108 protein-coding genes (2 of these 108 only partly in view) are annotated in these 112,687 nt (G+C 70.8%); 46 read left to right on the top strand and 62 right to left on the bottom strand.

Annotated elements, in window-relative coordinates:
• The 9 genes from AC1DPN_RS11650 to dxs all read right to left on the bottom strand — a co-directional run.
• On the bottom strand, positions 1-1,459 hold the 5' portion of the coding sequence (locus AC1DPN_RS11650; protein ID WP_477084902.1) for a sugar ABC transporter ATP-binding protein. The gene continues 107 nt to the left of window position 1, outside the view; 1,459 of the gene's 1,566 nt are visible here — the first part of the coding sequence; it begins with the start codon at positions 1,457-1,459; its stop codon lies beyond the left edge, outside the window.
• Positions 1,460-1,558: 99 nt separating this feature from the next.
• Positions 1,559-2,572 (bottom strand): ABC transporter substrate-binding protein, encoded by a 1,014-nt coding sequence (locus AC1DPN_RS11655; RefSeq protein ID WP_477084903.1) that lies wholly within the window; start codon positions 2,570-2,572, stop codon positions 1,559-1,561.
• Between the two features lie 202 nt (positions 2,573-2,774).
• Complete coding sequence (gene araA, locus AC1DPN_RS11660) at positions 2,775-4,277, bottom strand: L-arabinose isomerase (protein ID WP_477084904.1); 1,503 nt, start codon at positions 4,275-4,277, stop codon at positions 2,775-2,777.
• Positions 4,274-4,996: an L-ribulose-5-phosphate 4-epimerase gene (locus tag AC1DPN_RS11665; protein ID WP_477084905.1), complete on the bottom strand. Its 723-nt coding sequence runs from the start codon at positions 4,994-4,996 to the stop codon at positions 4,274-4,276. Before AC1DPN_RS11665 ends, araA begins: the two co-directional genes overlap by 4 nt.
• Before the next feature lie 21 nt (positions 4,997-5,017).
• The gene (locus AC1DPN_RS11670; RefSeq protein ID WP_477084906.1) at positions 5,018-6,583 is read right to left on the bottom strand and encodes a xylulokinase; all 1,566 of its coding nucleotides are present in this window, start codon (positions 6,581-6,583) and stop codon (positions 5,018-5,020) included.
• 309 nt (positions 6,584-6,892) lie between these two features.
• Complete coding sequence (locus tag AC1DPN_RS11675) at positions 6,893-7,906, bottom strand: LacI family DNA-binding transcriptional regulator (protein ID WP_477084907.1); 1,014 nt, start codon at positions 7,904-7,906, stop codon at positions 6,893-6,895.
• Between the two features lie 107 nt (positions 7,907-8,013).
• Positions 8,014-8,847 (bottom strand): pyruvate formate-lyase-activating protein, encoded by an 834-nt coding sequence (pflA, locus tag AC1DPN_RS11680; protein WP_477084908.1) that lies wholly within the window; start codon positions 8,845-8,847, stop codon positions 8,014-8,016.
• The gene (gene pflB / locus AC1DPN_RS11685; RefSeq protein WP_477084909.1) at positions 8,844-11,114 is read right to left on the bottom strand and encodes a formate C-acetyltransferase; all 2,271 of its coding nucleotides are present in this window, start codon (positions 11,112-11,114) and stop codon (positions 8,844-8,846) included. The genes pflA and pflB overlap by 4 nt, the downstream gene beginning before the upstream one ends.
• Before the next feature lie 95 nt (positions 11,115-11,209).
• Positions 11,210-13,093 carry a 1-deoxy-D-xylulose-5-phosphate synthase gene (gene dxs, locus AC1DPN_RS11690; RefSeq protein ID WP_477084910.1) on the bottom strand — a complete coding sequence of 628 codons (1,884 nt, stop codon included), beginning with the start codon at positions 13,091-13,093 and terminating at the stop codon, positions 11,210-11,212.
• Between the two features lie 135 nt (positions 13,094-13,228).
• Between dxs and AC1DPN_RS11695 the strand changes: the two genes are divergently transcribed.
• Genes AC1DPN_RS11695 through AC1DPN_RS11715 form a run of 5 tightly spaced genes read left to right on the top strand, consistent with a single transcriptional unit; the run spans position 13,229 to position 17,371 of the window.
• Entirely contained in the window at positions 13,229-14,683 is a 1,455-nt protein-coding gene (locus tag AC1DPN_RS11695; protein WP_477084911.1) for a GuaB1 family IMP dehydrogenase-related protein, read from the top strand.
• Positions 14,684-14,688: 5 nt separating this feature from the next.
• Positions 14,689-15,381 carry a type 1 glutamine amidotransferase gene (locus AC1DPN_RS11700; RefSeq protein ID WP_477084912.1) on the top strand — a complete coding sequence of 231 codons (693 nt, stop codon included), beginning with the start codon at positions 14,689-14,691 and terminating at the stop codon, positions 15,379-15,381.
• The gene (locus tag AC1DPN_RS11705; protein WP_477084913.1) at positions 15,378-16,046 is read left to right on the top strand and encodes an NUDIX hydrolase; all 669 of its coding nucleotides are present in this window, start codon (positions 15,378-15,380) and stop codon (positions 16,044-16,046) included. The genes AC1DPN_RS11700 and AC1DPN_RS11705 overlap by 4 nt, the downstream gene beginning before the upstream one ends.
• A gap of 2 nt (positions 16,047-16,048) precedes the next feature.
• Positions 16,049-16,912: a phosphotransferase gene (locus AC1DPN_RS11710; RefSeq protein ID WP_477084914.1), complete on the top strand. Its 864-nt coding sequence runs from the start codon at positions 16,049-16,051 to the stop codon at positions 16,910-16,912.
• A 12-nt stretch (positions 16,913-16,924) separates the two neighbouring features.
• Positions 16,925-17,371, top strand: a complete 447-nt coding sequence (locus AC1DPN_RS11715; protein ID WP_477084915.1) for a DUF1801 domain-containing protein — start codon at positions 16,925-16,927, stop codon at positions 17,369-17,371.
• Here the strand turns inward: AC1DPN_RS11715 and AC1DPN_RS11720 are convergent.
• The 6 genes from AC1DPN_RS11720 to AC1DPN_RS11745 all read right to left on the bottom strand — a co-directional run bounded on the left by AC1DPN_RS11720 (position 17,353) and on the right by AC1DPN_RS11745 (position 25,143).
• Entirely contained in the window at positions 17,353-18,216 is an 864-nt protein-coding gene (locus AC1DPN_RS11720; protein ID WP_477084916.1) for an SRPBCC domain-containing protein, read from the bottom strand. The genes AC1DPN_RS11715 and AC1DPN_RS11720 overlap by 19 nt on opposite strands.
• On the bottom strand, positions 18,213-18,530 hold the full coding sequence (locus AC1DPN_RS11725; RefSeq protein WP_477084917.1) for an ArsR/SmtB family transcription factor: 318 nt from the start codon (positions 18,528-18,530) through the stop codon (positions 18,213-18,215). Before AC1DPN_RS11725 ends, AC1DPN_RS11720 begins: the two co-directional genes overlap by 4 nt.
• A gap of 108 nt (positions 18,531-18,638) precedes the next feature.
• Entirely contained in the window at positions 18,639-21,401 is a 2,763-nt protein-coding gene (gene acnA, locus AC1DPN_RS11730; protein WP_477084918.1) for an aconitate hydratase AcnA, read from the bottom strand.
• Positions 21,402-21,590: 189 nt separating this feature from the next.
• Positions 21,591-21,761, bottom strand: coding sequence for a translation initiation factor 2 (locus tag AC1DPN_RS11735; protein WP_477084919.1), 171 nt, complete (start codon positions 21,759-21,761; stop codon positions 21,591-21,593).
• Positions 21,762-21,881: 120 nt separating this feature from the next.
• Positions 21,882-23,150 (bottom strand): class I SAM-dependent RNA methyltransferase, encoded by a 1,269-nt coding sequence (locus AC1DPN_RS11740; RefSeq protein ID WP_477084920.1) that lies wholly within the window; start codon positions 23,148-23,150, stop codon positions 21,882-21,884.
• The gene (locus AC1DPN_RS11745) at positions 23,140-25,143 is read right to left on the bottom strand and encodes an APC family permease (RefSeq protein ID WP_477084921.1); all 2,004 of its coding nucleotides are present in this window, start codon (positions 25,141-25,143) and stop codon (positions 23,140-23,142) included. The genes AC1DPN_RS11740 and AC1DPN_RS11745 overlap by 11 nt, the downstream gene beginning before the upstream one ends.
• Before the next feature lie 116 nt (positions 25,144-25,259).
• On the opposite strand from AC1DPN_RS11745, the gene AC1DPN_RS11750 reads away from it, so the two are divergent.
• The gene (locus AC1DPN_RS11750; protein WP_477085204.1) at positions 25,260-25,910 is read left to right on the top strand and encodes a potassium channel family protein; all 651 of its coding nucleotides are present in this window, start codon (positions 25,260-25,262) and stop codon (positions 25,908-25,910) included.
• Positions 25,907-26,581 (top strand): potassium channel family protein, encoded by a 675-nt coding sequence (locus AC1DPN_RS11755; protein ID WP_477084922.1) that lies wholly within the window; start codon positions 25,907-25,909, stop codon positions 26,579-26,581. The genes AC1DPN_RS11750 and AC1DPN_RS11755 overlap by 4 nt, the downstream gene beginning before the upstream one ends.
• Here the strand turns inward: AC1DPN_RS11755 and AC1DPN_RS11760 are convergent.
• From AC1DPN_RS11760 to dut, 4 genes are all read right to left on the bottom strand, one after another.
• Positions 26,514-27,278 (bottom strand): DUF3159 domain-containing protein, encoded by a 765-nt coding sequence (locus AC1DPN_RS11760; protein ID WP_477084923.1) that lies wholly within the window; start codon positions 27,276-27,278, stop codon positions 26,514-26,516. The genes AC1DPN_RS11755 and AC1DPN_RS11760 overlap by 68 nt on opposite strands.
• Complete coding sequence (locus AC1DPN_RS11765) at positions 27,271-27,639, bottom strand: OB-fold nucleic acid binding domain-containing protein (RefSeq protein ID WP_477084924.1); 369 nt, start codon at positions 27,637-27,639, stop codon at positions 27,271-27,273. Before AC1DPN_RS11765 ends, AC1DPN_RS11760 begins: the two co-directional genes overlap by 8 nt.
• Entirely contained in the window at positions 27,636-28,400 is a 765-nt protein-coding gene (locus tag AC1DPN_RS11770) for a DUF3710 domain-containing protein (RefSeq protein WP_477084925.1), read from the bottom strand. The genes AC1DPN_RS11765 and AC1DPN_RS11770 overlap by 4 nt, the downstream gene beginning before the upstream one ends.
• 127 nt (positions 28,401-28,527) lie before the next feature.
• Positions 28,528-28,998: a dUTP diphosphatase gene (gene dut / locus AC1DPN_RS11775; RefSeq protein WP_477084926.1), complete on the bottom strand. Its 471-nt coding sequence runs from the start codon at positions 28,996-28,998 to the stop codon at positions 28,528-28,530.
• A 38-nt stretch (positions 28,999-29,036) separates the two neighbouring features.
• On the opposite strand from dut, the gene AC1DPN_RS11780 reads away from it, so the two are divergent.
• A complete protein-coding gene (locus AC1DPN_RS11780; RefSeq protein ID WP_477084927.1) occupies positions 29,037-29,519 on the top strand; it encodes a DUF3093 domain-containing protein in 483 nt (160 codons plus the stop codon).
• Positions 29,520-29,595: 76 nt separating this feature from the next.
• Here AC1DPN_RS11780 and AC1DPN_RS11785 read toward each other — a convergent pair whose 3' ends face one another.
• Together AC1DPN_RS11785 and AC1DPN_RS11790 are read right to left on the bottom strand one after the other, a co-directional pair.
• Positions 29,596-29,895: a DUF4193 domain-containing protein gene (locus AC1DPN_RS11785; protein ID WP_056090713.1), complete on the bottom strand. Its 300-nt coding sequence runs from the start codon at positions 29,893-29,895 to the stop codon at positions 29,596-29,598.
• 163 nt (positions 29,896-30,058) lie between these two features.
• Positions 30,059-30,865 carry an inositol monophosphatase family protein gene (locus AC1DPN_RS11790; RefSeq protein WP_477085205.1) on the bottom strand — a complete coding sequence of 269 codons (807 nt, stop codon included), beginning with the start codon at positions 30,863-30,865 and terminating at the stop codon, positions 30,059-30,061.
• Positions 30,866-30,987: 122 nt separating this feature from the next.
• Here AC1DPN_RS11790 and sepH point away from each other — a divergent pair, with 122 nt between their 5' ends.
• A complete protein-coding gene (sepH, locus tag AC1DPN_RS11795; protein ID WP_477084928.1) occupies positions 30,988-32,046 on the top strand; it encodes a septation protein SepH in 1,059 nt (352 codons plus the stop codon).
• Between the two features lie 7 nt (positions 32,047-32,053).
• On the opposite strand, the gene AC1DPN_RS11800 is transcribed toward sepH, so the two are convergent.
• From AC1DPN_RS11800 to AC1DPN_RS11815, 4 genes are read right to left on the bottom strand one after another with little or no spacing between them, the layout of a single operon-like run.
• Entirely contained in the window at positions 32,054-32,695 is a 642-nt protein-coding gene (locus tag AC1DPN_RS11800; RefSeq protein ID WP_477084929.1) for a thymidine kinase, read from the bottom strand.
• 32 nt (positions 32,696-32,727) lie between these two features.
• Positions 32,728-33,924, bottom strand: a complete 1,197-nt coding sequence (locus AC1DPN_RS11805; protein ID WP_477084930.1) for an alkaline phosphatase family protein — start codon at positions 33,922-33,924, stop codon at positions 32,728-32,730.
• Positions 33,921-34,496, bottom strand: coding sequence for a DUF5998 family protein (locus AC1DPN_RS11810; protein WP_477084931.1), 576 nt, complete (start codon positions 34,494-34,496; stop codon positions 33,921-33,923). The genes AC1DPN_RS11805 and AC1DPN_RS11810 overlap by 4 nt, the downstream gene beginning before the upstream one ends.
• A 38-nt stretch (positions 34,497-34,534) precedes the next feature.
• Positions 34,535-37,216 (bottom strand): bifunctional acetate--CoA ligase family protein/GNAT family N-acetyltransferase, encoded by a 2,682-nt coding sequence (locus tag AC1DPN_RS11815; protein ID WP_477084932.1) that lies wholly within the window; start codon positions 37,214-37,216, stop codon positions 34,535-34,537.
• 114 nt (positions 37,217-37,330) lie between these two features.
• Here AC1DPN_RS11815 and AC1DPN_RS11820 point away from each other — a divergent pair, with 114 nt between their 5' ends.
• Positions 37,331-39,805, top strand: a complete 2,475-nt coding sequence (locus AC1DPN_RS11820; RefSeq protein ID WP_477084933.1) for a DNA gyrase/topoisomerase IV subunit A — start codon at positions 37,331-37,333, stop codon at positions 39,803-39,805.
• Between the two features lie 8 nt (positions 39,806-39,813).
• Here AC1DPN_RS11820 and AC1DPN_RS11825 read toward each other — a convergent pair whose 3' ends face one another.
• From AC1DPN_RS11825 to AC1DPN_RS11835, 3 genes are all read right to left on the bottom strand, one after another.
• Positions 39,814-40,599: a lysoplasmalogenase gene (locus AC1DPN_RS11825; protein WP_477084934.1), complete on the bottom strand. Its 786-nt coding sequence runs from the start codon at positions 40,597-40,599 to the stop codon at positions 39,814-39,816.
• A 123-nt stretch (positions 40,600-40,722) separates the two neighbouring features.
• Positions 40,723-41,754, bottom strand: a complete 1,032-nt coding sequence (locus tag AC1DPN_RS11830) for a GNAT family N-acetyltransferase (protein WP_477084935.1) — start codon at positions 41,752-41,754, stop codon at positions 40,723-40,725.
• Between the two features lie 42 nt (positions 41,755-41,796).
• Positions 41,797-43,923 carry a DNA gyrase/topoisomerase IV subunit B gene (locus AC1DPN_RS11835; protein WP_477084936.1) on the bottom strand — a complete coding sequence of 709 codons (2,127 nt, stop codon included), beginning with the start codon at positions 43,921-43,923 and terminating at the stop codon, positions 41,797-41,799.
• A 229-nt stretch (positions 43,924-44,152) separates the two neighbouring features.
• Between AC1DPN_RS11835 and AC1DPN_RS11840 the strand changes: the two genes are divergently transcribed.
• The gene (locus AC1DPN_RS11840; protein ID WP_477039510.1) at positions 44,153-44,362 is read left to right on the top strand and encodes a DUF7455 domain-containing protein; all 210 of its coding nucleotides are present in this window, start codon (positions 44,153-44,155) and stop codon (positions 44,360-44,362) included.
• A gap of 100 nt (positions 44,363-44,462) precedes the next feature.
• Here AC1DPN_RS11840 and AC1DPN_RS11845 read toward each other — a convergent pair whose 3' ends face one another.
• The 4 genes from AC1DPN_RS11845 to AC1DPN_RS11860 form a co-directional block, all read right to left on the bottom strand.
• Positions 44,463-45,140 carry an FMN-dependent NADH-azoreductase gene (locus tag AC1DPN_RS11845; RefSeq protein ID WP_477084937.1) on the bottom strand — a complete coding sequence of 226 codons (678 nt, stop codon included), beginning with the start codon at positions 45,138-45,140 and terminating at the stop codon, positions 44,463-44,465.
• 224 nt (positions 45,141-45,364) lie between these two features.
• Positions 45,365-46,909, bottom strand: coding sequence for an RNA polymerase sigma factor (locus AC1DPN_RS11850; RefSeq protein WP_477084938.1), 1,545 nt, complete (start codon positions 46,907-46,909; stop codon positions 45,365-45,367).
• A 183-nt stretch (positions 46,910-47,092) separates the two neighbouring features.
• Positions 47,093-47,488: a universal stress protein gene (locus tag AC1DPN_RS11855; protein ID WP_477084939.1), complete on the bottom strand. Its 396-nt coding sequence runs from the start codon at positions 47,486-47,488 to the stop codon at positions 47,093-47,095.
• A gap of 118 nt (positions 47,489-47,606) precedes the next feature.
• The gene (locus AC1DPN_RS11860; RefSeq protein ID WP_477084940.1) at positions 47,607-48,740 is read right to left on the bottom strand and encodes a DUF4192 domain-containing protein; all 1,134 of its coding nucleotides are present in this window, start codon (positions 48,738-48,740) and stop codon (positions 47,607-47,609) included.
• A gap of 129 nt (positions 48,741-48,869) precedes the next feature.
• Between AC1DPN_RS11860 and AC1DPN_RS11865 the strand changes: the two genes are divergently transcribed.
• Both AC1DPN_RS11865 and AC1DPN_RS11870 read left to right on the top strand, forming a co-directional pair.
• Entirely contained in the window at positions 48,870-49,406 is a 537-nt protein-coding gene (locus AC1DPN_RS11865; protein ID WP_477084941.1) for a hypothetical protein, read from the top strand.
• A gap of 10 nt (positions 49,407-49,416) precedes the next feature.
• A complete protein-coding gene (locus AC1DPN_RS11870) occupies positions 49,417-50,538 on the top strand; it encodes a polyprenyl synthetase family protein (RefSeq protein WP_477084942.1) in 1,122 nt (373 codons plus the stop codon).
• A gap of 31 nt (positions 50,539-50,569) precedes the next feature.
• Here AC1DPN_RS11870 and AC1DPN_RS11875 read toward each other — a convergent pair whose 3' ends face one another.
• Positions 50,570-50,983 (bottom strand): Rv2175c family DNA-binding protein, encoded by a 414-nt coding sequence (locus AC1DPN_RS11875; protein ID WP_477084943.1) that lies wholly within the window; start codon positions 50,981-50,983, stop codon positions 50,570-50,572.
• 143 nt (positions 50,984-51,126) lie between these two features.
• On the opposite strand from AC1DPN_RS11875, the gene AC1DPN_RS11880 reads away from it, so the two are divergent.
• A complete protein-coding gene (locus tag AC1DPN_RS11880) occupies positions 51,127-52,278 on the top strand; it encodes a lytic transglycosylase (RefSeq protein ID WP_477084944.1) in 1,152 nt (383 codons plus the stop codon).
• Between the two features lie 31 nt (positions 52,279-52,309).
• Complete coding sequence (gene pknB / locus AC1DPN_RS11885) at positions 52,310-54,340, top strand: Stk1 family PASTA domain-containing Ser/Thr kinase (RefSeq protein ID WP_477084945.1); 2,031 nt, start codon at positions 52,310-52,312, stop codon at positions 54,338-54,340.
• Positions 54,341-54,394: 54 nt separating this feature from the next.
• Here the strand turns inward: pknB and AC1DPN_RS11890 are convergent, their stop codons facing one another.
• From AC1DPN_RS11890 to AC1DPN_RS11900, 3 genes are all read right to left on the bottom strand, one after another.
• Positions 54,395-55,750 carry a class II 3-deoxy-7-phosphoheptulonate synthase gene (locus tag AC1DPN_RS11890; RefSeq protein ID WP_477084946.1) on the bottom strand — a complete coding sequence of 452 codons (1,356 nt, stop codon included), beginning with the start codon at positions 55,748-55,750 and terminating at the stop codon, positions 54,395-54,397.
• Positions 55,747-56,967: a pyrophosphate--fructose-6-phosphate 1-phosphotransferase gene (locus tag AC1DPN_RS11895; protein ID WP_477084947.1), complete on the bottom strand. Its 1,221-nt coding sequence runs from the start codon at positions 56,965-56,967 to the stop codon at positions 55,747-55,749. Before AC1DPN_RS11895 ends, AC1DPN_RS11890 begins: the two co-directional genes overlap by 4 nt.
• Positions 56,968-57,061: 94 nt before the next feature.
• The gene (locus AC1DPN_RS11900; protein WP_477084948.1) at positions 57,062-57,862 is read right to left on the bottom strand and encodes a lysophospholipid acyltransferase family protein; all 801 of its coding nucleotides are present in this window, start codon (positions 57,860-57,862) and stop codon (positions 57,062-57,064) included.
• Between the two features lie 113 nt (positions 57,863-57,975).
• Here AC1DPN_RS11900 and AC1DPN_RS11905 point away from each other — a divergent pair, with 113 nt between their 5' ends.
• Positions 57,976-58,530, top strand: coding sequence for a hypothetical protein (locus AC1DPN_RS11905; RefSeq protein ID WP_477084949.1), 555 nt, complete (start codon positions 57,976-57,978; stop codon positions 58,528-58,530).
• A 13-nt stretch (positions 58,531-58,543) separates the two neighbouring features.
• On the opposite strand, the gene AC1DPN_RS11910 is transcribed toward AC1DPN_RS11905, so the two are convergent.
• A complete protein-coding gene (locus tag AC1DPN_RS11910; RefSeq protein WP_477084950.1) occupies positions 58,544-59,488 on the bottom strand; it encodes an ROK family glucokinase in 945 nt (314 codons plus the stop codon).
• A gap of 209 nt (positions 59,489-59,697) precedes the next feature.
• On the opposite strand from AC1DPN_RS11910, the gene AC1DPN_RS11915 reads away from it, so the two are divergent.
• Complete coding sequence (locus tag AC1DPN_RS11915; RefSeq protein WP_477084951.1) at positions 59,698-61,512, top strand: AMP-dependent synthetase/ligase; 1,815 nt, start codon at positions 59,698-59,700, stop codon at positions 61,510-61,512.
• A gap of 3 nt (positions 61,513-61,515) precedes the next feature.
• On the opposite strand, the gene AC1DPN_RS11920 is transcribed toward AC1DPN_RS11915, so the two are convergent.
• Positions 61,516-61,818: a hypothetical protein gene (locus tag AC1DPN_RS11920; protein ID WP_477084952.1), complete on the bottom strand. Its 303-nt coding sequence runs from the start codon at positions 61,816-61,818 to the stop codon at positions 61,516-61,518.
• A 37-nt stretch (positions 61,819-61,855) separates the two neighbouring features.
• Entirely contained in the window at positions 61,856-63,154 is a 1,299-nt protein-coding gene (locus tag AC1DPN_RS11925) for an NYN domain-containing protein (protein WP_477084953.1), read from the bottom strand.
• 90 nt (positions 63,155-63,244) lie between these two features.
• Here AC1DPN_RS11925 and AC1DPN_RS11930 point away from each other — a divergent pair, with 90 nt between their 5' ends.
• Together AC1DPN_RS11930 and AC1DPN_RS11935 are read left to right on the top strand one after the other, a co-directional pair.
• The gene (locus tag AC1DPN_RS11930) at positions 63,245-65,137 is read left to right on the top strand and encodes a DEDD exonuclease domain-containing protein (protein ID WP_477084954.1); all 1,893 of its coding nucleotides are present in this window, start codon (positions 63,245-63,247) and stop codon (positions 65,135-65,137) included.
• Between the two features lie 8 nt (positions 65,138-65,145).
• Positions 65,146-65,427 (top strand): Lrp/AsnC family transcriptional regulator, encoded by a 282-nt coding sequence (locus tag AC1DPN_RS11935; RefSeq protein WP_477084955.1) that lies wholly within the window; start codon positions 65,146-65,148, stop codon positions 65,425-65,427.
• A gap of 404 nt (positions 65,428-65,831) precedes the next feature.
• On the opposite strand, the gene trpD is transcribed toward AC1DPN_RS11935, so the two are convergent.
• Positions 65,832-66,878 carry an anthranilate phosphoribosyltransferase gene (gene trpD / locus AC1DPN_RS11940; RefSeq protein WP_477084956.1) on the bottom strand — a complete coding sequence of 349 codons (1,047 nt, stop codon included), beginning with the start codon at positions 66,876-66,878 and terminating at the stop codon, positions 65,832-65,834.
• The gene (locus AC1DPN_RS11945) at positions 66,875-67,303 is read right to left on the bottom strand and encodes a response regulator transcription factor (RefSeq protein ID WP_477084957.1); all 429 of its coding nucleotides are present in this window, start codon (positions 67,301-67,303) and stop codon (positions 66,875-66,877) included. The genes trpD and AC1DPN_RS11945 overlap by 4 nt, the downstream gene beginning before the upstream one ends.
• A 309-nt stretch (positions 67,304-67,612) precedes the next feature.
• Here AC1DPN_RS11945 and ctaE point away from each other — a divergent pair, with 309 nt between their 5' ends.
• From ctaE to AC1DPN_RS11970, 5 genes are all read left to right on the top strand, one after another.
• Positions 67,613-68,260: an aa3-type cytochrome oxidase subunit III gene (ctaE, locus tag AC1DPN_RS11950; protein ID WP_477084958.1), complete on the top strand. Its 648-nt coding sequence runs from the start codon at positions 67,613-67,615 to the stop codon at positions 68,258-68,260.
• A 65-nt stretch (positions 68,261-68,325) separates the two neighbouring features.
• Positions 68,326-69,111 carry a cytochrome bc1 complex diheme cytochrome c subunit gene (qcrC, locus tag AC1DPN_RS11955; protein WP_477084959.1) on the top strand — a complete coding sequence of 262 codons (786 nt, stop codon included), beginning with the start codon at positions 68,326-68,328 and terminating at the stop codon, positions 69,109-69,111.
• Positions 69,108-70,151: a cytochrome bc1 complex Rieske iron-sulfur subunit gene (qcrA, locus tag AC1DPN_RS11960; RefSeq protein WP_477084960.1), complete on the top strand. Its 1,044-nt coding sequence runs from the start codon at positions 69,108-69,110 to the stop codon at positions 70,149-70,151. The genes qcrC and qcrA overlap by 4 nt, the downstream gene beginning before the upstream one ends.
• Entirely contained in the window at positions 70,148-71,887 is a 1,740-nt protein-coding gene (gene qcrB, locus AC1DPN_RS11965; protein ID WP_477084961.1) for a cytochrome bc1 complex cytochrome b subunit, read from the top strand. The genes qcrA and qcrB overlap by 4 nt, the downstream gene beginning before the upstream one ends.
• Before the next feature lie 119 nt (positions 71,888-72,006).
• Positions 72,007-72,633 carry a superoxide dismutase gene (locus tag AC1DPN_RS11970; RefSeq protein WP_477084962.1) on the top strand — a complete coding sequence of 209 codons (627 nt, stop codon included), beginning with the start codon at positions 72,007-72,009 and terminating at the stop codon, positions 72,631-72,633.
• Positions 72,634-72,706: 73 nt separating this feature from the next.
• Here AC1DPN_RS11970 and AC1DPN_RS11975 read toward each other — a convergent pair whose 3' ends face one another.
• The 4 genes from AC1DPN_RS11975 to ctaC form a co-directional block, all read right to left on the bottom strand.
• The gene (locus tag AC1DPN_RS11975) at positions 72,707-73,105 is read right to left on the bottom strand and encodes an META domain-containing protein (protein ID WP_477084963.1); all 399 of its coding nucleotides are present in this window, start codon (positions 73,103-73,105) and stop codon (positions 72,707-72,709) included.
• A gap of 61 nt (positions 73,106-73,166) precedes the next feature.
• The gene (locus AC1DPN_RS11980) at positions 73,167-73,565 is read right to left on the bottom strand and encodes a cytochrome c oxidase subunit 4 (RefSeq protein ID WP_477084964.1); all 399 of its coding nucleotides are present in this window, start codon (positions 73,563-73,565) and stop codon (positions 73,167-73,169) included.
• Positions 73,562-75,376 (bottom strand): aa3-type cytochrome oxidase subunit I, encoded by a 1,815-nt coding sequence (gene ctaD, locus AC1DPN_RS11985; protein ID WP_477084965.1) that lies wholly within the window; start codon positions 75,374-75,376, stop codon positions 73,562-73,564. Before ctaD ends, AC1DPN_RS11980 begins: the two co-directional genes overlap by 4 nt.
• The gene (gene ctaC / locus AC1DPN_RS11990) at positions 75,376-76,260 is read right to left on the bottom strand and encodes an aa3-type cytochrome oxidase subunit II (protein ID WP_477084966.1); all 885 of its coding nucleotides are present in this window, start codon (positions 76,258-76,260) and stop codon (positions 75,376-75,378) included. The genes ctaD and ctaC overlap by 1 nt, the downstream gene beginning before the upstream one ends.
• 256 nt (positions 76,261-76,516) lie before the next feature.
• On the opposite strand from ctaC, the gene AC1DPN_RS11995 reads away from it, so the two are divergent.
• The gene (locus tag AC1DPN_RS11995; protein ID WP_477084967.1) at positions 76,517-77,704 is read left to right on the top strand and encodes a cysteine desulfurase family protein; all 1,188 of its coding nucleotides are present in this window, start codon (positions 76,517-76,519) and stop codon (positions 77,702-77,704) included.
• Positions 77,704-77,922 carry a sulfurtransferase TusA family protein gene (locus tag AC1DPN_RS12000; RefSeq protein WP_477085206.1) on the top strand — a complete coding sequence of 73 codons (219 nt, stop codon included), beginning with the start codon at positions 77,704-77,706 and terminating at the stop codon, positions 77,920-77,922. Before AC1DPN_RS11995 ends, AC1DPN_RS12000 begins: the two co-directional genes overlap by 1 nt.
• A gap of 60 nt (positions 77,923-77,982) precedes the next feature.
• On the opposite strand, the gene erpA is transcribed toward AC1DPN_RS12000, so the two are convergent.
• Together erpA and AC1DPN_RS12010 are read right to left on the bottom strand one after the other, a co-directional pair.
• A complete protein-coding gene (gene erpA, locus AC1DPN_RS12005) occupies positions 77,983-78,336 on the bottom strand; it encodes an iron-sulfur cluster insertion protein ErpA (protein ID WP_477084968.1) in 354 nt (117 codons plus the stop codon).
• A gap of 140 nt (positions 78,337-78,476) precedes the next feature.
• Positions 78,477-79,670 carry a glycerate kinase family protein gene (locus tag AC1DPN_RS12010; RefSeq protein ID WP_477084969.1) on the bottom strand — a complete coding sequence of 398 codons (1,194 nt, stop codon included), beginning with the start codon at positions 79,668-79,670 and terminating at the stop codon, positions 78,477-78,479.
• Positions 79,671-79,723: 53 nt separating this feature from the next.
• On the opposite strand from AC1DPN_RS12010, the gene nadA reads away from it, so the two are divergent.
• The 3 genes from nadA to AC1DPN_RS12025 are packed head-to-tail and all read left to right on the top strand — an operon-like array spanning position 79,724 to position 81,853.
• Positions 79,724-80,932 (top strand): quinolinate synthase NadA, encoded by a 1,209-nt coding sequence (gene nadA, locus AC1DPN_RS12015; protein ID WP_477085207.1) that lies wholly within the window; start codon positions 79,724-79,726, stop codon positions 80,930-80,932.
• A 1-nt stretch (position 80,933) separates the two neighbouring features.
• Positions 80,934-81,533: a DJ-1/PfpI family protein gene (locus AC1DPN_RS12020; RefSeq protein ID WP_477084970.1), complete on the top strand. Its 600-nt coding sequence runs from the start codon at positions 80,934-80,936 to the stop codon at positions 81,531-81,533.
• Entirely contained in the window at positions 81,530-81,853 is a 324-nt protein-coding gene (locus AC1DPN_RS12025) for an antibiotic biosynthesis monooxygenase family protein (RefSeq protein ID WP_477084971.1), read from the top strand. Before AC1DPN_RS12020 ends, AC1DPN_RS12025 begins: the two co-directional genes overlap by 4 nt.
• Positions 81,854-81,975: 122 nt before the next feature.
• On the opposite strand, the gene AC1DPN_RS12030 is transcribed toward AC1DPN_RS12025, so the two are convergent.
• Positions 81,976-83,334, bottom strand: coding sequence for a M20/M25/M40 family metallo-hydrolase (locus tag AC1DPN_RS12030; RefSeq protein ID WP_477084972.1), 1,359 nt, complete (start codon positions 83,332-83,334; stop codon positions 81,976-81,978).
• A gap of 41 nt (positions 83,335-83,375) precedes the next feature.
• Here AC1DPN_RS12030 and AC1DPN_RS12035 point away from each other — a divergent pair, with 41 nt between their 5' ends.
• Positions 83,376-83,951 carry a DUF3043 domain-containing protein gene (locus AC1DPN_RS12035; RefSeq protein ID WP_477084973.1) on the top strand — a complete coding sequence of 192 codons (576 nt, stop codon included), beginning with the start codon at positions 83,376-83,378 and terminating at the stop codon, positions 83,949-83,951.
• A 37-nt stretch (positions 83,952-83,988) separates the two neighbouring features.
• The gene (locus AC1DPN_RS12040) at positions 83,989-84,999 is read left to right on the top strand and encodes an aldo/keto reductase family protein (protein ID WP_477084974.1); all 1,011 of its coding nucleotides are present in this window, start codon (positions 83,989-83,991) and stop codon (positions 84,997-84,999) included.
• Between the two features lies 1 nt (position 85,000).
• Here AC1DPN_RS12040 and yczE read toward each other — a convergent pair whose 3' ends face one another.
• A complete protein-coding gene (gene yczE / locus AC1DPN_RS12045) occupies positions 85,001-85,621 on the bottom strand; it encodes a membrane protein YczE (protein ID WP_477084975.1) in 621 nt (206 codons plus the stop codon).
• Positions 85,618-85,764, bottom strand: a complete 147-nt coding sequence (locus tag AC1DPN_RS12050) for a hypothetical protein (protein WP_477084976.1) — start codon at positions 85,762-85,764, stop codon at positions 85,618-85,620. Before AC1DPN_RS12050 ends, yczE begins: the two co-directional genes overlap by 4 nt.
• 64 nt (positions 85,765-85,828) lie before the next feature.
• Between AC1DPN_RS12050 and yczR the strand changes: the two genes are divergently transcribed.
• Complete coding sequence (gene yczR / locus AC1DPN_RS12055; protein WP_477084977.1) at positions 85,829-87,286, top strand: MocR-like transcription factor YczR; 1,458 nt, start codon at positions 85,829-85,831, stop codon at positions 87,284-87,286.
• 4 nt (positions 87,287-87,290) lie between these two features.
• Here yczR and AC1DPN_RS12060 read toward each other — a convergent pair whose 3' ends face one another.
• From AC1DPN_RS12060 to AC1DPN_RS12075, 4 genes are read right to left on the bottom strand one after another with little or no spacing between them, the layout of a single operon-like run.
• Positions 87,291-87,503 carry a hypothetical protein gene (locus AC1DPN_RS12060; protein WP_477085208.1) on the bottom strand — a complete coding sequence of 71 codons (213 nt, stop codon included), beginning with the start codon at positions 87,501-87,503 and terminating at the stop codon, positions 87,291-87,293.
• Positions 87,503-88,567, bottom strand: a complete 1,065-nt coding sequence (locus tag AC1DPN_RS12065; protein ID WP_477084978.1) for a quinone-dependent dihydroorotate dehydrogenase — start codon at positions 88,565-88,567, stop codon at positions 87,503-87,505. Before AC1DPN_RS12065 ends, AC1DPN_RS12060 begins: the two co-directional genes overlap by 1 nt.
• Positions 88,568-88,577: 10 nt before the next feature.
• The gene (locus tag AC1DPN_RS12070) at positions 88,578-89,003 is read right to left on the bottom strand and encodes a hypothetical protein (RefSeq protein ID WP_477084979.1); all 426 of its coding nucleotides are present in this window, start codon (positions 89,001-89,003) and stop codon (positions 88,578-88,580) included.
• Positions 89,000-89,359, bottom strand: a complete 360-nt coding sequence (locus tag AC1DPN_RS12075) for a hypothetical protein (RefSeq protein ID WP_477084980.1) — start codon at positions 89,357-89,359, stop codon at positions 89,000-89,002. Before AC1DPN_RS12075 ends, AC1DPN_RS12070 begins: the two co-directional genes overlap by 4 nt.
• A gap of 1 nt (position 89,360) precedes the next feature.
• Between AC1DPN_RS12075 and AC1DPN_RS12080 the strand changes: the two genes are divergently transcribed.
• On the top strand, positions 89,361-90,875 hold the full coding sequence (locus AC1DPN_RS12080; protein ID WP_477084981.1) for a leucyl aminopeptidase: 1,515 nt from the start codon (positions 89,361-89,363) through the stop codon (positions 90,873-90,875).
• Between the two features lie 4 nt (positions 90,876-90,879).
• Here the strand turns inward: AC1DPN_RS12080 and AC1DPN_RS12085 are convergent, their stop codons facing one another.
• Entirely contained in the window at positions 90,880-91,311 is a 432-nt protein-coding gene (locus AC1DPN_RS12085) for a hypothetical protein (protein ID WP_477084982.1), read from the bottom strand.
• 106 nt (positions 91,312-91,417) lie between these two features.
• Here AC1DPN_RS12085 and AC1DPN_RS12090 point away from each other — a divergent pair, with 106 nt between their 5' ends.
• Positions 91,418-91,954: a TetR/AcrR family transcriptional regulator gene (locus tag AC1DPN_RS12090; RefSeq protein WP_477084983.1), complete on the top strand. Its 537-nt coding sequence runs from the start codon at positions 91,418-91,420 to the stop codon at positions 91,952-91,954.
• On the opposite strand, the gene AC1DPN_RS12095 is transcribed toward AC1DPN_RS12090, so the two are convergent.
• A complete protein-coding gene (locus AC1DPN_RS12095; RefSeq protein ID WP_477084984.1) occupies positions 91,951-92,295 on the bottom strand; it encodes an oxidoreductase in 345 nt (114 codons plus the stop codon). The genes AC1DPN_RS12090 and AC1DPN_RS12095 overlap by 4 nt on opposite strands.
• Before the next feature lie 185 nt (positions 92,296-92,480).
• On the opposite strand from AC1DPN_RS12095, the gene lpdA reads away from it, so the two are divergent.
• From lpdA to AC1DPN_RS12110, 3 genes are all read left to right on the top strand, one after another.
• The gene (lpdA, locus tag AC1DPN_RS12100) at positions 92,481-93,866 is read left to right on the top strand and encodes a dihydrolipoyl dehydrogenase (protein ID WP_477084985.1); all 1,386 of its coding nucleotides are present in this window, start codon (positions 92,481-92,483) and stop codon (positions 93,864-93,866) included.
• A 30-nt stretch (positions 93,867-93,896) separates the two neighbouring features.
• Complete coding sequence (sucB, locus tag AC1DPN_RS12105; protein WP_477084986.1) at positions 93,897-95,726, top strand: 2-oxoglutarate dehydrogenase, E2 component, dihydrolipoamide succinyltransferase; 1,830 nt, start codon at positions 93,897-93,899, stop codon at positions 95,724-95,726.
• Between the two features lie 122 nt (positions 95,727-95,848).
• Positions 95,849-96,739, top strand: a complete 891-nt coding sequence (locus tag AC1DPN_RS12110) for a TIGR01777 family oxidoreductase (protein ID WP_477084987.1) — start codon at positions 95,849-95,851, stop codon at positions 96,737-96,739.
• Between the two features lie 4 nt (positions 96,740-96,743).
• On the opposite strand, the gene AC1DPN_RS12115 is transcribed toward AC1DPN_RS12110, so the two are convergent.
• The 3 genes from AC1DPN_RS12115 to AC1DPN_RS12125 are packed head-to-tail and all read right to left on the bottom strand — an operon-like array spanning position 96,744 to position 101,344.
• The gene (locus AC1DPN_RS12115) at positions 96,744-97,973 is read right to left on the bottom strand and encodes a hypothetical protein (RefSeq protein ID WP_477084988.1); all 1,230 of its coding nucleotides are present in this window, start codon (positions 97,971-97,973) and stop codon (positions 96,744-96,746) included.
• A 57-nt stretch (positions 97,974-98,030) separates the two neighbouring features.
• Positions 98,031-99,053: a Gfo/Idh/MocA family protein gene (locus tag AC1DPN_RS12120; protein ID WP_477084989.1), complete on the bottom strand. Its 1,023-nt coding sequence runs from the start codon at positions 99,051-99,053 to the stop codon at positions 98,031-98,033.
• 5 nt (positions 99,054-99,058) lie between these two features.
• Positions 99,059-101,344 (bottom strand): MMPL family transporter, encoded by a 2,286-nt coding sequence (locus AC1DPN_RS12125; protein ID WP_477084990.1) that lies wholly within the window; start codon positions 101,342-101,344, stop codon positions 99,059-99,061.
• Between the two features lie 39 nt (positions 101,345-101,383).
• Here AC1DPN_RS12125 and AC1DPN_RS12130 point away from each other — a divergent pair, with 39 nt between their 5' ends.
• From AC1DPN_RS12130 to AC1DPN_RS12145, 4 genes are read left to right on the top strand one after another with little or no spacing between them, the layout of a single operon-like run.
• Positions 101,384-101,851 carry a MarR family winged helix-turn-helix transcriptional regulator gene (locus tag AC1DPN_RS12130; RefSeq protein ID WP_477084991.1) on the top strand — a complete coding sequence of 156 codons (468 nt, stop codon included), beginning with the start codon at positions 101,384-101,386 and terminating at the stop codon, positions 101,849-101,851.
• A gap of 4 nt (positions 101,852-101,855) precedes the next feature.
• Positions 101,856-102,518 carry a lipoyl(octanoyl) transferase LipB gene (gene lipB, locus AC1DPN_RS12135; protein ID WP_477084992.1) on the top strand — a complete coding sequence of 221 codons (663 nt, stop codon included), beginning with the start codon at positions 101,856-101,858 and terminating at the stop codon, positions 102,516-102,518.
• Positions 102,519-102,570: 52 nt separating this feature from the next.
• A complete protein-coding gene (gene lipA, locus AC1DPN_RS12140) occupies positions 102,571-103,572 on the top strand; it encodes a lipoyl synthase (protein ID WP_477084993.1) in 1,002 nt (333 codons plus the stop codon).
• A 39-nt stretch (positions 103,573-103,611) separates the two neighbouring features.
• Positions 103,612-104,316, top strand: coding sequence for a DUF4191 domain-containing protein (locus AC1DPN_RS12145; protein ID WP_477084994.1), 705 nt, complete (start codon positions 103,612-103,614; stop codon positions 104,314-104,316).
• Between the two features lie 62 nt (positions 104,317-104,378).
• Here AC1DPN_RS12145 and AC1DPN_RS12150 read toward each other — a convergent pair whose 3' ends face one another.
• Positions 104,379-104,888, bottom strand: a complete 510-nt coding sequence (locus tag AC1DPN_RS12150; RefSeq protein WP_477084995.1) for an RDD family protein — start codon at positions 104,886-104,888, stop codon at positions 104,379-104,381.
• Between the two features lie 149 nt (positions 104,889-105,037).
• Between AC1DPN_RS12150 and AC1DPN_RS12155 the strand changes: the two genes are divergently transcribed.
• A complete protein-coding gene (locus tag AC1DPN_RS12155; RefSeq protein WP_477084996.1) occupies positions 105,038-107,212 on the top strand; it encodes a glutamine synthetase III family protein in 2,175 nt (724 codons plus the stop codon).
• Between the two features lie 221 nt (positions 107,213-107,433).
• Positions 107,434-108,858, top strand: coding sequence for a type I glutamate--ammonia ligase (gene glnA / locus AC1DPN_RS12160; RefSeq protein ID WP_477084997.1), 1,425 nt, complete (start codon positions 107,434-107,436; stop codon positions 108,856-108,858).
• Between the two features lie 152 nt (positions 108,859-109,010).
• On the opposite strand, the gene AC1DPN_RS12165 is transcribed toward glnA, so the two are convergent.
• Positions 109,011-109,526: a flavodoxin family protein gene (locus AC1DPN_RS12165; RefSeq protein ID WP_477084998.1), complete on the bottom strand. Its 516-nt coding sequence runs from the start codon at positions 109,524-109,526 to the stop codon at positions 109,011-109,013.
• Positions 109,527-109,628: 102 nt separating this feature from the next.
• Here AC1DPN_RS12165 and AC1DPN_RS12170 point away from each other — a divergent pair, with 102 nt between their 5' ends.
• Both AC1DPN_RS12170 and AC1DPN_RS12175 read left to right on the top strand, forming a co-directional pair.
• Positions 109,629-111,200, top strand: coding sequence for a GAF domain-containing sensor histidine kinase (locus tag AC1DPN_RS12170; RefSeq protein ID WP_477084999.1), 1,572 nt, complete (start codon positions 109,629-109,631; stop codon positions 111,198-111,200).
• Positions 111,201-111,365: 165 nt separating this feature from the next.
• The gene (locus AC1DPN_RS12175) at positions 111,366-111,914 is read left to right on the top strand and encodes a hypothetical protein (protein ID WP_477085000.1); all 549 of its coding nucleotides are present in this window, start codon (positions 111,366-111,368) and stop codon (positions 111,912-111,914) included.
• A 93-nt stretch (positions 111,915-112,007) separates the two neighbouring features.
• Here AC1DPN_RS12175 and AC1DPN_RS12180 read toward each other — a convergent pair whose 3' ends face one another.
• Positions 112,008-112,184, bottom strand: coding sequence for a hypothetical protein (locus AC1DPN_RS12180; RefSeq protein WP_477085001.1), 177 nt, complete (start codon positions 112,182-112,184; stop codon positions 112,008-112,010).
• Between the two features lie 143 nt (positions 112,185-112,327).
• Between AC1DPN_RS12180 and AC1DPN_RS12185 the strand changes: the two genes are divergently transcribed.
• A protein-coding gene (locus AC1DPN_RS12185; protein ID WP_477085002.1) for an nSTAND1 domain-containing NTPase crosses the window boundary here: on the top strand, positions 112,328-112,687 show its start. The gene runs 3,912 nt beyond the window's last position; only the first 360 of its 4,272 coding nucleotides appear in the window; it begins with the start codon at positions 112,328-112,330; its stop codon lies off the right edge, out of view.

Consider the following 112,687-nt stretch of genomic DNA (forward strand, 5'->3'; position numbering starts at 1 on the left):
TCCGGTGGGACAGCCGCAGCACCTCCTCGAGCTCGGCCGAGATGAACACGACGGCCATGCCTTGCGACGCGAGCTCCGCGACGAGCCGCTGGATCTCGGCCTTGGCGCCGACGTCGATGCCGCGCGTGGGCTCGTCGAGGATCAGGAGCTTGGGTTGGGTGGCCAGCCAGCGCGCGAGCAGCACCTTCTGCTGGTTGCCGCCCGACAGGTTGCCGGCGATGGCGTCGGGGTTGGCCGGGCGGATGCCCAGGGCCTTGATGTACCCGTCGACGACCTCGTCGGTCTTGCGTCGGGAGATCCGGCGGAGCCAGCCACGCTCGGCCTGGAGGCCGAGCGTGATGTTCTCGCGGACGGTCAGGTCGCCGACGATCCCCTCGGTCTTGCGGCTCTCCGAGGAGTAGACGATGCCGTGCGAGAGCGCTGAGCGCGGCGTGCGCAGCTTCGTCGACTCGCCCTGCACCACGACCGTCCCGCGGTCCGCGCGGTCCGCGCCGTACAGCAGGCGCGCCAGCTCGGTGCGCCCGGAACCGAGCAGCCCGGCCAGACCGACGACCTCGCCCGCGTAGACGTCGAGGTCGAACGGCTCGATGGACCCCTTGCGTCCCAGGCCGATCGCCTGGACGAACGGCGTGGTGTCGGCGCGTTCCGCGACGGAACGCTTGGGCGCCTCCTCGAGCTGCTCGAGGACGGCGAGCTCGCGGCCGATCATCTTCTGGACCAGCTCGACGCGTGGCAGCTCGGAGGTGCGGTACTCCCCCACGAGCTTGCCGTTGCGCAGCACCGTCAGGCGGTCGCTGATCGCGTAGACCTGGTCGAGGAAGTGCGAGACGAACAGGATCGCGACGCCACGTTCACGCAACCCACGGACCACGTCGAACAGCCGGGCGACCTCGTCGGCGTCGAGGCTCGAGGTGGGCTCGTCGAGGATCAGCACCCGGGCGTCGACGACCATCGCGCGCGAGATCGCGACGAGCTGCTGGACCGCGAGCGAGTGCGACTCCAGCGACGACTTCGGGTCGATGTCGAGGTTCATGGTCCGCAGGTGCTCGCTGGCCCGGCGACGCGTGCTGCGCCAGTCGACCATGCCGCCCCGGCGCACCTCGTGGCCGAGCATGATGTTCTCGGCCACGGAGAGGTTGTCGCAGAGGTTGACCTCTTGGTAGACCGTGCTGATCCCGACGTCCTGCGCCTGGGCGGGGCCGGAGAACGAGCGCTCCTGGCCGTCGACGACGATGCGTCCGTCGTCGATCGTGTACACGCCGGTCAGGGCTTTGATGAGGGTGGACTTCCCGGCGCCGTTCTCGCCCATGAGGGCGTGCACCTCACCGGGGAAGAGCCGGAAGTCGACACCGTCGAGCGCCTTGACGCCCGGAAAGCTGAGGGTGATCCCCGTCATCACCACGAGGGGCTGGACGGGCGGCTCGCCGGAGGCACCCGGCGAGGTATTCGGTTCGGTCATCGTCGACCCTTTCGTCCTGGCCGGCACGGTCGTTCGCCAGCAGGGGTGAACCGCTCCCCGGGGCACGAGTACCCCGGGGAGCGGGCAGGACGGAGTCGGTCAGTACTGCCGGTCGGGCAGTGCCGCGATCGCCTGCTCCTGGTTGAACTCGCCGTCCTCGGTCACGATCCGAGGCTCAACTGTCCCACCATCGTTCAGGGTCTTGATGATCTCCGCCAGGTCCGGGCCGAGCAGAGGGTTGCACTCGACGATGTAGCTGATCTTGCCCTCGGACAGCGCGACCATGCCGTCGTGGACGCCGTCGATGCTGACGACCTTGATGTCCTTGCCGGGAACCTTGCCGGCCGCCTCGATCGCCTCGATCGCACCCAGGCCCATGTCGTCGTTGTGCGCGTAGACCACGTCGATGTCCGGGTACGCCTGGAGGAAGCCCTCCATGACCGTCTTGCCCTCGGCGCGCGTGAAGTTGCCGGTTTCCGAGGCGATCACCTTGACGTTCGGGTTGTCCGCGATCGCGTCCGCGAAGCCGGACTTGCGGTCGTTCGCCGGTGCCGAGCCCGTGGTGCCCTGCAGCTCGACGACGTTGATCGGCTCGGTGCCGAGGGTCTCGGAGACGTACTTGCCGATCCGCTCACCCTCGAGGACGAAGTCGGAACCGATGAACGTCTTGTAGAGCGACGTGTCCTGGGTGTCGACCGCGCGGTCGGTGAGGATGACGGGGATGTCGGCCGCCTTGGCCTCCTCCAGGACCGCGTCCCAGCCGGACTCGACCACGGGCGAGAACGCGATGTAGTCGACGCCCTGGGCGATGTACGACCGGATCGCCTGGATCTGGTTCTCCTGCTTCTGCTGCGCGTCGGAGAACTTCAGGTCGAACCCGTTGTCGGCCGTCAGGGTGTCCTGGATGGACTTGGTGTTCGCGGCACGCCAGCCGCTCTCGGAGCCGACCTGGCTGAAGCCGACGACGATCGCGTCGCCGCTGTCCGAACCGCCGCTCGCGTCGCCGCTCGCTGCGTCACCGGAGTCCCCACCGCTCGAGCACGCTGCGAGGCTGAGGGCGAGTGCTGCGACACCGGCAGCGATCGCACGGGTGCTGAACCTCTTGCTGACCATCTGATTCTCCTCTTTGAGAAACGACTGGCAGTCGGACCGACCCACGCCGGCCGGTCCGACTCGCGAACCCCAGGCACGGGATCCGCCAAGCACCGCTGCGTGCGGCAAGAGCCGGGCGCAGCGTCTATCGACACTGAATGTTAGCGCTCACATGGTGTCGATGAACCTGGGATATTTGTTGCGTTCTGATCACGTTTTTCGGTCAGAGACCCTGGGCAACCCGGTAGAACACCTGGTTCCAGCGGACCTGGTCACGGAAGCCCCGCCGGGTCGTCGACTCGTCGATCACGAGAAGCTCGGTGCGCGCGATCTCGGCGAAGTCCTCGAACGCCTCGACGCCGACCGCCGTCGTCAGCACCGTGTGGTGCGCACCGCCTGCGGTGAGCCACGCCTCGGCCGACGTCCGGAAGTCCGGCCTCGGCTCCCAGACCGCGCGTGCCACGGGCAGGTGCGGCAGCGGTGCGGACGGCGCGACGACGTCGACCACGTTGGCCGTGAGCCGGAAGCGCTCGCGCATGTCGGCCAGCGACACCACGACCCCGACGCCCGGGTCCGCGTCGAACACGAGCCGCACCGGGTCGTCCTTGCCGCCGATGCCCAGCGGGTGCACCTCGAGACTCGGCCGGCTCGTCGTGAGCGACGGGCAGACCTCGAGCATGTGCGCCCCGAGGATCCGCTCGGAGCCCGGGGTCAGGTCGTAGGTGTAGTCCTCCATCAGCGACGCCCCACCGGGCAGGCCGGCACCCATCACCTTGGCGGCACGCACGAGGATCGCGGTCTTCCAGTCGCCCTCCGCCCCGAAGCCGTAGCCGTCGGCCATGAGGCGCTGGACGGCGAGCCCGGGAAGCTGACGCAGGTCGCCGAGGTCCTCGAAGTTCGTCGTGAAGGCCTGGGCCCCGAGCTGCTCGAGCAGGGTCCGCAGCGCGACCTCCTGGCGCGCGCCGTAGCGCAGCGACTCGTGCCGCTCGCCACCCCGACGCAGCTCAGGCGCCACGTCGTACAGGTCCTCGTACTCGGCCACGAGCTTGTCGATGTCGGGGTCGGCCACCTCGGCGACGGCCGCGACCAGGTCGTTCACGCCCCACGTGTTGACCGAGACGCCGAAGCGCAGCTCGGCCTCGGTCTTGTCCCCCTCGGTCACTGCGACGTTGCGCATGTTGTCGCCGAACCGAGCCAGGCGCAGCTCGTGCGTCGCCGCCCAGCCGGCGCAGGCTCGCACCCAGGTGGCGATCGAGTCGGTGACGGCCGGGTTGCTCACGTGCCCGGCGACGGTCTTGCGAGCCGCACCCAGGCGCGTCGCGACGTAGCCGAACTCGCGGTCGCCGTGCGCGGCCTGGTTGAGGTTCATGAAGTCGAAGTCGATCGTGTCCCACGGCAGCTCGACGTTCGCCTGCGTGTGCAGGTGCAGCAGCGGCGTGCGCAACGCGTCCAGGCCCGAGATCCACATCTTGGCGGGCGAGAAGGTGTGCATCCAGGCGATGACACCGATGACCGAGTCGTCGGCGTTGGCCTCGAGCGCGGCGCGGCGGATGGCGTCCGAGGTCGTCAGCACGGGCTTCCAGACGAGCGTCGCCGGAAGGTCCGCACCGAGCACCCGGGCGATCTCCTGGGACTGCTCGGCCACCTGCCGCAGCGTGTCCTCTCCGTAGAGTCCCTGGCTTCCGGTGAGGAACCAGATCTCGCGGTCGGCGTACGGCTTGGTCATGAACGGTCCTCCGTGATCGTCTGCCCGTAGACGTTCTGGTAGCGGGCATAGAGCGAGTCGATGTCGTCGGTCTGGATGGGAACAGTCGGGCCGAGCTGTCGCGCGATGTGCACCGTCCGCGCCACCTCCTCGACCATCACCGCGGCCTTGACGGCTGCGCGGGCGTCGCCGCCCACCGTGAAGGGGCCGTGGTTGCGCATCAGGACGGCCGGGCTGCGGGAGTCGCGCAGGGTCTCGACGATCCCTCGTCCGATCGAGTCGTCCCCGATCAGCGCGAACGGTCCGACCGGGACGTCCCCGCCGAACTCGTCGGCCATCATCGTGAGCACGCACGGGATGGGTTCGCCGCGTGCCGCCCAGGCGGTCGCGTACGTCGAGTGCGTGTGCACGACTCCGCCGATCAGTGGCATGTTCCGGTAGACGTACGCGTGTGCCGCCGTGTCCGACGACGGTGCCCGCTCGCCGTCGACGAGGAACCCGTCGAGGTCGCAGACGACCATCGACGCCGGAGTCAGCTCGTCGTACGTGACGCCCGACGGCTTGATGACGAAGAGGTCGTCGAGACCCGGACCGGACTCCGGGTCGACGAGCACCCGCTGCGAGACGTTGCCCGCCGTCCACACGACCAGCCCCCAGCGCGGCAGCTCAGCGTGCAGCCGCGCGACGACCTCGCGCGTCCGTTCGATCTCGTCCAGCACCGATGGTCGGTACGTCTTCATCCTGCTCTCCTGTGTCATGGGCTAGACCGCGTCCACTGCTGCGCGCTCGATCGCGAGCCCGGCGCTGTAGCGCTCGAGAAAGGCGTCGAAGCCGCGCACGTCGGCCGCGTCGGGCACCTCGGTCACGGAGTCCGAGGCGCCGAACACGCGGGTGCTGAGATACGTGCTGAGATCCTGCTCGGACGCGGCGTCCAGGTATGCGGCGAGGACCGCGATCCCCCAGGCGCCGCCCTCGCCGGCCGTCTGGCCGACCGTGACCGGTGCGCCGACGGCCGCGGCCAGGAAACGCTGGGCCACCCCGGCGGTACGGAACAGACCTCCGTGGGCGTACATCGCGTCGAGCTCGACGCCTTCGGCGGTCAGGACCCGCATCCCGAGGCTGAGCGTCCCGAACGCGCTGTAGACCTGCGTGCGCACGAAGTTGGCCAGCGTGAGCCGGCTGTCGGGGGTGCGGACGACCAGCGGGCGTCCTTCGGGCAGTCCGGTGATCGGCTCGCCGGACAGGTAGTTGTACGCCAGCAGGCCGCCGCCGTCCGCGTCGCCCACCAAGGCCTCACGCAGCAGGACACCGAACACGTCGTCGGCACCGGTCGGGTGCCCGAGGGCTGCGGCGAACTGCCCGAACACCTCGGCCCACGCCCCGAGCTCGCTGGCGCCGTTGTTGCAGTGCACCATCGCGACCAGGTCGCCTGCGGGGGTCGTGACCAGGTCGAGCTCGTGGTGCACCGCGGACAGCGGCTTCTCGAGCACGACCATCGCGAAGATGCTGGTCCCGACGCTGACGTTCCCGGTGCGGGGTGCGACGGCGTTCGTGGCGACCATGCCCGTGCCGGCGTCGCCCTCGGGCGGGCACAGCGGGATCCCGGAGGTCAGCCCACCGGTCGGGTCGAGCAGGGCGGCGCCCGCCTCGGTCAGGCGCCCGGCGTCCTGGCCGGCCAGCAGCACCTCGGGCAGCAGGGGCTCGATGCTCGGGCCGGGGTAGGCCGCCAGCATCGTCGCGTCGTACGTCTTCGTCGCGGGGTCGACCGGGAACATGCCGGAGGCGTCGCCGATGCCGAGCACCTTGCGGCCGGTCAGCTGCCAGTGCACGTAGCCGGCGAGCGTCGTGAGGAACTGCACGTGAGGCACGTGCGGCTCCTCGTCGAGCGTCGCCTGACGCACGTGGGCGATCGACCAGCGCAGCGGGATGTTGTGGCCGAAGAGCTCCGAGAGCTCGGCGGCGGCGGGACCGGTGCTGGTGTTGCGCCAAGTGCGGAACGGCACGAGCAGCTCGTCGGCCGCGTCGAAGGCGAGGTAGCCGTGCATCATCGCGGAGACGCCGATGGCACCGAACGTCGCGGGTCGGACGCCGTACCGCTGCTCGGCGTCGGCGAGCAGCGCCGCGACCGCCTCCTGCAGACCGCTCCAGACGGCGTCGAGCGAGTACGTCCAGACCCGGTCGACGAACTGGTTCTCCCAGTCGTGGCCGCCGCTCGCCAAGGGCGTGTGGTCGGGGCCGACGAGGATCGCCTTGATGCGCGTCGAGCCCAGCTCGATGCCGAGCGTCGTGCGACCGCTCGTGATCGCCAGCCCGGGGTCGATCGTCATCTCGCCGCTCCATCACTGCGTGCTGGACCGCGGCGGACGCCTGCGGCCGATGTGATGTTAACGCTAACATCGCCGCGAAGGAAACCCTGTTCCCGTATCGATTCGGACTCGTTCCGGCGCCCAGGTTCGACGCCTGCGCGTGCCGAGACCGTCACATCACGACGAGACCGTCAGCCGCACGTGACGGTCTCGTGGGGACTGGACGGTCTCGACGGTCGACACGGTCGGGCGCCGATCCAGAACCGGGCCGGCGCTCTGCGGCTGCGAGGGACAGCGCGCGTTCGACCTTCACCGGGCGTGAGAGTCCGCCTAGCGCACCCGGACCGAGCTCGCGCGGATCACGAGCTCCGCGGGGATGCGCTGGTGCTGCGTCTGCCGCCCGGCGATCGCCGCCTCCAACGACGAGACCGCCAGCCGACCGAGCGCCCCGAAGTCCTGCCGGACGGTCGTCAGTGGTGGCGTGTAGTGGGCAGCACCGACCTCGTCGTCGAACCCCACGAGGGCGACGTCGGCCGGCACGCGGACGCCCGCCTCCCAGAAGGCGTGCAGGAGGCCGAGGGCAAGCTGGTCGTTCGCCGCGAAGATCGCCGACGGCAGCCCTTCGCGAGCCAGCCGGCGGCCGAGCTCGTACCCGTCGGCGGCCTCCCACGCGGCCTCGATGTGCTCGGGCGCGCCCGGCCCGCTGATCTCGCGCCACCCGGCGAGCCGGTCCTGCGCGTCGAACCAGTCCTGAGGTCCGGCCACGTGCAGGACCTCGGAGTGCCCCTGGTCGAGCAGGTGCTGCGTGGCCAGTCGCGCACCGTGCCGCTGGTCGACCCCGACGGCGTGCACGTACGCCTCCGCCGGCAGGTCCGACGCCGACGAGATGAGCACGACCGGGACCGGCAGGTCGATCGACGCGATCGCCTGGGCCACCTCGGTCGTGGGCGCGATGATCGCGATGCCGTCGACCCCGTGCCCCAGGAAGTGCTCGACGGCAGCATGCATCGACTCGGCGTCGAACGTCCGGATCGTCGCGACCGACACGTACCAGCCGACCTCGCGCGCAGCCTCCTCCAGGCCCACCAGCGTGCTCGTCGGCCCGTAGAGAGCCGTCGCGGGCGTGACGACCCCCAGCACCCCTGAGCGACGCGTCACCAGGGCACGCGCCGCGCTGTTGCGCCGGTACCCGAGCTGCGCGATCGCCGCGTTCACGCGTTCACGCGTGGCCGGCCGGACGCTCGGGTGGTCGTTCAGCACGCGCGAGACCGTCTGGTGCGAGACGCCTGCCAGCGCGGCGACGTCGCTCATCGCCGGCGGTCGAGCAGGAGCCGTGCCGGTCATGTGCCCACCTTCGGACGCGGGGAGTGCGACGAACCGACGGCGTCCGGTCGATCTCGTCTACGAGAGTCTGCGGCGCCCACGGTAGTGGGCACCGCGACCCTGACGCGTCAGAAGACCGTCAACCCGCGCGCCCGGATCGTCGCCCGGACGTCCTCGATCGACTCGGCGGTCGGCGGTGCGACACCGTCGAGCTGGTACCGCAGCCCCAGCTCGGCCCACTTGTCGCGCCCCATCTGGTGGAACGGCAGCACCTCGACGCGCTGCGCTCCCCCGAACTCGACGATGTGGTCGGCGACGGCCGCGACGTTCTCCGGGGAGTCGGTCAGGCCGGGCACGAGCACGAACCTGACCCAGATCGGGATCCCGCGGTCGTTGAGCCGTCGACCGAAGTCGAGCGTCGGCTGCAGCTCGCGGCCGGTGGTCCGGAGGTAGGTCTCGGGCACGCCGGACTTCACGTCCAGCAGCACCAGGTCGAGCTTGTCCAGCATCGCGTCCGTGCACCGGTCACCGAGGAAGCCGGACGTGTCGAGGGCGGTGTGCAGACCGAGGTCGCGCGCGCCCTCGAGCAGCCGGGCCGTGAACGGCGCCTGCATGAGGGGCTCGCCGCCCGAGACCGTCAACCCACCACCGGTCGCCTTGAGCACGGTCTTGTACCGCGTCAACCGCGTCAGGATCTCGTCCGCGCTCACGGTGTGACCGCGGCGCATCTCCATCGTGTCGGGGTTGTGGCAGTACAGGCAGCGCAGCGGGCACCCGGACAGGAACACGGTCATCCGTGTCCCCGGCCCGTCTACCGCGGTCACCAGCTCCCACGAGTGCACCGAGCCGAGCTCGCCGGCTCGGATCGCCATCAGCTTGGTGCTCCGGTCGGCGTCGGTCTCGGCCAGGCCCGCTGTCCCGGCGTGCGCGCGGGGCAGTCCCAGTCCGACGGCGGCGTTCATACCGCGCCGTGGAACGTCCGTGAGAGCACGTCGAGCTGCTGCTCCCTGGTCAGGCGGACGAAGTTCACCGCGTATCCGGACACGCGGATCGTGAGCTGGGGGTAGTTCTCCGGGTGCGCCATGGCGTCCTCGAGCGTCTCGCGGTTGAGCACGTTGACGTTCATGTGGAAGCCGTTGGACAGGATGTACGCGTCGAGCAGGCCGACCAGGTTGCCGGCACGCTCCTCCGGCGTCCGGCCGAGGCCCGCGGGAAGCACGGTGGACGTGAGCGAGATGCCGTCCTGAGACTGCTCGTACGGGATCTTCGCGACCGAGAGCGCGGACGCGAGCATCCCGTGGGAGTCACGGCCGTTCATCGGGTTGGCGCCGGGTGCGAACGGTGCACCGGCCGGGCGCCCGTCCGGCGTCGCGCCGGTCGCCTTGCCGTACACCACGTTCGAGGTGATCGTCAGGACCGACTGCGTCGCGACGGCACCGCGGTAGGGCACCAGCAGCCGCAGCCTGTCCATGAAGCTCTCGACGAGGCCGACGGCGATGTCGTCCGCGCGGTCGTCGTCGTTCCCGTACGTCGGGAAGTCCCCGTCCACCACGTAGCCGGTGATCAGTCCGCCGGGCACCCGGACCGGGTGCACCTTCGCGTACTTGATGGCGGCCAGCGAGTCGGCCACGACCGACAGCCCGGCGATGCCGCACGCCATGGTCCGCAGGATCTCCGCGTCGTGCAGCGCCATCTCGAGCCGCTCGTACGCGTACTTGTCGTGCATGTAGTGCACGCAGTTGAGTGCGTCCATGTACGTCTGGGCGAGCCAGTCCATCATCGTCTCGAACTTGGCCATGACGTCGTCGTAGTCCAGGACGTCGCCGTGCACGGGGTCGGTCATGGGCGCGACCTGCCGCCCGTTGACCTCGTCGCGACCACCGTTGATCGCGTACAGCAGAGCCTTGGCCAGGTTCACCCGGGCGCCGAAGAACTGCATCTGCTTGCCGACGCGCATCGGGGACACGCAGCACGCGATCGCCGCGTCGTCTCCCCACGAGGACCGGATGAGCTCGTCGGACTCGTACTGCACGGCGGACGTGTCGATCGAGACCTGCGCGCAGAACGTCTTGAAGCCGGCGGGCAGCCGGTCGCTCCAGAAGACCGTCAGGTTGGGCTCGGGCGCCGGGCCCAGGTTGTACAGGGTCTGGAGGTAGCGGAACGAGTTGCGCGTGACGAGCGGTCGGCCGTCCTCGCCCATCCCGCCGATCGACTCGGTCACCCAGGTCGGGTCACCCGAGAACAGCTCGTCGTACTCCGGCGTGCGAAGGAAGCGCACGATGCGGAGCTTGATGACGAAGTCGTCGATGAGCTCCTGGGCCTGCTCCTCGGTCAGGACGCCCGAGTCGAGGTCCCGCTGCAGGTAGATGTCGAGGAACGTGGACGTGCGGCCGAGCGACATCGCGGCGCCGTTCTGCTCCTTGACCGCGCCGAGGTAGGCGAAGTACAGCCACTGCACGGCCTCGCGGCCCGTCGTCGCAGGCGCCGAGATGTCGTACCCGTAGGACGCCGCCATCGTCTTCAGCTCGCCCAGCGCGCGGATCTGCTCGGCGTTCTCCTCGCGGGAGCGGATGACGTCCTCGGTCGAGCGCTGGGCGTCGAGCACGGCCCGCTCCCCGCGCTTCGCGGCGATCAGAGCGTTGACGCCGTACAGGGCGACGCGGCGGTAGTCACCGATGATGCGACCGCGGCCGTAGGCGTCGGGCAGGCCGGTGATCAGGTGCGACGAGCGAGCGGCGCGCACGTCGGGCGGGTACACGTCGAAGACACCGTCGTTGTGCGTCTTGCGGTAGTTGCCGAAGATGGTGCCGACGACCGGGTCGGGGTCGTAGCCGTAGGTCTCGAGCGACTTCTCGACCATCCGGTAGCCGCCGTTGGGCATGATCGCGCGCTTGAGCGGCGCGTCCGTCTGCAGGCCGACGACGAGCTCGTGCTCCTCGTCGATGTACCCGGGCAGGTGCGACGTGATGGTCGAGGGTGTGTGCGCGTCGATGTCGTAGACACCGCGCTCACGCTCCTGCGGGAACATCTCGGCCAGCCGCGCCCACATCGCGGTGGTGCGGGCGGTCGGCCCGGCAAGGAACGATGCGTCGCCGTCATAGGGCGTGTAGTTGAGCTGGATGAAGTCTCGGACGTCGATCCGGTCTACCCAGGTACCACGCGCGAATCCCGCCCAGCCAGGCTCGCCCTCGTGGGTGCTGCCGGTCGTGGGCACGGTGCTGGTGGACATCTAGAGCGCTCCTCTGTCAGGTCGGTAATTTCGACAGTAGGAGCCCTGTCAACGGGTCACCCGGGCCGAAAGGCCCTAGGGGTACGGGACGTGCGTCACACCCGTCGACCGAGCGCGACGAGCGCGTCGCGGGCGATGTCCTCGGGGCGCAGACGCAGGGTGTCGACGAGCTGCTCACGGGTCGCGTGGTCGAGGAACGCGCGCGGGATCCCGAACGCCTGCACGGACGTGGTCATGCCCGCCTCGGCAGCGCGTTGACCGATCAGGGAGCCGATCCCGCCGTCGACCACGCCGTCCTCGATGGTGACGACGTGATCGTGCTCGCCGACGAGCTTGGTCATCGAGTCCGGGACTGGCAGGACCCACCGGGGGTCGACGACGTCCACGCGAAGACCGTGCCCGGCGAGGATCTCGGCGACACCGAGCGCGGTGCCGACCATCGAACCGACGCCGACGACGAGCACCGAGGGCTCGTGCGCAGGTCCTTCGTGGCGGGCCAGCAGGTCCACGCCGTCGAGGTCCTCCAGCGCCGGGATCGGGTCTGTGAGAGCGCCCTTGGGGTAGCGCACCACCGTCGGTGCGTCGTCGACGTCGACGGCCACCCGCAGCGCGGCCCGCAGCGTCGCCTCGTCGCGCGGCGCAGCGAGGCGCAGTCCCGGGACGATCGCGAGCATCGCCATGTCCCACATGCCGTTGTGGCTCGCACCGTCGTCACCGGTGAGGCCCGCGCGGTCGAGCACGAACGTGACGCCGGCCTTGTGCAGCGCGACGTCCATGAGCACCTGGTCGAACGCGCGGTTCAGGAAGGTCGCATACACAGCGACGACGGGGTGCAGACCGCCGAACGCCATCCCGGCGGCGGAGGTCGCGGCGTGCTGCTCGGCGATGCCGACGTCGAACACGCGATCGGGGAACTCGGCGGCGAACGGCGCAAGACCGACGGGCTGGAGCATCGCGGCGGTGATCGCGACGACGTCCTTGCGACGACGGCCGATGCTCACGATCTCGTCGGCGAAGACCCCCGTCCACCCGAACCGCGACGGCGCGAGGGGAAGCCCGGTCTCGGGGTGGATCCTGCCGACCGCGTGGAACCGGTCCGCGACGTCCTGCTCGGCGGGCGTGTAGCCGCGGCCCTTCTCGGTGATGACGTGCACGATCACGGGACCGCCGAAGTCCTTCGCGGCTCGCAGGGAGCGTTCGACGGCGCGGATGTCGTGGCCGTCGACCGGTCCGACGTACTTGATCCCGAGGTCCTCGAACATGCCCTGCGGGACCAGGACGTCCTTGATGCCCCTCTTCATGCCGTGCAGCGCGTCGTAGGTCGCCCGGCCCGGAGGGCCTGCGCGCCGCAGGGTTCGCTTGCCCCACGACAGCACGTTCTCGTAGCCCTGCGTGGTGCGCAGCGTGTCGAGATGGTGGGCCATGCCACCGATCGTCGGCGCGTAGGACCGCCCGTTGTCGTTGACGACGATGACGAGCCTGCGGTCCTGACCGTCGGCGATGTTGTTGAGCGCCTCCCAGGCCATGCCGCCCGTGAGCGCGCCGTCGCCGATGACCGCGACGACGTGCCGCTCGCCCCGGCCCTGCAGCTCGTTCGCCTTGGCGATGCCGTCGGCCCAGCTCAGTGCGGTCGACGCGTGCGAGTTCTCGACGACGTCGTGGTCCGACTCGGCACGGCTCGGGTACCCGGAGAGCCCGTCGCGGACGCGCAGCTTCGAGAAGTCGGTGCGGCCCGTCAGCATCTTGTGCACGTACGCCTGGTGGCCCGTGTCGAACACCATCGTGTCCAGCGGGGACTCGAACACCCGGTGCATCGCGATCGTCAGCTCGACCACGCCCAGGTTCGGGCCCAGGTGACCGCCCGTCCGGGACACGGACTCGACGAGGAAGGTGCGGATCTCGCCGGCGAGCTCGTCGGCCTGCTTCGAGCTGAGCCGCCGCACGTCGAGCGGGGAGCTGATGCGGTCGAGCTGGCCCATGGCGTGCGCCTCCTCTGGTCTTTTCTGCGCGGTCGGACCTCACACTCTAGGACGTCGCACCTCTCAGCACGTCGTGGAGGTTCCCGGCCGGCGCGCCACCTGCGCACTACAATCGACCGGAAAGGGGAACACCCAATGCGCTTCCTGCCCGGCCACGCGGCCACCTCCGACCTCACGTACGGCGACGTCTTCCTCGTCCCGTCCCGTTCCGAGGTCACCTCCCGCTTCGACGTCGACCTGACGTCCGCCGACGGCACAGGCACGACGGTGCCGATCGTCGTCGCCAACATGACCGCCGTCGCCGGACGTCGCATGGCCGAGACCGTGGCCCGCCGCGGTGGCATCACGGTGCTGCCCCAGGACGTGCCGACCGACGTCGTGGCCGAGGTCGTGGCGTCGGTCAAGGCGAAGGACACGATCATCGAGACCGCGGTCGTCGTCACCGCCCACGACACGGTGCACACCGCGCTGACCCTGATCGGCAAGCGCGCCCACGGCGCGGCGGTCGTGGTCGCGGACGGCCGCCCGGTCGGCGTCGTGACCGAGGCGGACTGCGGCGGCGTCGACCGGTTCACGCAGGTCGGCGACGTCATGAGCACCGACCCGACGACCCTGGAGCTCTCCGTCCTCGAGCTGGGCGGTCCTCGCGGCCTGGAGGCGGCGTTCGAGGCGCTGCACGCCGCGCGTCGACGCTTCTCCCCCGTGGTCCGCGACGGCGAGCTGGTCGGCGTGCTGACCCAGGTCGGCGCCCTGCGCTCCTCGATCTACCGGCCCGCGCTCGACGCGGCCGGCCGCCTCCGGGTCGCCGCCGCTGTCGGCATCAACGGGGACGTGAAGCAGAAGGCCTCCGAGCTGCTCGAGGCCGGCGTCGACGTGCTCGTGGTCGACACCGCGCACGGGCACCAGCGCAAGATGCTCGACGCGCTGAGCGCCGTGCGCTCGCTCGACCCGCAGGTGCCGGTCGTCGCGGGCAACGTGGTGACCGCCGCGGGCACCCGCGACCTCATCGAGGCGGGCGCGGACATCGTCAAGGTCGGCGTCGGACCGGGCGCCATGTGCACGACCCGCATGATGACCGCGGTCGGACGACCGCAGTTCTCCGCGGTCCTCGAATGCGCCGCCGAGGCGCGCCGGCTCGGTCGGCACGTGTGGGCCGACGGTGGCGTGCGACACCCGCGCGACGTGGCGCTCGCCCTCGCGGCGGGGGCCTCGCAGGTGATGGTGGGCTCCTGGTTCGCCGGTACGCACGAGAGCCCGGGCGACCTGCACGCCGACGGCAGCGGTCGCCTGTACAAGGAGAGCTTCGGCATGGCCTCTGCGCGGGCGGTCGCCGCGCGGACCCGCGGCGGCTCCGCGTTCGACCGCGCGCGCAAGGCCCTGTACGAGGAGGGCATCTCCTCCTCGCGGATGTACCTGGACCCGGCTCGGCCCGGGGTGGAGGACCTCATCGACAACATCACCGCGGGCGTGCGCTCGGCTGCGACCTACGTCGGGGCGACCTCGCTCGACGAGCTCCACGAGCGTGCTGTCGTCGGCATCCAGTCGGCGGCGGGCTACGAAGAGGGGCGTCCGCTGCCCGACGGGTGGTGACTGGCATGCGTCCCGTCCTGATCCTCACGCACGCACCGCACGAGGGCCCCGGCCTCATCGCGCCGGGGCTCGACGCCCCTGTCCGGGTGCGGACCGTCCTCGACCTGGCCGACCCCCGCCTCCCCTCGCTCGACGAGGTGTCCGGGGTCGTCGTCATGGGTGGCGGCATGGACGCCGACGACCTGACCGAGCACCCGGGGCTCGCTGCCGAGCGTGCGTTGCTCGCTGCCGCGGTCGACGCGGACGTCCCGGTGCTCGGCATCTGCCTGGGCATGCAGCTCCTCGCGCTCGCCCTGGGATCTCGGCTGCACCTGCGCACGGGCACGGAGATCGGTTTTGCGCCGGTCGACGTCGTCGCCGACGACCCGGTCCTCGGCGCGTTCGGCAGCCGGCCGCACGTCCTGCACTGGCACTCCGACTCCGTCGACCTGCCGTCCGGCGCCACCCTGCTCGCGTCGACCGAGCTGACCCCGGTCCAGGCGTTCCGCGCCGGCAGCGCGCTCGGGCTCCAGTTCCACCCGGAGCTCGATGTGGGGATGCTCGACCTCTGGCTGTCGACGCCGGACATGGTGGGGCGGCTCGGCGACGACGAGATCGACGCGATCCGTGCCGACGGAGCCGCTGCGCTGCCCGTCCTCGTGCCGGCCGCGGAGAAGGCGTTCTCGGTGTTCGGGGAACGAGTGCGGGCGCGCGGATGACGTCGCCCGACATCCGCGGTGCTCGCGACGAGCTGGCCGACCTCTGTGCGCGCGGTCTCGACTGGCGTGTCGACCCCGCGCGCGTCCTGGTCGACACCACCGACGCGCGGGCCGCGGCCGTGCTCGTCCTGTTCGGCGAGCTCGAGGGCACCGGACCACTGGCGTCCGCACACGACCTCGACGTCCTGCTGCAGCGCCGGGCGACCGGGCTCGGCAGCCACGCGGGCCAGATCGCGTTCCCCGGTGGGCGGTTGGAGCCGTCCGACCGCGGACCCCGCGAGGCGGCTCTGCGCGAGGCCGTCGAGGAGACCGGGCTCGACCCGCGCGGCGTCGACATCCTCGGCACGTTGCCGCCGCTGCCCGTGCCCGTGAGCAACCACCTGGTCACGCCCGTCCCCGCGTGGTGGACGCGCCCCTCGCAGGTCGCCGCCGTCGACCACGCGGAGACCGTCGACGTGTTCCGGGTCTCGGTCACCGACCTGCTCGACCCGAAGAACCGCGCGAGCGTCGAGCACACCCGGTGGGGCCGCACCATCCGCACGCCGGCGTTCGTCGTCGACGGCGTGCTGGTCTGGGGCTTCACGGGCATCGTGCTCTCGCGCATGTTCGACGCGCTCGGCTGGGCAGTCCCCTACGACGAGCACCGCACGGTCTCCGCCCGCTGACCGTGCATCCCGTCCCCGAGATCGACGTCACGGAGCCGCTCGTCCGCGCGCTGCTGCGCGAGCAGCACCCCGACCTGTCGGGCCTCCCGCTGGCCTGGGCGGGAACCGGCTGGGACAACGCCCTCTGGCGCATCGGCGACCATCTCGCGGCGCGGTTCCCCGTCCGGGCGATCTCCGCTCCCCTGGTCGACCACGAGCAGGCGTGGCTCCCGGTGCTGGCGCCGTCCCTGCCGGTCGACGTGCCCGTCCCCGTGCGGGTCGGCGTGCCGTCCGCCACCTACCCGTGGCCGTGGAGCGTCGTGCCCTGGTTCGACGCGGTCGCGGCCCATCACACCCCTGTGGCCGACCGCTCGGCCTGGGCAGTCGACCTCGCCGAGGTCTTCGTCGCCCTGCACCGGCCCGCGCCGCCCGACGCCCCCGACAACCCGTACCGCGGCACGCCGGTGCCCCTCGAGCCGATCGTCGAGCGCCTGGGACGGCTCGAGCTGTCGGACGCCGACCGGGTGCTCGAACGATTCGGCGAGCTCGCGAGCGCTCCCGCCTGGGACGGCCCGTCGCTCTGGCTGCACGGCGACCCGCACCCGGCAAACCTGCTCGTGCACGACGGTGCCCTGCGCGCCGTGATCGACTTCGGCGACATCACGTCGGGCGACCCCGCCTCCGACCTGTCGACCGCCTGGCTCACGTTCGACGCCGACGGCAGGGCAGCGTTCCGTGACCGGCTCGACGGGGTCGACGAGGCGACGTGGCGACGCGCGCAGGCCTGGGCGATGCACATGGCCCTCATGCTGCAGATGCACCCCGTGGACCATCCGACGCTCGTGGCGATCGGCCGGCACGGGCTCGCCCAGGCCATGGCGGACTGACAGGCTGGCCCGATGGAGCCGAACAAGACGGTGCCCACGGACGTCGACGTCGCCGGGTTCCTCGCCGCGGTCGACAACCCGGTCCGCAGGCGGGACGCAGCGACCCTCGTCGGACTGATGAGCCGGGTGACGGGCGCGCAGCCGCGGATGTGGGGACCGACGATCGTCGGCTTCGGCACCTATCACTACCGGTACCCGTCCGGACGCGAGGGCGACATGGGCGCTGCGGGGTTCTCGCCGCGCAAGTCCGCGACGACGATCTACCTGCCCGAGGGGGTCGACGCCCACGCCGAGCTGCTCGCGGCGCTCGGACCGCACACGCTCGGCAAGGGCTGCCTGTACGTGAAGGACCTCGACGCCGTCGACCTCGCCGTCCTGGAGGAGATCGTCCGCCGCTCGTACGCGACGGTCACCGCCGAGACCTTCGGCTCCCGAGCGGGCTACAGCGGCACGACGTAGGACACGAGGCCGGCGATCAGGTCACCGCGGAGGGTGAACGCGTCGGCGAACCGGAACGCGCGGTGCGTGCCGTCGGCGTCGTCGAACTCACCGGCGCCGAAGACGACGACGGTGTCGTCGGCCTCGACCTGGTCGCCCACGGTCAGCCGAGGGAGCGTGGCACCCGCGGGTCCGTCGATCAGCGCGTCGAACTCCGCCTTGCCGGACGCGGTGGCGTGCCCGACGATGTCCCACGTCACGTCGTCGGTGAGGCAGCTCAGGATCACCGCGTGGTCGCCGGAACGGAAGCCGTCCAGGTACCGGACGACGACCTGCTGGTTCGGGCTCGCCAGGAGCGCGTGGTACTCCCCCTCGAGCACCGGGAGCCGGTCCCAGTCCCACGGCTGGGGATCGCCGTCGAGGGCGGGCTCGAGCCGGTCCAGCGAGTGGTGCAGACCGACGATGTGGCCCTGGGCCAGCGCGGCAGCGATGTCGGGTGTCTCCTGGGTCAGGCGCAGGACGCACCCGTCGCCCTCCGGGATCAGCTCCCAGATCAGGGTGACCGCGCGGTCGAAGTGCGTGTGCACGAGCCGGTACGGTGCGTCGACCTCGAGGATCTCGCAGGTCATCGGCGCGTCGCCGAACTCGGTCGCCACGAACGACATCTCCCCTCCGACGACGAGGTCGATCGTGATCGTCGCCGGGAACGGGAGCCACCATCCTGCGAGGCCGTCGGAGGTCGTGACGGCCTCCCACACTCGCTCGACCGGGTGGGCGAGCCGTCGTTCGAAGCGGATCGTCCCCCGTCGCCCGTGGCGCTCGACGGTTCCATGACGGGAAGAGGCGGTGGAGGCGGTGGTGGTCACGGGAGGTCCCTCCGGTCAAGGTGTTCTTCGAGGCGGTCGAGCCGCTGGTCCCAGGCGCGGCGGTGCTGCTCCAGCCAGTCGTCGAGCTCACGCAGCGGCGCGAACCTGGCCCGGTAGCAGCGCCGCTGGCCGTCCCGGCGGACGTCGACCAGGCCCGCGGACCGCAGCACCTTCAGGTGCCGGGACACGCCGGGCTGGTGCATGCCGACGAGATCGACGAGCTCGCCGACGGAGCGCTCCTCGTCGCGAACCGCGTCGAAGATGCGCAGCCGCGTCGGCTCTGCGAGTGCATCGAGGGTCCCGGCGAGGCTCATGGCCCAAATATACCCACAGCCATATATACGCGTCAATGCATGCATCCTGCCCGGGAAACACGCGAGCCCGGCCCCCAGGAGGGGACCGGGCTCGTCGGAAGGCTGGTGTCAGGCCTTGACCAGCGACCGGAGCACGTACTGCAGGATTCCGCCGTTGCGGTAGTAGTCCGCCTCGCCGGGGGTGTCGATGCGCAGCACGGCGTCGAACGAGACGACGGTCCCGTCCTGCTTGGTGGCGGTGACGGCGAGCGTGCGCGGCGTGGTGCCCTCGTTGAGGGCCGTGACCCCGACGATGTCGAACGTCTCGGTCCCGTCCAGACCGAGCGAGTCGGCAGACTCGCCCTCCGGGAACTGCAGCGGCAGGACGCCCATCCCGATGAGGTTGGAGCGGTGGATCCGCTCGAAGCTCTCGGTGATGACGGCCTTCACGCCCAGCAGGCTGGTGCCCTTGGCGGCCCAGTCGCGCGACGAGCCGGAGCCGTACTCCTTGCCGCCGAGCACGACGAGCGGGATACCGGCCGCCTGGTAGGCCTGCGAGGCGTCGTAGATCGACGTCTGCTCACCGGTGAGGAGGTTCGTGGTGAACCCGCCCTCGACGCCGGGGACCAGCTGGTTGCGCAGCCGGATGTTCGCGAACGTGCCGCGGATCATGACCTCGTGGTTGCCGCGGCGCGAGCCGTAGCTGTTGAAGTCACGACGCTCGACGCCGTGCTCGGCCAGGTAGACGCCCGCGGGGCTGTCCGCCTTGATGGAGCCGGCCGGGCTGATGTGGTCGGTGGTCACCGAGTCGCCGAGCTTGGCCAGGACGCGCGCGCCGTGGAAGTCCACGACCGGCGACGGCTTCGCCTGCATGCCGTCGAAGTACGGGGGCTTGCGCACGTAGGTCGACAGCGGGTCCCACTCGAACGTGTCGCCCTCGGGCGTCGGCAGCGAGCGCCACCGGTCGTCGCCGGTGAACACATCGGCGTAGTCCTTGGTGAACATGGCGCGGTCGATCGACGCGTCGATCGTCGTCTGGACCTCCTCCGGGGACGGCCAGATGTCCCGCAGGAAGATCGGGTGACCGGCCTCGTCGCGACCCAGCGGGTCCGACTCGAAGTCGAAGTCCATCGTCCCGGCCAGCGAGTACGCGATGACCAGCGGCGGGGAGGCCAGGTAGTTCATCTTGATGTCGGGGTTGATGCGACCCTCGAAGTTGCGGTTGCCCGAGAGCACCGCGGCGACGGCCAGGTCGTGCTCCTGCACGGCCTCGGACACCTTCTCGTCCAGCGGGCCGGAGTTGCCGATGCAGGTCGCGCAGCCGTAGCCGACCAGGTGGAAGCCCAGCTTCTCGAGGTACGGCCACAGGCCGGCCTTCTCGTAGTAGTTGGTCACCACCTGCGAGCCGGGTGCCATCGACGTCTTGACCCACGGCTTGGCGGTCAGGCCCTTCTCGACCGCCTTCTTCGCGACGAGAGCCGCCGCGATCATGACCGACGGGTTGGACGTGTTGGTGCAGCTCGTGATGGACGCGATCGCGACGGCACCGTGGAACAGGTCGTACGAGCGGCCCTGGGTGTCGGTGACCGGGTACGTGCGCGTGGCCGAGGACGTGATCGCGGGCGAGTCGGACGCCGGGAACGACTCCTCCTCGGCCTCGTCGACACCGTTGGCGGCCTCGGGTGCGTACGTGGGCAGGTCGCGCTGGAACTGCTCCTTGGCCCGGGACAGCTCGATGCGGTCCTGCGGGCGCTTCGGCCCGGCGATCGACGGGACGACCGTCGACAGGTCGAGCTCGAGGTACTCCGAGAAGACGGGCTCGATGTACGAGTCCAGGCTCGGGTCCAGCCACATGCCCTGCTCCTTGGCGTACGCCTCGACGAGCGCGAGCTGCTCCTCGGACCGGCCGGTCAGGCGCAGGTAGTCGAGGGTGACGCTGTCGATCGGGAACATCGCCGCGGTCGAGCCGAACTCCGGGCTCATGTTGCCGATGGTGGCGCGGTTGGCCAGCGGCACCGACGCGACACCCTCGCCGTAGAACTCGACGAACTTGCCGACGACGCCGTGCTGACGCAGCTTCTGCGTGATCGTCAGGACGATGTCGGTCGCGGTGACGCCCGACGGGATGGTGCCCGTGAGCTTGAAGCCGACGACGCGCGGGATGAGCATCGAGACGGGCTGGCCGAGCATGGCCGCCTCGGCCTCGATGCCGCCGACGCCCCAGCCCAGCACGCCCAGGCCGTTGACCATCGTCGTGTGCGAGTCCGTGCCCACGCAGGTGTCGGGGTACGCCTTGCCGTCACGGACCATCACGCCGCGAGCCAAGTACTCGATGTTGACCTGGTGCACGATGCCGGTGCCCGGCGGGACGACCTTGAAGTCGTCGAACGCGGTCTGGCCCCAGCGCAGGAACTGGTAGCGCTCGCGGTTGCGCTCGTACTCCAGGGCGACGTTGCGCTCGAACGCGTCGGCGCGGCCGGCCACGTCGATCTGGACCGAGTGGTCGATGACCAGCTCGGCCGGCGCCAGCGGGTTGATGCGGGTGGCGTCGCCACCGAGGTCCACGACCGCCTCACGCATCGTGGCCAGGTCGACGATGCAGGGGACGCCGGTGAAGTCCTGCATGATCACGCGCGCCGGCGTGAACTGGATCTCGGTGTCCGGCTGAGCGTCCGGGTCCCACGTCGCGAGCGCGTTCACGTGGTCGGCGGTGATGTTCGCACCGTCCTCCGTGCGCAGCAGGTTCTCCGCCAGGACCTTCAGGCTGAACGGGAGCTTCTCCACTCCCGGGACGGCGGCGAGGCGGTAGATCTCGTAGGACGCGTCACCGACCTGGAGCGTGCCTCTCGAACCGAAGCTGTCTTTCGAATGAACACTGTCGACGCTGCTCACGGGGGCTCCTTCGCGGGCGAGAACGTGCCGGGGATGGGGGTCACCCGGACGGCTGGGGAGTGCGTCCTCACACCCTAGGGGGGCGCGGGTCCGCGATTTATCTCGATATCAAGATACATGGTTTGGCGGGCTCGCGCACACACGACCACGCACAGATCGACCCCCGCCTCACGACGAGGGTCGATCCGGTCAGCCCTTCGCGGCCTGCTCCGCGTCGACGGCCTCCTGGGCCTTGTGCTGAGCCTCGATCGCCCGTCGGTGCGCCACCGGGTCGTACTCGGGCGTGCCTTGCTTGAACAGCTCCTTCGTGACCGCCCTGCTCGCCTCGGCCAGGCGGCTGTGCGCCTCGTTGTCACTCATCAGCCCGCTCCTTCCGCCGGACCGCAGCGGGTCCGGCTACGCCTTCCACGCTAGCCCTGGCACCACGTCTGCGCACTCACGTGCTCGCGCCAGACGTTCGGAGGTGGTCGGTCCCCGCACTCAGCGCGTGAGGACCGCGACCGCCTCGAGGTGGTGGGTCATCGGGAAGAGGTCGTACGCCTGCAGGTCGGCCAGCGCGTACCCGTCGGCCGCGAAGAGCGCGATGTCGCGCGCGAGGGCCGCCGGGTCGCACGCGACGTAGACGACGCGCTCCGGGCGCAGCGCGGTGATCCCCGCGACGACCGCTCGACCGGCACCCGTGCGCGGCGGGTCGAGCACCACGGCGTCGGCGTGGACGACGTCGGAGTCGGCGTCCACGCGACCCGTGAGCACCTGTGCGACGTCACCCGAGTGCAGCTCGACGTTGGCGCGGTCGTGCAGGTTGCGGCGGGCGTCCTTGACGGCGCGGGCGTCACCCTCGACCGAGACCACCTCCCCGGTCTCCCCCACCGCGTCGGACAGCGGCGCCGTGAAGAGTCCGGAGCCCGAGTAGAGGTCGAGCACGGCGGCGCCGTCGACGTCGCCGAGCCCGGCCAGCACGGCCTTGACCAACAGCTCGGGCGCCTCACGGTGCACCTGCCAGAACGCGGCGCCGGCCACGCGGAACGTGTAGCCACGCTCACCCAGCTGGACGTGCTCCCGGACCGCCGTGCGCGCGTTCGTGCGGCCGTCCATGCGCCCGCGGCCCAGGTCGAAGGGCGCGTCGTCGACGAGCACCATCGGGTTGTCTCCGCTCGACGGGGCGATCGCCTCGACGCGGGCGCCCGCCGTCCAGCGTCGACCGAACAGGTCGAGCGCCGCGATGGCCTCACTGGCCAGCGGCATCGAGTCGAGGACCGTGATGGTGTGCGAGCGGAAGCCGTGCATGCCGGCCCGACCCTCGGCGTCGGCGACGAGGTCGATGCGTGTGCGCCAGCCCAGTCCCCCGCGCTCGTCGTCACCGGGCGCTGCCTGGACGGGAACGTCGAGATCGAGCTTGGCCAGCCGCTGCAGCTGCTCCGCGAGGACCGCCTTCTTCCAGGCGCGCTGGCCCGGCAGCGAGACGTGCGCGAGCTCGCCGCCTCCGACGCCACCGGGCCCGGCCGCGGGCCACGCCGACTCGACACGGTCGGGCGAGGCGTCGAGGACCTCAACCGCGTCAGCGCGCCAGAACTTCGCGGTCTCCCCGGCGTCCGTCAGGCGAGCCCGGACGCGCTCGCCCGGCAGGGTGTGCCGGACGAAGACGACCCGTCCCTCGTGCCGCGCGACGCAGTGCCCGCCATGGGCGACGGGCCCGATCTCGAGCTCGATCGTGTCGGTGCCGAAGGGGTCCTCTAGGTCAGTAGCCACGCGGAACCGTACCCCGGACCGTGTCCTCGAGACCCGTCTGCCCCTCGGTCGAGGCCAGCTGCCAGGGCACGGACGCGACCACGACGCCGGGCGTGAAGAGCAGCCGGCCCTTGAGCCGCAGCGCGCTCTGGTTGTGCAGGAGCTGCTCCCACCAGTGCCCGACGACGTACTCGGGGATGTAGACGACGACGAGGTCACGCGGGCTGTCGCGCCGGATCGAGCGCACGTACGTGAGCACCGGACGCGTGATCTCGCGGAACGGCGAGTCGAGGACGCGCAGCGGCACGGGGATCGCGAGGTCCTCCCACTGCTGTCGCAGCGCGTCGACGTCCTCAGGGTCCACGCCGACGGTGAGCGCCTCGAGGATCTGGGGCCGGGACGCACGCGCGTAGGCCAGGGCACGCATGGTGGGCCGGTGCAGGTGGCTGACGAGCACGATCGCGTGCACCCGGCTGGGCAGCGCGCGGGCCGACGCGGCGTCGGCACCCAGAGCCAGCTCGGCACGGACCTGCGCGTAGTGGCGGTGGATCGACTGCATGAGGACGAAGACGACGAACATGGCGATGATCGCGATGTAGGCGCCGTGCGTGAACTTCGTGACGAGCACGATGACCAGGACCGTCGCGGTCATCGCGAAGCCCACCGAGTTGATGACCCGGGAGCGCTTCATCTGCGCGCGCACCGCGGGGTCCGCCTCGGTGCGCAGGTGCCGCGTCCAGTGCTTGATCATGCCGAACTGGCTGACCGTGAACGAGACGAAGACGCCCACGATGTACAGCTGGATCAGACGAGTGACCTCGGCGTCGAACGCGATGATCAGCGCGATCGCGGCGAGCGCCAGCGTCACGATGCCGTTGGAGAACGCGAGCCGGTCGCCGCGCGTGTGCAGCTGGCGGGGCAGGTAGCCGTCCTTCGCCAGGATCGAGCCCAGCACGGGGAAGCCGTTGAACGCGGTGTTGGCGGCGAGCACGAGGATCAGGCCCGTGACCACCGAGACGATGACCGCCATCCAGGGGAAGTTGTGGAACACGGCCGTCGAGAGCTGGCTGATCACCGGGTGCTGGACGTAGGTCTCCTCGACGGGCACGCCGTCGCGGGTCAGCTGCGTCATCGGGTCGTCGGCGAACATCACGCCCGTGGCCCGCGACAGCAGAAGGATCGACATGATCATCGCGACCGAGATGGCGCCGAGCAGGGCGAGCGTGGTCGCCGCGTTCTTGGACTTCGGCTTCTTGAACGCCGGGACGCCGTTGCTGATGGCCTCGACGCCCGTGAGCGCGGCGCACCCGGACGCGAACGCCCGCATGATCAGGAAGAAGCCTGCGAGCCCGGTCAGACCCTGGTCGAACGCCGCGTGCGGCAGGAGCTCGAGGTCCGCACTCTCGGCCATCGCGAGGTTGCCTGTCGCCATCTGGATCGCACCGACGAGCGCCACGGACCCGATCGCGAACATGAACAGGTACACCGGGATCGCGAAGAGCGATCCCGACTCCTTGACCCCGCGCAGGTTGGCGACCGTCAGCAGCACCACCAGACCCACTGCGAACGCCGCCTCGTGCCCGCGCAGGGGCGGGAAGGCTGTCGCCGCGTACTGAGCCCCTGACGAGATCGACACCGCCACGGTGAGCACGTAGTCGACCAGCAGCGCGCTGGCCACCGTCACCCCGGCCTTGGGGCCGATGTTCGTCGTCGCGACCTCGTAGTCACCGCCGCCCGAGGGGTAGGCGTGCACGTTCTGCCGGTAGGAGGCGACCACGACGAGCATCACCGCGACGACGGCCAGGCCGACCCACGGGGAGATGACGAGCGCCGAGGCGCCGGCGAGAGAGAGCGTCAGCAGGATCTCGTCAGGCGCGTACGCCACGGACGAGAGCGCGTCGGACGCGAACACGGGCAGCGCGATGCGCTTGGGCAGGAGCGTGTGGCCGAGCCTGTCGCTGCGGACGGGTCGTCCGAGCAGCAGGCGTTTGGCGGCATCCGAGAGGTCCGACACGATGGCTCATGCTAGGCGGCTCGCGCGGCGTAGACACTACCGACGCTCGGAGCACGTGGAGGAGGTCTCACGACCGTCCTCCGACGTATAGCGTGCGCACTGTGCACTTCGTGATCATGGGATGCGGGCGCGTCGGTGCCACGCTCGCTCAGAACCTCGAGGAGAACGGTCACTCCGTCTCCGTCATCGACCAGAACCCCGAGGCGTTCCGACGCCTCGACGCGGGCTTCGAGGGCAACAAGGTCACGGGCCTCGGCTTCGACCGCGACACCTTGAAGCAGGCCGGCATCGAGGACGCGTTCGCGTTCGCGGCGGTCTCCGACGGCGACAACTCGAACATCCTCGCCGCCCGCGTGGTGCGCGAGACGTTCGGCATCGAGAACGTGGTCGCCCGCATCTACGACCCGCACCGCGCGGAGATCTACCAGCGCCTCGGCATCCCGACGGTCGCGACGGTCCGCTGGACCGCGTTCCAGGTGCTCCGCCGCCTGCTGCCCATGGGCGCCACCGACGAGTTCCGCGACTTCTCCGGCAAGATCCAGCTCTCCCAGATCGACATCCACTCCGGCTGGGTGGGCAAGCCGCTGCGCACCCTCGAGGAGGCGAGCGGCGCCCGCGTCGCCTACGTCACCCGATACGGCGAGGGCACCCTGCCGACGCCGACCACCGTCCTGCAGGAGAACGACACCGTGCACGTGCTGCTGCTCGCCGCCGAGTCCGCGCTCGTCGAGCGCATCCTCACCTCGCCGCCGGCGGTGTCCGCATGAGGGTCGTGATCGCCGGGGCCGGTTCGGTCGGCCGGTCCATCGCCCGCGAGCTGCTCGGCCACGGGCACGAGGTCACCCTGATCGACCGTCAGCCGTCGGCGATGCGCGTCTCGCAGGTGGCCGACGCCGACTGGTTGCTCGCCGACGCGTGCGAGCTGCCGACGCTGCGCCAGGTGAAGGCCGACGAGGCCGACGTCGTCGTCGCGGCCACGGGCGACGACAAGGCCAACCTCGTCATCTCTCTGCTGGCCAAGACGGAGTTCGGGGTCCCCCGCACGGTCGCGCGCGTGAACAACCCGAAGAACGAGTGGATGTTCGACGAGGCGTGGGGCGTGGACGTCGCCGTGTCGACGCCGCGCATCATGACGGCCATGGTCGAGGAGGCCGTGACGGTCGGCGACCTGGTGCGGATCTTCACGTTCCACCAGTCGCGCGCGGACATCCTCGAGCTCACGCTCCCCGAGGACTCCCCGCTCGCGGGCGTGCGGGTGGGTCAGATCGAGTGGCCGGCCGACACCGTGCTCGCCGCGATCGTGCGCGACACCCGGCCGATCGCACCGACGGCCGACGACACCCTCGAAGGGCGCGACGAGCTGCTGTTCGTCACGGGGCGGGATGCCGACGAGTCTGAGCTGGAAGCGCTGCTGACCCGCGGAGCAGGATCCAGCTGATCCACAGCGCCAGCGCGGTCCCGGGCACGCCCATCACGAGCTTGGCCGTACCCAGCCAGCCCGTCTCGGACGCGTAGTACAACGGGACCTGGACCAGCAGACGCAGTCCGAACAGGCCCACCAACGGCCAGGTGGCGATCGCATACCGGCGGCGAAGGTCGCGGTCGGACCGCCAGGCGACTGCACCGGCCCAGGTGCCCTCGCTCGACAACGGTCCACCCTCGCGGAAGAAGCCGAGGGCGAGACCGACGAGCGGCCAGCCGACGACGATCGAGCCGAGCGTCGCGAGGAAGCAGGCGACGTTGACCCAGAGCCCGTACGCGAAGTAGTTGTTCGCATCGCCGGTCCGCCAGGCCCAGATCACGCCGATCCCGACGCCGAGGAGCCCGCTGAACGCCTGGGTGACGGGTGTGCGCTGCACGAGCCGGACGACCACTGCGACCAGCGCGGCCGCACCGGCGGCGATGAGAGCAGGCTTGAGGGTCTGGCCCGTGGCGATGTAGACGACGACGAACAGCAGCCCGGGCGTCACGGACTCGACGATGCCCCGCACGCCACCGACCGCGTCCATGGCGGAGAACTCGTCGCCGGACAGCGCGCGAACTCCGCGCAGGCCACCCTCGTCGGGCGGGACCACGTCGTCGAACACCTCGAGCAGCTCCTCGGCGGGGTCCGTGCCCGCCGGCTGGTCACTCACCTGGACGCGGCCTGAGCTCGTAGCGGGGGTTGAACACCGTCCGGCGACCGTCGACGAGGCACACGAGTCCCTCGATCTTCAGCCGTCGACCGGGCGAGATGCCGGCGATCTCCCGACGGCCGAGCCAGACGAGGTCCAGCGCACCGCTGCCGTCGTAGAGCTCGGCCTCGAGCGCCGGGACGCCTTCCCGCGGACGCAGGGTGACGGACCGGATGACGCCCGAGACGCTGGCGCGCGAGCGGTTGTTCAGCTGGTCGACGGGCGTACAACCGACCGACCGGTGCGCGTCCTGGCGCTCCTCGTCGGCCTCGATCTCGGCCTGCGACGCGACCGCCATCTTCAGGCGTTCCTTGAGGCTCATCGGGTCTCCGTGATCTCGGGCCCGCGCGTGAGCGGGTCGAAGCTCGGCGTCTCGTCGGCCTCGACGGAGGGGCCCGACTTCTTGACCTCGGGGTTCGCGGCTCCCGGGAGCGTGAGCGTGAGCAGGTCGCGCGGCGCGCGAGCCTCGGTGCCACGCACGACGACGATCCCCGCGAACACCTTCTCGAGCGGTACGGCTGCGGCCGGTTCGACCGCGGCACGGCCGGTGAGCACGCCGCGCACGAACCAGCGCGGGCCGTCGGCGCCGACGAACCGGGCGGGCCGGTGGCCGGTGCGGCCCTCGGGCGTGCGGATCGGCAGCCGGGCCAGCAGCTCGCGACCGAACGGGCCGGGCAGGTCGTCGACCGAGCCGCCCTGCTGGGTCACGGACTCGGCGATCTCGGCGCGGATCTCGTCCCAGATGCCGTCGGTGCGCGGTGCGGCGAACGCCTGGACCTGCAGCGACGATCCGTCGAGGAGCACCGACGCGGCGGAGACGGTGTCCGTCGCCTTGTCGATCTCCATGCGCAGCTCCATGCCCTCCACGCCGGGCAACCTGATCGCTCCGAGGTCGACCCGCGGGATGTCGTCGGTCACCTCGTCGGAGTCCCACGGCCCCCCGGTGCGCTGGAACGGCTCGGAGGCGTCGACGTCGACGACCTCGTCGAGCGCGTCGGCTCCCGACTCCTCGCCGGGTGCGTCGACGGCGCCGAGCGCCTCATCGGTGGCGGCATCCTTCCCGCCACGTCGGAACAGACCCACGTTGTTCACTCCTTCTCGACGCGCGCATCGCGGCGCACGTTCGTCCCGCACGAGAGCAGACGGCGCTGCTGCCCGACGGCACGGCTTCTACCTACCCAAAGACAGTAGCCCCGCTGCGGACACCGACCTACCCGATCGGTGCCGACTTCCACCCGCCGCTGGACCCGAATCCCCCGGCACCTCGGTGCGATCCCGGCAGGTGCTCGACCGCGACGAACCGCACGCGCTCGACCCTCTGGATCACGAGCTGGGCGATGCGGTCGCCGCGGTGCAGCTCGATCGCGTGCTCGACGTCGGTGTTGAGGAGCGTCACCGCGATCTCCCCGCGGTACCCGGCGTCGACCGTCCCCGGCGCGTTCACGATGGTCAGGCCGTGGCGCATGGCCAGCCCGGACCGGGGGTGCACGAACGCAGCCAGGCCGTCGGGCAGCGCGATCGCGACGCCCGTCGGGACCGTCACGCGACCCTGCGGCGGGATCACCACGTCGATGCGGGTCACCAGGTCGGCACCGGCGTCTCCGGGGTGCGCGTACGTGGGCTCGGGCAGGTCGGGCTCCAGGAGCTGGAGGAGGACCTCGGGGGTGTGGTCGGCCGTCACGGGGCCAGACCCTACCGCCCGGATGGGATGCTGGGGGCATGCCCGATGTCCCCGGTGGCGCTCCGCTGCCCGCACCAGTCCCGACGCGCACGGTGTTCGACGAGCGACTCACCCTGGGCGTGCTCGGCTGGGTGCTGCTGTGCGTCTTCGCCGTGATGGTCGGGATCGCGTTCGTCCCCGTCGACGAGGTCCTCGCGGTGGTCGTGGGGCTCGGGGTGCTCGTGGCGGGGTTCTTCGCCCTCGTGGCCACGGCGCCCGTCGTCAGGGTCGACGGCACCACCGTGCGCGCCGGCCAGGCACACATCCCCCGCGACCTCGTCGGGGGTGCCGTCGCGCTGGACGCCGCGCAGACGCGAGCAGAGCTCGGCCCTCGGCTGGACGCCCGGGCGTACCTGTGCCAGCGCGGCTGGATCCACACCGCGGTCCGCATCGAGCTGGTCGACCCGCTGGATCCCACGCCGTACTGGATCGTCTCGACGCGTCGTCCGGACGCCCTGGTCGCAGCGTTGACCCAGCACTGACGGCCCCGGACGCAGCAAGGCCGGCCGCCCCAGTTCTGCGGGGCGTCCGGCCGAGGCTGGTTCGACGGGTGGTGCGTCAGGCGGCGCACTCCGAGCAGACGGGTCGGCCGTCGCGCTCGTAGGCGAGCTGGCTCCGGTGGTGCACCAGGAAGCAGCTCGAGCAGGTGAACTCGTCGGCCTGGCGGGGCAGCACGCGCACGGAGAGCTCTTCACCCGAGAGGTCGGCTCCAGGGAGCTCGAACCCTTCGGCGGCCTCGGTCTCGTCCTCGTCCACCACGCCCGAGTTCTTGTCGGAACGCCGAGCCTGGAGCTCCTGGAGCGAGTCCTCGCTCAGGTCCTCCTCGGTCTTGCGCGGGGCGTCGTAGTCGGTAGCCATGTCTGGCGTCACACTCCGTGTCTTTGGGGGGCTTCGTACGCGAGATCAATGCGCCGTGCTGGCGTTTTGTTCCCGGTCGCGGTGGGATTCTGCACTAGATCGCTGGGATTCGCGAGCAGTGGGAGAACTTCATGCTCGAACGGCCCCTGGTCGCCGCTGTTGGTCAACCGTCCTGGTCAGCGTTCGACGCCTCGAGGTAGGACACCAGCTCCTCGACGCGTCCGGGTGGTCCGGCGACCGTCATGTCCTCGCCCGCGGGCCGCCCCCGCAGGCCTGTGACCACAGCACCAGCCTCCTGGGCGACGAGCGACCCGGCCGCCAGGTCCCAGGGCTGCAGGCCTCGCTCGTAGTACAGGTCGAGACCGCCCGCAGCGAGCGTGCAGAGATCCAGAGCCGCCGAACCGATGCGACGGATGTCACGTACCTGCGGGAGCAGGTCGGCCACGACGCGGGCCTGGGACCGACGACGCGACGCGACGTAGCCGAAGCCTGTGCCGACGAGGCAGTCGATCAGCGGCTGCGGTTCGTTGACCCGCAGCGGCCGCCCGTCGAGGGTCGCCCCCTGCCCCAGGCCCGCCAGGAAGACGCGGCCGTCCGCGGGGGCGACGACGCAGCCGGCGAGCACGGTCCACGTCGCCGGGTCCGGGTCGGCGCCGTCGGGCGAGGTCACGGCCGCGACCGACACGGCGTAGGCGGGAAGCCCGTAGAGGTAGTTCACCGTGCCGTCGATGGGGTCGACGACCCACCAGGTGCCCGACCTGCTCGAGGTCAGCGAGTCCTCCTCGCCGAGGATGCCGTCCTCGGGTCGCAGCACCGCGAGCCGTCGGCGCAGCAGCGCCTCGGAGGCGAGGTCCATCGCCGTGACCACGTCCTGCGCGCTCGACTTGGTGGCCGCCACGGAGATCTCCCCCTCGCGGCCCGCCCGCACGAGCGTGGCAGCCTCCCGGGCGATCGTCTCGGCAACCTGCATGAGGGCACGGGTGGTTTCGCTCACCGGGTCATCCTGTCAGCGCCGGCCGCGGCACACCGTCCAGCGTCCACGGCTCCGGGCCCGATCGATGGCACGCTCGTCCCGAGGTACTGGGAGGTCGTATGGCTGAGCTCGAGCTGGTGGGTCTGCACGAGGACGGGGAGCATCTCGTCCTGGTGGGTCCGGACGGAACGCGATACCGGGTGCGCATCGACGAACCACTGCGCGCTGCGGTGCGTCGCGACCGGCCGCAGCTCGAGCAGCTGCGCGCCGAGAGCGCGGGCACCCTGAGCCCCCGGGAGATCCAGGCACGCATCCGCGCAGGCGCCACGACGCAGGAGGTCGCGGACTCCGCCGGCCTGCCGATCGAACGTGTCCGCCGCTACGAGGGGCCCGTGCTCGCCGAGCGCGAGCACATCGCCGAGCAGGCCCGTGGCACCCGCGTCGGTCGCGAGACGGGCGCCCCCGTACTAGGCGACCTCGTCACCGACCGTCTCGCGGCGCGCGGCGTCGACCTCGCGTCCCTGGCCTGGGACTCTGCCCGGGACACCGACGGGCCGTGGGTCGTCCTCGCCCGGTTCTCGGTCGACGGCTCCGAACGTGAGGCGCGCTGGACGTTCGACGCGTCGAAGCGCTCGGTCGTGGCCGACGAGGACGAGGCGCGCTGGCTGTCCGAGACCGAGCTCCCCGACGAGCCCGTCTCGCGCCGGCACCTGGCGGCGGTCCGTGACGTCGTCTTCGACTTCCAGCCCGACGGCACCACCGTCCGCACGGCCGGTGTCGGTGTCGTCGAGGCACCCGAGCCAGAGCCCGTGCCCGACCCGCAGGCCGAGACGGCGGCGCTGCTCGACGACCTGCGCGAGCGTCGCGGCGTGCGTCAGGCGCTCGAGCTGGAGGACGACGACTCCGAGGAGTTCGAGGGCTTCGGGCCGCAGCACGCCTTCGACTTCGGGCGACCGGACGTCCAGGCACCCGGCGCGCACCCGCTCGACGCGGACTCCGCCGAGGAGGCTGTGGTCTACCCCGCCCCGGTCATGCTGCCGTCCCCGACGCCCGTCGCGCTGGCCGCGGACACGTCGGACACCGACGACACCCCGGAACGCCCGAGGGCGGCCTCACGTCGTGGACGCGCCAAGGTCCCGAGCTGGGACGAGATCGTCTTCGGCGCGAAGCCCGAGTAGGTCCCGTCTAGAAGTCGAGCGTCTGCATCGACGGCGAGGCGGCGCGCGCCGCAGCCGCCGTCATGCGGCGCATGTGGTGCCGGCGGCACAGCACCTCGTAGCCGACCACGTCGGCGCCGGAGTCGACGTCTCCGACGACCACCTGCTCGCCCTCGACGACCATCGTCCCGCCGACGGTCCGGGCGTTGTGGGTCGCCCGCGCGCCGCACCAGCACAACGCCATGACCTGGAGCACCTCGACGCGGTCCGCGAGCTCGACCAGGCGGGCGGCCCCCGGGAACAACCGTGCGCGGAAGTCCGTGGAGATCCCGAACGCGAAGACGTCCACGGCGAGCTCGTCGACGACCCGCGCCAGCTGCTCGATCTGCAGCGGGGTGTAGAACTGCGCCTCGTCGCCGATCACGTAGTCGACCGGGTGCCCGTGCGTGCGGCGCGCGATGACATCAGCCCAGAAGTCGGTCGAGTCGCCGACCTCGTGGGCCTGCTGCGTCAGGCCCAGACGCGAGGAGATCGTCGCCTTCCCTGCGCGGTCCTGCCGCGTGAACAGGACGCCGTCACGCCCGCGTGCGACGTGGTTGTGGTGCATCTGGAGCGCCAGGGTGGACTTGCCGCAGTCCATCGTCCCGGAGAAGAAGACGAGCTCGGCCACCGGTCAGGCACCACCCTTCGGACGACGGCCGCTCATGCGACGACTATGCACGGGACGAGCATCTCGTGACGGGTCAGCGAGCCGTGCACGCCGACGAGATCGAGCGAGGCAGGCGACTGCGTCGCGGAGTCCACGACGCTCGCCCGTCCGGTCATCGCGACGACGACGTCACCGATGATCGGCGAGACGTGCGGGGCAACCTCCCCGAACCACCCGTGGTCGGTGGCGTCTGCTCGTGTCGCGACGACCGCCGCCGACCCGAGGACCTCGCGCCACCGCGCCACGACGTCGAGCGGATCGGTGCCGCGCGTCAGGTGCAGGTGCAGCGCGCGCGGCTCCCCCGCGGCGAGCTCGACCCCGGCGCCGAGAAGCGGCTCGGTGGCGACGTCCCAGCGCTGGCTCAGGTCGACGTCGACCATGCCGTGGTCGGCCGTGACCAGCAGCAACGTGTCCTTGGGCAGGCTGCGCGCCAGGCGCCCGAGCTCGGCGTCGAGCTCGGCGAGAGCGTCGCCCCACTGCAGCGATCCCCACCCGTGATGATGTCCGGCCTTGTCGACGTCGCCCCAGTACAGGTAGGCGACCCCCGGGCGGCGCAGCGCGGCCACGGTCGCGTCGACGCGGGCCGCGAGCGACTCCGCGCTCGCGTAGACCGGCCCGCGCAGGGCGGCCTCGGTGAGACCAGAGCCTGCGAACCGCGACGGTCCGATGCTCGTCACGGCGGTCCCGGCACCGGTCATGTGCTCGAACATGGTGGTCTCTCGCTGCCACTCGCGCGCGGGGGGCAGTCCGGTCCAGCTCACCAGGTTGCCGAGCTCGCCGGTCGCGGGGTCGCGCACCGTGTAGCCGAGCATGCCCGTGCGCCCTGGCGGCACCCCGACCCCGAAGGTGCCCATGGCGGTCGCGGTGGTGGAGGGGAACGTGCTCGTGAGCGGCGAGGACGAGCCCAGCTCGCGACGCAGGAACGGTGCGTGCCCAGCGCGTTCCGACAGGTTGGCGTACCCGAGCCCGTCCACGAGGACGACGCACACGCGCGACGCGGAGGGCAGTGCCAGGATCCGCTGCGACTCGACCGCGCCGGGGATGTCGAGGCCCAGCGAGCCAGCGACGGCGGGAAGGACCCGACCCAGGCACGGGAACGACGAGTTCGGCTCGATCAGCTCGGCGGCCTCGAGCTCCGCATCCAACGTCGTGGCCGAGACGACCGACTCGAGACGCTCGACGTCGGTCATCGGGCGCGCGCGCTGGCCGCCGAGAGCTGACGCGCGAAGGCTGTCGCTGCGCGGACCGAGTCGGCCCCCTCGGCGAGCGCGCTGACCCGGACCACCACGTCGTCCGGGGCCAGCGTTCCGGTGAGCCCATGGTCGGCGTCACAGTTCGGGTCGCCGCACGTGGCGGGCTCGAGGTCTACGCGGGAGACCGCGCCCCAGCCGATCACGAGGGTGAGCTCGGAGGCGCCGCTGCCAGCCTTGTGCTTGTCGGGCTGACCGACCACGTGGGTCAGGGCGACGGACTTCAGCTCGGCGAGGGGAACGGCCTCGGTCGTCGCCGACGCGCTGGCCGACGGGTGCTCCGAGTCGGCCGGGTGGTCGTCCACGTGGGCGACCACGAGCCGGGTGGGCGTCAGGACGAGGACCGTGACGTGGCGACGCACCTCGGCGGCGTCGAACGTGGTCTCGGGGTGGACGAGATGGGCGACGACGTCCTCGTCGGCCAGGGCCACGTCGAGCACGTCGCTGACGAGCTCCGGGTAGTAACCGGCACGGTGGAGGTCGACACGCAGGTCGGTGGAAGGTGCAGACACCCGGACATCCTCCCACTCGTGGCGACGGGTCGGACCGCTCACGTGGACGACAGCCTTCTGGTGGCGTCGGCGCGGTCGGCGTGCGCTACCGCTGCCCGGGCTCCCAGGACCGACGCGCCGCGCTCGGAGACGACGACGGGGTTGAGCTCGAGCGACCTCAGCTCGGGGAGGTCGTCGGCCAGGACAGACACACGGGCGATGAGGTCTTCGAGGGCACCCACGTCGAGCGCGGGCAGCCCGCGATAGCCGAAGAGGCGTGGGGCCGCCCTCGCCGACCGCACGAGCTCCGCGACGTCGACGTCGGTCAGGGGCGGCACGCCGTAGGCCACGTCGCCCAGCAGGTCGGATGCGTCTCCCGCGAGCCCGAAGCTGATGATCGGCCCGAAGAGCGGGTCCTCGACGGAGCGCACCACGCACGCGGACCCGTGGGGTGCCATGGCCTGGACCTCGAGCGGCAACCCGCCGTTCGCGGAGTCGCCCGACAGTGCGAGCACCTGCTCGACGTCGCCGCGCAGCTCGACCTCGTCGGCGACGTCGAGACGCACGCCGCCCAGGTCGGCCCGGTGCCGCAGCGCTTGCACGGTGGTCTTGAGGGCGACCGGCCAGCCGATCCGCTCGGCTGCCGCGACGGCCTCGTCCGCATCGGCCACCAGGAACGACGGCACCACCCGGACGCCCACGGTCGCCAGGAGCTCAGCGACGCGGTCGGGGTCCAGCGTGAGGACGTCGACCTCCTGCTCGGCGAGCCAGCCGGCCACGAGCCGACGAGCCGTACGCGTGTCAGCGCCCGTCGGGTGCAGCGGAACGCCACGGTCGACGGAGCGCCAGCGTGCGTACCCGGCGGCCCTGCCCAGAGCGAGCGCACCGTCCTCGGGTGTGCTGTAGGCGGGCACCGTCCACGACCGCCCCTCGGCGTCCGACGCCGTGAGCTCGGGGGTCACACCGTGCAGCTCGTCCATGCACGCCACGGTGGTGCGGCCCGTGCGCGCCGCGGCCACCGCGAGCTCGGCCTGCAGAACCGGATCGGGACCGCCGACCGTCGGGATCCGGACGGCCACCACGACATCGCTCTCCGGGTCGGAGTACAGCGTGGCGACCGCGTCACGGACCGCGTCCGCGTCCGCGTCCTCGGCGAGCAGGACCACGCGCCCCGAGACCACGAGCCCCGCCGCCGTCGCGGCCTCGGCGACCAGCGCGGCCGTCGAGGCGGAGCTGGCCAGGATCGCCGTCCGTCGCCCCGCCGGGAGCGGCTGGTGGGCGAGAACCTGCGCCACGTCGAGCATCTGGTGCGTGTTGTCGACGCGCACGACGCCCGACTGCCGGAGCATCTCCGCGAGCGTGCGCGGCGGCGCATGCGTCGCACGGACCGCGTGCCCCGGCGGGACGACCTGGCCCGAGCGACCAGCGGTGACCACGACCACGGGCTTCAGCAGGGCCAGCCGACGTGCGACGCGGGAGAACTTGCGCGGGTTGCCCAGCGACTCGAGGTACAGGCCGACGACGTCCGTGCTGTCGTCGTCCGCCCAGAACTGCATCAGGTCGTTGCCCGAGACGTCCGCGCGGTGGCCGGCCGAGACGAAGCCCGAGAGCCCCATCCCCCGTCGGCCGACCGCGGCGAGCAGCGCGACGGCCATGGGTGCCGACTGGCAGAACAGCCCGATCCGGCCCGGAGGCGGGGGTGTGCGGGCCAGGGAGGCGTTGAGCAGTCCACCCTCGCGGTGGGCGAGCAGACCGAACGACGCCGGCCCCACGAGGCGCATCCCGGCCCCGTGCGCCGCCCGCAGCAGCTCGCGCTGCAGCTCGAGGCCCGCGGGCCCGTTCTCGGCGAACCCTGCGGTCAGCAGGACAACACCCCGCACACCGAGCCGGGCCAGGTCGCGCACGACGCCGACGCAGTCCTGCGCGGGGACGGCGACGACCGCGAGGTCGACCGGTCCGAGGACGTCCACGAGCGCGGGTGACTCGACACCAGGGACGCCGACCGCGTGCCGGACCAGGTCCTGGTCGCCCGCGCCGAGGTCCGCCCACACGCTCGCGGCGAGCCGACCGACGAGGGACGCGTCGTCCTCCCCCGGCCCGACCACGACAACGGAACGCGCCTCGAGGAGCTGCCGCACCGACCGCGCCTCGGCCCGGTGCTCGCGGTCCGCCATGACGGCGAGCGACCGGTCCGTCGGGTCGATGTCGAAGGCGAGGGCGACGACGCCGTCCTCGGTGCGCTGCGCCACCACGTAGCCCGCGTCTCGGAACACCGAGATCATCCGCCCGTTCTGCGGGAGGACCTCGGCGACGAAGCGCCCGACCCCCCGTTCCCGCGCGGCGGCGGCGAGGTGCTCGAGCAGGACCGAGCCCACCCCGCGGCCCTGGTGCGCGTCCGAGACGTTGAACGCGACCTCCGCGTCGTCGTCGCCGATCCGGTCGTAGCGGGCCACGCCGATGATCTGCTCGACCCCGTCCACCTCGGCGACCGCGACCAGCGCCACGCGGTCGAGGTGGTCGACGTTCACCAACCGCTGCAGGTCGCGCTCCGACAGGCGCTCCATCGCCGCGAAGAAGCGCAGGTAGATCGAGCGCTCCGACTGGCTCATGTGGAACGCCTGGAGGGCGTCCGCGTCGCTCGGCAGGATGGGACGCACTCTCGTGGTGGAGCCGTCGTGCAGCACGACGTCCGCCTCCCACCCGGCCGGGTATGCGGGGGCGTCGCCTGCGACGTCTGCCATGTCCGTCAGGCTAGTGCGGTGCCCTGCGCGCCGCGGCCTGTCGGAGCCCGGTTTTGCGCGCAGACAGTCCACAATGGTCGGCGCACAGCAGTCCTGCCCCGAGGAGCACCAACGATGGCGCGTCGCCCCGCGACCCCCGACGTCCCGCCTGAGGACATCGTCGAACGCATCGTCGACATCGACGTCGCGACCGAGATGGAAGGCTCGTTCCTCGAGTACGCGTACTCCGTCATCTACTCGCGTGCCCTGCCCGACGCCCGGGACGGCCTCAAGCCGGTGCAGCGCCGGATCCTCTTCCAGATGTCGGAGATGGGCCTGCGCCCGGACCGCCCGTACGTGAAGTCCGCCCGCGTGGTCGGCGACGTCATGGGCCGGCTCCACCCGCACGGCGACACGGCCATCTACGACGCGATGGTGCGTCTCGCGCAGCCGTTCTCGCTCCGGCTGCCCCTGATCGACGGCCACGGCAACTTCGGCTCGCTCGACGACGGCCCCGCCGCTCCCCGGTACACCGAGGCGCGCATGGCTCCGGCGGCCCTGGCCATGACTACGGGCCTCGACGAGGACGTCGTCGACTTCGTCCCGAACTACGACAACAAGCTCACGCAGCCCGAGGTCCTCCCCGCGGCGATCCCGAACCTCCTGGTCAACGGCGCAGCAGGCATCGCGGTCGGCATGGCGACCAACATGGCGCCGCACAACCTCATCGAGGTCATCGCGGCGACCCGTCACCTCGTGCTGCACCCGGACGCGACGCTGGAGGACCTCCTGCGGTTCGTCCCCGGCCCGGACCTCCCCTCGGGCGGCAAGATCGTCGGACTCGACGGCGTCCGCGACGCGTACCGCACGGGCCGCGGCGCGTTCCGGACCCGCGCGACCGCCCGCATCGAGAACGTGACGCCCAAGCGCAAGGGCATCGTCATCACGGAGCTGCCCTACGGCGTCGGGCCCGAGAAGGTCATCGAGAAGGTCAAGGAGGGCGTCCAGACCAAGAAGCTCACCGGCATCTCGGACGCCATGGACCTGACCGACCGGACCCACGGGCTGCGGCTCGTGATCGAGGTCAAGACCGGGTTCGTGCCTGAGGCCGTCCTCGAGCAGCTCTACCGGTTCACGCCGCTCGAGGACTCGTTCTCCATCAACAACGTCGCCCTGGTGGCGGGTCAGCCCCGCACTCTCGGCCTGCGTGAGCTGCTGGTCGTCTGGGTGGAGCACCGCCTCGTCGTGGTGCGACGCCGCTCGGAGTTCCGCCTGGCCAAGCGGCTCGAACGCCTGCACCTGGTCGAGGGCCTGCTGATCGCGATCCTGGACATCGACGAGGTCATCCAGGTCATCCGCGCCTCGGACGACTCCGACACCGCGCGCGCCCGGCTTCGCACCGTGTTCGACCTGTCCGAGCCGCAGGCCGAGTACATCCTCGAGCTGCGTCTGCGCCGACTCACGCGGTTCTCCCGGATCGAGCTCGAGAAGGAGCAGGAGCAGCTCGCCACGGAGATCGCCGAGCTGCGCGAGATCCTGGCCGACGAGGCCCGCCTGCGTGCGCTCGTGTCACAGGAGATGGCCGACGTCGCCGCGACCTACGGGACCCCTCGTCGCACGATCCTGCTGGAGTCCGCAGGTGGCACGTCGGTGACGGGCGCTCCTGCCGCACGAGGTGCCGCCGCACCGCTCGAGATCGCGGACACCGCCTGCTGGGTCCTGCTGTCCGGTACCGGCCTGCTCGCCCGGACGGCGTCCGACGAGCTCCCCGCCCGCGTCGAGGGCGCCCGGCGCACCAAGCACGACGTGGTCTCGGGGACGGTCTCGACGACCGCCCGTGCCGAGATCGGCGTCGTCACGTCGCAGGGGCGCATCGTTCGCGTCTCCGTCCTCGACCTGCCCTCGCTGCCGCCGACGGACGGCACCCCCAACCTGTCGGGCGGCGTGCCCCTGGGCGAGGTGGTGACGCTCCTGCCGCGCGAGCGCGTGGTCGGCCTCACGTCCCTGGCCGCAGACGCACCGACCCTCGCGCTGGCCACGACGCAGGGCACCGTCAAGCGCGTGACGGCGGGCGACATCCCCGGCAACCGTGACGCGTGGGAGGCGATCGCGCTCAAGGACGGCGACGAGGTGGTCGGCGCGGTCGCGGTCACCGACACCGATGAGCTCGTGCTGGTGTCGTCGGACGCCTCGCTCCTGCACTTCGCCGCGTCCGCCGTCCGGCCGCAGGGGCGTGCCGCGGGCGGCATGGCCGGGATCAAGCTCGCCGCCGGGCAGCGGGTCGTCGCGTTCGCTGCGGTGCCCGAGGACCAGGCGGACAGGGCGGTCGTCGTCACGGTCGCCGGCGCCACCGGGGCTCTGCCGGGCACCCAGGCCGGGTCCGCCAAGGTGACCCCGTTCGAGGCGTACCCCGGGAAGGGACGCGCGACGGGCGGCGTCCGTGCGCACCGGTTCCTGCGGAACGAGGACGCCCTGATCCTCGCGTGGGTCGGTCTGGCGCCCGCCTGGGCGACAGGCTCGGCCGGCCAGCCGATCGAGCTGCCGGCTCTCGACCCGCGCCGCGACATGTCCGGCACCGCGCTGAGCGCGCCCGTGCACGCGGTCGGCTGAGCCCGGTCTCAGCGCGCCGGGACCCGCTGTCGGCTCAGCGCTCGCGCGGCGCGGACCATCGAGACGACGTTGTCGGGCACGCCCGGCCGGCCGACGACCGGTCGCGGTGCAGGCTCGGGCGCGCGCCGCTGCCGAGCGTTGCGTTCCACGACGGCGACAGCGATGAGGGCCTGGGCCAGCACGTAGGTGAGCATGACCCAGAAGTCCTGGTGCGCCAGGTCCCACGACGGCACGAACTCGCCGAGCGCGATCAGTGCGTCCGAGACGAGGAAGATCGCGCCACCGATCCCCGCGAGCCGGCTGACCCCGGTCGACAGCACCGCCATCGCCGCGAGGCAACCGCCGTACACCGCCACGGGGATCAGCAGCGTGCCGGCACCCTGCGCGCAGGCACCGACCATGACCACCAGGACGACCGCGTAGGGCAGCAGGAGCACCGGACGACGGTGCAGCACCGAGCGCCGGGCATCAGGCGCGAACGCAACGATGAACGCGATCTGCGCCATGAGGAAGAAGCCGACCATGACGAGGAACGACGCGTCGTCGGCGACGAGGGACGGCACGAGGTCGCCCAGCCAGGAGAAGCCGAGGGCGACCACCACCCAGGTCACGAGGTGCCCGCGCGGCCACCGGGTCGCAGCCATGAGCGCTCCGGCCAAGAGCGGCATGAGCGCCCACTGCGTCACCCGGGCAGCCGTGTCCGCACCGATCCACTCCGCCGCCAGCTGGACGAGTGCGACCGCCACGAAGGCGACGACCCAGATGCGCGCGGCAAAGGACAACGAGCGTCCCACGACGACCTCCCTCGAGGCCGGACGTCGTCGTCCGGCTGACGTGCGTGCGAGACGTCGTCGTCCCGTCGCGCCCGAGGATAACCGACCCGGGATGCACCCCAGGACGAGCCCGCGGGTGACGTCCTACAGCTCGATCGAGTAGAGCGTCGAGCTGTGGTAGACCACGTAGCCGAGGTCGGCGTAGAGCTTGTGCGCACCGGACGGGTTCGCGGTGTCGACGCCGAGCTCTGCGTACTCGATCCCGTCGGCCCGGTAGGCCGTCATGGCCGCACTCAGCAAGGCCCCCGCCAGCCGTCGGCCCCGCCAGGCGCGCCGCACGCCGAGCAGGTCCGTGTACCCCGCGCTGTACCCGTTGAGCTCCCAGTCCTGCTCGAACTTGGACGACATGAGGTAGCCCGCGACCTCGCCGGTGGCGTCCTCGATCGCGGCGAGGCTCCACGCCGGTGCGAACATGCTCCGGCCCTGCGACCACTCAGCGGCCGTGCGCGGTTCGCTGCCCCAGTGGTCGGCGAACGCCTCGTTGTGGGCGAGGCGGACCTGCTCGTCCAGCTCGGTCGACCACGGCACGATCGTGAGGCCGTCGGGCGCCGGGATGCCGGGCAGCTCGACGTCGAGCGGCCGCTTCATCTCGGCGTAGTACCGAACCGGCGTGAGGCCGCCCGCACGCAGGAGCCGGGTGGTGGCCACGGCGCCGTCGTCGACGAACGACGCCAGCCGCGCGGGCAGCTCCTTGCCCGACTCGGCCAGCTTCTGGCGACCACGGCCGTCGGACCAGGCGAGGACCTGACGCCCGATCCCCCGGCCGCGCCACTGCGGGTCGACTCCGCCGTCGAGGAATGCACGCACCACGCGCAGGTCACCGGGTGGCTGGTTGATCGACGCGTACGCGCGGATCCTGCCCTCGGCGTCCACGCCACAGAGCGTGTCGAGGTCGTGGTTCTTCCAGTCCCCGTCGAACTCCTCGTCGATCTCCTCCTCGGAGGTGCGGTACGGCCGCTTCTCGGCCTCCTCGATCGCGGCGACCAGGCGGGCGAGCTCGGGGACGTCGTCACGGGTCAGCGGTCGCCACGTCAGGCCACCGACCCCGTCCATGCTCGGCAGGTGTCGTGGGGCGGCGACGCGCTCGACGATGGGCGCCAGATCGGTGGAGGTCACCGGGCCACGATCCCGGTCCCGCCCACGTCGGGCAACCGGATTTCAGGCGTCGATGCGGCTGCGGTCCAAGCCGTCGGCACCCGCGACGATGAAGTCCTTGCGCGGCGCGACGTCCGAACCCATGAGCAGCTCGAAGATCTCCTCGGCCCGCTGCGCACCCTCGACGGTGACCCTGCGCAGCGTGCGGTGCCGCGGGTCCATCGTCGTCTCGGCCAGCTGGTCGGCGTCCATCTCGCCCAGGCCCTTGTACCGCTGGATGTCGTCCTTGTAGCGCTTGCCCGACCGGTCCAGCTTCTTCAACGTCGCCGCCAGCTCGGCCTCCGAGTACGTGTACACGTACTCGTTCTTGCGCCCGCCACCGCCGATCACCTCGATCCGGTGCAGCGGCGGCACGGCCGCGTACACGCGCCCGTCCTCGACCAGCGGGCGCATGTACCGGAACAACAGCGTGAGCAGCAGGGTGCGGATGTGCGCGCCGTCGACGTCGGCGTCGGTCATCAGCACGATCTTCCCGTAGCGCGCCGCCTCCAGGTCGAACGTGCGACCCGACCCGGCACCGACCACCTGGATGATCGCCGCACACTCGGCGTTCTTGAGCATGTCCGAGACCGAGGCCTTCTGGACGTTCAGGATCTTGCCGCGGATGGGCAGCAGCGCCTGGAAGTCGGAGCTGCGCGCCAGCTTGGCGGTGCCGAGCGCGCTGTCCCCCTCGACGATGAAGAGCTCGCTGCGGCCCACGTCGTCGGACCGGCAGTCGGCGAGCTTGGCCGGCAGGGAGCTCGTCTCGAGCGCGTTCTTGCGGCGCGAGATCTCCTTCTGCTTGCGCGCGGACAGGCGGGCGCGCATCTCGCCGACGATCTTGTCCAGCAGCAAGGACGACTGCGCCTTGTGGTCGCGCTTGGGCGAGGAGAAGATCGCGGCCAGCTCGGTGTCCATGACCCGCGCGACGATCGCCCGCACCGCTCCGGTGCCCAGCACCTCCTTGGTCTGCCCCTCGAACTGCGGCTCCGCGAGTCGGACCGTGACGACGGCGGTCATCCCCGCGAGGACGTCCTCCTTGTCGATCCGCTCGGACGTGTCGCGCGCGGAGATCTTGAGCCGGCGCGCGTTCGCCTCGACCTGCTTGCGCAGCGTGCGCAGGAGCCCGGCCTCGAAGCCGGCCATGTGCGTCCCGCCCTTAGGCGTCGAGATGATGTTGACGAAGCTGCGGACCTCGGTGTCGTAGCCGGTCCCCCAGCGCAGCGCCACGTCGACCTCGCAGAGCCGGGACACCTCCTGCGCGGTCATGTGGCCACGCTCGTCGAGCACCGGCACGGTCTCGTGGAACGTGCCCGACCCGGTCAGGCGCCACGTCTCGGTCACTGCGGGGTCCGGCGCCAGGTGGTCGACGAAGTCCACGACTCCACCGCTGTGCAGGAACGTCTCCTCGTGCGGCCCGTCCGCGCCGGGCGTGCCCGCGATCCCGCGCTCGTCGCGGACCATCAAGGTCAGACCCGGCACCAGGAAGCTCGTCTGCCGGGCGCGCGTGACCAGCTCGTCGTAGGCGAAGACCGCCGTCTTCGGGAAGATCTGCGGGTCCGCCCAGTAGCGCACGCGCGTCCCGGTCCTGGCGCGGGCGACCTTGCCGCCCAGCTCGAGCTGCGAGCCCGAGACGAACGGTTCGAACGTCGAGTCCGGGCCGATGCCGCCACGGTCGTCGAACGTCCCCGGCTCTCCCCGGCGGAACGTCATGCGGTGCGTCCGGCCGTTGCGGTCCACCTCGACGTCGAGCCGCGAGGACAGGGCGTTGACCACAGAGGCGCCGACACCGTGCAGGCCGCCGGACGCGCCGTACGAGCCGCCGCCGAACTTCCCGCCCGCGTGCAGCTTCGTGTAGACCACCTCGACGCCGGTCAGCCCCGTCTTGGGCTCGACGTCCACGGGCACGCCACGACCGTTGTCGCGCACCTCGACCGACCCGTCGGCATGCAGCACGATGTCGATGCGATCTCCGTAGCCGGCCAGCGCCTCGTCCACCGAGTTGTCGATGATCTCCCACAGGCAGTGCATCAGACCGCGGCTGTCGGTGGTGCCGATGTACATGCCCGGGCGCTTGCGCACCGCCTCGAGGCCCTCCAGCACCGAGAGGTGCCGGGCGGTGTAGCCGGACTGGGAGGAGGTCGTCGTCACCGCCCGATCGTATCCGCCGACCCCGACGCAGCCGGGCTGCCATGCCGCTCGCGTCGGCACGCACACCCCTGGGCGGACACACGATCGACATTCGATCCGTCTGCCCTTGTTACAGCAGATCTCGTTTTGTTTCGGGACGGTCACAGTCGACTACGCGGTGAGCGAACCACCCGCTCTGGGTGCCTTCAAACCGCGGCGGGGATGGTTGTATTGATCTGTGACGGGGACCATGACGCAACCACTGACCGCAGCCGACCGCTGCGACCGCTGCGGCGCGCAGGCCTACGTCCGGGTCATCCTCCCGGTCGGAGAGCTCCTGTTCTGCGCGCATCACGCGCGCGAGCACGCGCCCAAGTTCGCTGCGCTAGCCACCCACGTGCAGGACGAGACCGATCGACTGCTCGCAGAGCACGGAGCCGGAGCCGGCGCCGCCACCTGAGCGCGCGGCACCACCGAGACGGCGACGAGGCCCGGACCACACAGGTCCGGGCCTCGTCCGTCTTCCGCTCGGCGCCGCAGCTTCTGCAGCTGGATGCCGCCTACGAGGCGATCGCCGTCGCAGTGACACGGTCGGCCGTGACGTCTGCCCAGTCGGCACTCGCCCCCAGCTCGCGCGCCTTCACGATCGCTCCGGCCAGCGCCGACTCACGCTGCTCGGGCGTCCCGTGCATCGGCTGACCGCAGACGAACTCGATGTCCGTGACCCCGATGAACCCGAAGATCGCGCGCAGATAGGGCTCCATGAAGTCGAAGGCGTGCATCGGCCCGCCGGCCGAGTAGTCGCTGCCCCGCGTCGTCGCGACGACCATCTTCTTGCCCAGCACCATCGGCTCGGGGTACCCCATCGAGTTGTACCGGAACGTGTAGCCCGGCTGCACGATGCAGTCGATGTAGTACTTGAGCGCGTACGGGATGCTGAGGTTCCACATCGGAACGGTGATCAGGTACGCGTCCGCAGCCGTGAAGTGCGCGATCAGCGCCTCGACGTGCGCCCACGCCTCGGCATGGTCCGGGTCGATCGGACGTCCGACCAGCAGGTCGTACTTCGCCTCGATGTTCTCGCCCTCCATCGAGGGCAGATCGTGGTCGTACAGATCGATGACGTCGACCGTGAGGTCGCGATGCTGCTCACGCAGGCTGGAGACGAACGCCTCCGACGCCTTCAAGGTGTTCGACGCTTCGTGACGTGGCGAGGCGATGATGTGGAGCAGCTTCATGTCCGACCCCTAGCGCAGTGATGGCGACCGACCCGCAGCCGGAAGGCAATCGCGGCACCGTTGCCGCTCACCTCTCGGATCGGACGATAGGGACCTCGTGTTTCCGTACGTATACATCTCTGTATCCACGGGATGAACAGGAGATACGCAACTCTGCGCCACACACGACGAGGCCCGGACCGTCCGGTCCGGGCCTCGTCGTGCGTTCGCGGTATGCCGCTCCGTCAGTCCAGGTAGTCGCGCAGGACCTGCGAACGCGACGGGTGGCGAAGCTTCGACATCGTCTTGGACTCGATCTGCCGGATCCGCTCGCGCGTGACCCCGTAGACCTTCCCGATCTCGTCGAGCGTCTTGGGCTGACCGTCGGTGAGGCCGAACCGCATCGACACCACGCCGGCCTCGCGCTCGGAGAGCGTGTCGAGCACCTGGTGCAGCTGCTCCTGAAGGAGCGTGAAGCTGACGGCGTCCGCCGGGACGACGGCCTCGGAGTCCTCGATCAGGTCACCGAACTCGCTGTCGCCGTCCTCACCGAGGGGCGTGTGCAGCGAGATGGGCTCGCGACCGTACTTCTGGACCTCGACGACCTTCTCGGGCGTCATGTCGAGCTCCTTGGCCAGCTCCTCCGGCGTGGGCTCACGGCCCAGGTCCTGGAGCATCTGGCGCTGCACGCGCGCGAGCTTGTTGATGACCTCGACCATGTGCACCGGGATGCGGATCGTGCGCGCCTGGTCGGCCATGGCACGCGTGATCGCCTGCCGGATCCACCACGTGGCGTAGGTCGAGAACTTGTAGCCCTTGGTGTAGTCGAACTTCTCGACCGCACGGATCAGACCGAGGTTGCCCTCCTGGATCAGGTCCAGGAACAGCATCCCGCGGCCGGTGTAGCGCTTGGCCAGCGAGACGACGAGCCGCAGGTTGGCCTCGAGCAGGTGGTTCTTGGCGCGGCGACCGTCGTTGGCGATCCACTCGAGCTCGCGCTTGATCTTGGGCTCCATGGTGACGCCCGCGTTCAGCCGCTCGTCGGCGAAGAGTCCTGCCTCGATGCGCTTGGCCAGGTCGACCTCCTGCTCGGCGTTCAGCAGGGCGACCTTGCCGATCTGCTTCAGGTAGTCCTTGACCGGGTCCGCAGTCGCGCCGGCGGTGACGACCTGCTGCGCCGGGGCGTCGTCGTCGTCGGCGTCGGAGTAGACGAATCCGCTGTCCTCGGACTCCTCCTCCTTGGCGGCGGGCTTCTTCTCGCCGTCCTCGGACTCGTCGTCGTCGTCAGCTGCCTCGACTGCCTCGACGACCTCGATCACCTCGGCGACGACGTCCACGACCTCGATCGCCTCGATGTCGATGTCCTCGCCGTCGACCGGTCCGTCCTCGGCCGGGTCGCCGTCGACAACCGGTGCCGCCTTGGCGGCGGGCGCTGCCTTCGCGGCCGGAGCAGCCTTCGCGCGGCTCGCCCTGGGCTTGGTCGCAGGTGCTGCGGCGCCCTCCTCGGGCGGCGCGACGACGGCCTTGGCAGTCGGACGCGCCTTGGCGCTCGTCGCGGCAGCAACGCGAGCCGGCGCGGCGGTCGGGTCGGCGACGGTGATGCCGGCGGTTGCGAGACCGCGGACGACGGCGCGCAGGCGCTTCGCGTCCTGGACGTCAGCCTGCTCGCACGCGGTGCGCAGCTCCTCGGCACCGACCGTGCCGTGGGTGCGGCCGCGAAGCACGAGCGCCTGAAGTGCGGGGTGCTCGAACTCTCGCGGAAGAGCGGGGTGCGGGGTCTGGGACGACACGAACGACCTTTCGGCAACGCGACACCGGGAGGGGCCGGGAGTCTAGATAGATATTGTACCGACCTCGCGAGGCTCTCGCCGTTACCTCGGGCAGGACGAGACAGCCGTCATCGACGGATTTCGCGGGGTTGCAGGGTCACAACGAACGAGAACACCGAGAGATTCCCGGTCAGGACGGTCCCGTCACGCCGGGCCGGGCTTCACTGTCAGGACCGGGCACGCCGCGTCGAACAGGACCCGCTGCGCGTTGGCACCGAGGATCAGCTTGCCCACCGGGCTGCGCCGGCGAAGGCCCAGGACGATGAGGTGTGCGTCGACCTGCTCGGCGGTCGAGATCAGGTCGTCGGCGACATCGCCGCTCTCCAGGAGCCGAACCTCGTGCTCGACACCGGCCTCCGTCAGCTTCACCCGCACCTGGTCCAGGTCGGCCTCCACGTTCGCCCGATCGGCCTCCGGCTCTCCGGGCTGCGCACTGACCACGACGACCACGGGCGTCTGGCGGCGATGCGCCTCGTCGACCGCCGCATCGAGAGCCGCCCGACCCTCCGGGGTGGCCAGGTAACCCACCACGATTCCCATCGGTCCTCCTGCCGTCTGCGGCGACGTCGCCTGTGCGTGACGCTACCGGAGGGTGGCGCGCACCACGACTGCATCCGTCCGTGTCCCGGCGGATCTCCCTCGAGGACGCCTGCGCAGGTCAGTCCACCGCCCGGCGCACCCAGCCCGGCGGTATGGCCGCATCGAGGGCGTCGTCGAGGAGCCTCGTCAACCGGTAGTCCGGGGCGGCGTCCAGCGCACCGTCGAGAAGCACGCGCGCCCGGGCGCCGTCACCGCGCCACCACGACAGCAGTGCGAGCAGCGTCAGAGCGGGCGCCTGCTCACCGGCCCGGCCGTGCGCCACGACCCCCTCGAGTGCGGCCTCGTGGACGGACGTGGCCGGCTGCGGAGGCGGGACGGCGCACGCGGGGTCGATGATCCGCGCCATCGCGGCCCCGAGCGCCCGGTCCACGTCGGCGGGGTCGTCCGCCGGGTCGGCGGACACCGAGCGTTCCGCCAGGTCTCCCGTGCCCGGGACGAGCGTGACGAGGATCGCGTCGCGCACCAAGCGGTCGTCGAGCCCGGCCTCGAGCCTTCCCCATGGCATCCGCGTTCCAGGACCGCCCTCGGCCGACACCCGGGCGACGACGTCCCGCCAGGCGGTCACGGACGAGAGCCGCCACGAGGCGATGTCCGCCGAACCCCCGACCAGCGCATCCTCACGATGCCGCTCCCACCGGCGGCGCGCCCGGGCGACCGTGCGTCGCCGCTCTGCAGGAGCGGGCCGGATACGCGCGATGTCCGCGCGCGAGTCAGCCACCGCGGATCCGGCCAGCACGAGCTCGGCGCCGACCTGGGTCGAGTCGAGGTCGATCAACGGGCGTCCGCCAGGAGGGCAGCAGTCGTCCTCGCACCCGAGCGACAGGTAGCCCGTCGACGACACGACCCACACCGGGACGTCGTCGAGAGCCGGCTCTGCGGTGTCACGGAAGTGGGCGGCGGCTCGGTAGGCGGCCCCGGAGCGGTCGCGCGGGTCGTCCTCCGTGTAGAGGACGAGAACGCACCGGGAGGCATCGTCCCGGCCCAGGTACGCCACGAGTCGACGGGCGAGGCCAGGTCCCTCCTGGGTGTCGGCGAGGTGGCTCAGGTCGACCCGTACCACGAGGCCGACGCGGCCCCGCGGGGATCGCAGGCTCACGGCGACTGCGCTGTCCTGCGGCCTGAACCCGAGTCGATGGGGCACGAGCGCGAGCAGCTCACGGATGTCGCTCATGCGGACTGTGGTGATCTCCATGGGTCCACCCCACCCGCTGCGAGGTCGCCGCAACGGCGTCGTCCCGCACCTGTGCACGGCCGAGGGCTGTGGTCGCGTCGAGCTCCCCAACGGTGCGGCAGGTGGAGCACCGGCGGCTAGCCTGGCCCGATGCTCAGATCGTCCCGCCCGCGCGCGCACGGCGCCGCAGCGCTCGCAGCAGGCCTCGCCGCGCTGCTGTGCACCGCCGGCTGCACGACGAGCGGTCCGGGCACAGCGACCCCGACGGCACCCACCGTGGTGACGGCTTCTCCCTCCCCGACCGAGACGCTCCTGCCCGGGTCCGACAGCCCGAACTCCGCTGTGGGCGAGGTGGTCGACGGGTTCCCGAGCGATCTGCTCCCCGTGCCGGCCGGCGCCGAGGTGCTGGTGTCGTCGGCGGAGCCCGTCGACGGCACGGACCTCACGGAGGTCAGCCTGAACCTCCGGACACAGCAACCGACCGGCGAGCTGCTCGCGGCCGTCAGCGCGCCGCTCGTCGCGGCCGGGTTCGTGGCGGGGACGCCCCCGGAAGCAGAGCCGGGCCTCGCCGCGCAGGCGACATTCGCTCGCGACAACGGTGCAGAGCTCCTGGTCGTCGGCATCCTCGACCGGGACGGCGAGCGCACGCTGACCGTCGGCGGGCGGGTCCGCACCGCATCACCGTAGGCTGCCCGGCGTGAGCCCCCAGCACCCTGCCCTCGTCGACGTCGAGGACGTCCGCTCGCGCATCGACGCCGTCCTCGCGCGTCACGTGAGCCAGCTGCGATCTGTCCTGGCCGCGGCGAGCGGCGACGCCGACCGGCTCGCCGATGCGGTCGCGCAGATGCTCTCGGGCGGCAAGCGCCTGCGCGCTGCCTTCTGCTACTGGTCATGGCGCGCGCACGGCGGTCTGCCGGGCACGCCCGAGGCCGACGCGGTCATCCGGGTCGGCGCCGCGCTCGAGCTCTTCCAGGCCGCTGCGCTGTTCCACGACGACGTCATGGACGACTCCGACACGCGTCGCGGGTTCCCCGCGGCACACCGGGCCTTCGCGGCGCTGCACGACGAGCACGGCCTGACCGGCGACGCCGAACGGTTCGGCATGTCGGCGGCCATCCTGCTCGGCGACCTGACCCTGGTGGCGAGCGAGCAGGAGTTCGCGGGCGCACTCGCTACCCAGCCGCTCCAGCGCGCGGAGCGGGCCCGGGCCGTGTTCGACCTGATGCGTACCGAGGTGACCGTCGGGCAGTACCTCGACGTGCTCGCCCAGGCGCTCCCGTGGGGCGACGACCCCGTGGCGGACGAAGCCCGGTCCCGCGAGGTGATCCGCGCCAAGGCCGCGCGCTACAGCGTCGAGCACCCGATCACGCTCGGGGCAGCGCTCGCCGACGCCGACGAAGCGTCCCTCGACGCGTGTCGTGCGCTCGGGCTTCCGCTCGGCGAGGCCTTCCAGCTCCGCGACGACCTGCTCGGCGTGTTCGGTGACCCGGCAACCACGGGCAAGCCGGCAGGCGACGACCTGCGCGAAGGAAAGCGGACCGTGCTCACGGCACGCGCCGTTGCGCGGGCTCGCTCAGCCGGCGACGCCACCACCGTGATGCTCCTGCGCACCCGGCTGGGCGACCGGCGACTGACCGACGCGGACATCACCGAGCTGGCCGACGCGATCAAGTCGACGGGCGCACCGGACGACATCGAGGAGCTGATCGACCAGCTGGCCGCAAGGGCCTTCTCGCTCATCGACGCCCGCGGCTGGCCGGAACCGGCGAACGAGCTGCTCGTCGGCCTGTCGCACGCTGCCGTGGACCGGCACGCCTGACGTCGAGGTTCAGCCCGAACGCACGGACGGGCTAGAGCTCGGCAGCGGCGAGCCGACGGATCTCCGTCTTGCGGCCGGCCCGCAGAGCATCGATCGGCGTGCCCGGCAGCGCCTCCTGCTCGGTGAACAGCCACTCGATCGCGTCCTCGTCGGAGAAGCCGGCGTCGGAGAGCACGGTGAGCGTTCCCTGGAGCGAGGCGAGCACCGTCCACGGCTCGTGCTCGTCCGGCGCGGTGGGCTGCGCGGGGTTCGCCAGGTGACCAGGAACGAGGAACGCCGCCGGGATCGAGAACACGCGCGGGTCCCCCCGACGCGTGCCGACGACACGGCGCTCCTGGACGATGCGGCGGACCTTCGACGGTTCGGTGCCGAGCCGGTCGGCGACGTCGGGGACGGTGAGCCACTCACCTACGAGCTGGTCGAGGACGTCTGCTGATGCGTTCACCCGACCAGAGTACGCAACCGGGAATTACACCCCGGCAATTCCCCCGCGCGCTTTCCAGGTCGGATTCCGTGGGCTACCGTCACTTTTTGTCACTCCTGTCACACAGGAAACTTTTGTTAACTTCTGCAACACGAGGTGTCGCCATGTCCCAGTCCGCCGCAGCCCGTTCCGTCGGGCTCCGCCGCGCCGCCACCGGGACGGGCGCGCTCGCGCTCGCCGCGGTCGCAGCCACGGCGACGGGTGGCGTCGCCCACGCCGACGAGCAGTACACGGTCCGGTCGGGCGACACCGTCAGCCACATCGCCGTCCGGAGCGGCACCACGGTGAGCGCCATCGCCCGGGCCAACGCCCTGGCCGACGTCTCGCGCATCCGGATCGGGCAGGTCCTGACCGTCCCGACCGGCACGACCGCTCCGGCCGCTGCCCCGGCGGCGACCCGCGCCGCCGCCACCGGGTACACCGTCGTCGCCGGTGACACCGTCGGACGGATCGCCGCCCGGCACGGGACCACGGTCCAGGCGATCGTCTCGGCCAACGGCCTGAACGCTCGCGCACTGATCCGCGTGGGCCAGACCCTGACCGTCCCGGGCGCGGCAACGGCGGCAGCCCCGGCACCGGCAGCCGTCGCAGCGGCGCGCAGCACGACCGCCTACGTCGTGCGGTCCGGCGACACCGTCTCCGCCATCGCCACGAGGTTCGGCAGCTCCGTAGCGACGATCGTCGCCGCGAACGGCCTGGACCAGCGCGCCCTGATCCGCATCGGCCAGACGCTCTCCGTCCCCGGCGCCAGCACGTCGCCGGCTCCGGCCTCCGTCGGCAACACCTTCGCTGGGCGCACCTACGCGGACCACGTGGTCGCCGCCGCCAACGCGAACCTCACGACGCTCAAGAGCGCATCCGTGCCGACGAAGGCGCAGATGCAGGCGAAGGTCGCCGCGACCGCGCGAGCGATGGGCGTCGACCCGGCGCTCGCCCAGGCCGTGGCGTTCCAGGAGTCGGGCTTCAACCACGCCGTGGTCTCGCCGGCGAACGCCATCGGCACCATGCAGGTCATCCCCACCTCGGGCGAGTGGGCGTCCCAGCTCGTCGGCCGCCCGCTCAACCTCGTCGATCCTGACGACAATGTCGTCGCCGGTGTCGCCATCCTGCGCACCCTGGTCAGGAACGCTCCTGACCTGCCGACCGCGATCGCGGGCTACTACCAGGGCGCGTCGTCGGTGAAGCGCAACGGCATGTTCGCGGACACGCGCCGGTACGTCGCCAACGTGCAGACGCACATGACCCGCTTCCGCTGAGTGAAGCACCTGCGCCCGTAGACTCCTGCGCGTGGGAACAACCGTCACCGATCCGCTCGTCGGCCGCCTGGTCGACAGCCGGTACGAAGTTGTGTCCCGAATCGCGCGGGGCGGCATGGCGACCGTGTACCTCGCCGTGGACCGTCGGCTGGACCGCGACGTCGCGCTGAAGGTCATGCACGCGCACCTCGCGGAGGGCGCGTCCGGCTCCGACTTCGTCGCACGTTTCCGACGCGAGGCGCGCACCGCGGCCCGCCTGACGCACCCCGGCCTGGTCGCCGTGTACGACCAGGGCGTCGACGGCGAGACCAGCTACCTGACGATGGAGTACATCGACGGGTCGAACCTGCGCCGCTACCTCGGCGAGCGAGGCGCTCTGACGGTCGGCGACGCGCTGCGGATCGGCGAGTGCGTGCTCGACGCCCTGTCCACGGCACACCGCGGCGAGCTCGTGCACCGCGACATCAAGCCCGAGAACGTCCTGCTGGCCACCGACGGTCGCGTCAAGCTCGCCGACTTCGGTCTCGCCCGGGCGGTCACGGAGGTCACCTCGACGACGACCGGGACCGTGCTCGGCACCGTCGCCTATCTCGCGCCGGAGCTCGTCACTCGCGGGGTCAGTGACGCCCGCACCGACGTCTACGCGTGCGGCGTGCTGCTGTTCGAGATGCTCACCGGGCGCCAGCCGTTCACCGGCGAGACGCCGATCCAGGTTGCGTTCCAGCACGTCAACAATGACGTCCCAGCGCCGTCCGAGCTCGTCGACTGGCTGCCCATCGAGGTGGACGAGCTCGTGCGGTCGCTCGCCGCCCGGGATCCCGAGGACCGACCGATCGACGCGGGTGCCGCGCTCGCCCTCCTCCGTCGCACGCGGCTCGCCCTCGACGAGGAGACCCTCGACCGTCATGCGGGCGTCACGCCATCGATCGTGCTCCCGGCAGCAACGGATCCCGACGAGACCGACCTGAGCACCGGCCAGACGACGACAGACGTCGCGGACGAGGACGAGGACGCGCTCGACCCGGACCACGCGGAGACGACGAAGTTCGACGCCGCAGACGCGCGCGGCGCCACCGTCGCCCTGCCGATCGGCCTGGGTGTGCGCCCAGGGGAGCTCGCGACGGGCGCAACCCCGCCGGCGAGACAACGCCACCGAACGCGGTGGATCGTCGCGCTCGCGGCACTCGCCGCTCTGATCGGCGGCGGCGCCTGGTGGTACGCGCAGTTCGGCCCTGGGGCGTTCACGACGGTGCCCACGATCGTCGGCCAGGACCAGGAGCACGCGCTCGAGATCCTTGACCACGCCGGGCTGGACGGATCGCCGTCGTCGGCGTTCGACGACGCGGCGCCGAAGGGCGAGGTCTTCGCGACGGAGCCGGGAGAGGCGAGTCGCATCCGCAAGGGTGGCACCGTGGCCTTCACGGTGTCCAAGGGGCCGGATCTCGTCGTCGTCCCCGATGGAGTCGTCAACGAGATGCAGGCTGACGCCGAGAAGGCGCTGAAGAATGCTGGCCTGGGGGTCGATTACGGCCTGCCTGCGAACAGCGACGACGTGATCAAGGGAGCGGTCGTCAGCGCGAAGCTGCCTGACGGCTCCGACGCGAAGCCGGCCGCGAGCGTCACCAGGGGCACCATCGTGACGCTGGTGATCTCGGACGGACCCGCCGCCATCAAGATCACCTCGATCGTCGGTCTGACGGTCGAGCAGGCGACCGCGACCGTCGAGGTCGACGCGCTGAAGATCGCGCCGACCGAGGTGTTCAGCAACGCCGTCCCCAAGGGCATCATCATCGACCAGGACCCCGCTGCCGGTGTCGACGGACACCGCACAGACACGGTCAAGGTGAACGTCTCGAAGGGTCCGGAGCTCCTGCCGCTGCCCAACACCTACGGCAAGAACGTGAAGGACGCCCAGGCGCAGCTCGAGGTCGCCGGATTCGTCGTGAACGTCGTCCAGCCGCAGGGGATCTCGCCGCTGAACATCGTCTACTCGCAGAACCCTGGCGGCGGAGACGGCAAGACGGCGCCGCGCGGCGCGACGATCACGCTCTCGATCTTCTGACGAGAGCGTGGCGCCGACCGCTCGTTCAGGTCCGGCGGCGTCGGAGCCGAGCCGTCAGCTGGCGGCGCGCAGCAGCTCGACGACCTGGAATGCCATCTCCAGCGACTGCTGGTGGTTCAGGCGCGGGTCGACGAGCGTCTCGTAGCGACGTGCCAGGCCCTCGTCGTCGATCTCCTCGGTGCCACCGAGCACCTCGGTGACGTCGTCACCCGTGAGCTCGATGTGCAGCCCCCCGGGAACGGTGCCCAGAGCGCGGTGCACCTCGAAGAAGCCGGCAACCTCGTCCATGACGTCGGAGAACCGACGCGTCTTGTAGCCGCTCGCGGACGTGATCCCGTTGCCGTGCATCGGGTCGCACACCCAGGTGACGGGACGACCGTCCGCGGTCACCTTCTCGACGAGGGCCGGCAGCAGGTCGCGGACCTTGCCGGCGCCCATGCGCGTGATGAAGGTGATGCGCCCGGCCTCGCCGCTCGGGTTGAGCTTGTCGATGAGCGCGAGCGCGTCGTCTCCGGTGGTCGTCGGGCCCAGCTTGATGCCCAGCGGGTTCTGCACGCGCGAGAAGTAGTCCACGTGCGCGCCGTCGAGCTGTCGCGTCCGCTCACCGATCCAGACGAAGTGTCCCGAGCAGTCGTACGGCAGTCCGGTCCGAGAGTCGATCCGCGTCAGCGGCCGCTCGTAGTCGAGCAGCAGACCCTCGTGGCTCGCGAAGAACTCCACCGTGCGCAGCGCGTCGAAGTCGGCACCGCACGCGGCCATGAACCGGATGGCGCGATCGATCTCGGCGGCGATCTCCTCGTAGCGGGAGTAGGCCGGGTTCGCCATGAAGCCGCGGTTCCACTCGTGCACACGCAGCAGCGACGCGAAGCCGCCCGTGGTGAATGCGCGGATCAGGTTCAGCGTCGACGAGGACGTGTGGTACGCCTCGAGCAGCCGCTGCGGATCCGGTGTGCGGGCCTCGGGCGTGAACTCGAAACCGTTGATGATGTCGCCTCGGAAGGCCGGCAGCGTGACGCCGTCTCGGGTCTCCGAGTCCGACGAGCGGGGCTTGGCGTACTGCCCGGCCATCCGGCCCATCTTGATGACGGGCAGGCTCGCGCCGTAGGTCAGGACGACCGCCATCTGCAGGATCGTCTTGATCTTGTTCCGGATGTTGTCCGCGGTCGCCTCGCCGAACGTCTCGGCGCAGTCACCGCCCTGGAGCAGGAACGCCTCACCGCGACCTGCCGCGGCCAGCTGTGAGCGCAGCGCGTCGGCCTCCCCCGCGAACACGAGGGGCGGGACGGTCGCCAGCTTGGACGTCACCCGCGCGAGTGCTGCGGCGTCGGGCCACTGCGGCTGCTGGACAGGAGACATCGACCGCCAGGCGTCGAGACCGGCGACAACCTGAGGGTCGGGCTCGACGGTCACGAGTGGCTCGCCGGAGCGAGATCCTGGCCGATGTCCGCGAGCAGCTCGGCGAACCACGGCTGGGACACGTCGAACGCCTTGCCGCCGGCGATGCGCGGGAACTCGATCGCGCGCAGCACGTCGCCCTGCTCCTCGTCGTGACCGATGACGCCCGACTCGCCGCGGAGTGCGCACTCGACAGCCAGGTCGGTCATGGACTTGATGAGACGCAGGTCGGCCGCGTTCGCGGCAGCGGCGCGCGAGTAGTAGCCGGACTTCTGGACCATGACCTTCTCGGCGCCCAGCTTCTCCGCGAACTGCTTGGCGAACCACTGGCCCGGGTTGATCGTGTCGAGGCGCACGTGTCCGAACGCGTCCCGGAGGACCTCGGTGCCCGAGGACTCGAGCTGGTCGACGATCTCGTGCATGCCGGCACCCTCGGAGAGGAAGATGTTGACGTTGCCCTGCGAGTCCATGACCTGCTTGAGGCGCGCGGCCTCCGCGTCGATGTCGAGCGCCAGCTCGGGCAGGAACACGGCATGGATGTCCCATCGCTCGCGCGTCAGGCCGATCCCGGGGACCCACTCCTGCGTGTCGAGCCACTTGCGGTAGTCGGCAGCGGCGGCAGCCGTCAGCCACCCGCAGTGCCGGCCCATGACCTCGTGGACGATGAGCATGCGGGGGCCCGAGCGGTGCTCGCCGATGATGTTCGCGGCGAACCCGGCGGCCTCCTCGGCAGCGGTCCACGCGCCGAGGGACTGCTTGATCGGCACGACGTCGTTGTCGATCGTCTTGGGCAGGCCGACGACGGTCAGCTCGTAGCCGTTGTCGTGCAGGTACGCCGCGAGGTCCGCAGCGGTCGTGTTCGTGTCGTCGCCACCGATCGTGTGCAGCACGTCGACGCCGTCAGCCTTGAGCCGCTCGGCCGCGACCTGCAGCGGGTCCTCGCCCTCCTGCACGAGGCCCCGCTTGACGCAGTCGGCCGCGTTCGTGAGCTTGACGCGCGAGTTGCCGATGGGCGAGCCGCCGAACTTGTGCAGGATGCCGGCCTTCGCGCGCGTCTCGTCGTCGATGACGATCTTGTCGCCGCGCAGCAGCCCGTAGTACCCGTGCTCGTAGGCGATGATCTCGATGTCGGGAGCGATCTCCGTGTAGCGCTCGATCAGCCCACCGACGGCGGACGACAGGCACGGAGCGAAGCCGCCTGCGGTCAGGAGAGCGACGCGACGAACCGACATGAAACACACCTCTCGTTGAAACCTGTGGCGCTGGTCCCTGTGGGGACCGCCCGGACGCCCGTCCGGGCGCATGGCCGGCTCGATGCCGACCGGGTCATCCTACTGACGTCTCGGACTCCCCCTCGGGCGGGACCGGAACCTGGACGTCCGGGACCGGTCGACCACCGGGGGCGGCCGGGAGATGGTCCGCGGCGTCACCAGCAGCAGCCGGGTGCCCGGTCGCGATGCGCGCCTTCTGTGTCGCCGCGTACACGTCGACGTACTCCTGCCCGGACAGAGCCATGATCGCGTACATGATCTCGTCGGTCACCGAACGCAGGATGAACCGGTCGTTCTCCATGCCCTGGTAGCGACTGAAGTCGAGCGGCTCGCCGATGACCGTGCCGATCCGCATCACCTTCGGGATCCGTCGCCCGGGCGGCTGCGCCACGTCCGTGCCGACCATGGCAACCGGGACGACCGGCGCGCCGGACTCGAGTGCCAGCCGGGCGATGCCCGTCTTGCCGCGGTAGAGCCGGCCGTCGGGGCTGCGCGTTCCCTCGGGGTAGATGCCGAACAGGTCGCCGTCGCTCAGTCGTCGCAGACCGGTCCGCAGGGCCGCCTCGCTCGCCTTGCCGCCACCCCGGTCGACCGGGATGGTGCCGACGCCGCGCATGAACCCCGCAGTCAACCGACCCTTGATCCCCGACCCGGTGAAGTACTCCTGCTTGCCGATGAAGACGAGCTCACGATCGAGGACCAGCGGCAGAAAGAACGAGTCGATGACGGCGAGGTGGTTGCTGGCGAGGATCGCACCACCCTCCTCGGGCACGTTCTCGGCGCCACGCACCCACGGACGGTAGATCAGGTGCAGCAGCGGACCGACGAACACCCGCTTCATCAACCAGTAGAACAACGGTTCACCTCTCGACCCGACCCACGGACTGTGCGCTCACCCGAGCCAGAGCTCGCACGTGCCCAGCACGCACGTGCCACGCCGACCGCTCGGGACGACTCTAGAGTGCTCTCATGGCACCTCGCCCCGACGACCCCGACGACGGAGTCCCGCCGCAGGGCGCGGACGTGCCCGACGAGGGCGTCCCGCAGACCGACGAGGACGTCTGGAAGGGCATCGTCGAGCGGCTCGGTGACATCGCCGACTACGACGGGAAAGCCGATCCGGAGGCCGATGCGGCGGCCGAGAGCAAGCCGGGGCTCGACTTCCCGGTCGCGCCGTGGGTGGCCGAGCGACGCGTCGTGCGACCCGCGAACGACCTGTCCGGCCGCGACTGGGAGGGCTCGTCCCAGTTCGACGATGCCGAGGCCGCCGTCGACGCCGACGAGCACTTCGTCCCGCCGGACCCCGGCCCGGTGCTCGGCGGCGACCCGCTGCTCACCATGGCGTGGATCGCGGCGGCCGGCATGCCGATCTTCCTGCTGATCGTCCTGATCGCGTGGCCGTCGGCACCGACCGCCGTCATCCAGGCGGCAGGCGTCGTGTTCGTGCTGGGCGTCGGCGTGCTGCTGTGGCGCATGCCCAACCGACGCGACCCCGATGACGACGGCACAGGCGCCATCGTCTGACACGAGTCGCAGGTCAGACCCGCGCAAGGTCGGCGGCGCCGACCATGCCGGCGTCGTTGCCCATCGAGGCCACCACGAACGCGGCCTCGGGACGGTGTCCCCTGGCGGAGAGCTGCTCGGCGAAGCCGCGGCGCGCCGACGTGAGGAGAAGGTCCCCCGCCGCGGCGACGCCTCCGCCGATGACGATCAGCGCGGGGTCGAGCAGGGCCGTGGCGGACGCGGCGCCTTCACCGATCCACCTGCCGAGCTCCGCGAGGAGCTCGACCGCGAGCGGGTCGCCGTCCTGGGCCGCCTGCGTGATCTGGGGGCCCGTGAGCTTCTCCGCGTCCCCGCCCGCGAGCTCGAGCAGCCGTGCAGCACGGTCGGGCTGGACGACCACGGTGGCCTGCGCGTCGCGCACGAGTGCCCTGCCGGACGCGTACTGCTCCCAGCAGCCCTCGTGGCCGCAGCCGCAGTAGTGCCCACCGGGGACGACGCGCATGTGTCCGACCTCCGCGGCAACGCCCCACGCGCCACGCACCAGCTTGCCGTCGGTCACGATCGCGCCACCCAGGCCGGTGCCGACCGTGAGCATGAGCATGTCGTCGACGTCGCGCCCCGCGCCGAACCGGAACTCGGCCCACCCTGCAGCGTTGGCGTCGTTCTCGACGACGATCGTGACGTCGTCCGGCACGAGTGCTGCCACACGATCGCGCAGCGGGTAGTCGCGCCACGCGATGTTCGGGGCGAACAGGACCGACGACCGGTCGGCGGACACGAACCCGGCGGCCGCCAGACCCATCGCCGTGACGTCGTACGACTCGCTCAGCTCGGTGTAGACGTCGGCGATGGCCTTGTCGATCCCGGCCGCGTCGTCGGGTGACGTGTCACGCCGAGTCTGCGCGAGGATGGAACCGTCCTCGTCGACGACTCCCGCCGCGATCTTGGTCCCGCCGATGTCCACACCGATGGCGTGCATGTTCTCGTTGCTCCTACGCGCTCGTACCCGTCGTCGCTACCGTCCGGTGCGGCCCCTCAGGCTAGCCGCCCGGCAGACTGTCGGCGTGCACCCGTCCATCGGTCGCTCGCCGTTCCGACGCGAGCGTACTGATGGGTAACTTGCCGTCGAGCGCGCCGCTCGTCCCGTATCCTCATCGCACACTTCGCCCCACTGTCACTGGAGCCAGCATGGACGAGTTCCACACCCCCTTGCGTCTTGAGGTCAATCCCTCGAGCAACCTCAACGATCTGCTTGCTGAGCGAGTCACGGGGACCCCCGACCGCGTCGTCGTCGAGCACAAGACCCAGGCCGACGGGCCGTGGATCCCTTTGACCGCGCAGGAGTTCGACGCGGAGATCGTCGCGGTGGCGAAGGGCCTGGTCGCCCGGGGCGTCGAGCCCGGCGACCGCGTCGGGATCATGTCCCACACGCGCTACGAGTGGTCGCTGCTCGACTGGGCCGTGTGGGCCGTCGGGGCCGTGCCCGTGCCGCTGTACGAGACGTCCTCCGCCGAGCAGGTGCTGTGGATCCTCACCGACGCGGACGTATCGTTCCTCGTCGTCGAGACCGCCCAGCACGCCGCCACCGTCGCGGAGGTCAGCGCCGACGCGCCGAACCTGCGTGAGGTGCTGCTGCTCGACGCGGGTGCGATCGAGACGCTCCTGGCGGACGCCGACTCCGTGACCGACGCCGAGATCGCCCGACGACGCAGTCTCGCGAGCCTGTCCGACATCGCCACCGTCATCTACACCTCGGGCACGACCGGACGGCCCAAGGGCGTCGAGCTGACGCACGGCAACTTCTACGAGCTGACGGTCAACGCTGTCGCCGACCTGTACGAGGTCGTCGGCGAACCGGGCGCACGGACGCTGCTCTTCATGCCGCTGGCCCACGTGTTCGCGCGCTTCATCGAGGTCCTCTGCATCCCCGCCGGTGCTGTGCTCGGCCACACGCCGGACACGCGCACGCTCATCGAGGACCTGGCGTCGTTCCGGCCCACGTTCATCCTTGCTGTGCCCCGGGTGTTCGAGAAGGTCTACAACTCGGCCGAGCAGAAGGCTGCCGCGGGCGGGAAGAGCCCGATCTTCCAGCGAGCAGTCAAGACGTCGATCGTCTACTCGCGAGCCCTCGACACCCCCCGCGGGCCGAGTCCGTGGCTCCGGCTGCAGCACAAGGTCGCGGACGTGCTGGTGCTCAAGCGCCTGCGTGCCGCCCTCGGCGGGAACGCGCGGTACGCCATCTCCGGCGGCGCGCCCCTGGGCGAGCGTCTCGGCCACTTCTACCGCGGTCTCGGGCTCAACGTCCTCGAGGGCTACGGCCTGACCGAGACCACCGCACCCGCGACCGTCAACCGCCCCGGCAAGGGCACCAAGATCGGCACGGTCGGCACCCCTATGCCCGGCACGTCGATCCGGATCGCCGAGGACGGCGAGATCGAGGTCAAGGGCATCCCCGTGTTCCGCGGGTACCACGCCAACGATGCCGCGACGCAGGAGTCGCTCGTCGACGGATGGTTCCGGACAGGCGACCTCGGCTCCCTCGACGACGAGGGCTACCTGCGGATCACCGGGCGCAAGAAGGAGATCATCGTCACGGCCGGCGGCAAGAACGTGGCCCCCGCGGTGCTCGAGGACCGTCTTCGCGCCCACCCGCTCATCAGCCAGGTGGTCGTCGTGGGAGACCAGCGCCCGTTCATCGGTGCCCTCATCACGCTCGACCCCGAGGGTCTGCCGGGGTGGCTCACCGCTCACGGCAAGCCCGACATGACCCTTGCCGACGCCGCCAAGGACGCCGACGTCCTGGCGTCGCTGGACCTGGCCGTGGAGAAGGCGAACAAGGCCGTCTCCCGGGCCGAGTCGGTGCGCAAGTACCGGATCCTCGAGGAAGACCTCACGATCGCCAACGGCTACCTCACGCCGAAGCTCAGCATCCGCCGCGCGCAGGTGCTCAAGGACTTCGCCGGTGAGGTCGACGCCCTGTACTCCACGCCGGGCGGCGAGTAGCAGTCAGATCGCCCGCACCATCCGCAGCGGCGGCACCAGCCCTGACGCTGCGAGCACCCCGATCGCCTGCTGCTCAGCCGCGTCCAGCTCGACCGGACGCGGCTGAGCCTGGCCCGGAACGGTCGAGCTCACCACCCGCACCGCGCGGTCGGCTGCCGGGCCGTGCACGTCGCCGGACGTTCGATCGACCGGAGGACCCGCAGCGGCACGGACGGGGACCGTACGGACCGGGATGGTCAGGAACGTGACGACGCAGTCCGCGCACGCTGCGCCGCGCACCGTGCAGGTGTCGCAGTCGATGATCATGCGGCGGACGCTAGCGACCACCACCGACACTGCCCGCTCAGAGGCGCTGCAGCCGAGCGACGAGCGTCCGGGACGGCACCACCCACGCTCCGGCGGCCTCGACGTCCCGGGCCACCTCCTGGTCGCTCGTCACGACGACGAGCACGCGGCCGGGCGGCTCAGCATGCACGAGCCTGCGGATCAGGTCGTCGGCGATCTCCCCGACCGCGAACATCACGCGGACGCCTCGGGCATAGCCCGCCGTCGACCCTTGCCCCTCCTGCCCGTCGAAGCACACCGTGACCTCGGCGCCGGTCCGCGCGGCGACGCCGGCGAGACCGTCGGCCAGGCGGCGACGCTGCTCGGCGAGCGTCAGGTCCCCGAAGCCGGTCTTCGAGACGTTGTACCCGTCGACCAGCAGGTGCGCCCACGGTTGCCGGAGCAGCTCCTCGAGCAGCGCCGGATCGTCGACCGACCTGCCGCGCGAGCCCGGCCGCGCCGCGACGCGATCTCCGTCCGGTCCGACGAGGTCGGCGGGGCGCTCCGCGGCCGGCGGCAGCGCGAGCTCGGAACGCAGACCGCTGGCCGCGTCGACGATGGTGTCCAGCAGGAGCCGCACCCGCGCGTCGGCGAGCTTGCGAGCGGCACGCAGCTCGGCACGGGCGGCAGTGCGCTCCGCGACCGACGCACGACGCTCGTCCAGGGCCGTCCGCAGGTCCTCGGCAGCACGCGACTGCGCGAGCTCGGCCGCGTCGAGCACGGCTCTGGCCTCGTCGGAGGCCTTGCGGCCCTCGCTGCGCGCGCGGTCCGCGTCCGAGCGCAGCCTGCGTAGCTCGCGCTGCAGCGCGGCGAGCTGCTCGCGTGCCGCACGAGCGTCCTCCGTCGCGACCGAGACGTCGGCACGCAGCTGGTCCGCTTCGGCCTGCGCCCGGACGAGTCCGGCCTTCAGCTGATGCCCGTCGGCGTCCTCTTTCGGCGTCACGTCCGGCGGCACCAGGCTGCGCCACTCCGGTGAACCGAGGAGCCACGCACCGGTCGCGGCCTGCACCGACCGGCCGGCGGCGGCTTCGTTGACCTGCGCGGCGAGATCGGGGTTCGCCTGCGCCCACACGCGGGCGACGCTGCTGCGGAAGCGGTCCTCGTGCACCAGGGCCGTCCAGAGAGGGCCGGCGCCGGAGGTAGCCCGACGACGCGGGGCGAACCGGTGTACGGCCCGCAACGATGCGGGGACCTCGAGGGTCTCGAACGTGCCGAGTGCATCTGAGGCCAGCTGGACGAGGGCGGAGCGCACGGCGGGCGGGACATCGGACCGGTCGTCGGGCTCGCTCGGGGCGTCCTCGAGGTCGGTGCCGGTCACCCCAGCACCTTAGGCGTTGCACGGAACACCCGGCGGTCGGGCCGGTGCGGCACCGGGGTCGTGTCGGTGACCGTCGGTAACGTCCGCCCCATGTCGTCCGTCCGCCGCCTGCGCCCCGTGTGGGCGGACGCCACCCCGGCGCCGGACGCGCGGCCGCACCAGCCCACTCTGGACGACCTCGGCACACGGCTGTCGGACGTCACGTTCGTCGTCGTCGACCTCGAGACGACCGGAGGCACGCCCGCGGACTGCGCGATCACCGAGATCGGCGCGGTCAAGGTACGCGGCGGCGAGGTGCTCGGAGAGTTCCAGACGCTCGTAGACCCGGGCGGTCCGGTCCCCCCGTTCATCCAGGTCCTCACAGGCATCACCACGACGATGCTGATCGGCGCACCGCCCATCGAGGAGGTCCTGCCGAGCTTCCTGGAGTTCTCCCGCGGCGCGGTCCTGGTCGCGCACAACGCGCCGTTCGACATCGGCTTCCTCAAGGCCGCGGCCGCGAAGACCGGTCATGCCTGGCCGGGCAACAAGGTGCTCGACACGGTGCGCCTCGCCCGACGGGTGGTGACGCGCGACGAGGCGCCCAACCACAAGCTCTCGACACTCGCCAACCTTTTCCACGCGACCGTGACCCCCAACCACCGAGCCCTCTCGGACGCGCAGGCCACCGTCGACGTGCTGCACGCGCTCCTGTCGCGGCTCGCGCCTCTCGGGATCACCCATCTCGAGGACCTCGCCACCGCGACTGACCCCGTCCCCCAGGACGTGCGCCGCAAGCGGACCCTGGCCGACGGGCTGCCCGACTCCCCCGGCGTGTACCTGTTCCGTGGGCCGGGCGACGAGGTGCTGTACGTCGGCACGTCGACGACGTCCGTGCGACAGCGCGTCCGCAGCTACTTCACGTCCGCGGAGAAGCGTGGCCGGATGATCGAGATGGTGCGCGTCGCGCACCGGGTCGACCCCATCCCCTGCGCCACGCCGCTCGAGGCCCGCGTGCGCGAGCTACGGCTGATCGCCGCCCACTCTCCCCGCTACAACCGCCGGTCGCGCTTCCCCGAGCGCATGCCCTGGGTCCGGCTGACGTCGGAGCCGTACCCGCGGCTGTCGGTGGTGCGAGACGTCAAGGCCGACGACGGCGCGACGTACATCGGACCGTTCGCCTCGGCCAAGACGGCCCAGCTCGCTCTCGACGCATTGCACGAGACGTTCCCGATCCGGCAATGCACCAGGCGACTCCCGCTCGTCGCACCCGTCGGCGCGTCGGCGTGCGTGCTCGCCGAGATGGGAAAGTGCAGCGCACCCTGCATCGGCCACGAGGTCGCACCGGACTACGCAGCGGTGATCGAGCAGGTGCGTCACGCCATGCTGGCCGACGCGGACCTGGTCGTCGGTGCGCATGCGGACCGGATCGACTGGCTGGTGGAACAGGAGCGGTTCGAGGAGGCGGCCACGGTCCGCGACCGGCTGGGCGCGTTCCTGCGCGGTGCGTCGCGCGCGCAGCGGTTCGCACCGCTGTCCGCCTGCTCGGAGCTCGTCGCGGCGCGCCGGACCGATGACGGTGGCTGGGAGCTCGTGCTCGTCCGGTACGGCCGTCTTGCGGGCACGGCACGTGTCGACCGACGCACCGACCCACGGCCCGTGATCGAGACCCTGCAGGCGTCGGGCGAGCACGTCGAGGCGCCTGTCGCTCCGGCACCCGCCGCGCACCCGGAGGAGACCGACCTGGTGCTCACGTGGCTCGACCAGCCCGGGGTGCGGCTGGTCGAGGTAGCGAGCACGTGGGCGTACCCGCTGCGTTCGGCTCAGCGCCTGCGCGACCCGGCGGCAGCGGTCGCGACCGTCACTCGCTCGACCCCGCGACCGATCGTCCTGCATCCTGCCGAGACGCGCGGCGAGCGTCCCCCTGCCGTCCTCACGGGCGACCTCGACGACGTCGACGCGCAGGTCATCCCTCTGAGCATCCGTCGCCCACGCACGGCATGATGGCGAGCATGCTCACCGCCATCGTGCTCATCGACTCGGACGCCGCACGGATCCCGGAGGTCGCCGCAGCGATCGCCGAGATCTCGGGCGTCAGCGAGGTCTACTCCGTCACCGGCGAGGTCGACCTCGTCGCCATGGTCCGTGTCCGCGAGCACGACGACCTCGCCGACGTGATCGCCGACAAGATCAGCAAGGTCGAGGGTGTGCTGCGCACGCAGACGTACATCGCGTTCCGCACCTACAGCCAGCACGACCTGGAGCAGGCGTTCTCGTTGGGGCTCGAGGACTGACGGAGGCCTGAGCCGGAGTGCAGCGGAGGGTGGGGCGCGCCAGCGCACCCGCTCGCAGCGGAACGCAGGCTCGGGCCGACCAACAGGGCTGGGCCTGAGCCGGAGTGCAGCGGAGGGTGGGGGCGCGCCAGCGCACCCGCTCGCAGCGGAACGCAGGCTCGGGCCGACCAACAGGGCTGGGCCTGAGCCGGAGTGCAGCGGAAGGTGGGGGCGCGCCAGCGCACCCGCTCGCAGCGGAACGCAGGCTCGGGCCGACCAACAAGGCCGGACCCGGCCTGAGCCGGAGTGCAGCGGAGGGTGGGGCGCGCCAGCGCACCCGCCCGCAGCGGAACGCAGGCTCAGGCCGACCAACAAGCACAGGTGTGAAACCCGGCCACTGCGACTGACTAGTCCGGACGCCGCCCTCAGCCCGCGCTGGCAGCCCGCCAACGCGCCAGGACGTCCGCGGCACGCCCGCTGTCCAGCGACTCGCGGGCGTGCCCGCTGGCGGCGACGAACCGCTCCTCGAGCGTCCCGGACGACGTCCCGGACAGGGTCCCGTCGGCGACGAGCGCCGCGGCGGTGTTGAGCACGACGGTCTCGCGGACCGGACCCTGCTCGCCTGCCAGGAGCCGACGGGCGACGTCGGCGTTGTAGTCGGCCTTGGCACCACGCAGCGACTCGAGCTCGATCCTGGCGACGCCGAGGTCGGCCCAGTCCACGACGGACTCCTGGACGGCTCCGTCACGAACTTCCCAGATGCGGGTGGGGCCCGTGGGCGCGATCTCGTCGAGACCGTCCTCGCCGCGGAACACCAGCGCGCTGGAGCCCCGGCCCGCGAGCACGCCAGCCATCAGCGGGGCCATCCGCGCGTCGGCCACGCCGATCGCGCCGGACCTCGGCTGCGCGGGATTGGTGAGCGGACCAAGGAAGTTGAACGCGGTCCCGATGCCCAGCTCGCTGCGCGCGGGCGCCGTGTGTCGGAACGACGGGTGGAACACCTGCGCGAAGCAGAAGGTGATGCCGACCTCGGTGGCCAGCTCGGCGACGCGCGCCGGCGGGTGGTCGAGCCTGATGCCGAGCGCCTCGAGCACGTCGGCAGATCCCGAGGACGACGATGCCGCGCGGTTGCCGTGCTTGACGACGGTCAGCCCGGCACCGGCCACGACGAGTGCGGACATCGTCGAGATGTTGACGGTGTGGGAGCGGTCACCGCCCGTGCCGACGATGTCGATGGTGCGCCCGGGGACGGAGATCCGGATGGCGTGCTGCAGCATCGTGTCGGCGAGGCTCATCAGCTCGGTGACGGTCTCGCCCTTGGTCTTCAAGGCGATGAGGAACGCAGCGACCCGAGGCGTCGACGCCTCGCCGCTCATGATCTCGCCCATCGCCCACGCGGTCTGCTCGGCCGTGAGGTCCTGCCGGTCGACGAGAGTGGCGAACAGGTCCGACCAGGTCGGAGCGTCGGTCATCGGGCGACGGCCCGCGCCTCGAGGAGTGCCGCGACGGCGGCGTGCAGCTCGACGGGGTCGATGGGTCGGCTCACGACGGCCTCCGCGTTCGACCAGGATGCCAGCCACGCGTCCTGCGGACGTCCGGTCAGCACGAGGATCGGGGGGCAGCGGTAGATCTCGTCCTTGAGCTGACGCGCAAGCCCCATGCCGCCGACCTTGTCGGCCTCGCCGTCGAGGATCAGCAGGTCGAGCCCGCCGGCCTCGGTGCTGGTGATGACGGCAGGCGCTGTCGCCACCTCGACCCACTCGATGTCCGGCGCGCCGCGGCGCAGACGACGCCCGACAGCCAGTCGCACCTGCTCGCGGGCGTCGACGTGGTCGCTGTACAGCAGGATCCGCGGTGCCGGGAGGTCGGCTGCGTTCTCGGGCTTGCCCGTGCTCATGGAGGTCCTCACTCATCGTCGACGTGCGTCCGAGGGAATCTTGGCACGGGTCGGGCGACCCGGTGAGGCACCACGCGTTCCGGTCCCGTGAACGCATAGCACGAGCATCCCGACGCGCCGGTCGGTGACCGCGTCCACGAGCGCCGGCGCGTGCCTCGAGGGGGGCTCAGCGGTCCGCGCCAACCGCATGATCGTGCGGTCCCGAGGCCTCCGCGGCTCGCGCGCGCGGGCACGGATCCTGACGGTGTGACATTTACCTGTCGACGCTCCGCATCTTCAATGGCCCATCGCGGGGTCCCTTCCGCCATAATGGCGAACGTGTCGACCGCAACGGCTGCCCCCCGCACCAGCCCACACGTGAGCGTGAACCGACCGAACCCAGTTTCGGTAGGCACGATCGTGTGGCTGGCCAGCGAGCTCATGTTCTTCGCAGGCCTCTTCGCCATGTACTTCACGCTGCGATCTGCGGCCCCGGAGGAATGGACCTTCTGGACCCAGAAGCTGAACATCACGTTCGCCGCGGCCAACACCACGGTGCTCGTGCTGTCCTCGTTCACCTGCCAGGCCGGCGTGTTCGCGGCCGAGCGTTTCCAGCCTGTGCGCAGCGGTTCGCTGCTGAACGTGCGGCGCTGGGGCATGAACGAGTGGATGACCCTGACGTACCTGATGGGCGCCGTGTTCGTCGCCGGTCAGATCTACGAGTACGCGAGCCTGGTGCGGGAAGGCCTGACGCTGTCGTCGAGCCCGTACGGCTCGGTGTTCTACCTGACCACCGGCTTCCACGGACTGCACGTGCTCGGCGGCCTGATCGCCTTCATCTTCCTGCTCGGTCGGTCGTTCACCGCCAAGCGGTTCGGTCACCACGAGGCGACCACCGGCATCGTCGTGTCGTACTACTGGCACTTCGTCGACGTCGTCTGGATCGCACTCTTCGCGATGATCTACCTGCTCAAGTAGCAGCCGGCGGGCCTCGTCGCCCGCCACCACCCCATGTTCCCAACGTGCGAGACGAGGATCGATCCGTGAAGGCACTCGCAGCCCGCAGGCAGGATCGGCGTGCGCCGATCGTGCTGCTCCTGCTTGCGCTGCTGCTCACCGGTGGGCTGTACGCGGTGCTGGCACCGACGTCAGCCGGCGCGGCGACCGTGAAAGCGGACGCCAGCGACATCGCCACCGGCGAGAAGCTGTTCCAGGCCAACTGCGCCACGTGCCACGGCCCCTCGGCGGCCGGCACCGCCAGCGGTCCGTCGCTGATCGGCGTCGGCGCCGCAGCGGTGGACTTCCAGGTGGGCACGGGCCGCATGCCCGCGCAGATGAACGGCCCGCAGATCGAGGCCAAGCCGGTCCAGTTCTCGCAGGACCAGATCAACCAGCTCGCGGCCTACGTGGCCTCGTTGGGTGACGGCCCCGCCATCCCGACCGCGGAGATGGTCGACCCTGCCCTTGGCGACGCGTCCAACGGCATGGCGATCTTCCGCACCAACTGCGCGATGTGCCACAACGCGGTCGGCGCGGGCGGTGCCCTGTCGCAGGGCAAGTTCGCCCCGAAGCTGTGGGACACCACGCCGACGCACCTCTACGAGGCGATGCTGACGGGTCCGCAGTCGATGCCCGTGTTCAACGACGCGAACATCACGCCTGAGGAGAAGCGCGACGTGATCGCGTTCATCGACCAGCAGGGTGGCGCGTCCCCGGGCGGCCTGACCCTCGGCGCCCTCGGCCCTGTCAGCGAAGGCCTCTGGGCGTGGGTGGTCGGTATCGGCCTGCTCATCGGCGCAGCGGTCTGGATCGGAGCTAAGTCCTCGTGAGCATCCACGAACCGGCCCCCGAGGCCACGACAGACAACTCGCTGGTGCTGCGCGAGGACGGGACCTACCCCGAGCGGTTCGAGGACCCGGGTCACCCGGACCACCACGAACGCATGGGTGACCTGGACCCGAAGGCGAACAAGAAGGCCGAGCGCCAGGTCGTCTTCCTGTTCGTGATCTCCATCATCGCCACCATCGGCTTCCTCGTCGCCTACTTCGCGAAGCCGCCGGGCACGACGCCGGAGTCGATGCGGCTGTCGAACTTCCTGCTCGGCATCGGCATGGCCATCTCGCTGCTGGGCATCGGCCTCGCCGGCGTCCACTGGGCCAAGGCCCTGATGAACGACCATGAGAAGGCCGAGGACCGGCACGAGCAGCGCAGCTCCGACGAGACGCGCGCCGAGGCCGTAGAGGTGCTCAAGGAGGGTGCGGCGGACTCGGCGATCGGCCGACGCGGCCTCCTGCAGGGCACGATGATCGGCGCTCTCGCCCTCTTCCCGCTCGCGATCATCGTCCCGATCGTCGGCAACGTCGGTGACGACTGGAACGTCAGCAAGTTCAAGCACACGATGTGGAAGAAGGGCACCCGCCTCACGACGGACCCAACCGGACGGCCGATCAAAGCCTCGGACGTGACCGTCGGGTCGGTGTTCCACGTCCAGCCGGACAAGCTGGACGAAGAGGCGCACCCGCTCGACGAGAAGGCCAAGTCCATCGTTCTGATGGTCCGACTCAATCCTGAGGATCTCAAAGAATCCGAAGAGAAGAAGAGTTGGTCCTACAACGGGATCGTCGCATACTCGAAGATCTGTACTCACGTAGGCTGTCCGGTCGCGCTGTACGAGCAGCAGACCCACCACCTCCTGTGCCCGTGCCACCAGTCGACCTTCGACGTGTCGGACGGAGCGAAGGTCGTGTTCGGACCGGCGAAGCGGCCCCTGCCGCAGCTGCCGATCACCGTTGATGACGAGGGCTATCTGATCGCTCAGAGCGACTTCAATGAGCCCGTCGGCCCGAGCTTCTGGGAGCGTCTGACGTGACCACGACATCGACCCCCTCCCCCGTCGAGAAGGTCGCCGCAGGCACGGCGGACTACCTCGACCAGCGCACCGGCATCGGCACCGCGGTCAAGGCCTTCGCCCGCAAGATCTTCCCGGACCACTGGTCGTTCCTGCTGGGCGAGATCGCGCTCTACAGCTTCGTGACCATCCTGATCTCGGGCATCTTCCTCACGCTCTTCTTCGTGCCGAGCATGAACGAGGTCGTGTACGACGGACCGTGGGAGGCCCTGCAGGGGCAGCACATGTCCGAGGCCTTCGCCTCGACGCTGAGGCTCTCCTTCGAGGTCCGCGGCGGAATGCTGATGCGGCAGATCCACCACTGGGCTGCGCTGATCTTCATGGCCTCGATCGTCACGCACATGATGCGCGTGTTCTTCACGGGCGCGTTCCGCAAGCCGCGCGAGCTCAACTGGGTGGTCGGCTTCACGCTGATGATCCTCGGGCTCGCCGCAGGCTTCACGGGCTACTCGCTCCCCGACGACGTGCTCTCCGGCAACGGTCTGCGGATCACCGACGGTGTCGTGCGGGCCATCCCGATCATCGGCAGCTACACGTCGTACTTCCTGTTCGGCGGCGAGTTCCCCGGTGACGTGCTGATCCCGCGCATGTTCACGGTGCACATCCTCCTGATTCCCGGGATCATCCTCGCGCTCATCGGGCTGCACCTGTTCTTCGTCGTGCTGCACAAGCACACGCAGTACCCGGGCTCGGGTCGGTCGAACAAGAACGTCGTCGGCTACCCGCTCTTCCCGATCTACGTGGCGAAGGCCGGCGGCTACTTCTTCCTCGTGTTCGGCGTCATCGCGCTGATGGCGGCGACCATGACGATCAACCCCGTCTGGAACTACGGCCCGTTCGATCCGTCGATCGTCTCCGCGGGCGCCCAACCGGACTGGTACATGCTGTTCCTCGAGGGGTCGCTGCGCCTGATGCCCGGCTTCGCCGAGGTCGTCATAGGCCAGTACACGCTCTCGCTGAACGTGATCATCCCGGCGATGGTGATCCCGGGCATCCTGTTCACGGCGCTCGCCCTGTACCCGTTCATCGAGGCGTTCGCGACGGGCGACCACAAGGAGCACCACGTGCTCGACCGGCCGCGCAACCGGCCGTTCCGTACTGCGTTCGGCGTCTCGCTGCTCACCGCGTTCTTCATCCTCATCCTCGCCGGGTCGAACGACCTCATCGCAACGCACTTCCACCTGTCGATCAACGACATCACCTGGGGGTTCCGCGCACTGATCTTCCTCGGTCCGTGGTTCGCGTTCTGGATCACCAAGCGCATCTGCCTCGGCCTGCAGCGCAAGGACCGCGAGCTGGTCCTGCACGGCCACGAGACCGGTCGCATCGTCCGGTTCGCCAACGGTGAGTACATCGAGGTCCACAAGCCGCTCAACCAACACGAGCGGTGGTTGCGCGTCCAGCACGACAACACGCGGCCGCTCGAGATCGAGCCGGCCGAGGACTCGCGCGGTGTGCGCCGCAAGGGCTACCGGCTGGACCGCATCCGGCAGAGGCTCTCGGAGACGTTCTACGAGGATCGCATCGAGCCAGTCACCCCTGCAGAGCTGGTCGCGGCGCACTCGCACGGAGCGCACGACTCGCTCGAGAGCGGCGACCACGCCCCAGCCGAGCTGACCTCCACAGGCACCGTGGGCGGCGGCCAGCACCTGGTCGATCCGCAGGATGAGACTGCCCCCGACGGGCGGAATCACTGACTCTGAGCAAGAGTTGTCCGAAGAGTCGGGCGGCTCGCCGTCATGGCGAGCCGCCCGTTCTTTGTCTTCCTGAGGCCGTAGCAGACGGTCTCGAACCGACGCAGGAGAGGTACTCACGCATGGCTGACTACTCGCTTCCGGATCTGCCCTACGACTACGCGGCACTCGAGCCGCACATCTCCGGGCGAATCATGGAGCTGCACCATGACAAGCACCACGCGGCCTACGTCGCCGGCGCCAACACCGCGCTCGAGAAGCTCGCCGCGGCCCGTGCCTCCGACGACTTCGCCGCGGTGAACCTGCACGAGAAGAACCTCGCGTTCAACCTCGGTGGCCACGTCAACCACTCCGTGTTCTGGCAGAACCTCTCCCCCGAGGGCGGCGACAAGCCCACCGGTGATCTCGGTGCGGCGGTCGACGAGTTCTTCGGCTCGTTCGAGGCCTTCCAGAAGCACTTCGCCGCGAACGCGCTCGGCATCCAGGGCTCCGGCTGGTCGATCCTCGCGTGGGACTCGATCGGTCAGAAGCTCGTCATCGTGCAGCTCTACGACCAGCAGAGCAACATCGCTCTCGGCCTCGTCCCGGTGGTCGTGCTCGACATGTGGGAGCACGCCTTCTACCTGGACTACGTCAACGTCAAGGCCGACTACGTCAAGGCGTGGTGGAACATCGTCAACTGGGCCGACGCTGCCGCGCGCTTCGATCGCGCACGGACCCAGACCGCCGGACTGATCGTGGCCGTCTGACCCGCCGCACGCCCCGCAGGACGCCGAAAGGCCCGCACTCGTCGCTGAGTGCGGGCCTTTCATCGTTCGGGCGTCACGCCTTGATCAGGACGCCGATCTCCTTGCCCTTGTCGTCGAACACCGTCATCTCCTCGCCGTCGACCGTGGCCGAGGTGGCCGCCGACAGCCAGGTGTCGACGTTCTCGCACGCCATCATGGTCGCGGCGAACGGACCGAACTGGACCTCGGAGCCGTCGATCTTCCACGTGCCGGTCAGCTGGTTGCATCCGTCGCTGCCGCTGACGCTGCCGTCCTCGACGAGCTCGAGGTCGACCAAGGGCTCAGATTCCGCCTGCGACCACGTCCCAGTGACATCGCTGGACTCGAGGGCAGTTCCGGAGGTGTCTTCGCCGCTGGAACAGGCGGCAAGGACCGCACCGCCCATCGCGACGAGGAGAACGATTCGTACCAGGGTGGCGCGCGGTTTCCTCATGCGTCCGACGCTAGCAGCGCGATCGTGCTGGTCACAGGGGTGAGAACCCCCGTGTGTTTTGTCAGTGCGCGTGCTGCCCGCGGGAGAACTCGAACACCCAGCCGACGAGCCCGATGATCCCGAGCGCGACCCCGATGTACGAGAGCCAGAAGCCGACCGCCATGCCCGCGAACGTGATCGCGGCCGCAACGCCGAGCACCAAGGGCCACCAGCTCCACGGGCTGTACACACCCTGGTCGCCGGCACCCTGCTCGATCTCACCGTCGGGGTCGTCCTCAGGACGGTCGTCGATGCGACGGGAAAGCAGCGCGAAGTAGGCGCCGATCATGCCGACGAGCCCGCCGACGAGCGGGATGCCGACTGTTCCGACAGCCTCGCCGTCGCTCCACCAGGCGTAGATCAGACCGACTGGGACGAAGAACAGGACCCCGTAGAGGAAGAGCTTGGTCTCGAGCTTCACCGCTCGTCCTCCGTGTCCGTGTTCGTGATGGGGCGTTCCTCGACGATCGTGGTGGTCGACTGCTCCGGCTCACCGGTGCCGTTCACCACGCGGTCCACGCCGAGAGCCGTCTCGCCGCGGCGATCTGCCTCCCAGTCGAGCGGACCGGGGTTGGGCTCGACGAAGTCCATCGCCGCGACCTCGGGGTGGTGCAGGTCGAACGCCGGGCGCTCCGAGCGGATGCGCGGCAGCGACGTGAAGTTGTGCCGCGGGGGCGGGCAGCTGGTGGCCCACTCGAGCGAGGAGCCGTAGCCCCACGGGTCGTCGACCGTCACGAGCGGGGCGTTGCGCCACGTCGTGTAGACGTTCCAGAGGAACGGCAGGGTCGAGGCCGCGAGGATCACGGCACCGATCGTGGAGACCTGGTTCATGATCGTGAAGCCGTCATCCGGCGAGTAGTCGGCGTACCGACGGGGCATGCCCTTGACGCCGAGCCAGTGCTGGATCAGGAACGTGGTGTGGAAGCCGATGAACAGCATCCAGAAGTGGACCTTGCCCAGGCGCTCGTCGAGCATCCGGCCGGTCATCTTGGGCCACCAGAAGTAGAACCCGGCGAACATGGCGAACACCACGGTGCCGAACACGACGTAGTGGAAGTGCGCGACGACGAAGTACGAGTCCGACAGCGAGAAGTCGAGCGCCGGGCTGGACAGGATGATGCCGGTCAGACCACCGAAGAGGAACGTGACCAGGAAGCCGATGGTCCAGAGCATGGGTGTCTCGAACGTCAGCTTGCCGCGCCACATCGTGCCGATCCAGTTGAAGAACTTCACACCGGTGGGCACGGCGATGAGCATCGTCATGAACGCGAAGAACGGCAGCAGGACCGAGCCCGTGACGTACATGTGGTGGGCCCACACGGTCACCGACAGCGCGGCGATGGCGATCGTCGCGTAGACGAGTCCTCGGTAACCGAAGATCGGCTTGCGGCTGAACACCGGCAGGATCTCGGTGATGATGCCGAAGAACGGCAGCGCGATGATGTAGACCTCGGGGTGCCCGAAGAACCAGAACAGGTGCTGCCAGAGGATGGCGCCGCCGTTCTCGGGGTTGAACACCTGGGCACCGAACCTCCGGTCCGCACCGAGCGCGAACAGCGCGGCGGCCAGCGGGGGGAAGGCCATCAGCACGAGCAACGACGTCACCAGGGTGTTCCAGGTGAAGATCGGCATCCGGAACATCGTCATTCCGGGGGCACGCATGGTGACGATCGTGGTGATGAAGTTGACCGCACCGAGGATCGTGCCGAAGCCGGCGAGGGCCAGTCCGAAGACCCAGAGGTCTCCCCCGAGCCCTGGTGAGTACACGGTGTTGGACAGCGGCGCGTACGCGAACCAGCCGAACGAGGCGGCGCCCTGCGGCGTGAAGAACCCGGCACCGGCGATCGTGCCACCGAAGAAGAAGAACCAGTACGCGAGCATGTTGAGCCGCGGGAACGCGACGTCGGGCGCGCCGATCTGCAGCGGCATGATGACGTTCGCGAAGCCGGCGAACAGTGGCGTCGCGAACAGCAGCAGCATGATCGTGCCGTGCATCGTGAACGCCTGGTTGTACTGCTCCTTCGACTGGAACACCTGCATGCCCGGGTCGAAGAGCTCGGCGCGGATCAGGAGCGCGAGCGTGCCGCCGATCGCGAACCAGACGAACGACGTGATCAGGTAGAGGTACCCGATGGTCTTGTGGTCGGTCGAGGTGATCCACTTGATCACCGTGCGGCCGAGAGTCTGTCGCTGCGGCGCCAGACCGGGGATGTGCTCCGCGACGGCGGCCATCAGTTCTCGCCTTCCTTCGCCACGTCGGGCGCGGTGTCCTGCAGGCGGCTGTACTCGAGTCCGAGCGAGCCCTCCTGGCCCTTCTCCTTGAGCTCCTCGATGTGCGCGTCGTACTCCTCGCGCGAGACCACCTTGACGTTGAACAGCATCGAGGAGTGGTACTCGCCGCAGAGCTCGGCGCACTTGCCCAGGTACTCGCCCTCGACCTGCGGCGTGATCTGGAAGGAGTTCGTCTTGCCCGGGATCATGTCCATCTTCATCAGGAACGAGGGCACCCAGAACGAGTGGATGACGTCGCGCGAGTTCAGCGTGAACTCCACGGACTCGTTCACCGGCAGCCACAGCGTGACCTGGTCCTTCAGCACACCGGTGCCGGCGCTGCCGACGTCCTGCGCGTGCTGCCCGGTCTCGTACGCGTCGTCGTCGAGGTAGTTGAAGTCCCAGCTCCACTGCTTGCCGATGACCTGCACGTGGTTCTGGGTCTCGGCCGACGTGTCCACGATCGCGCTGGTGTCGCGGTTCGTGTAGTAGAAGAGGACGCCGACCATGATGATCGGCAGGATCACGTACATCAGCTCGAGCGGCACGTGGTACCGAAGCTGCACAGGCAGGGTGTCGTCCGCCTTGCGCTTCCGGTAGACGGTGACGCACCACAGGATCAGGCCCCAGGTGATGACGCCGACGATGAGCGCCGCGATCCAGGACCCGACCCACAGGTTGGTGACCCGACCGGTCTGGTCGGTGATCTCGTGCTCAGACGAGCCAGGGAGCCAGCCGCGCTGCACCTCGGCGGAACATCCGCTCAGGGCTACGACGACGACGGCAAGCAGTCCAGCAATGACCAGCGCTGGCCGCCGCTTGCGACGGGGGGTGTCCGGGTGCAACGGGGGGACCTCTCACTCGCGTCCCGCCGGCGCTCCCACGGTGCAGGGGCGTCATCCGGGACCTTCGTCCTCGACTCGTGCAGCCTAGCGCCCCAGGCCGCTCGTTTCGTGCTGGCGACACCTCTTGACGACGCCGTGTCAGCACCATCTTCGTCACGTTGCGCGCAGTCTGACCAGTCGCGGGCGCGGCACGCTCCCCCGCTTAGGCGTTCGGTCTCCCGCCTGGTCACGGGCCAACCGGGGTTACGGTGCGTCCGTGAGTACGTCTGGCGAACCTGAGACCGCCGCAGCAGTCCGAGCGCCGGCTGTGACCGACGCCACTGCTCGTCGGGTCGTGCTCGACGCAGGCGGGCGCGCCCCGCTGATCGCCGAGGCGCGGACCGCCTTCGTGGAGGCCCTGGACCAGGGGTGGGCGGACCCGCGTCGCCTGCACGCCGAGGGCCGGCGCGCCCGGATGCTGCTCGACGGCGCGCGTGAGGCCATCGCGGCCGTCGTCGGCGCCCGGACGCAGGACGTCGACCTCGCGCCGTCGCACACGGCAGCACTGCATGCGGCTGTCCGGTCGGTCGCGCGCGGACGTCGGCGCGCGGGATCGGACATCGTCGTCGGCGCCGTCGAACGGGCGGCGGTGCTCAACGCCGCCGACTTCGCCGGACACCGGGTGACCGTGCCCGTCGACGCGACCGGGCGGGTCGACCCGGACGCGTTCGTCGCCGCCGTCGCCCGCCCCGGCACCGCTCTGGCAGCCCTCCAGCACGCGAACGGAGAGGTGGGGACGCTGCAGCCCGTCGCACAGGTGCACGACGCAGCCCGGGCGGCCGGTGTTCCTCTGCTGGTGGACGCCGGCGCCAGCCTCGGCCACGCGGACGTGGGCTCGGACTGGGACGTGCTCGCCGCGGACGCGGGCGACTGGGGCGGTCCCGCCGGGATCGGTGTGCTCGTCACACGTGCAGGGGTCCGACGCTCCCCCGACTGGCCGGACGACGAGGACCGCTGGTTCCCGGGCGGCGTGAGCGTCCCCGCAGCGCTCTCGGCTGCGGTGGCGCTCCAGGTGGCCGTCGCGTCGCCGCGGGCGGCCGAGCGACGCACGCTCGTCGACCTGGTGCGCAGCCGCGTCGCTGCCGAGATCCCGGACGTCGACGTCGTGGGCGACCCCGTCGACCGCCTCCCCCACGTGCTGACGTTCTCGTGCCTCTACGTCGAGGGTGAGGCGCTGCTCGGTGCGTTGGACGCCCGCGGGTTCGCGGTCGGGTCCGGTTCGGCGTGCACCTCCAGCGCGCTCGAGCCGAGCCATGTGCTGGCGGCGATGGGCGCGCTGACCCACGGGAACATCCGCCTGGCGCTGCCGCGGGGCGTGCTCGCCGCGGACGTGGACCGGTTCCTGGCCGAGCTGCCGGGGGTCGTCGCGAGGGTGCGCGCGGACTGGGGCGTCGGCGCGCTGTGATCGTCGTCGACGCCCGCGGGCTGCGCTGCCCGGCGCCCGTGATCCGCCTCGCTCGTGCCGCGAAGGACGCGCCCCCGGGCAGCACGCTCACGGTGCTCGCGACCGACCCGGCCGCGGTGCACGACGTGCCGGCGTGGGCCCGGATGCGAGGGCACGTCATGGTCGAGGCGACCGAGCAGGACGGCGTCCATGCTCTGACGGTGCGAACGAGCGCATGAGAAAGGGCCCCGGCAGACGCCGGGGCCCTACTCATCGAACGATCAGCTGAACTCGAACGATCAGCTGAACGAGCCGCCGCACGCGCAGGCGCTGCCCGCGTTCGGGTTGTCGATCGTGAAGCCCTGCTTCTCGATCGTGTCGGCGAAGTCGATCGTCGCGCCCTCGAGGTACGGGACGCTCATGCGGTCCACGACGACCTCGACGCCGTCGTAGTCCTTCAAGGCGTCGCCGTCGAGCACGCGCTCGTCGAAGTACAGCTGGTAGATCAGGCCGGAGCAGCCACCGGGCTGGACGGCGACGCGCAGACGCAGGTCGTCACGGCCCTCCTGCTCCAGGAGGCTGCGGACCTTGCCGGCGGCGACGTCGGTGAGGAGGACGCCGTGCGTCGTGGTCTGCTGCGTGGTCTCGCTCATAGTCTCTCCTGTGGGCTCACGGGACGGTGCTCACGTCTGCTCGACACTGCCAACAGCACCAGGCGCCGGGTTGTTCCCCTCCAGGGTACGTCTCCGCCGCACGTTCGTCGGTGTGCCGTGCGTCGCACCGTGTCGCGGGGCTACCTCGACCATGTCCGCGCGACCCGGGTCGTGCGTGCCGCGAGCGTCTGCGCCGGAGCCGCCAGAGCCGCGCGGACCGCATCGGGCGTCTCGCCGACCGCGTAGGCGGCCGTGATCCCTGCTGCCGAGAGCTCGCGTCGGCCGACCAGCACCTCGCCTGCAACCACGATCGTCGGGACCCCGTACGCGAGCGCCCGCGCCGCCACCTCGGACGCCGCCTTGCCGTGCAGCGACTGCCAGTCGAAGCGCCCTTCGCCGGTCACGACGACGTCGGCGTCGGCGATCCGTGCGTCGAGCCCCACGGCCTCCGCGACGAACCCGGATCCCGGCACCAGACGTCCGCCGACGAGCGCCAGACCGAAACCCAGACCGCCAGCGGCCCCCGCTCCGGGAGTCGTCGTCAGACGCGTCGTCGCAGAGGTGGCACGCGCGCCGGCCATCAGGTCGGGGCGCAAGGCGTCGCCGAGAGCGGCGGTGGCGGTGTGCGCGAAGTCGCTCAGTGCACGCTCGAGCGCCTGCGCCTGCTCCGGAGTCGCGCCCTTCTGCGGCGCGAATCCCGCGCTCGCTCCCTGGAGCCCGAGCAGGGGCACGTCCACGTCGGTCGCCACGACGAGCTCCACGCTCCGGAGCCGGTCGCGGAGCTCGCGCAGGCCCGCGAGGTCCTCCTCGGACGCCGCGCCGAGAACACCGCCGCCGTGCGCCAGCGTCGCGCGGGACAGCCCCGTGACACCCAGCGCCTCCGCCAGCCCGACCAACGCGCCCGCACCGGCGTCGTTCGTCGCCGAGCCTCCGAGGCCGACCACGACGCGCGTCGCTCCCGCACCCAGGGCCGCCGCGACGAGCTCGCCCACGCCGGTCGTCGTGGTGATGTCGGGGTTGCGGCGGTCCGGCGGGACGAGGGGCAGGCCGATCGCCTGCGCGGACTCCAGATAGGCCGTGGTCCCGACGAGGAGGAAGACGACCGGGACCTGCTCGCCGATCGGCGACGTCACCGTGACGGGGACGAGATCGCCGCCCAGCGCGCGGTGCAGCGTGGCGACGAACCCTGGGCCCCCGTCGGACAACGGACACGTCAGGACCTCGTCCTGCGGCGCGACGTCGCGCCAGGCACCGGCGATCGTGTCTGCAGCCTCGTCGGCCGTCAGGCTCGAGCCGAAGCTGTCGGGGGCGATGAGGACGCGCACGCGGTGCATCGTGACACGCCTGACCGACCTCCCGAACCGTGTGCGAGGATCGGCGCGTGAGCGTGACCACGGATCGCAGCACCTTTTCCGAGCCGGCTCCGTCGGCGCTGCTGCTGCTCGGGCGCGGCATCGACCTCGCCTCCGAACGCGGAGTCGAGTGCGTCGGTGACCTTCCCGCAGCCAGCGACCCCGACCTCGTCGAGCGCGCCCGGGTCGCCCGCGCGGCGCTCGGCACCCGCGCGTTCGTGCTCGGCCACCACTACCAGCGCGACGAGGTCATCGACTTCGCCGACGTCACGGGCGACTCGTTCAAGCTCGCGCGTGAGGCCGCCGCACGGCCCGAGGCCGAGTTCATCATCTTCTGCGGCGTGCACTTCATGGCCGAGTCCGCGGACATCCTGACCTCGGACCACCAGCAGGTGATCCTCCCCGACCTCGCGGCGGGCTGCTCCATGGCGGACATGGCGGCGATCGACCAGGTCGAGGACGCGTGGGACGTGCTCGTCGACGCAGGCGTCGCCGACGACACGGTCCCGGTCACGTACATGAACTCGACGGCGGCGATCAAGGCGTTCACCGGACGCCACGGCGGCACCATCTGCACCTCCTCCAACGCGCACGTCGCGCTGCGATGGGCGTTCGACCAGGTGGGCGGGGTAGAAGGCGCCGGCACCAGGAAGGGCAAGGTGCTGTTCATGCCCGACCAGCACCTCGGGCGCAACACCGCGGTGCTGCAGCTGGGTCTGTCGCTGGACGACTGCGTGGTCTTCGACCCCCGCAAGCCCGGCGGTGGGCTGACCACCCAGCAGCTGCGCGACGCGCGGATGATCCTCTGGCGCGGCCACTGCTCGGTGCACGGCCGCTTCTCGGAGCGGAACGTCACCGACATCCGCGCGGCGGTGCCCGACGTCACGGTTCTCGTGCACCCCGAGTGCAAGCACGAGGTGGTCACGGCCGCGGACATGGTGGGCTCGACGGAGTACATCATCAAGGCGCTCGACGCTGCCGAGCCGGGCTCGTCGTGGGCCATCGGCACCGAGCTGAACCTGGTCCGACGGATCGCGGCTGCGCACCCGGACAAGAACGTCCACTACCTCGACTCGACCGTCTGCTTCTGCTCGACGATGAACCGCATCGACCTGCCGCACCTGGTCTGGGCGATGGAGTCGCTCGTCGCGGGTCGTGCCGTCAACCAGATCGTCGTGGACCCGGACGTCGCGCACTGGGCGCGAGTCGCGCTCGACCAGATGCTCGCCCTGCCCGGGTACTGAGATGTCCACCGGGAACGGCCTGCGCGTCGGGATCTTCGTCTTCGACGGCGCCGAGGAGCTCGACGTCGTCGGACCCTACGAGGTGCTCACCTTCTGGGCCCAGACCTCCGACCTGCACCCCGAGGTCGTGACGTTCTCGCAGGACGGCGGCGGCATCCGGTGCGCCAAGGGCCTGCGACTCGTCCCCGACACGTCGGCCGCGGACGTCGGACCGTTGCACGTGCTCGTCTACCCCGGCGGCCACGGCACGCGGATCCTGCTGCGGGAGCCCCAGCACCTGGCCTGGGTCCACGAGATGCGCGCGACGACTCCCCTGTTCGTGAGCGTCTGCACGGGAGCGCTCGTGTACGCGGCGGCCGGGCTGCTCAACGGTCGGCCGGCGACCACGCACTGGTCCGCGTTCGACGAGCTCCTCGAGCTCGAGCCCGACGTCCTGGCCGACACCGAGTCCCGGTTCGTCGACGACGGCGACCTCGTCACGTCGGCGGGCGTGTCCGCCGGGATCGACATGGCCCTGCACCTCGTCGCACGCCTCGAGTCCGTCGAGGTCGCCCGCGACGTCCGCCGCGGCATCCAGTACGACCCGCAGCCCCCGGTATGACGGACCTGCTCTCCGCCCCGGTCCTCGAGCACGCCCTCCTGCCGGTCCGCCCCGGTGAGCACGCCGCGTTCGAGGAGGCGCTCGCAGCCGCGCTGCCGCTCGTGGAGTCGATCCCCGGCTTCCGGGGCGTGCACGTCTCACGAAGCATCGAGAGCCCGGACACGTACCTGCTGCTGATCGGCTGGGACTCGGTGGAGTCGCACACCGTCGGCTTCCGTGGATCGCCCCAGTACGAGCGGTGGCGCGACCTCCTGCACCACTTCTACGACCCGTTCCCGACCGTCGAGCACCACGTCACGGTCGTCCGCCGCGACATGTAGCAGCGCCCCCGGTGCTGGGATGGGCCGATGGCCCGCACCGTCCCCTGGGTGCCGTGCGGCGACCTGGAGGAGGCGCTCACGTTCGGCGTCGCTGCGGCCGCGCCGCGCTCCCGGCATGCCGGTCAGCCCTGAGCGAGCCTCTCGAGCAGGAGCGCCTCGGCCAGCACCACGTTCACCAGCTCGCCCAGATGCACCGACTCGTTGGCGCCGTGCGCGCGGCTGTCCGGGTCCTCGACACCCGTGACCAGGATCGACGCGTCCGGGAACACGTCGAGCAGGTCCGCGATGAACGGGATCGAGCCGCCGACGCCGATGTCCACCGGCGCCGTTCCCCACGACTGCGCGAACGCCCAGCGAGCGGCCTGCATCGCGGGCGAGTCGGTGGGTGCCTGGAACGGCTTGCCCGCCTCGCCGTCGGTGACCGTGACGTGAGCGCCGAACGGCGCGTGCCCGAGCAGGTGGGTACGCAGCGCGGTCATCGCCGCGGCGGGGTCCTGGCCGGGCGCCAGGCGCACGGAGAGCTTGGCCGACGCACGAGGCGTGATGGTGTTCGAGGCGCTCGCGACGCGCGGGGCGTCCAAGCCGATGACGCCGATCGCCGGCCGCGTCCACAGTCGCGCCGTGATCGGGCCGGTACCCGCGAGCCGCACACCGTCGAGCACGCCTGCGTCGGCGCGGAACGCGGCCTCGTCGTAGTCGACCGTCGGGTCCGGTGCGTGCACCAGGCCCTCGACGGCGACGTCGCCGGCGTCGTCGTGCAGCGTCGTGATCAGGCGCGCCAGGAGCGTCGGGGCGTCGAGCACCGCGCCACCGAACATCCCGGAGTGCACGGCGTGGTCGAGCACGGCGACCTCGACGACGCAGTCGACGAGACCGCGCAGGGACGTGGTCAGTCCGGGCACGCCGACAGCCCAGTTGGTCGAGTCGGCGACGACGATGACGTCCGCGGCGAGCAGGTCACGGTGGGCGGTGAGGAACGGCAGGAACGTCGGCGACCCGATCTCCTCCTCCCCCTCGACGAACACCGTCACACCGACGCCTAGCTCGTCGCCGAGCACGCGCAGCGCGCCGACGTGCGCGACGATCCCCGCCTTGTCGTCGGCTGCGCCGCGTCCGTAGAGACGGCCGTCGCGCTCGGTGGGCACGAACGGCGAGCTCAGCCAGTCCGCGTCGTCACCGGGCGGCTGGACGTCGTGGTGCGCGTAGAGCAGCACCGTCGGAGCACCGGCGGGTGCCGGACGTCGGCCGACGACCGCGGGCGCTCCCCCGTCGACGCGCAGCACCTGGACGTCGTCGAAGCCCACGCCCCGCAGGAGGGCGACCACGGCGTCGGCGCTCGCGGCGACGTGCGCCTGGTCGAACTCGGCGTTCGACACGCTGGGTATCCGTACGAGGGCCTCGAGATCAGCGCGCAGGGCGCCGAAGAGGTCGATCGTGCGACGCCGCAGCGCCTCGGTCCGGTCGTCAGGTGCAGAGTTCACGTCGGTCACGGTCAAGCACGCTACTCGACTATCCTGGAGCCGTGCCCGGACGCAACGACCCGCAGCCCGCCCTCTCCGAGGACCCTTCGTCGACCCCGGTCGGCAAGGGGCGGCCGACGCCGAAGCGCAAGGATGCCGAGGCCGCGAACAAGCGTCCGCTCGTGAACACGGACCGCAAGTCCGCGCGCAAGGCAGACTCCAGCAAGGCACGCACGCAGCGCGACCTCGAGCTCAAGGCCATGCAGACCGGCGACGAGAAGAACATGCCGGCGCGTGACCGTGGACCGCAGCGCCGGTTCATGCGTGACGCGGTCGACGCGCGGTGGAACCTCGGCGAGTTCATGATCCCGGTCGCGATCGTCCTGTTCATCGTGCAGCTCATGTTCGCCAAGACCATCATCGGCGAGATGGCGATCAACGTGCTGTTCCTGTTCATCGTCGCGTTCTCGCTCGACTGCTTCCTGCTGTGGCTGAGCGTCAAGAAGCGTCTGCGGGCCAAGTTCGGTGCCGACGTCCAGCTCAAGGGTGCCGCGTTCTACACGGTGAGCCGGTCGCTGCAGATCCGCCGCAGCCGCCTGCCCAAGCCGCAGGTGAAGCACGGCCAGCGTCCCAGCTGACGCACGAGGCGTCCCCGCTGACGCATAAGGTCGAGGCATGGTTTCCTACCGCTTCCTCGGCCGCTCCGGCCTCAAGATCACCGAGATCACCTACGGCAACTGGCTCACGCACGGCTCGCAGGTGGAGAACGACACGGCCAAGGCCTGTGTCCGCGCCGCGCTCGACGCCGGCATCACGAGCTTCGACACCGCCGACGTCTACGCCAACACCAAGGCGGAGACCGTCCTCGGCGAGGCCCTCAAGGGCGAACGCCGCGCGGGGCTCGAGATCTTCACGAAGGTCTACTGGCCGACCGGCCCCGGCGGGGCCAACGACTCGGGCCTCTCGCGCAAGCACATCCTCGAGTCCATCGACGGCTCGCTGCAGCGCCTGCAGACCGACTACGTCGACCTCTACCAGGCGCACCGGTACGACGAGTCGACGCCTCTCGAAGAGACGATGCAGGCGTTCGCGGACGTCGTGCGGTCGGGCAAGGCCCTGTACATCGGCGTCAGCGAGTGGACCGCGGACCAGATCCGCGCGGGTCACGCGCTCGCGCAGGAGCTCGGCATCCACCTGATCTCGAACCAGCCGCAGTACTCGGCGCTCTGGCGCGTCATCGAGGGCGAGGTCGTCCCGACGTCCCAGGAGCTCGGGCTGTCGCAGATCGTGTGGTCCCCAGTCGCTCAGGGCGTGCTGACCGGCAAGTACCTGCCCGGGCAGCCCGTGCCCGCCGGCTCGCGAGCGACCGACGAGAAGGGCGGTGCGCGGTTCATCGGGCGCTTCCTGGAGAGTCCCGAGATCCTGCAGCGCGTGCAGGACCTTCGCCCGGTCGCCGACGAGCTCGGTCTGTCGCTCGCGCAGCTGGCCGTGGCGTGGGTGCTGCAGAACCAGAACGTGGCGGCCGCGATCATCGGCGCGTCCCGTCCGGAGCAGGTCACCGAGAACGTCAAGGCGTCCGGCGTGGTGATCCCGGCCGAGCTGCTCGCCCGGATCGACACGATCCTCGGCGACTCGGTCGTCGACGACCCGGCCGAGACGGCCCGGAACGCTCCGGGCGCACGCTGACTCACACCGTCTGGACGGCCGGCTCCTGGACGGGGACGGCCGTCCGGACGGTGAAGCGCGGAAGAAAGACGTGCACGAGCGGGCCGATCGCGAGCGCGTAGGCGATCGTCGCCGGACCGAACGTGCCACCCAGGATCCAGCCCGCCGTGATCACGGTGGCCTCGATCGCGGTCCGGACCAGCCGGATCGACCAACCCGTCCGCGCGACGAGACCCGTCATGAGCCCGTCGCGAGGCCCGGGACCGAGGCGCGCACCGACGTAGAGACCCGTCGCCAGGCCGTTGAGGACGATGCCGGCCGCTGCGAGCCCGATGCGGGCGCCGAGCGGCATCGGGTCGGGCAGGAGGTCGAGCAGCGCGAAGAACGGGTCGACGAGCAGGCTGATCACCGCGACGTTGGCCACGGTCCCGATACCCGGTCGCTGCCGCAACGGGATCCAGCACATGAGGACGACGAGGCCCGTGATCAGGGTCACGACGCCGAACGACAGCCCCGTGTGCAGCACGATGCCCTGCGTCAGCACGTCCCACGGCATCGACCCGAGATCGGCGTGCACGACCATCGCGATCGACGCCGCGTACAGCACGAGCCCGACGAGCAGCTGTCCGGCTCTCCGGGTCACCACGTGGTCCGCTCCGCCCAGTCGTAGCGCGAGGCAGGCGGGGTCCGGTGCCCCAGGCCGTCGCGACGGATGACGCGAGCCACCGCGACGACGAGTGTCGTCGTCAGCAGGAGTGTCAGCAAGATCAGTAGCCACATGCTCATGGTCACCAACCATGAGGCCATAGTGGCCTTTTAGAACATAGCCACTTCTGGCATAGTGGCTTTCATGACGACGAGTGACCTGCCGACCGACCGCCGCATCAGCGGTCACCGTCTCCGCTCCGTCCTCGGCGCCTGGCAACGCCCTGGGCCTTCCTACGTCGCGCTCGCCGACGCCCTGCGCGCGGCGATCCTGTCCGGCTCGGTCCCCCTGAGCACACGCCTGCCGAGCGAGCGCGAGCTGGCCGACTCGGTCGGCGTCTCGCGGACCACCACCACGGCCACCTACGGCCTGCTCCGCGACGAGGGCTATCTCGTCAGCCGCCAGGGCTCCGGCACCGTGACCACGCTGCGGAGCGGTCAGGGCAACCGCGGCACGTTCGAGCCGAACAGCGACGAGCCCGGCGTCGTCGACCTGTCCATGGCGGCTCCGTCGGCACCCTCGGTCCTGCACGGTGCCTACCTCGCCGCCCTCGACGAGCTCCCTCGGCACCTCTCCGGCACCGGCTACGCGCCGCAAGGGCTGCCTGTCCTTCGTGAGGCGATCGCGGCCTGGTACACGCGTCGCGGCACTCCGACGACATCGGACCAGATCCTCGTGACGACGGGCGGCCAGCAGGCGATCCACCTGCTCGTGCACGCGCACGCGGGCCCCGGAGACCGTGTCGTCGTCGAGCACCCCACCTACCCGCACGCGATCGACGTGGTGCGCGGCGCCGGCGCCCGTCCGGTTCCCGTGCCGTCCGGCGGCCGTGGGCTCGACATCGACCTGCTCGAGTCGACGATCCGGCAGGTCGCCCCGCGGCTCGTCTACCTGATCCCCGACCACCGCAACCCCACCGGCACGTCGCTCGACGACGACGAGCGCGCCGCGGTGCGCGCCATGGCCCGTCGCTACCGCACGACCGTGGTCGGAGACGAGGTCATGACCGAGCTGACGCTGGACGGGCCAGCCCCCTCCTCGTTCTACGGCGACGGCACCGGCTCCGCGTTCGTCGTCTCGATCGGCTCGGCGTCAAAGTCGTTCTGGGGCGGCCTGCGCGTCGGCTGGGTCCGGGGCCACCCCGACCTCGTCTCCCGCCTCGCGTCGGCGCGCGCGAGCGTCGACATCGGCTCGGCCGTCCTCGAGCAGCTCGTGGTGGCCGAGCTGCTCGCCCGACCCGTCGACCTGCTCGACCGTCGCCGCGCAGTGCTGCGCGAGCGCCGCGACCTCCTCGCAGGCCTGCTCCTGGACCGGCTGCCGTCGTGGCGCTTCGAGCTCCCCCGAGGTGGGCTGTCGCTGTGGGCCGACCTGGGCGCGCCGGTGTCGAGCGCTCTCGCCGCGGTCTCCCTGCGGCACGGCGTGCGGATCGTGCCGGGAACCGCGTTCGGGGTCGACGGCAGCTTCGAGCACAACCTGCGGGTGCCGTTCACGACGACGCCGGACGAGATGCGCCGTGGCGTCGCCGGGCTCGCGGACGCGTGGTCGACCCTCGGCATCACGGAGTCGACCAGCGGGCCGACCCGTGTGCACGCGATGGTGTGACGACTCAGGTGTAGGGAAGCGTCAGCGTGGGGGTTGCCTGCGTGCCCTCGTGCAGGAGCCGGACCGCGTGCACGTTCTGCGCGGCAAGGGTCCGCCAGTGCTCGCCCAACCACTGCTCGGCGTCGTACTGCGTCGTGAACACCGGACTCACCGGGGTGCTCACGGGCTCGGCGTCGGGGCCGTCGAAACGCCACTCCCACTGCGGCCGCAGGACCATCACGCGACCGCCTTCCGCTGCGCGGGCGACCGCAGGGCCGCGTCTGCGCCGAGGGCGCGGCTGATGCGCGACGGCCAGAAAGGTCCCTCGTAGATCAGACCGGTGTACCCCTGCACGAGGGTCGCCCCGACGGCGACGTACTCACGTGCGTCCGCGGGCGTGGTGATGCCACCCACGCCGATGATCACCGCGTCGGGTCCGAGCCGGCTGCGCAGACGGGCGACGACGTCCAGCCCGCGCGCGAGCACAGGCGGGCCTGACAGTCCGCCAGGCCCGAGGTCGTGCGCGATCGTCGTGTTGACCGCGACGATCCCGTCGAGACCGAGCTCGGCGGCCAGCTCGGCCACCGCGTCGACGTCCGCGTCGGACAGGTCCGGCGCGATCTTCACCAGGAGCGGGACAGCGGGCTTGCCGGCGGCCACCGTCGCCTCGTCGGCCGCGACGCGCGTGGCCACCAGGATCGGGCGCAGCGCCTCGACAGACTGCAGGTCGCGCAGGCCGGGCGTGTTGGGCGAGGACACGTTGACCACGAGGTAGTCGGCGAACGGCGCGAGCCGGCCCGCGCTCGTCGCGTAGTCGGCGGGAGCCTGCTCGGCCGGGGTCAGCTTGGTCTTGCCGATGTTCACGCCGACCACGAGCCGACGGCCCGCCGGGGTCGCGCGCAGCCGACGCAGGCGCGCGGCCACGTCGGCGGAGCCCTCGTTGTTGAAGCCCATGCGGTTGCGCAGCGCCCGCTGGTCCAGCACGCGCCACAGACGCGGCGGCTCGTTCCCGGTCTGCGGGTGCGCGGTCACGGTGCCGACCTCGACGAACCCGAAGCCGAGCATCGTCAGGCCCGCCACGCCGAGGGCGTTCTTGTCGAAGCCGGCGGCGAGCCCGAACCGGGACGGGAACTGGCGCCCGAACACACGAACAGCGCCCGCGGACGGCGCGGCGAACATCCGGGCGACGAGCCCGTCGAGCAGGGGGACGCGCGCAACACCACGGATCAGCGCGAACGCGACCTCGTGAGCGCGCTCGGGGTCCATGCGGCGGAAGACGACGTCGAAGAGCAGGCGGTACACGCTCTCAACCCTAGGCGTTGGTCGACACGGGCTCGGCACGGCCGGTGCGCCACAGCCAGAGCAGACCCAGGAACGGCAGGATCACCGGGATGTAGCCGTAGCCCTGCCCGAAGGCCGACCAGACGGTCTCGTCGGGAAAGTCGTCGACGACGGTGAGCGACAGGATCCCGACCGTGAGGACGCCGACGAGCTCGATGCTCACCGCCCACCAGGCGAGCGTCCGCCAGTCCCTGGCCAGGGCCAGCGTCGCGACGACGTAGATGATGCCGGCGACGAGCGAGAGCACGTAGGCGACCGGGGCCTCGTCGAGCTTCGTGGTCACCTGGTAGATGCCGCGGGCGGTCGCGGCCAGCGCGAGGATCCCGTAGACCGCCACGAGCAGGCGCCCCGGGCCGCTGGCTGTCGAACGCGTACCGGTCGGTCGGGCGTCGGTCACAGGTTCCCCCAGATCTGCAGGAGCCGGAGCTCGAGGAATGCCACGGTCAGCGCGGCGACGAGCAGGACCACCGAGCTCCAGCGCGTCCGCTCGGCGAACGCCCAGGCAGCGGCGATGGGCAGGATCACGAGCTGCGTCAGCACGTAGCCCCACAGCAGGACCCCGTCGACGTCAGGCGAGCCGGTCGCGGCCAGCACCCCGGCGACGAGCGCCTGCACGACGAGCACCGCCTCGACCACGGCGGCGCCCCAGAGCTGCCGCAGGATCACGGCGCGGTCCTTGACGACGAACCAGAGGGCCCAGCCGGCCAGCCCGGCGCACAGGGCGGCCACGAGCAGGGCGAGGGGGACGATCACGATGCCCCACCGTACCGGCGCGCCGACCTATAGTCGGACCGTGACCGTCACGCTGACCTCCCAGGACCTTGCCCGCCTCGCCGTCGACGCCCTCGTCATCGCGGTCGCCCAGCAGGACGGCAAGCCCGTCGCCCTAGGGGTGGACGATCTGCCGAAGGACCTGCGGAACCTCCTCGCCTCCAGCGCGTCCGCGCTCGGTATCACGGGCGCGGCCGACGAGGTCCGCCGGCTGCCCGGTACCGGCCTGAAGGCGGAGGTCCTGGTGCTCACGGGCGTCGGCTCCGGCGCCCTGACGCCCGAGACGCTGCGCCGGGCCGCGGGAGCCGCGACGCGCGAGCTCGTCGGCACCGCGAACGTCGGACTGGCACTGCCTGCCGACGACGCCGAGGCCGTGGCGGCCGTCGCCGAGGGCGCGCTGCTCGGTGCGTACTCGTACGCGCGCTACAACGCGACCGCCAAGGCTCCTGTCGCGACGATCCAGATCATCACCAAGCACCCGCGCGACCGCGCCGCCAAGGACGCCGTCGCCCGCGCCTCCGTCGTAGCCGCCGCGGTGCACGCCACCCGCGACCTCGTGAACACCGCCCCGAACGACCTCTACCCGGCCGCGTTCGCCGACCTGGCGAAGGCCGCCGTGAAGGACTCCGGCGCCAAGGGGCTGCGTGTGACGGTCATCGACGACAAGGCGCTGCTCGCCGGCGGGTACGGAGGGCTGACCGGCGTCGGCCAGGGCTCGTCGCGCGGCCCGCGTCTGGTCAAGGTGGCCTACTCCCCCGCACGCGCCAAGGGGAAGGTCGCTCTCGTCGGCAAGGGCATCACGTTCGACTCCGGCGGCATCTCGATCAAGCCCGCCGCGGGCATGGAGGCGATGAAGTCCGACATGGCCGGCGCAGCCGCCGTGCTCAACGTCGTCGTCGCGGCCGCGAAGCTCGAGCTGCCCGTGGCGGTCACCGGGTGGCTGTGCCTCGCGGAGAACATGCCGTCCGGGACGGCGCAGCGGCCGTCCGACGTCATCACGATCCGCGGCGGCAAGACGGTCGAGGTGCTCAACACCGACGCCGAGGGCCGGCTCGTCATGGCCGACGGCCTGGTCGAGGCCGTGGCGGAGAGTCCCGACGTCGTCATCGACATCGCGACGCTCACGGGTGCGCAGATGATCGCGCTCGGCAACCGGGTGTCTGCGGTCATGGGCACAGACGACGTGCGTGCCGAGGTCGTCGAGGCCGCGAGCACCTCCGGGGAGCAGTTCTGGCCGATGCCGCTGCCCGCCGACCTGCGCCCCGGGCTGAAGTCGAAGGTCGCCGACATCGCCAACATCAGCGACCGGTTCGGCGGCATGCTCACCGCGGGGATCTTCCTGCAGGAGTTCGTCGGCTCGACGCCGTGGGCGCACCTCGACATCGCCGGACCGGCCTTCAACGAGCGCTCCGCCCACGGGTACACCCCGGTCGGCGGCACGGGCGTCGGCGTCCGCACGCTGCTGACCCTCATCGAGGGCCGGACGCCGCCGGCGTAGCGGTTCAGCCCGCGTCGCGCGCTGCTCCCTTCGCCGCCAGCGCGGCGAACTCGGGCTTGCCGAACGCTGTGCCGAACAGGCCCCAGCCGCCCTCGACCGCCTCGGTGATCACGACCCACGTCTGCACGCCCTCGCCCGCGAGGTCCGCGACGATCCGGGTGGCCTCGCGGGTGAGCACGCGCTGCCCCTCGCGGTCGAGCGAGTCCGGCGGTGTGATCACCTGGACGCGCACGGCGCGCGCCGCAGGGTCGGCCGCTGTGGTCACCTGCGGCAGGCGGTGCACGAAGGCGGCCGTGTTCTCGGTGAAGAACGGACCGATGACGGGCTCGGTGTGGCCCTCGGCGCGCAGGACCGCGTAGGTCAGGTCGGTGGCGAGCTGACGGTCCGCGTCCGCCGGAAAGAGGTCGTCGGGCATGTAGACGTCGATCATGGGCATGGCTGGCTCCTCGTCGCGACAGACTATGATGATGTACATAGAACGTAAGTTATGACGATCGTCATAGTCAAGGGAGCGGCCAGTGGTAGGCGAGACGAGGGCGCGGATGGTCGACGGGGCGGTGCGGCTCCTGGCGACCCAGGGCACGCAGGGCACGTCGTTCGCCGACGTGCTCGAGCTGACCGGTGCACCGCGCGGCTCGATCTACCACCACTTCCCCGACGGCAAGGACCAGCTGCTCGCGGCCGCCGTCGACCTCGCCGGCGCGCGCGCGCTGGAGGCCGTCGACAGCTGGGCGGGCCGGTCGCCGCTGGAGGTGACCGAGTCGTTCCTCGGGCTCTGGCGCGCTGTGCTGTCCCGTTCCGGGCTCCGTGCGGGGTGCGCCGTCCTGGCAGTCACCGTCTCGACCGGCTCGCCCGACCTGCTCGGACACGTCGCCCAGGTGTTCCGGTCGTGGCGCATGCGGCTCGCGGACCTGTTCGTCGACGGCGGCATGGGTGCCGACGACGCGGCGGGCTTCGCGGCGACGCTCGTGGCAGCGTCCGAGGGCGCCGTCGTCGTCAGCCGGGCCGAGCAGTCGATGGAGCCGTTCGAGCTCGTCGCCGGCCAGCTGCTCCGGACCGTGCCGGCCCTACGGGGCTAGACCTCGTTCGCGCGCTTCTTCGAGATGCGCTGCCGCGAGTTGTAGTCGCGCACGCGCTGCGGGTAGCCGGTGCGCTGGACGTCGTAGATCGGGATGTTCATCTCGCGCGCGATCTCGGCAGCCGCCTCGCCGTCGGGGACACGCCGGCGGGTCCACTCACCGTCGGTCGCGACGAGCATGACCGTGGTGGGCGTCGAGTTGGTGCGCGGCTCGACGTAGGCCTCGACCCCGACGCGCGTCAGGATGAACTCCTTGAGGTGCGCCACCGTGGCGTCGCGCGCCGAGCGGTCGGTCGGTGCGTCGTTGGCGGCCGGATGCTTCCGGCGCGAGAACAGGCCCATGCCTCGTGAGGGTACATTCCGAGACCGGTAGGAACCTGTGATGCACGAGACGAAACATCGGTCATGGGACGAATGTTCTGAGTGTCACATGAGCGTGTCGGTCGTCCAGGTCGTTCCGGACCTGCGGGGATGACAAGATGGTCGGCGAGCTCGAGACCACACGTCTGCGTATGAGGAGTCTGCACGTGGCCGACACCACCGGCACCGCTTTCGACATCGTCGTCCTGGGCGGAGGCAGCGGCGGCTACGCGGCTGCCCTCCGAGCAGCCCAGCTCGGCAAGTCCGTCGCACTGATCGAGGCCGACAAGGTCGGTGGAACCTGCCTGCACGTGGGCTGCGTCCCCACCAAGGCTCTGCTGCACGCCGCAGAGCTGGCCGACAACGCCCGCGACGGCGCCCACTTCGGCGTCCACACCACGCTCGAGAAGATCGACATGGCCGGCGTCAACGAGTACAAGGCGACCGTGATCGGTCGTCTGTACAAGGGCCTGCAGGGACTGATCAAGTCCCGCAAGATCACCGTCTTCGAGGGCTACGGCAGGCTCGTCGGCAAGGACACGGTCGAGGTCAACGGTGAGCGCATCACCGGCGAGTACATCGTCCTCGGCACCGGCTCCTACGCCCGGACGCTGCCCGGTCTCGAGATCGGCGGCCGGGTCATCACGTCCGACCAGGCGCTCCAGCTCGACTGGGTGCCCAAGTCCGTGATCGTCCTCGGCGGCGGCGTCATCGGCTCGGAGTTCGCCTCCGTCTGGAAGTCCTTCGGGGCCGACGTCACGATCGTCGAGGCGCTCCCACACCTCGTCGCCAACGAGGACGAGGCGCTCTCCAAGGCGTTCGAGCGCCAGTTCCGCAAGCGCGGCATCAACTTCAACCTGGGTGTCCGGTTCGCCGGCGTGACCCAGGACGACAACGGGGTCCGCGTCACGCTCGAGGACGGCAAGACGTTCGAGGCCGACCTGCTGCTCGTCGCCGTCGGCCGCGGTCCGCGCACCTCGGGCCTCGGCTACGAGGACCAGGGCATCACCCTCGACCGCGGCTTCGTCATCACGAACGACCGCCTGCACACCGGCGTCGGCAACATCTACGCCGTCGGCGACATCGTGCCCGGCCTGCAGCTCGCCCACCGCGGGTTCGCGCAGGGCATCTTCGTGGCCGAGGAGATCGCCGGGCTCAACCCCGCGACGATCGTCGAGTCGGGCATCCCGCGCGTGACGTACTCCGACCCCGAGGTCGCCTCGGTGGGCCTCACGGAGGCGCGCGCCAAGGAGGTGCACGGTGCCGAGAACATCGAGTCGCTCGAGTACAACCTGGGTGGCAACGGCAAGAGCCAGATCCTCGGCACGCAGGGCTTCGTCAAGCTCGTGCGGCAGAAGGACGGCCCGGTCGTCGGCATCCACATGATCGGTGCGCGCGTCGGAGAGCTCATCGGGGAGGGCCAGCTCATCGTGAACTGGGAGGCCTACCCGGAGGACGTCGCGTCGCTCGTGCACGCACACCCGACGCAGAACGAGGCCCTCGGAGAGGCGCACCTCGCCCTCGCCGGCAAGCCGCTGCACGCCCACAACTGACCACACGATTCGAAGGAGACACGAGCGGTCATGTCCGACAACGTGCAGCTGCCCGCCCTCGGTGAGTCCGTCACCGAAGGCACCGTCACCCGCTGGCTGAAGAACGTCGGCGACACGGTGGAGGTCGACGAGCCGCTGCTCGAGATCTCGACCGACAAGGTCGACACCGAGATCCCGTCGCCGTTCGCCGGCGTGCTCGAGCAGATCCTCGTCCAGGAGGACGAGACGGTGGAGGTCGGCGCCACGCTGGCCGTCATCGGCTCGGGCTCCGGTGCCGGTGCTGACTCGGGCTCCGACTCCGGTTCCGACGAGAGTTCGTCGGCCGCCGAGGCCGAGGCCGAGACTCCCGCGCAGGCGCCCGCCGAGGAGCCTGCGGCCGAGGCAGCCCCTGCCGAGCAGCCGGTCGAGGAGCACGAGGAGCCGGCCGCAGCCCCCGCCGCCTCGGCAGCCGACGAGTCCGGTGGCGCCGGCGAGAACGTCACGCTCCCCGCGTTGGGCGAGTCCGTGACCGAGGGCACCGTGACCCGCTGGCTCAAGAGCGTCGGCGACTCGGTCGAGGTCGACGAGCCGCTGCTCGAGATCTCCACCGACAAGGTCGACACCGAGATCCCGTCGCCGTTCGCCGGCACGCTCCAGCAGATCCTCGTCCAGGAGGACGAGACGGTCGAGGTCGGCGCAGTGCTCGCCGTCATCGGGTCCGGTGCCTCGGCACCGGCCGCCGACGCACCGGCTGCGCCCGCCCCGGCCGCTGAGCCGGTCGCTGCCGAGCCCGCTCAGGAGCCGCAGTCCGCTCCTGAGCCTCCCGCCGCGCAGGAGCCGGCCGCGCAGGAGCCGGCCGCGCCGGCACCCGTCCCCGCGACGCCCGCTCCGGTCCCGGCCACCCCGGCGCCCGTACCGGCTCCCGCCGCCGCACCTCAGGCGTCCGGCAGCTACCTCACCCCGCTCGTCCGCAAGCTCGCGGCCGAGAAGGGTGTCGACGTCGCGACGCTCGCGGGCACCGGTGTCGGAGGACGCATCCGCAAGGAGGACGTCCTCGAGGCCGCTGCGAAGGCCGAGGCTGCCGCCAAGGCCGCCGCGGCACCCGCAGCGCCCGCCGCAGCACCTGCCGCCGCGCCGAAGACCGCCGCCGCGACGGTCTCGCCGCTGCGTGGTACGACCGAGAAGGCGAGCCGGCTGCGCCAGATCATCGCCGAGCGCATGGTCGACGCCCTGCACTCGCAGGCGCAGCTGACCACGGTCGTCGAGGTGGACGTCACCAGGATCGCCCGTCTCCGGGCCAAGGCGAAGAGCGAGTTCTCCGCTCGCGAGGGCGTCAACCTGACGTTCCTGCCGTTCTTCGTCCTCGCCGCGATCGAGGGCCTCAAGGCCTACCCGAAGATCAACGGTGTGCTCGAGGGCAACACGATCACGTACCACGGCGAGGAGAACGTCGGCATCGCCGTCGACACCGAGCGTGGTCTGCTCGTCCCGGTCATCCGCGACGCGGGCGACCTGAACCTCGCCGGCATCTCGCGCAAGATCGTCGACCTGGCCGGCCGTACCCGCCAGAACAAGGTCACGCCCGACGAGCTCAGCGGTGCGACCTTCACGGTGACCAACACCGGCTCTGGGGGCGCGATCATCGACACGCCGATCGTCCCCGGCGGCACGTCGGCGATCCTCGGCACGGGTGCGATCGTCAAGCGCCCGGTCGTGATCCAGGACGCCGACGGCGCCGAGGTCATCGCGATCCGCTCGATGTGCTACCTGTCGCTCTCCTACGACCACCGCCTGGTCGACGGAGCCGACGCGTCGCGCTACCTGAGCGCCGTCAAGGCTCGCCTCGAGGAGGGTGCGTTCGAGGCCGAGGTCGGTCTCTGACGCCCCACGCGACCAACGCCGCGGCCCTGTTCCCCACCCGGGAGCAGGGCCGCGGCGTCTCGCCTGGCAGATCCTCAGGATCTCGTCCGGCCGAGCACTCGGGCCGAACGTAGTGTGTCCGCATGCAGGTGGTGGTGGCGGGTTCGCACGGGTTCATCGGGGGCGCCCTGGTCCCTCAGCTGCGCCGTGACGGCCACCTGGTCCGCACCCTCGTGCGCGGCGAGACGCGCAGTCCCGACGAGATCCGGTGGGACCCGGACGCCGGCCGGCTCGCACCGTCGGACCTCGCCTGGGCGGACGCGGTCATCAACCTCGCAGGGGTCAACCCGGGGTCGCGACCTCTGACGGCGGCGCGAAAGAGGCTGGTCGTCTCGTCCCGCGTCAACACCACCCGACTGCTCGCCCGCACGCTCGCGGACCTCGACGACCGGCCACGCTCCCTCCTGCAGGCGTCCGGGATCGGCGCGTACGGGTCGCGTGGCGACGACGTGCTCGACGAGGACGAGCCGCTCGGCACCACGTTCTTCGCCGGCGTGGTGCGCCAGTGGGAAGCCGCCACCGCACCCGCCCGGGACGCCGGGGTGCGGGTCGTGCACCTGCGCACCGGGGTCGTGCTGAGCTCCCACGGCGGCGCGCTCGGCAAGCTCCTGCCGCTCGTCAAGCTCGGTGTCGGGGGCCGGTTCGGCAACGGACGCCAGTTCTGGCCGTGGATCTCGCTCACCGACGAGGTCCGAGCGATCGAGCACCTGCTCACGTCCGAGGTCCGCGGTCCCGTGAACCTCGTGACGGCAGCGGACCGCAACGCGGACGTCGTGGGCGCCCTCGCGCGTGCGTTCCACCGGCCCGCGGTCGTCCCCGTGCCGGCGTTCGCGCTGCGCGCCGTGCTCGGCGACTTCTCGTCCGAGGTGCTGGGCTCGAACCGTGCGGTCCCCACGGTCCTGGCCGCGGACGGCTTCGTCCCGACGCACCCCGACCTGACCAGCGTCGCCCGGTGGATCGCCGCGGGCGGCTGAACGGTCAGTCGACGTCCTCCGTGACGTCCCACACGCGCCACCCGTCGTCGGTCCAGCGCAGTCCCAGCACGACCGTCCGCGGCGCCGCCTCGCCGGCGGTCGACGACATCGCTGCCGTGACCGCGACGTCGGTGGTCGAGCCGCGGGCGCCCGCGTCGGGGATCAACCAGGCGTCGCGGACGTCGACCGCCAAGCCACCGGCCCCTCCCGGGTCGAGCGAGGCGAGCAGGTCGACGTCGGCGGTGTGCGCGGGGCCGTCGGGGATCTCGACCTCGCCGAGTCGGCCCGGGTCCGCGTCGCCGACGACCGCGGTACGCAGCGCGCTGAGCTCCACAGCCGCCGCGACCGGGTCGTGCGGGTCGGTGAGCGCGCTCACGGGCTCGGCGGGACCGCCCAGGAGCCGCCAGCCGACCGCACCGAACGCGAGCACCGCCACCGACGCCAGCACGACCAGGCGGACGGGGAGCCGACGCCGTGCGGAACGACGCGTGCGCAGCGGCGGCGCATGCCGCGCGCTCGACAGCAGTGCCGACGACGCGAGCGACCCGGCGTCGGGCAGCAGGACCGGCTCGGGATCGGCAGCGCCGAAGCACGCATCGACCACGCACCCCGCATCGACCGCGGGGTGCGCGAGCGCTTCGAGCAGCGCGTCGCGGAGCGCGAGGCCACCCGCCAGCAGGTGCACCTCGTCACCGGGCAGCTGTGCGATCACCGCGGCCGCGAGAGCCGCGAGGTCCTCGACTGCCGACCCCGCACCCGAGACGACGCTGCGCAGGTCGCGCAGGAGCGGCCGTCCGTCGGCGCGCACCTGGATCGTCGAGGCGTCGACCGCGCCGTGCGCGAGGGACGCGTCGTGCAGCGCACCCAGCGCCCCCGCGACCGGTATGGCGACCGTCGCGGCCTCACCGTCGGTCAGCGGTGCCCGCGCCGCGCGGATCTGCGCGAGCGACAGCCCTTCGACGTGCTCGACCACCAGCCCGAGGCGCCCGGGCGCCACCTCGGTCGCGTCCAGGAGCCGCGCGAGGTGGTCGTGCCGGACTCCGCGCAGCCGCTCGACCCGCGCGACGAGCGCGTCGTCCCGCACGTCCGCGTCCAGCGTCTGGAGCTCGAGCCGGTTCCCGGACCCGTCGAGCGCGACCGCGAGCCACCGGTCATGTCCGAGCGCGGTCGTCGCACGCAGGCCAAGCCGTGCGAGCGCGGCCTCGACGTCGTCGGGCACCACCGTTGCCTCCATCCCGTCATCCAAGCGAAGGCGGGACGGGAGCGTCGGCGGTCATCCACAAGCCGCCCGTCAGGGCAGCTGCACGACCCGACCCTCGTCGGCGGACACGAGCGCCGCATCGAGCACCCGCGCGGTCCGGGCAGCGTCGAACGGGTCGACCGGCACCGGGCCCCCGTCGCGGACCCACGAGACCACAGCGCGGTAGACGTCGACGTGACCGCCGCCGACGCGAGGCACAGCGGTCCGCTCGTCGCCCCGGACCAGCCAGCCCTCGTGCACCGGCTCGCCGGGACCACGGGCCTCCTCGTAGGCGTCGTCGAGCGTCGTGAACGGGGACGCCTCGCCCTCGAAGCTCGTGACGAGGTACGCACCCTTGTCGCCCAGGACCCGAGTGCGCGGACCCGGCGCACCGACGACGGCGCCGGCCTGCAGGTGGCTGGTCACGCCGGTCTCGTGCACGAGGGCGAGGAACACGTCGTCGACCGCGGGAGTCTTGCGGGCGTGCAGCTCGGCGTAGACGGACCGCACCGGACCGAACAGCTGCGTCGCCGAGTCGACCAGGTGTGCGCCGAGGTCGAGCAGGAGTCCCCCGGCGAGCGGGTCGTTCTCCTTCCACCGGTCCTGCGGCACCGGGCGGAACCTCTCCCAACGACGCTCGAAACGGTGCACGTCACCGAGCGCACCCTCGGACAGCAACGACAGCAGCGTGAGCTGCTCGGTGTCCCAGCGGCGGTTGTGGAACACGGTGAGCCGGCCGTCGCCTCGTGACGCGAGCATCTCGGCGTCGTCGGCGGTGGTGGCCAGAGGCTTGTCGACCATCACGTGCAGGCCGGCCGCCAGCGCAGCCAGGGTGTGCTCGACGTGGTCGCCGGTCGGGCTCGCGATGACCACGAGGTCGAGGTCCGCCGCGTGCGAGAGGAGGCCCGCGACGTCCGGCTCGACGATCGCGCCGGGCCAGTCGGCCTCGACCTGCTCGGCGCGGCTTCGCGTGACCACCACGGTCACCTGCTGGCCGGCCTCCCGCAGCAGACGGGCGTGGATGCCCCGCCCTGCCCCGCCGTACCCGACCAGTCCCACGCGCAGCACACTCATGGCGCTCACTCTAGGTCGGCGCCGGACGCGTGCTGGCCGTGCGGCTTCGGGCGAGACAGCGCGCTGGGCCACCACGTCCGGTGGTCCAGGTCGTGCACGAGCGCAGGGACGAGGAGGCTGCGGACCACGAGCGTGTCGAGCAGAACGCCGAAGGCCACGATGAACGCGATCTGGGCGAGGAACAGCAGCGGGATGATCCCCAGTGCAGCGAACGTCGTCGCGAGCACCACGCCGGCCGAGGTGATCACGCCTCCGGTCACGGTGAGCGCACGGATCACCCCGGTGCGTGTCCCGGCTGTGACCGCCTCCTCCCGCACCCTCGTCATCAGGAAGATCGAGTAGTCGACCCCGAGCGCGACGAGGAACACGAACGCGTACAGCGGGACGACCGGGTCGGCGCCGGGGAATCCGAGCACGTGGTTGAACACGAGGGCCGCGACACCCAGCGCCGCTGCGAACGACAGGACGTTGGCGGCGAGGAGCAGTGCGGCCGCCACGACCGAGCGCAGCAGCATCATGAGGATGAGGCCGATGACCAGCAGGACGACGGGGACGATCGTCCGCAGGTCCTGCTCGCTCGCGACCTGGGTGTCCAACGTCTCGGCTGCGGCGCCCCCGACCACGGCGGGCGGGCTCTCGGCGTGCACGACCGTCCTGAGGTCCTCGACCACCGCGACGGCGGCCTGCGAGTCCGACGAGGCCTCCGTGGCGACGTCGAGCCGCACCCGTCCGTCCACGACGATCGCGGGAGCGTCCGACGTGGGCGCACCGCTCGGAGCACCCGTGTAGGGCGTCACCGACGACACCCCGTCGACGCCCTCGGCCGCCTCGGTGACGGCCGCCGCGTCGGCCTCGTCGACGATCACGATCACCGGCTGCACGGCACCGGCCGGGAAGTGCTCGACGAGCACTTCCTCGCCGGCGACGGCGTCCACGTCCGTCAGGAAGACGTCGACCTGGTTGGTACCCGACGCCTTGAACGTCGGCAGGAACGCCGCACCGACGCACAGTGCGAGCGCCGTGACGATCCAGACCAGTCGCGCACGGCGACCGACGAACCTCGCCGTGCGCGCCCACAGCCCGTTCCCGGCGGCCGGGTCCGGCTCGGCCGTGGGGTCGAGGTGGGCGTGGTCGACGGGGTGGGCGACGGGCGCGTGCGGGTGGGGGGCTCGCGGCCAGAACAGGAACCGCGACCGACGACCGCCGATGAGCAGGATGGCGGGCAGCAGGGTCAGCGCGCCGAGCAGCGCCGACGCGATGCCGATCGCGGCGACCGGTCCGAGCGACCTCACGGAGCCGAGGTCCGAGAGGAGCAGGCAGAGCACGCCGGCGATGACGGTGCCGGCGCTGGCGGTGATCGGCTCGACGCACGCCCGCAGGGCACGCCCCATCGCGGTCGCGGGGTGCTCGACGCGGCCGAGCTCCTCCCTGTACCGCGCCACGAGCAGGAGCGCGTAGTCCACGGACGCCCCGACCACGAGGATCGAGAGGATCCCCTGCGACTGCCCGTTGAGCACGAGCGTCCCATTCTTGGCCAGGTGGTAGACCACGAGCCCGGCCAGGCAGAGCGCGAAGACCGCCGTGAAGATGACGACGAAGGGCAGGAACGGTGATCGGTAGACCAGCACGAGGATGAGCAGCACGGCACCGAGCGCCACGAGCAGCAGGACGCCGTCGATGCCGCCGAACGCGGTGACCAGGTCGGCGACGAACCCGGCGGGACCGGTCACCCAGGCCTGGAGACCGAGGTCGCCGGCCGACGTCGCGGTGGCGCCGAGGGAGTCCTCCAACGACGCCCGGAGCGCGAGGACGAAGGAGTCGGTGACTCCCGCCTCGTCGGCCAGCAGGTCCTCGGCCTTGTCGGCGTCCAGCGAGAACGCGACGAGGAGCGCCTCGCCGTCCTCGGACGGGACGACGGCTGGTTCGCCGACGAGGTAGTCGGACCAGGTGCCGTCGTTGCCCTCCGGCAGAGCCTGGTCGGGGACGCCTGCGGCCCACTCCTGGACGGCGGCCAGCTGCTCGGGTGAGACGTCGCTGCCGTCAGCGGGCTGCACCACCACCAGCGCAGGTAGGGTCGGCGTGTCGACGAAGGCCTTGCTCTCCTCCGCGGCCCGGGTGGACTCGGCCGACGAGGGCAGGAACGCCGCCGCGTCGTTCGTCTGGACCTGCGAGAGCTTGCCCTGGGCCATGCCGCCGAGCGAGCCGACGGCGAGCCAGGCAACCAGCGCGACGCCGACGAGCAGGGCACGGACGACGGTGGACCGACGATTACTCAGCATGCTGAGTATCATCGAGGCGAATCCTCCGAACGGCAAATTGGAGGCACCCGCATGACGCCGGAGATCGACCCGGCCTCGACCGACCCCGCGCACTGGCCCTCGGGCAGGCTGCTCTCCGCGGCCGCTCGTCGGGTAGAACGCGACTTCGACGCGCACCTGGCCGCCTGGGACCTCAACCACGCCAGCCTGCCCGTGCTCGTCCACCTGTCCAGGGGTCCGCTCTCGCAGCGGCAGCTCGCCGCGGCGTGCGGTGTCACGGAGCAGACGACCAGCCGGGTCGTGGCCCGGATGGAGCGCACCGGCTACGTCACCCGGACTCCGCACGAGCAGGATCGACGGCGCCTCGTCCTGTCGATCACGGACGCCGGCCGCGCTGCCCTCGCCGTGGCGTCGGACCGCGAGCACGCCGAGTCGTTGGTGATCCGCGGCATGTCCGAGCGAGACGTCGCCGAGCTGCGCCGGCTGCTGACGCTCGTCGCACGGCCGGAGCCGGACGCCGCGGATCCCGGGTTAGCCTGACCGCATGCGGTTCGACGAGCTCGACCTGGGCACGCGCCTGCTCCCCTACGAGCCGACGTGGCAGCTGCAGCGCGAGGTGCACGCCGGCGTCGCGGACGGGACCCGTGAGGACACCGTCCTGCTGTGCGAGCACGAGGACGTCTACACCGCCGGCAAGCGCACGGCGAAGGCCGACCGTCCGGTCGACGGGACCCCGGTCGTCGACGTCGACCGCGGCGGCCGCATCACGTGGCACGGTCCCGGCCAGCTCGTCGGCTACCCGATCGTCCGGCTGGCCGCGCCGATCGACGTCGTCCGCTACGTGCGGGCCCTCGAGGACGCCCTCATCCTCACCTGCGCGGATCTCGGCCTGTCGGCGATCCGGGTCGAGGGGCGCAGTGGCGTCTGGTTCTCCGCGGACCCCGCGCGCGGGTTGCGTGAGCGCAAGGTGGCCGCGATCGGCGTGCGCGTGTCACGCAGCGTCACCATGCACGGCTTCGCACTCAACTGCGAGCCCGACCTGTCGGTCTACGACCGCATCGTGCCGTGCGGGATCCCGGACGCCGACGTGACGTCGCTGTCCGTCGAGGTCGGTCGCCGCGTGACCATCGCCGAGGTGACCCCGCTGGTCCGCGGGCACCTGGCCGACGCCCTCGCACCCCTGCTGGACGCAGTACCGGCGCTGTGACGTCCAACTCCCCCTGCGGCCCTCGCGTCGCCCGCGGGTTAGTCTGACCGACGTGACGATCGCAGCCGATGGCCGACGCATGCTCCGCATCGAGGCACGCAACTCCGCGACACCCATCGAGCGCAAGCCCGAGTGGATCCGAACCCGCGCGACGATGGGCCCCGAGTACACCGAGCTCAAGGGCCTGGTGAAGCGCGAGGGCCTGAACACGGTCTGCGAAGAGGCGGGCTGCCCCAACATCTTCGAGTGCTGGGAGGACCGCGAGGCCACGTTCCTCATCGGCGGCGACCAGTGCACCCGACGCTGCGACTTCTGCCAGATCGACACCGGCAAGCCGGCGGACTTCGACGCCGACGAGCCGCGCCGGGTGGCCGCGTCCGTGCAGGCGATGGGCCTGAAGTACTCGACCGTCACCGGCGTCGCCCGTGACGACCTGCCCGACGGCGGCGCCTGGCTCTACGCCGAGACGGTCCGCCAGATCCACGCGGTCAACCCCGGCACCGGCGTCGAGCTGCTCATCCCCGACTTCAACGCGACGCCCGAGCTGCTCGACGAGGTCTTCTCGTCGGAGCCCGAGGTGCTCGCGCACAACCTGGAGACGGTCCCCCGCATCTTCAAGACGATCCGCCCGGGCTTCCGATACGACCGGTCGCTCTCGGTCATCACGCGGGCTCACGAGGCCGGTCTGGTCACCAAGTCCAACCTCATCCTGGGCATGGGCGAGACGACCGAGGAGGTCGTCGAGGCGCTCGCCGAGCTGCACGAGGCCGGCTGCGACCTCATCACGATCACGCAGTACCTGCGCCCGTCCGTGCGGCACCACCCCGTGGACCGCTGGGTGCGCCCGGAGGAGTTCGTCGAGCTGTCGGCCGAGGCCGAGCGCCTCGGCTTCCTCGGCGTCATGTCCGGGCCGCTGGTGCGTTCGTCGTACCGTGCCGGACGCCTCTGGGGGCAGGCGATGCGTCGCTACGGTCGCCCGATCCCCGAGGCGCTGGCTCACCTGAGCGAGCCGACGACCTCCCGCCAGGAGGCGGCGAGCCTGCTCGCCCGCTGACGTCCTGAGCACGGTTTCACGTCGGTAGACTTCCGACCCATGGCCCGCGACAAGTCCTCCGCAGAAGCGCCCGTCAAGAAGCAGCGCTGGTACCACCAGCTGTGGCAGGTCTTCCAGATGACCCGCAAGAGCGATCCTGCGATCACCTGGATCCTCCTGGCGATCTTCATCGGGATCATCGCCGTCGGCGTCGCGGTCGGCCTGGCCACCGGCGCACTGATCTTCTGGCTGCTGCTGGCCATCCCGTTCGCGGCTCTGGCCGCGATGTTCGTCCTGTCGCGCCGCGTCGAGAAGGCCGCGTTCGCGCAGATCGAGGGCCAGACCGGCGCCACGCTTTCGGCCCTGCGCAGCATCCGCCGCGGTTGGACGTTCCCCGAGGAGCCCGCCGCGTTCGACCCGAAGACCCGCGACCTGGTGTTCCGGGGCGTCGGCAAGCCCGGCGTCGTGCTCGTCGGCGAGGGTCCGGCGCCGCGGATCAACAAGCTGCTCGAGGCCGAGCGCAAGCGCACCGCACGCGTCGTCGGCGGCGCGCCGATCACGCTGCTGCAGATGGGCGACGGCGAGGGCCAGATCCCCTTGCGCAAGCTCCCCCGTGCCGTCCAGCGGCTGCGCGGCGGCAAGCTCACCAAGCAGGAGATCGCCGAGGTCAACAAGCGACTCACGGCGCTCGGCGGCGCCAAGCTCGCGATGCCGAAGGGTGTCGACCCCAACCGCGCCCGCCCGGACCGCAAGGGTCCGCGCTGACGCTGGTCGGCTGAGCGTGGTTCGAACGGGGTCTGCCTTGGCAGGCGCCCGCCTCTGACGCCTCAGCGTCGGACGATGGCCGTGCCCGCGAGCCGGTCGTGCAGCCCGCGTCCGTCGGCGTCCCAGATGACCGCGGGCACGACGAGGCAGAGCAGAACGGTGCGCACGACCGCACTCACGAAACCGGGTGCCGCCGTCTCCCACACCGGGTCGACCACCTCCCCCTTCGGCGTCGCGAACACGCGTCGCACGCGCAGGCCGACGATCCGGTGGCCGAGGGTGTTGCCGATCGACCCGACGAGCAGGACGTTCTCGAGCGCGAAGATGCCGAGCGTCGCCAGGGAGCTGCCGCGCGTCAGGTAGAAGCCCCCGGACGTCACGGGGAAGAACGCCGCGGAGATCGCGAGGCACGCGAACCAGTCGATGAGCAGAGCCACCACGCGCCGCCCGAGCCGTGCGAGCGACCCCGAGCCGGAGGCGCTCAGCCCCAGGCGCTCGCCACGTCCCCCCGCAGGGTCGCGCCCTGCCGGTTCGCCCTCGAGCCACGAGCTGATGTCCCGCCGTTCTGCCACCAGTGCAGGGTACGGGCCGGTACCACTCACAGGCGCACGGAGCGAGACGGCAATCAGCCCGAAACGTCCCCGGTATGCGCTGTTCGTAGGTTGTGCCCACTCGCTCCGCTGAAGACACCGGAGTGCCGAGTCGTGCCTGAGGGGTACCAATGAGCGGAAACGCCGTCCGTCGCGAGGCGATCTGGAACGTCGAGGCCTACGTTCCTCCCGCCGTGAGCTTCAACGGGGACGAGGCGCCCGGGGAGATCTTCGGTGCGAACGTCTTCAGCAAGTCGGCGATGCAGAAGCGTCTGCCGAAGTCCGTCTACAAGTCCGTCATGGCGACCATCGACCACGGCGAGATGCTCGATCCAGCGATCGCCGACGCCGTCGCGTCCGCGATGAAGGACTGGGCCCTGGAGAAGGGCGCCACGCACTACGCGCACGTGTTCTACCCGTTGACGGGACTGACCGCCGAGAAGCACGACAGCTTCTTCGAGCCGGTCGGTGACGGCACGTCGCTCGCGGAGTTCGCGGGCAAGACGCTCGTCCAGGGTGAGCCGGACGCGTCCAGCTTCCCGAACGGCGGTCTGCGCAACACGTTCGAGGCGCGTGGCTACACCGGCTGGGACGTCACGAGCCCCGCGTACATCCTCGAGAACCCGAACGGGAACACGCTCTGCATCCCGACGGTCTTCGTGTCGATGACCGGCGAGGCGCTCGACCACAAGACGCCGCTGCTGCGCTCCCAGCAGGCCATGGGTGAGCACGCCGCGCGCATCCTGACGCTGTTCGGGCACGAGAACCAGAAGGTCGTCGCCTTCTGTGGGCCCGAGCAGGAGTACTTCCTCGTCGACCGGCACTTCTTCCTGGCCCGTCCTGACCTGCTCAACGCCGGCCGCACCCTCTTCGGGACGAAGCCGCCGAAGGGCCAGGAGTTCGACGACCACTACTTCGGCGCCATCCCCGACCGCGTGCTCGGCTTCATGATGGACACCGAGCGAGAGCTGTTCAAGCTCGGCATCCCCGCCAAGACCCGGCACAACGAGGTCGCTCCCGGTCAGTTCGAGATCGCGCCGATGTTCGAGCGCGGCAACATCGCGGCGGACCACCAGCAGCTGCTGATGACGACGTTCAAGACGATCGCCAAGAAGCACGGCATGGAGTGCCTGTTCCACGAGAAGCCCTTCGCCGGGGTCAACGGCTCCGGCAAGCACGTGAACTTCTCGCTCGGCAACAGCGAGCTGGGCTCGCTCCTGGTGCCCGGCGACACTCCGCACGACAACGCCCAGTTCCTCGTCTTCTGCGCTGCTGTCATCCGCGCCGTGCACAAGTACGCGGGCCTGCTGCGCGTGTCGGTGGCGTCCGCGACGAACGACCACCGGCTGGGTGCCAACGAGGCTCCCCCGGCGATCATCTCGATCTTCCTCGGCGACCAGCTCGCCGACGTGTTCGAGCAGATCGCCAAGGGCGCGGCGACGTCGTCGAAGGGCAAGGGCGTGATGCACATCGGCGTCGACACCCTGCCCGTGCTGCCGACCGACCCCGGCGACCGCAACCGCACCAGCCCGTTCGCGTTCACGGGCAACCGCTTCGAGTTCCGCGCCCCGGGCTCGATGCAGACCGTCGCCGGGCCGATGACCACGATCAACACGATCATGGCCGACTCGCTCGACCACTGCGCCACCGAGCTCGAGACCGCGCTCGCGGCCGGCACGGACTTCGACCAGGCCGTGCAGACGCTGCTCACCGACATCATCACCGACCACGGGAACGTCGTCTTCAACGGCGACGGCTACTCGACGGAGTGGCCGATCGAGGCGGAGCAGCGCGGGCTGGCCAACCTGAAGACCACGCTGGACGCCCTGCCCGAGCTCATCACCGAGCCCGCGATGGAGCTGTTCGAGAAGTACGGCGTGTTCAACCACCGTGAGATGCACAGCCGCTACGAGATCGGCCTCGAGCAGTACGCCCTGACCATCGGGGTCGAGGCGCGCCTCGCGCTCGAGATCGGCACCACGGCGATCCTGCCCGCGGCCGTCAAGCACCAGACGGACATCGCCCTGAACATCGGGGCGCTCAAGGCCGCCGGGGTCGAGCCCGACCTCGCGCCGCTCGACGAGATCGGCGTCCCGCTCGCCGCCCTGCGCGCTGGGCTCGCCGGGCTGCGTGCTGCGCTCACGGCCGACGCGGGCCACTCGGCCCTCGCCGAGGCGGAGCACGCGCGCGACGCTCTCCTGCCGGCGATGGCCGAGGTGCGTTCCGCCGCAGACGCGCTCGAGGAGCTCGTCGCCGACGAGCTGTGGCCGCTGCCGACCTATCAGGAGATGCTCTTCATCCTCTGAGGAACGTCGCGTCGCCCGGCCGAGATCACCCGGTCGGGCGGCGCGAACAATCCTCGGACGCGGGCGTCTTCCGCCTGGCCATCGGGCTAGGGTCGAGCACAGGTAACACCAGGCGGACTGTCGTAACACCGTCGAAACATTCGATACACGACGGAGAAACGGGCCGCTCGTACCCTGCGTGTGCCCGACCCGATGGGATTCACCCGACCGAGGAGCAGCGGATGTTCAGCAAGCCAGAGGAAGTCCTGGCGTTCATCAAGAGCGAGGACGTCAAGTTCGTCGACGTCCGGTTCTGTGACCTGCCTGGGACCATGCAGCACTTCAACGTCCCTGCCCCGACCCTGGACGCCTCGTTCTTCACCGAGGGCCAGATGTTCGACGGGTCGTCGATCCGCGGGTTCCAGGCCATCCACGAGTCCGACATGAAGCTCATCCCGGACGTCAGCTCGGCCTACATCGACCCGTTCCGGGTCGAGAAGACGCTGAACATCAACATGCACATCGTCGACCCGTACACCGACGAGCCCTACAGCCGCGACCCGCGTCAGGTCGCCGCGAAGGCCGAGGCGTACCTGGCGTCGACGGGCATCGCCGACACGGCCTTCTTCGCCCCCGAGGCCGAGTTCTACATCTTCGACGACGTGCGCTTCAAGACCGCGCAGAACGAGTCGTTCTACAAGATCGACTCCTTCGAGGCGGCCTGGAACTCCGGCCGCGAGGAGGAGGGTGGCAACCTCGGCCACAAGATCCCCTACAAGGGTGGCTACTTCCCCGTCCCCCCGGTCGACGGCTTCGCGGACATCCGCGACCAGATCAGCCTGCAGCTGGACGCCCTGGGCCTGGGTGTCGAGCGCGCGCACCACGAGGTCGGCACCGCCGGCCAGCAGGAGATCAACTACCGCTTCGACAAGCTGGCGATCTCCGGCGACAAGGTCATGCTCTTCAAGTACGTCGTGAAGAACGTGGCCCACAACAACGGCAAGACGGCGACCTTCATGCCGAAGCCGCTGTTCGGTGACAACGGCTCGGGCATGCACGTGCACCAGTCGCTGTGGAAGAACGGCGAGCCGCTGTTCTTCGACGAGAAGGGCTACGGCGGCCTGTCCGACCTCGCCCGCTGGTACATCGGCGGCCTGCTCAAGCACGCGCCGTCGCTGCTCGCGTTCACGAACCCGACGGTGAACTCCTACCACCGCCTGGTCCCCGGCTACGAGGCTCCCGTCAACCTCGTCTACTCGGCGCGCAACCGCTCCGCGTGCATCCGCATCCCGGTCACCGGTTCGAACCCGAAGGCCAAGCGCATCGAGTTCCGCGTCCCGGACCCGTCGTCGAACCCGTACCTGGCGTTCGCGGCCATGCTCATGGCCGGCATCGACGGCATCCAGAACCGGATCGAGCCGCCCGAGCCGGTCGACAAGGACCTGTACGAGCTGCCCCCTGAGGAGCACGCCCTCATCCAGCAGGTCCCGGGCTCGCTCGGCGAGGTGCTCGACAGCCTCGAGGCCGACCACGACTTCCTCACGGCGGGCAACGTCTTCACGCCCGACCTGATCGCCACGTGGATCGACTACAAGCGCTCCGCCGAGGTCGACCCGATCCGTCTGCGCCCGCACCCGCACGAGTTCGAGCTCTACTACGACGTCTGACAGTCAGTCGCTCATGGCTGCTCCCGTGAGCGTCTGACCAGCAGCAGTGGCACCCCCGTCGCCCATGTGGTGGCGGGGGTGCCGCACGTTGGCCGACGACATCTCCCGCGCTGGCCGGGCTCGTGCCGCATGGCGGGCTCAGGCGGCTCCGGTCATCGCCGAGCGACGTCGAGCAGGAGCGCGGTGAGGCTGCGGCCCCAGGCGTGGGCACGCTCGAGCTCCCCTTCGCGCAACGGGCCCTTGATGCCGTCCACGAAGAACGACTCGGCTTCCCCGGTCACCTCGAACCCGCTACGCCGGAGCAGGTTGACCGCACCCAGCGCACCCGTGCCGGTCCCGAGCGGCAGATGGATGCGGGTGTCGAACGTGGCGGCGGAGACCTGCCCTTCCGGAACTTCCAGCCGGTGCAGCCATTCCCGCAGCACTGTTGTCGTGGTGATCGGAACGCGTGCGTGGTCTGGGTTGTGCGTCGAGGGCCGAGACGGTCTGCCCATGCCGAACGCCTGCTTGGGGCCGCCCACGACGAGCAGCTCGACCGTCGAGGGCAACGTCGTAGGAGCCGCGTCTACCCGGTGAAGCTGCGCACCGGGGATCTGCTCGGCGACGCCTCGCCAGACGGCTTCGGCGATCAGACCGGTGTTCCCGAACGATGTCTCGTACACGACCATGGCCCGCACTGAACGCACCTCCCCAAAGGTTAATCTCCAACCTTCGAGCAGAGGACGCTCGCGTCGTAGGGCCGTTTGTCCTGTTCACTGCATACTTCGGGCATGAAGCGCGACGACGGACTCGATGAGCTCATGGGCGCCGTGGTCTCGCTGTCGTCGTCGCTCGATACCGCGACCGTGCTGGAACGCCTCGTCGCGGCGGGCTGTCGGCTGACTGGCGCCCGGTACGGAGCGCTGGGTGTCGTCGGCGAGCACGGCGGTCTGGTGGAGTTCGTGCACCGTGGCATCGACCCGGACACCGCCGAGAAGATCGGGCCGCTGCCCACCGGCAAGGGTGTCCTGGGGCACCTCACGGTCAGCCCGCACCCGATCCGGCTGCACGAGATCTCCGAGCATCCCGCGTCCGTGGGGTTTCCTGCCCACCACCCACCGATGGACTCCTTCCTCGGTGTGCCCGTCCGCTCCCGCGACGAGGTGTTCGGGAACCTGTACCTGACCGAGAAGCACGAGCCGGACGGTTCTCGCGCAGACTTCACCGACCGTGACGAGCAGCTCGCTCTGGCGCTCGCAGCTGCTGCGGGCGTAGCCGTCGACCACGCGCGTGTGTACCGCCGCGCCCGGCAGCATGAGCTGTGGCTCGAGGCGGCGGCCGCGTGCAGCCAAGCGCTGACCAGCGGGCTACCTCGAGCCGAGGCGCTCGAGGTGGTCCGCGCCACGGTCGCCCGGGTCGCAGAGTCGGACGTCGTCCGGTTCCATGACGACGTCCCGGCGGACCTGAGCGACGAGCTCGCCGGGGACGTGCCAGTCCTTAGACGACTGCCCGATGGTGGCGCGATGGGCATGCCGGGGCCGGTGTGGGTACTGGCGGCACCGCTGCGCAGCGGAGAGCAGTGGGTGGCTGCGATGACGATCTGCTGGCCCGGTGCTTCCGACGAGACCGGACCGCGGCTGGACCTGCCGAGCGTCGCCGGCTTCTGCGAGCAGCTGGCGTTGGCGCTCGACGTCGCCGAGGCGCACTCCGACCGTGCCCGGCTCGCTGTCCTGGAGGAACGCGAACGGATCGCTCGGGACCTGCACGACATGGTCATCCAGCGGCTGTTCGCGATCGGGCTCGATGTCCAGGGTCTTGCGCAGGACGCTGTGCGACCCGACATCGCAGCGCGCCTGGAGAGCACCGTGGACGACCTCGACGAGACCATCAAGGATGTCCGCACGACGATCTTCCGCCTCAGTGCGCGCGCCGGCGCGACCCCGAGCGGGTTGCGGCACCTCATCGACACCGAGGTCGTCCGCTCCCGGGCCTCGCTCGGGTTCCTTCCGCGGCTGCGCATCGACGGCGTCACCGCGGCCGTGCCGGACGACGTCGGCCAGGACGTGGTCGCGGCCGTTCGGGAGGCGCTGTCGAACATCGCTCGGCACGCACGTGCCCGTGAGGTCATCGTGCGCGTGTACATCGGCAGTGACTTCCGGCTCGAGGTGCAGGACGACGGCATCGGTATCGACCGTGCAGCGGCGCGGAGCAGTGGGCTGGCCAACCTCGCCGCACGGGCGGTCGGCCGGGGCGGAGCCATGGACGCCGTCCCGCTGGACGAAGGTGGGACGTTGCTGACCTGGAGGGTCCCGCTGGCCTCGGGTGCGGCCGGTACCCAACCGAGCCGGCCCGCGGACGCGTAGACGACGCCCCCTCTGTTCGTCGGCTCACGACCGACGGTGACCAAGTCGGGGCGACGAATAGGGCCGATGCGCCCTACGGCGACGGCACGCGGGGTGGCCAGACTGTGAGAACCGCCAACCGGGCGGCACCTTGCAACGCCAGCGCGCAGGGAGGCAGCGCAGCCTATGGGATCCCAGGCGGAGCCCACCTACCCGTCGAAGCGCACGAAGCCCAGCTCCGCTGGGCGCTCGGGCCGATGTCGGCTGCTGTCCGACCTCCTGCCCACCTCGACGGCGATGACCGGAGGGATCCTCGGTCGCCAGCTCGACCCGACCGCCGTCGCTGAGCTCCTGTACGACCTCAGCACCGCGGGCGCCTCGGTCAGGTGCGAGGGAACCACTGCCACGTTCGAGCTCGACCAGGCGAACGTCACGAAGACGCGCACCTACCCGAAGGTCGCGACCCTGACGACGCTCGACCTTGCCTCGTTGGCTCAGCAAGGACTCCTGATCGAGGTGAGCCTGTACCGCGGTCGTCGCGAGATCTTCCGTGGCCGCTTCGAGGAACCTCACCCGACGGGCGACCTCGTGAACATGATCGATGCCCCGAGGAACCGATGGGGCCGCGCATTGCGCGCGGCAGGGGTCTGGTTGTACCGAGGCCTCCAGTCGTCGGGCGCCTGCTTCGGCTTGGTACCTGGAGCCGCCGGCCCGGACGGACCGGCGGCAGCGTAGCCAGAAGCACACGGGCTTCCCATCGGGTCGCCCCCGTCACCCCCCAGCGGTGACGGGAGCGTCCTCGCGTTCCACCCGCCCGGCCGACCCGGCTCACACCGCGCACATGAACTGCGCGCGACAGATCGGCTGGGTGCGGAGCGCGTGGACCTGGCTGGCGTGCGTCGCTGCGGACCCCTCGCCCGGCGACGTCTCCTGTGAGCTCGGGCCACAGGCGCACAGTCCCGCGGCGACCACTGCGGCGACGAGGATGCTGAATCCCTTCTTCATGATGCCCTCCGTGATGTCGGCACCGCCCGGTGGCGGCACTGAGAACGTTGTGGGCCTCGGCGGTATCACGCCGCCCGCGCGCTGGTATCACGGCGGTATCGCGGGGATTGACCGCCTCGAGAACGCGGCGGAGAGTTCGGACCGTGAGCATCCAGGTGCTCGGGCCCCTCACCGTCGGTGGCGCCGACGGCTACGGGTTGCGCGACCGGGTCGTCCTGGAGGTCCTGGTGGTCCGGGCCAACGAGTCGGTCGACACGGAGGTCCTGGCGGACGCGGTCTGGGCGCAGGAGCCGCCGGTCAGCTGGCAGAAGGTGGTGCAGGGGTGCATCAGCCGGCTGCGCAAGCAACTCGGCCCGGACGCCATCGAGACCACGTCGTACGGCGGCTACGTCCTGCGCATCAACGACGATCAGATCGACGCCCGCCGGTTCGAGCACCTGCTCTCGCGGGCGCGTGACCATCTCACCGACGACGACCCCGACCGGGCCTCCTTCGTGCTGGAC

It is taken from the genome of Cellulomonas sp. P4_H4 (assembly GCF_056400865.1).

Coding starts and splice junctions, on each gene's coding strand:
- ctaD (WP_477084965.1), bottom strand. CDS start 75,376: ATGGCCGCCGTCGCGGAGCACATCCCCGGTCTGGCGCCGCAGCGACAG.
- AC1DPN_RS11765 (WP_477084924.1), bottom strand. CDS start 27,639: ATGAGCCTCAAGGAACGCCTGAAGATGGCGGTCGCGTCGCAGGCCGAG.
- AC1DPN_RS11780 (WP_477084927.1), top strand. CDS start 29,037: ATGCCCGATGTCCCCGGTGGCGCTCCGCTGCCCGCACCAGTCCCGACG.
- AC1DPN_RS11785 (WP_056090713.1), bottom strand. CDS start 29,895: ATGGCTACCGACTACGACGCCCCGCGCAAGACCGAGGAGGACCTGAGC.
- AC1DPN_RS12090 (WP_477084983.1), top strand. CDS start 91,418: ATGGTCGACGGGGCGGTGCGGCTCCTGGCGACCCAGGGCACGCAGGGC.
- AC1DPN_RS12095 (WP_477084984.1), bottom strand. CDS start 92,295: ATGGGCCTGTTCTCGCGCCGGAAGCATCCGGCCGCCAACGACGCACCG.
- AC1DPN_RS11820 (WP_477084933.1), top strand. CDS start 37,331: ATGGCGCGTCGCCCCGCGACCCCCGACGTCCCGCCTGAGGACATCGTC.
- AC1DPN_RS12180 (WP_477085001.1), bottom strand. CDS start 112,184: ATGAAGAAGGGATTCAGCATCCTCGTCGCCGCAGTGGTCGCCGCGGGA.
- AC1DPN_RS11910 (WP_477084950.1), bottom strand. CDS start 59,488: ATGCACGCCATCGGTGTGGACATCGGCGGGACCAAGATCGCGGCGGGA.
- AC1DPN_RS12110 (WP_477084987.1), top strand. CDS start 95,849: ATGCAGGTGGTGGTGGCGGGTTCGCACGGGTTCATCGGGGGCGCCCTG.
- AC1DPN_RS12125 (WP_477084990.1), bottom strand. CDS start 101,344: ATGATACTCAGCATGCTGAGTAATCGTCGGTCCACCGTCGTCCGTGCC.
- AC1DPN_RS11725 (WP_477084917.1), bottom strand. CDS start 18,530: ATGAGCCTCGCCGGGACCCTCGATGCACTCGCAGAGCCGACGCGGCTG.
- AC1DPN_RS11790 (WP_477085205.1), bottom strand. CDS start 30,865: ATGCAGGTTGCCGAGACGATCGCCCGGGAGGCTGCCACGCTCGTGCGG.
- AC1DPN_RS11905 (WP_477084949.1), top strand. CDS start 57,976: ATGGCACCTCGCCCCGACGACCCCGACGACGGAGTCCCGCCGCAGGGC.
- AC1DPN_RS12130 (WP_477084991.1), top strand. CDS start 101,384: ATGACGCCGGAGATCGACCCGGCCTCGACCGACCCCGCGCACTGGCCC.
- erpA (WP_477084968.1), bottom strand. CDS start 78,336: ATGAGCGAGACCACGCAGCAGACCACGACGCACGGCGTCCTCCTCACC.
- AC1DPN_RS11895 (WP_477084947.1), bottom strand. CDS start 56,967: ATGTCGGTTCGTCGCGTCGCTCTCCTGACCGCAGGCGGCTTCGCTCCG.
- AC1DPN_RS11735 (WP_477084919.1), bottom strand. CDS start 21,761: ATGAGTGACAACGAGGCGCACAGCCGCCTGGCCGAGGCGAGCAGGGCG.
- AC1DPN_RS11920 (WP_477084952.1), bottom strand. CDS start 61,818: ATGATCATCGACTGCGACACCTGCACGGTGCGCGGCGCAGCGTGCGCG.
- AC1DPN_RS12050 (WP_477084976.1), bottom strand. CDS start 85,764: ATGAGCATGTGGCTACTGATCTTGCTGACACTCCTGCTGACGACGACA.
- AC1DPN_RS11845 (WP_477084937.1), bottom strand. CDS start 45,140: ATGAAGCTGCTCCACATCATCGCCTCGCCACGTCACGAAGCGTCGAAC.
- AC1DPN_RS12115 (WP_477084988.1), bottom strand. CDS start 97,973: ATGGAGGCAACGGTGGTGCCCGACGACGTCGAGGCCGCGCTCGCACGG.
- AC1DPN_RS11880 (WP_477084944.1), top strand. CDS start 51,127: ATGTCCCAGTCCGCCGCAGCCCGTTCCGTCGGGCTCCGCCGCGCCGCC.
- AC1DPN_RS11695 (WP_477084911.1), top strand. CDS start 13,229: ATGCGCTTCCTGCCCGGCCACGCGGCCACCTCCGACCTCACGTACGGC.
- AC1DPN_RS12010 (WP_477084969.1), bottom strand. CDS start 79,670: ATGCACCGCGTGCGCGTCCTCATCGCCCCCGACAGCTTCGGCTCGAGC.
- AC1DPN_RS11670 (WP_477084906.1), bottom strand. CDS start 6,583: ATGACGATCGACCCCGGGCTGGCGATCACGAGCGGTCGCACGACGCTC.
- dxs (WP_477084910.1), bottom strand. CDS start 13,093: ATGGGCCAGCTCGACCGCATCAGCTCCCCGCTCGACGTGCGGCGGCTC.
- AC1DPN_RS11665 (WP_477084905.1), bottom strand. CDS start 4,996: ATGAAGACGTACCGACCATCGGTGCTGGACGAGATCGAACGGACGCGC.
- AC1DPN_RS12155 (WP_477084996.1), top strand. CDS start 105,038: ATGAGCGGAAACGCCGTCCGTCGCGAGGCGATCTGGAACGTCGAGGCC.
- AC1DPN_RS11930 (WP_477084954.1), top strand. CDS start 63,245: ATGTCGTCCGTCCGCCGCCTGCGCCCCGTGTGGGCGGACGCCACCCCG.
- AC1DPN_RS11915 (WP_477084951.1), top strand. CDS start 59,698: ATGGACGAGTTCCACACCCCCTTGCGTCTTGAGGTCAATCCCTCGAGC.
- pflB (WP_477084909.1), bottom strand. CDS start 11,114: ATGTCCACCAGCACCGTGCCCACGACCGGCAGCACCCACGAGGGCGAG.
- AC1DPN_RS11945 (WP_477084957.1), bottom strand. CDS start 67,303: ATGAGCACGGGCAAGCCCGAGAACGCAGCCGACCTCCCGGCACCGCGG.
- AC1DPN_RS12120 (WP_477084989.1), bottom strand. CDS start 99,053: ATGAGTGTGCTGCGCGTGGGACTGGTCGGGTACGGCGGGGCAGGGCGG.
- AC1DPN_RS12145 (WP_477084994.1), top strand. CDS start 103,612: ATGGCCCGCGACAAGTCCTCCGCAGAAGCGCCCGTCAAGAAGCAGCGC.
- AC1DPN_RS11970 (WP_477084962.1), top strand. CDS start 72,007: ATGGCTGACTACTCGCTTCCGGATCTGCCCTACGACTACGCGGCACTC.
- AC1DPN_RS11655 (WP_477084903.1), bottom strand. CDS start 2,572: ATGGTCAGCAAGAGGTTCAGCACCCGTGCGATCGCTGCCGGTGTCGCA.
- AC1DPN_RS11700 (WP_477084912.1), top strand. CDS start 14,689: ATGCGTCCCGTCCTGATCCTCACGCACGCACCGCACGAGGGCCCCGGC.
- AC1DPN_RS11935 (WP_477084955.1), top strand. CDS start 65,146: ATGCTCACCGCCATCGTGCTCATCGACTCGGACGCCGCACGGATCCCG.
- sepH (WP_477084928.1), top strand. CDS start 30,988: ATGGCTGAGCTCGAGCTGGTGGGTCTGCACGAGGACGGGGAGCATCTC.
- AC1DPN_RS11750 (WP_477085204.1), top strand. CDS start 25,260: ATGGGATGCGGGCGCGTCGGTGCCACGCTCGCTCAGAACCTCGAGGAG.
- AC1DPN_RS12175 (WP_477085000.1), top strand. CDS start 111,366: ATGGGATCCCAGGCGGAGCCCACCTACCCGTCGAAGCGCACGAAGCCC.
- glnA (WP_477084997.1), top strand. CDS start 107,434: ATGTTCAGCAAGCCAGAGGAAGTCCTGGCGTTCATCAAGAGCGAGGAC.
- AC1DPN_RS12025 (WP_477084971.1), top strand. CDS start 81,530: ATGACGGACCTGCTCTCCGCCCCGGTCCTCGAGCACGCCCTCCTGCCG.
- yczR (WP_477084977.1), top strand. CDS start 85,829: ATGACGACGAGTGACCTGCCGACCGACCGCCGCATCAGCGGTCACCGT.
- ctaE (WP_477084958.1), top strand. CDS start 67,613: ATGGCGAACGTGTCGACCGCAACGGCTGCCCCCCGCACCAGCCCACAC.
- sucB (WP_477084986.1), top strand. CDS start 93,897: ATGTCCGACAACGTGCAGCTGCCCGCCCTCGGTGAGTCCGTCACCGAA.
- AC1DPN_RS11855 (WP_477084939.1), bottom strand. CDS start 47,488: ATGGGAATCGTGGTGGGTTACCTGGCCACCCCGGAGGGTCGGGCGGCT.
- trpD (WP_477084956.1), bottom strand. CDS start 66,878: ATGACCGACGCTCCGACCTGGTCGGACCTGTTCGCCACTCTCGTCGAC.
- AC1DPN_RS12085 (WP_477084982.1), bottom strand. CDS start 91,311: ATGCCCATGATCGACGTCTACATGCCCGACGACCTCTTTCCGGCGGAC.
- AC1DPN_RS11675 (WP_477084907.1), bottom strand. CDS start 7,906: ATGACCGGCACGGCTCCTGCTCGACCGCCGGCGATGAGCGACGTCGCC.
- AC1DPN_RS11975 (WP_477084963.1), bottom strand. CDS start 73,105: ATGAGGAAACCGCGCGCCACCCTGGTACGAATCGTTCTCCTCGTCGCG.
- AC1DPN_RS12170 (WP_477084999.1), top strand. CDS start 109,629: ATGAAGCGCGACGACGGACTCGATGAGCTCATGGGCGCCGTGGTCTCG.
- AC1DPN_RS11815 (WP_477084932.1), bottom strand. CDS start 37,216: ATGGCAGACGTCGCAGGCGACGCCCCCGCATACCCGGCCGGGTGGGAG.
- araA (WP_477084904.1), bottom strand. CDS start 4,277: ATGACCAAGCCGTACGCCGACCGCGAGATCTGGTTCCTCACCGGAAGC.
- AC1DPN_RS11715 (WP_477084915.1), top strand. CDS start 16,925: ATGGAGCCGAACAAGACGGTGCCCACGGACGTCGACGTCGCCGGGTTC.
- lipB (WP_477084992.1), top strand. CDS start 101,856: ATGCGGTTCGACGAGCTCGACCTGGGCACGCGCCTGCTCCCCTACGAG.
- AC1DPN_RS12040 (WP_477084974.1), top strand. CDS start 83,989: ATGGTTTCCTACCGCTTCCTCGGCCGCTCCGGCCTCAAGATCACCGAG.
- pflA (WP_477084908.1), bottom strand. CDS start 8,847: ATGAACGCCGCCGTCGGACTGGGACTGCCCCGCGCGCACGCCGGGACA.
- AC1DPN_RS11805 (WP_477084930.1), bottom strand. CDS start 33,924: ATGACCGACGTCGAGCGTCTCGAGTCGGTCGTCTCGGCCACGACGTTG.
- AC1DPN_RS11755 (WP_477084922.1), top strand. CDS start 25,907: ATGAGGGTCGTGATCGCCGGGGCCGGTTCGGTCGGCCGGTCCATCGCC.
- AC1DPN_RS11860 (WP_477084940.1), bottom strand. CDS start 48,740: ATGGAGATCACCACAGTCCGCATGAGCGACATCCGTGAGCTGCTCGCG.
- AC1DPN_RS12080 (WP_477084981.1), top strand. CDS start 89,361: ATGCCCCACCGTACCGGCGCGCCGACCTATAGTCGGACCGTGACCGTC.
- AC1DPN_RS12165 (WP_477084998.1), bottom strand. CDS start 109,526: ATGGTCGTGTACGAGACATCGTTCGGGAACACCGGTCTGATCGCCGAA.
- AC1DPN_RS12020 (WP_477084970.1), top strand. CDS start 80,934: ATGTCCACCGGGAACGGCCTGCGCGTCGGGATCTTCGTCTTCGACGGC.
- AC1DPN_RS11840 (WP_477039510.1), top strand. CDS start 44,153: ATGACGCAACCACTGACCGCAGCCGACCGCTGCGACCGCTGCGGCGCG.
- AC1DPN_RS12060 (WP_477085208.1), bottom strand. CDS start 87,503: ATGGTCCTGCGGCCGCAGTGGGAGTGGCGTTTCGACGGCCCCGACGCC.
- AC1DPN_RS11705 (WP_477084913.1), top strand. CDS start 15,378: ATGACGTCGCCCGACATCCGCGGTGCTCGCGACGAGCTGGCCGACCTC.
- AC1DPN_RS11865 (WP_477084941.1), top strand. CDS start 48,870: ATGCTCAGATCGTCCCGCCCGCGCGCGCACGGCGCCGCAGCGCTCGCA.